We start from the raw sequence: 115,343 nt of genomic DNA, 5'->3' as shown, positions 1-115,343 counted from the left end.
CCTTGCCTGCCCGCTGCTTGTACCTTTTGTGGAAAGCGGGAAGTTTCTCGACAAAACAGCAGACGAGATTGTCAAAACCTCGCTGTATCCGTTAAAAGACACATCAATTGATTCGCTGATTTTAGGCTGCACCCACTATCCCATCTTAAAAGAAGCCATTCAAAGATATATGGGAGAACACGTTAACATTATTTCGTCCGGCGATGAAACAGCCCGGGAAGTCAGCACGATTCTCTCGTATAAAGGGCTGCTGAACCAGTCTGCGAATGCCCCGGATCATCAGTTCTTGACAACAGGAGCGCGTGATCAGTTTGCGAAAATCGCAGACGATTGGTTTGGGCATGAGGTAGGCCATGTGGAATGCATCTCACTGCAAGAACCGATTAGAAGATAGTTTTCCCCGCAACGGTATGTTGCGGGTTTTTTTCTGTTTTGCCGGAATTCTTCGGTCTATTTCCTAAAGAGGCTCGTATACATAATAGTACAAACATCCTTAGGAGGGAAAAGTATGCTGAAAAAAGGACCTGCAGTCATTGGTGCCACTTGTCTCACCTCTGCCTTGCTTTTATCCGGATGCGGTTTGTTTCAATCTGATAAGGCAGCCGAGGAAATTGATCCGCCTCAAGACGTTACATTCGTGAACGATGAAGCGGGTGCCAATTCAAATACAACAGCAGCCAAAAAAACAGAAAGTGAAAAAAGCGATACAGCAAAAGCGGATCAAGCCTCATCTACTGTCATGAGGGAGCTTTATCTCATTGATAAAAACGGGTATGTTGTTGCGCAAACGCTGCCTCTCCCTAAAAGTGAGAGCACGGCTAAGCAGGCGCTTGAATACCTCGTACAGGGCGGGCCTGTGTCTGAAATTCTTCCGAATGGCTTCAGAGCTGTATTGCCGGCTGACACCACCGTTAACGTTGACATCAAAAAAGATGGAACCGCGATAGCTGATTTCTCTAATGAGTTCAAAAATTATAAGAAAGAAGACGAACAGAAAATCGTTCAATCTGTGACGTGGACGCTGACGCAATTTAGTTCGATAGATAAAGTGAAGCTGAGAATAAACGGGCATGAACTGAAGGAGATGCCTGTAGGAGGGACGCCGATCTCAGATGATTTAAGCCGCAAAGACGGCATTAATTTGGAGACAGCCGGTGTAAATGATCTCACTGCTACCCATCCGCTGACAGTCTACTACTTGGCGGAAAACGAAGACAGTGAATACTACGTGCCGGTGACGAAACGAATCGACAATTCGGAAAAAGACGACATCACGGCAGCCATTAATGAATTGGCTAAAGGGCCAAGCAAGGTGAGCGGGCTGTTAACAGACTTCAGTGAAGATGTAAAGCTTGTCAGCAAACCGAAAATCAAAGACGGGCGCGTGACGTTGGATTTCAATCAATCTATATTCGGCAGCGCCGATGAGAAGACGAAAATGATTTCTTCAGAAGTGCTGAACAGCATTGTGCTGACGTTAACGGAGCAGCCGGATGTAAAAAGCGTCTCTGTTAAAGTGAACGGAAAATCAGAGCTTGTAAATGAAAAAGGCGAAAAGCTCACAGAACCGGTCTCCAGACCTTCTCAAGTGAATACGGGTAGTTTTTAAATTGGGATTTTTGATATACTAGAAAGAAAGAGGTTAGCGTTCCGGCTGCCTCTTTCTTTATTCAATTCCGGGACAAAAATGGTTTATGTACATACAATCGGAGGTAAAACATGAGACATGACGGAAGACAACACGATGAGCTGCGTCCAATCACATTCGATTTGGATTTTATCAGCCATCCGGAAGGTTCTGTTCTAATAACAGCGGGAAATACAAAGGTAATCTGCAACGCGTCTGTTGAGGACCGCGTACCGCCGTTTTTGCGGGGCGGAGGGAAAGGCTGGATTACAGCAGAGTACAGCATGCTGCCGCGGGCAACAAACCAAAGAACAATCAGAGAATCTTCTAAGGGGAAAATTTCCGGCAGAACAATGGAGATCCAACGCCTGATCGGCCGCGCGCTTCGAGCTGTTGTAGATCTGGAAAAGCTCGGTGAACGGACGATTTGGATTGACTGTGATGTCATTCAAGCTGATGGAGGAACTAGAACAGCTTCCATTACAGGCGCATTTCTTGCTATGGCGATTGCGATTGGCAAGCTGATCAAAGCAGGAACAATCAAGACAAATCCGATCACTGATTTTCTTGCTGCAATCTCTGTTGGAATTGATAAGGAACAGGGAATTTTGTTAGATTTAAATTATGAAGAAGATTCCTCTGCTGAAGTTGACATGAATGTCATCATGACAGGCAGCGGCCGTTTTGTGGAATTGCAGGGAACCGGGGAAGAGGCAACTTTTTCTAGAGAGGATCTGAACGGTCTTCTGGGTCTTGCGGAAAAAGGAATCCAAGAGCTGATTGACAAGCAAAAAGAAGTGCTGGGTGATTCTCTGCCAGAACTGAAATAAAGACAGAAAGGCTTGATCATCATGAAAGAAGCAATTATTGCAACACATAATCCGGGAAAAGTGAAGGAATTCAAAGAAATTCTTGAGCCAAGAGGCTATGATGTCAAATCTTTAGCTGAAATTGGATTCACAGAGGAAATTGAAGAAACAGGCCATACATTTGAAGAAAATGCCATTCTGAAAGCGGAAGCTGTTGCCAAAGCAGTGAACAAAATGGTGATTGCGGATGACTCCGGACTATCCATCGATAATCTTGGCGGCAGACCCGGGGTTTATTCAGCCCGCTATGCAGGGGAACAGAAAGACGACCAGGCAAATATCGAAAAAGTGCTCAGCGAGCTGAAAGGTATCGAAAAAGAACAGCGCACCGCCCGTTTCCGCTGCGCACTGGCCGTGAGTATTCCCGGAGAGGAAACAAAAACAGTCGAAGGCCATGTTGAAGGGTATATTGCTGAAGAACCGAGAGGAGAATATGGCTTTGGCTATGACCCAATTTTTATCGTGAAAGATAAAGATAAGACGATGGCTGAACTGACAAGTGATGAAAAAAATAAAATCAGCCATAGGGCTGACGCGCTTAAAAAGCTGTCTAAGCTTTTGGAGGCATAAGGAGGAAGCTTGTACATGAACGTGCTGATTATCAGTGACAGCCATGGGCTTGAAGAAGAACTCCAAACCATTGCGAAACGGCATGAGGCAGAAGTTGATCTCATGATTCATTGCGGGGACTCTGAGCTTGAGACGAGGCATCCTGCATTGGAGCCTTATGCGGTTGTAAAAGGCAATTGCGATTTTGCCGGCGATTTTAAGGACGAGCTTCTTCTGACTGCCGGCTCAAGAAAAATACTAGTCACACACGGCCACCTTCACGGTATAAAACAGACCTTGTTAAACGTATACTATCGTGCAGAGGAGCTCGGGGCGGATGTTATCTGCTTCGGGCATTCGCACATCGCGGGAAGCGAAGTGCTGCGCGGAAAACTGATGATTAACCCAGGCAGCATCCGGCTTCCGAGGGTGCGCAGGACAGAAAGCTATGCTATACTGACATTAGAAAATGATGCTGCGACAGTCCGTTTTTACGACCAAGCAGGCAATGAAATTGAGGATCTGCAAAATCGAGTCACACTATGAAAATGTCATGAGGAAGAAAATTTTCTTCCTCATGAAAAAAATTCTAAAAAACCGTTGACTTATTATTGCATCCCATATATAATAAATCTTGTCGCTGATAGTTAAAGCGAAAAACAAAAAAACAAAACGTGTCCCAGTAGCTCAGCTGGATAGAGCAACGGCCTTCTAAGCCGTCGGTCGGGAGTTCGAATCTCTCCTGGGACGTACCAAAAGAAAAACCTCAAATCCATTTAGGATTTGAGGTTTTTTGTTGTCGGTCTATGATTTTCATTTGTTATTTAACGGATCATCATCCAAGCCGTCAACTTTTCCTTCTTTATTCAGACGAGGTTCTTCTTTTTTCACAGTTTCAGAAATATGTTCATTTTCTTCAACAGTGCGTTTGCCGACAACCACTTCATCAGTGACAACCGGTTTTTTAGTCACTTCCAGCTTTTCCTCAACGATTGGAACTCTGATCTCTTCCGAATCGTTGACGGGAGCAGCGTCCGTTTTATTTTCATCCACTGGACGGCGTTCGACATAAATTTCATCATGTCTCACCGGAATGTCCATATCTCTTTTTTCTGTTTTCACTTCTTTTCCTATTTCTACTTCGCCGGTTTGAACGTCTTCCTTATCGACCTTCAGCTGTTCTTCCCGGAGCGGCATCGTTTTTTCTTCTTTCGTTGTATAATCCAATTCATTTGTGCTTGAAAAGCCGCCTGAAAGGGCATTGCCGTTATCAATAGGAGCAATTACATCTGCATCTGTATCGACGGCTACCAGAAGTTTTCCGTCATCCAAATCTTCTTGATACTTGTCTATTTCATCAGTTTTAATATCCAAGTCGGATAATGCTTTGCTGTGTGTAGAAGTATCATCCATTGTGAAATAATCTTTCAGTTTATCGAAAAAAGATTCAGATTCGTCCTGATGTGCATCGATGGCTTGATTGACTTCTGTTCCTGTACGTGACTCCAAATAATCTGTATCTCGCCGGCTTGTCACAACAGAAATGTCATCAGAATCATAGCCTTTTGTGAGTAAGCCTTCAATCGCTGCGATGGTTTCCTGCGGAGTTTCATATACACCAACTATGCTTTTCATATCAATCTCCTCCTTTATGAATTTGCATGATATCGTTCATGTCGTTTGTAATTCCCGCTGTTCTTTGAATTAAACAAAATTGAAAACATTGGCGGGTATCAAAAGGGTGAAATGTTTGTGAATATCAAAAAAGATAGATAAGACAGACTTTCCTCTGTCTTATCTATCTTCATAGTTGCAGCTCCTTTGTCATAAACACACTGTTCGGATCTTCACTGTAGTCTGCAAACGGTTCACAATACTGGAAACCGAAGCTTTCATACAATTTTCTTGCCGGCTCAAATGAAGCCATTGAACCCGTTTCTAAGCTTAACCGCTCATAGCCTCGCTTCTCGGCTTCTTCAATGATGTGCTGGAGAACTTGTTTGGCAACGCCTTTTCTTAAATGTGATGCAGATGTTCGCATTGATTTGATTTCTCCATGCCGGGTGTCCAGTTCTTTTAGCGCTCCGCAGCCAGCTAGTTCATCACCTTCCCATGCGCTCCAAAATGTTATTTCAGGCCCTCTTAGTTTTTCTAAACCTAAGGCATGAATGCTTTCTGGCGGGGACATAAGCGTCATGCTATGTAAATGCTCATTCACCAGTGAAACCACCTGACGTCCAGTTAAATCGTCTATTTTTATATGCAATTTTATTCCTCCTCGAAAACTTACGGATTGTGCAGAATATCGTTCAATTCATCTAAATCATATTCCATCCTGTTTCCAAATATAAAGACAGAAAATGTGACTGTATTTGTGAAGTCGTTTTAAAACAATAAAAGGACCGCAATAGATGTTCGGCCCTTGTGGTATTCTTTAATATCTAAAGCCTCCGTGTACGCCTGGCGCCCCGCTGAATCCGCCGGCATGTATCGCTGGAGCACTTAAGCTGCCGCCATGGCCGCTAAAGCCTGCACCTGAAAATTGCTGTCCGTAAAATCCTGAAGCGTATGGGAATGAGGAGTACATTCCAGAGGGAGTGGTTAACGGGCTGTATGCCTGACTGAACGGCTGTCCGTATCCGTAGCCTCCAAATGGCTGCTGGCTTTGCTGGTAAAAGGGAGGGACAGCAGGATAGTACTGCTGCGGAAAGTTGGGGAAGCTTGGAAAGCCCGCAGGAAATCCTTGCATGTCTGCAAATGATTTATTCATCGTATCACCTTTTCTTTGCAAGATATCATTAATGTATGCCGAGGGAACAAGAGAAGTGCCTATCCGAAATTGAAATGGATTGCAAGATGATCTGTCAGACTCAATCCATATACGAACCATATCGTGTTATAAAATCTTACATGTTTATATAAAATTAAATAATTCTGGTTTATTCTTGATAGATTAATAAAAAAATTATAAAAACTTTTAACATTTGCAATTCCTTTTGTACCAATAATGAAAGCGTATACAATATAGTTTGATTAATCGAAATTGTCTAATAATTTTAAAAAATGCTGTTGACACTGCGTCCAAAGCGGCGTAATATGAGTTCAACAAAAGATAAACGCAAGCTTCACAAGCGAAAATCATCGCAGTATGATTCTAAAAAAATGAAAAACAAACGACCTTCTTGAACAGCTGGAAAGCCGTTCCGAAGGCTGAATATGAAAAGCGCAGATGAGGATAAGTAGCCTTGATAAAGTTTTCCACAGAGAACCGGGTTAGCTGAGAACCGGCGAAGCTTTACAAGGTGAACTCGCCTCAGAGTGCCAGTCTGAAATGACAGTAGGACTTGGCCGGGTGAACTTGATTCACTCGTTACTAAAGCGGATAGAAATATCCATGAGACGGCCGATTAACAGGCCGTAAACAAGGGTGGTACCGCGGAAAGAAAAGCCTTTTCGCCCCTTTTAGCTATCGCAGTTACTGCGCGGCTGATTGTGGGCGGAAGGGCTTTTTTTATTGAATAATCAGCTATCTAGATAATGAAAAGATGATCTTTAAAGGATGAAAATCCAAAAGGAGGAACTAAAATGGGGACTAATGTACAGGTGGATTCAGCATCTGCCGAATGTACACAGACGATGAGCGGAGCATTAATGCTGATTGAATCATTAAAAAAAGAGAAAGTAGAAATGATCTTCGGTTATCCGGGCGGGGCTGTGCTTCCGATTTACGATAAGCTATACAATTCAGGGTTGGTACATATCCTTCCTCGTCACGAACAAGGCGCAATTCATGCAGCGGAGGGATACGCAAGAGTCTCCGGAAAACCGGGTGTCGTCATTGCCACGTCAGGACCGGGAGCGACAAACCTTGTTACAGGCCTTGCTGATGCCATGATTGATTCATTGCCGTTAGTCGTCTTTACAGGGCAGGTAGCAACCTCTGTAATCGGGAGCGATGCATTTCAGGAAGCGGACATTTTAGGGATTACGATGCCAGTGACAAAACACAGCTACCAGGTTCGCCAGCCGGAAGATCTGCCGCGCATCATTAAAGAAGCGTTTCATATTGCAACAACTGGAAGACCCGGACCTGTATTGATTGATATTCCGAAAGATGTGGCAACAATTGAAGGAGAATTCAGCTACGATCATGAGATGAATCTCCCGGGATACCAGCCGACAACAGAGCCGAATTATTTGCAGATCCGCAAGCTTGTGGAAGCCGTGAGCAGTGCGAAAAAACCGGTGATCCTGGCGGGTGCGGGCGTACTGCACGGAAAAGCGTCAGAAGAATTAAAAAATTATGCTGAACAGCAGCAAATCCCTGTGGCACACACCCTTTTGGGGCTCGGAGGCTTCCCGGCTGACCATCCGCTTTTCCTGGGGATGGCGGGAATGCACGGTACTTATACAGCCAATATGGCCCTTCATGAATGTGATCTATTAATCAGTATCGGCGCCCGTTTTGATGACCGTGTCACAGGAAACCTGAAACACTTTGCCAGAAACGCAAAGATTGCTCACATCGATATTGATCCAGCTGAAATCGGAAAAATCATGAAAACACAGATTCCTGTAGTCGGAGACAGCAAAATTGTCCTGCAGGAGCTGATCAAACAAGACGGCAAACAAAGCGATTCAAGCGAATGGAAAAAACAGCTCGCCGAATGGAAAGAAGAGTATCCGCTCTGGTATGTAGATAATGAAGAAGAAGGTTTTAAACCTCAGAAATTGATTGAATATATTCATCAATTTACAAAAGGAGAGGCCATTGTCGCAACGGATGTAGGCCAGCATCAAATGTGGTCAGCGCAATTTTATCCGTTCCAAAAAGCAGATAAATGGGTCACGTCAGGCGGACTTGGAACGATGGGATTCGGTCTTCCGGCGGCGATCGGCGCACAGCTGGCCGAAAAAGATGCTACTGTTGTCGCGGTTGTCGGAGACGGCGGATTCCAAATGACGCTCCAAGAACTCGATGTTATTCGCGAATTAAATCTTCCGGTCAAGGTAGTGATTTTAAATAACGCTTGTCTCGGAATGGTCAGACAGTGGCAGGAAATTTTCTATGAAGAACGTTATTCAGAATCTAAATTCGCTTCTCAGCCTGACTTCGTCAAATTGTCCGAAGCATACGGCATTAAAGGCATCAGAATTTCATCAGAAGCGGAAGCAAAGGAAAAGCTGGAAGAGGCATTGACATCAAGAGAACCTGTTGTCATTGACGTGCGGGTTGCCAGCGAAGAAAAAGTATTCCCGATGGTGGCTCCGGGGAAAGGGCTGCATGAAATGGTGGGGGTGAAACCTTGAAAAGAATTATCACATTGACTGTGGTGAACCGCTCCGGGGTGTTAAACCGGATCACCGGTCTATTCACAAAAAGGCATTACAACATTGAAAGCATTACAGTTGGACACACAGAAACAGCCGGCGTTTCCAGAATCACCTTCGTCGTTCACGTTGAAGGAGAAAATGATGTTGAACAGTTAACGAAACAGCTCAACAAACAGATTGATGTGCTGAAAGTCACGGACATCACAAATCAATCGATTGTCCAGAGGGAGCTGGCCTTAATCAAGGTTGTCTCCGCACCTTCAACGAGAACAGAGATTAATGGAATCATAGAACCGTTTAGAGCCTCTGTCGTTGATGTCAGCAGAGACAGCATCGTTGTTCAGGTGACAGGTGAATCTAACAAAATTGAAGCGCTTATTGAATTATTAAAACCTTATGGCATTAAAGAAATCGCGAGAACAGGTACAACGGCTTTTGCGAGGGGAACCCAGCAAAAGGCGTCATCCAATAAAACAATATCTATTGTATAAAACATAACAAGGGAGAGATTAAAATGGTAAAAGTATATTATAACGGTGATATCAAAGAGAACGTATTGGCTGGAAAAACAGTAGCGGTTATCGGGTACGGTTCGCAAGGCCACGCACATGCCCTGAACCTTAAAGAAAGCGGAGTAGACGTGATCGTCGGTGTTAGACAAGGAAAATCTTTCACTCAAGCCCAAGAAGACGGACATAAAGTATTTTCAGTAAAAGAAGCGGCAGCCCAAGCTGAAATCATCATGGTTCTGCTTCCGGATGAGCAGCAGCAAAAAGTATACGAAGCTGAAATCAAAGATGAATTGACAGCAGGAAAATCATTAGTATTCGCTCATGGATTTAACGTGCATTTCCATCAAATTGTTCCTCCGGCGGATGTAGATGTATTCTTAGTGGCCCCTAAAGGCCCGGGACACTTGGTAAGAAGAACATATGAGCAAGGAGCTGGCGTACCGGCATTGTTCGCAATCTATCAAGATGTGACTGGAGAAGCAAGAGACAAAGCCCTCGCTTATGCTAAAGGAATCGGCGGCGCAAGAGCGGGCGTATTAGAAACGACATTTAAAGAAGAAACAGAAACAGATTTGTTCGGTGAGCAAGCAGTTCTTTGCGGCGGATTAAGCGCGCTTGTCAAAGCCGGATTTGAAACATTAACTGAAGCAGGTTATCAGCCTGAACTTGCATACTTCGAGTGTCTTCATGAGCTGAAATTAATCGTAGACCTTATGTACGAAGAAGGACTTGCAGGAATGAGATATTCAATCTCTGACACAGCACAGTGGGGAGATTTCGTATCAGGTCCTCGCGTTGTGGACGCTAAAGTAAAAGAATCTATGAAAGAAGTATTAAAAGATATCCAAAACGGTACATTCGCAAAAGAGTGGATCGTCGAAAACCAAGTAAACCGTCCTCGTTTCAACGCTATCAATGCAAGCGAGAACGAACATCAAATCGAAGTAGTGGGAAGAAAGCTTCGTGAAATGATGCCGTTTGTGAAACAAGGCAAGAAGAAGGAAGCGGTGGTCTCCGTTGCGCAAAATTAATTTTTTCGATACGACGCTTCGTGATGGTGAACAGTCCCCTGGAGTGAACTTGAATACACAGGAGAAACTTGCCATAGCTAAGCAGCTCGAAAGACTCGGGGCAGATATCATTGAAGCGGGATTTCCCGCTTCGTCCCGAGGTGACTTTTTAGCTGTTCAGGAAATCGCAAGAACCATTAAAAATTGTTCAGTAACTGGTCTGGCCCGTTGTGTAAAAGGTGATATTGATGCTGCTTGGGAAGCGTTAAAAGAAGGTGCTCATCCGAGAATACATGTTTTTATCGCCACATCGGACATTCATTTGAAGCACAAGCTGAAAATGACACGTGAGCAAGTCATTGAAAGAGCGGTTGAAATGGTGAAATACGCAAAAGAACGTTTTCCGATTGTGCAATGGTCAGCTGAAGATGCCTGCCGCACTGAACTGCCGTTTCTAGCAGAAATCGTCGAGAAAGTGATTGACGCAGGCGCCAGTGTTATCAATCTTCCGGACACTGTCGGCTACCTGGCCCCGGCGGAATACGGAAATATCTTTAAATACATGAAAGAAAACGTTCCGAACATTCACAAAGCAAAGCTTTCAGCCCACTGTCATGATGATTTGGGAATGGCAGTCGCAAACTCTCTTGCTGCGATTGAAAATGGCGCTGATCAAATCGAATGCGCTGTGAACGGGATCGGTGAAAGAGCCGGAAACGCGGCATTAGAGGAAATTGCCGTAGCCCTCCATACCAGAAAAGATTTCTACCAAGTCGAAACAGGTATTACGCTGAACGAGATTAAGAGAACAAGTGATTTAGTAAGCAAACTGACAGGCATGGCTGTCCCGCGCAACAAAGCGGTTGTTGGAGATAATGCATTTGCTCATGAATCAGGCATCCATCAGGACGGCTTTTTAAAGGAAAAATCGACTTATGAAATTATTTCACCGGAGCTTGTCGGCGTAACCGCAGATGCGCTTGTCCTAGGTAAACATTCCGGACGTCACGCATTTAAAGAACGGCTGACTGCTTTAGGATTCCAATTTGACAGTGAAGAGATTAATAAATTCTTTACGTTGTTCAAAGAGTTGACTGAGAAGAAAAAAGAAATCACTGATGAGGATCTTGTTTCTCTTATTTTAGAAGAAAAAGTAACAGATCGCAAGATTGGTTATGAATTTCTTTCTCTGCAAGTACATTACGGAACAAGTCAGGTCCCTACGGCTACTCTTTCTTTGAAAAATCAAGAAAACGCACAGCTTATTCAGGAAGCTGCAACTGGAGCTGGAAGCGTGGAAGCAATCTACAATACGCTTGAGCGCTGCATCGATAAGGACGTGGAGCTCTTAGACTACCGCATTCAGTCTAATAGAAAAGGCGAAGATGCATTTGCCCAGGTGTATGTAAGAGTTTTGGTGAACGGAAAAGAATCAGCAGGGCGGGGCATAGCGCAAGACGTATTAGAAGCATCAGCGAAAGCCTATTTGAACGCAGTAAATCGTCAATTGGTTTTCCAGTCGAATATGAGCGGATTGAAAAACCATACAGCTGTCGGATCATAAAAGAAAGGAGAACGGTTAACTTGAAGAAACGTATTGCTCTATTGCCCGGAGACGGGATCGGCCCTGAAGTATTAGAATCAGCGACAGACGTACTGAAAAGTGTTGCCGAACGCTTTAACCATGAATTTGAATTTGAATATGGCCTGATTGGAGGGGCGGCTATTGATGAACATCATAACCCCCTCCCGGAGGAAACCGTTGTTGCTTGTAAAAATGCAGACGCGATATTGCTTGGCGCTGTCGGCGGACCGAAATGGGATCAAAATCCTTCGGAACTGAGACCGGAAAAAGGGCTGCTCAGCATCAGAAAACAGCTTGATTTGTTTGCGAATTTGCGGCCTGTGAAGGTATTTGAAAGCCTTTCTGACGCTTCGCCTTTGAAAAAAGAATATATAGATAATGTTGATTTCGTTATCGTTCGTGAGCTCACAGGCGGCTTGTATTTCGGCCAGCCGAGCAAACGTTATGTAAACACTGAAGGTGAGCAGGAAGCAGTAGATACACTGTTTTATAAGAGAACGGAAATTGAACGAGTGATCAGAGAGGGCTTCAAAATGGCGGCAGCCAGAAAAGGCAAAGTGACCTCTGTAGATAAAGCGAATGTTCTTGAATCAAGCCGGCTGTGGCGTGAAGTGGCTGAGGACGTTGCACAAGAGTTTCCTGATGTGAAGCTTGAGCACATGCTTGTGGATAACGCGGCTATGCAGCTAATTTATGCACCGAATCAATTTGATGTCGTGGTGACTGAAAATATGTTCGGTGATATTTTAAGCGATGAAGCGTCCATGCTTACAGGCTCGCTCGGAATGCTCCCGTCAGCCAGCCTATCAAGCTCTGGCCTTCATCTGTTTGAACCTGTTCATGGCTCCGCGCCTGATATTGCCGGTAAAGGGATGGCAAATCCGTTCGCAGCCATATTGTCAGCGGCAATGCTTTTGAGAACATCTTTCGGGCTTGAAGAGGAAGCGAAAGCTGTAGAAGATGCGGTAAACAAAGTCTTGGCTTCTGGAAAAAGAACAAGAGACTTGGCACGGAGTGAAGAGTTCAGCAGCACTCAGGCCATTACAGAGGAAGTTAAGGCAGCAATCATGAGTGAAAATAAAATTTCTAATGTGTGACAGCTTACGTTAAGCGGTCTTAGCTCTAGGTAGAGGGAGGAAATAAAAGATGATGCCTCGAACAATCATCGAAAAGATTTGGGATCAGCATATTGTAAAACATGGTGAGGGAAAGCCGGATCTTCTCTATATTGATTTGCACCTCATTCATGAGGTGACGTCTCCTCAGGCATTTGAAGGCTTGAGACAAAAGGGAAGAAAGGTCAGAAGACCCCAAAACACATTTGCGACAATGGACCACAACATCCCGACTGTCAATCGTTTTGAGATAAAGGATGAAGTTGCGAAACGCCAGGTAACGGCGCTTGAAAGAAACTGTGAGGAATTTGGCGTGCGCCTTGCCGATCTTCACAGCGTGGATCAAGGGATTGTCCATGTCGTCGGCCCTGAACTGGGCTTAACGCTTCCAGGGAAAACGATTGTGTGCGGTGACAGTCATACATCAACACATGGCGCTTTCGGCGCTCTTGCATTTGGAATCGGGACGAGTGAAGTCGAACATGTCCTTTCCACACAGACACTTTGGCAGCAGCGTCCAAAAACACTTGAAGTGCGCGTAGATGGAACGCTTCAAAAAGGGGTAACGGCAAAGGATGTCATCCTTGCTGTCATCGGCAAATACGGTGTGAAATTCGGCACAGGCTACGTCATTGAATACACTGGGGAAGTATTCAGAAATATGACGATGGATGAACGAATGACCGTTTGTAACATGTCAATTGAAGCAGGAGCAAGAGCAGGTTTGATTGCACCTGACGAGGTGACGTTTGAATATTGCAAAAATCGCAAGTACACGCCAAAAGGCGAAGAATTTGACAAGGCCGTAGAGGAATGGAAGGCGCTGCGCACAGACCCGGGCGCTGTTTACGATAAATCTATCGTCCTTGACGGCAACAAAATTTCCCCTATGGTGACATGGGGCATTAACCCGGGAATGGTTCTTCCTGTCGATTCTGAAGTTCCTGCGCCGGAAAGCTTTTCTGCAGAAGATGATAAAAAAGAAGCGATTCGCGCTTATGAATATATGGGACTGACTCCTCATCAGAAAATTGAAGACATTAAAGTGGAGCACGTATTTATCGGTTCCTGCACAAATTCCCGCATGACTGACCTTCGACAGGCTGCTGACATGATCAAAGGGAAGAAGGTAGCTGACAGCGTAAGGGCCATCGTCGTGCCCGGATCCCAAAGCGTGAAGCTTCAGGCTGAAAAAGAAGGGCTTGACCAGATTTTCTTGGAAGCTGGATTTGAATGGAGAGAGTCAGGCTGCAGCATGTGTTTGAGTATGAATAATGATGTTGTTCCTGAGGGAGAGCGCTGTGCATCAACCTCTAACCGCAACTTCGAGGGCAGACAAGGAAAAGGTGCAAGAACACATCTCGTCAGCCCGGCAATGGCTGCGATGGCTGCCATTCACGGACACTTCGTTGATGTCAGAAAGTTTTATCAGGAAAAAACAGTTGTGTAAGGAGTGCGCGAGATGGAACCTTTGAAATCACATACGGGGAAAGCAGCCGTATTAAATCGGATCAATGTGGATACAGACCAGATTATTCCTAAGCAATTTTTGAAGAGGATTGAAAGAACAGGCTACGGGCGTTTTGCATTCTTTGACTGGAGATATGATGCGAATGGTGAACCGAACCCTGAATTTGAATTAAACCAGCCTGTTTATCAAGGAGCTTCCATTTTAATAGCAGGAGAAAACTTCGGCTGCGGGTCATCGCGTGAACACGCTCCGTGGGCACTTGATGATTATGGGTTTAAAATTATCATTGCGCCGTCATTTGCTGATATTTTCCATCAGAACTGCTTTAAAAACGGCATGCTTCCGATCCGCATGCCATATGACAATTGGAAACAGCTTGTCGGCCAGTATGAAAACAAGTCATTGGAAATGACTGTTGACCTTGAAAAGCAGCTGATTCATGACAGTGAAGGCAATCAAATTTCATTTGAAGTTGATCCGCATTGGAAAGAGATGCTGATTAACGGATATGATGAAATTTCCTTAACGCTGCTGCTGGAGGATGACATTAAGCAATTTGAATCACAAAGAAGCTCTTGGCTTCAAGCCTGAAAAAGCGGCCGGTATTTGTCCGGCGGCTTTTTTTGCCTGATGAAACCTTTCATTTCTTGTGTTTGTTCACAGGTGTTGATACACTTGAACAAAATAAATGCCTGAAAGGAATATAGGTATGACGCATGACAAGAAGAACGCAAAAATTATTCCTTTTCCTCATCTGAAAGACCGCCTTGTGGAAAAAGGGATGTCATCACTAAAGGAAAAAAAGTATCAAGAAGCGCTTGAACTGTTTTCAGAAGCGATGAAATATGATGATACTGAATCCGATCTTCACTTAGGGATGGCCATCTGCTTTTTAGAGCTGGGCGAGCTGGAAGAGGCAAAAAGCGTGTGCGAGAAGATGCTCAAAGAAGGTTATGGCCATTATTTTACGGTTTTGCAGGTGTACATGACCATCTTAATTCAGCTCAAAAAATACGAGGAAGTCAAAAGCACCATTGAAGCCGTTTTGGAAGAAAATCAGCTGCCGGCAGAAAGCGCCGAGCAATTTTATAAGCTGCTGGATTTCAGCCGGAAAATGACCGATCCGGATCGTGAGGACGAGGCTTGGGCCGAAGAATATGAGGATACAATTGACACCGAGAAAGTGCTGGCAAGCCCCGAGGAGCAAATGAATCTCATTCATTCCTTAAAAGACCGTAACGTAGCAAAGTATACAGGATTGCTCAAAACAATCCTCCAAGACCCCTCAGCCCACCCGATTATCAAAACGATGATTGTCATGCTGTTGGCTGAGCATGAGTACAGTAAACCTGTGCACATTAGCAAATTTGGCGAGTCGTTGACAATTGAACCATCTGAGATTGTTCCGCCTGATGCCGCCCCGATTCTGCACCGTGTTCTCAGGGTGCTGGATGAGACACTTGGAAATGAAAATCCAACCTTATATGCGGCAGTAGAAGAATTGTGGAGAAGACATTTATACGTTTTATATCCGTTCCAGCCGAAATTGCTGTCGGCTGACCTTTGGGCGGCTGCCCTGCATAAAGTCGGTTACGAGATGCACGGAATTGAAATTGAAAGCGAAGAACTTCATATGATGTATGAATTTACCGACAGAGAACTCGATGAAGCTTGCACAATGTTAAAAGATATTGAAGAAATTTCTTATTTGTAAATCGCGCCATATAGTTGAAAGCGCTATGTGTTATGTTATAATATAGTGGTTGTATTTGTGTATAACGGGTTATAAGAAATACGGTTGGACAGGCTTTGCAGTTCATTATTAACATCTATACATAATGATTCTGATCTTTGGCAGCTTTGTTTTTGTTGGACGAAGCCGTATGATTGCTTTAGAATGGAAGACCGACACAACCTGAATAGATTTTTGGAGGGAAACACATGTCTGTAAAATGGGAAAAACAAGAAGGTAACGAAGGCGTTTTAACGGTTGAAGTTGATGCTGAAACGTTTAAAACAGCACTTGATGATGCATTTAAAAAAGTAGTAAAACAAGTTTCAATTCCTGGATTCCGTAAAGGTAAAATTCCTCGCGGATTATTCGAACAGCGCTTTGGCGTAGAAGCTCTTTACCAAGATGCTTTGGATATTCTTCTTCCTGTAGAATACCCTAAAGCGGTTGAAGAAGCTGGAATCGAGCCTGTAGACCGTCCTGAAATCGATGTTGAAAAAATCGAAAAAGGCGAAAGCTTAATCTTCACTGCGAAAGTAACAGTAAAACCTGAAGTGAAGCTTGGCGACTACAAAGGCTTAGGCATTGAAAAAGACGACACAACTGTAACTGACGAAGATGTTCAAAACGAACTAAAAGCGCTTCAAGAGCGTCAAGCTGAGCTTGTTGTAAAAGAAGAAGGCGCTGTTGAAGAAGGAAACACAGTTGTTCTTGATTTCGAAGGATTCGTTGACGGCGAAGCATTCGAAGGCGGAAAAGCTGAAAACTACTCTCTAGAAGTAGGTTCTGGTTCATTCATCCCTGGCTTCGAAGATCAATTAGTTGGCCTTGAAGCAGGTGCTGAGAAGGATGTTGAAGTGACATTCCCTGAGGAGTACCACGCTGAAGATCTTGCAGGCAAACCAGCTGTGTTCAAAGTGAAAATTCACGAAATCAAAGCGAAAGAGCTTCCTGAGCTTGACGATGAATTCGCAAAAGATATCGATGAAGAAGTGGAAACACTCGCTGAATTAACTGAAAAAACTAAGAAACGTTTAGAAGAAGCAAAAGAAAACGAAGCTGACGCTAAATTGCGTGAAGAGCTTGTTCTGAAAGCTTCTGAAAATGCTGAAATCGATGTGCCTCAAGCAATGGTCGATACTGAGCTTGACCGCATGCTGAAAGAATTCGAACAGCGTCTGCAAATGCAAGGCATGAACCTTGAGCTTTACACTCAATTCTCAGGCCAAGATGAAGCTGCGTTAAAAGAGCAAATGAAAGAAGATGCTGAAAAACGCGTAAAATCTAACCTGACTCTTGAGGCGATTGCGAAAGCGGAAAACCTTGAAGTATCAGATGAGGAAGTTGATGCTGAGCTTACTAAAATGGCTGAAGCATACAACATGCCTGTTGAAAATATTAAACAAGCCATCGGTTCTACTGACGCGATGAAAGAAGATTTAAAAGTTCGCAAAGCAATTGATTTTCTTGTAGAAAACCGTTAATATGGTGCATAATAATAGTACTAATAAAACAGGGCGCGAATCATTCGTGCCTTGTTTTGTACAATTATGAGTTATCTCTTTTTCTTGGGGCAATATAGTTAATGCAGGGCTGTTTTTTGTCATACATATAGAATGTGCAAGTCAGAAACACATTGTTACCGTCTTTTTGGAAAGTATGGTAAAATGCAATACATACTCGTTCGTTTCAAGAATCATTTTCTTTTGCTCTGCCGGTAAAAGAAAAAGTGAGACAAGATTAAGGGGTGAAAGAATGTTTAAATTTAACGAGGAAAAAGGACAATTAAAATGCTCGTTCTGTGGAAAAACACAAGATCAGGTTCGTAAGCTTGTAGCTGGACCTGGTGTATATATATGTGACGAATGTATCGAACTCTGCACTGAAATTGTAGAGGAAGAACTCGGAACAGAAGAAGAAGTAGAATTTAAAGACGTACCAAAGCCTCAGGAAATTCGCGAAATTTTGAATGAATATGTCATCGGCCAAGATCAAGCGAAGAAATCACTTGCTGTTGCTGTGTATAACCACTATAAGCGCATTAACTCTAACAGCAAAGTTGATGATGTTGAGCTCTCAAAAAGTAATATTTCATTAATCGGCCCTACGGGAAGCGGTAAAACCCTTCTGGCGCAAACATTGGCTCGCATTTTAAATGTGCCGTTTGCGATTGCGGACGCTACATCTTTGACTGAAGCTGGATACGTGGGTGAAGATGTAGAGAATATTCTCTTGAAGCTCATCCAAGCTGCTGATTATGATGTGGAAAAAGCCGAAAAAGGCATTATCTATATTGATGAAATCGATAAAGTGGCTAGAAAATCTGAAAACCCGTCTATCACACGTGATGTGTCAGGTGAGGGTGTACAGCAGGCATTGCTTAAAATTCTTGAGGGTACAGTGGCAAGCGTACCGCCTCAAGGTGGACGTAAGCATCCTCATCAAGAATTCATTCAAATTGACACAACAAATATTTTGTTCATTTGCGGCGGAGCTTTCGATGGTATCGAACAAATAATCAAACGCCGTTTAGGCCAAAAAGTGATTGGATTCGGTGCCGACAATAAAGCTGCTGATCTTGAGAAAGAAGATCTTCTTTCAAAAGTGCTTCCTGAAGATTTGCTCCGTTTCGGGTTAATTCCTGAATTTATCGGACGTCTTCCGGTTATTGCAAGCCTTGAAAAGCTTGACGAAGAAGCATTGGTTGCGATCTTAACAAAACCGAAAAACGCTCTAGTTAAGCAATTCAAGAAAATGCTTGAGCTTGACAACGTTGAGCTTGAGTTTGAAGAAGAAGCGCTTTCTGAAATTGCTAAAAAAGCAATTGAACGCAAGACTGGAGCACGCGGACTCCGTTCCATCATTGAAGGCATCATGCTTGATGTGATGTTTGAGCTGCCTTCTCGTGATGACATTGAAAAATGTGTAATCACCGGGGCAACTGTGACACACGGAGAGCCTCCTCGCCTCTTATTAAAAGACGGCACTGAGGTAAGCCAAGATAAAACATCTGCATAAAGATAAGCACAAACCTCCTGAGTGGTAACACTCAGGAGGTTTTTTTGCATGCAACTCTTCCGGAAAAACGTTTATTCCCGTCTTCTATGGGAGATACTAGCAATCAGAGGAATGAATTGGATACATAAATTGTTTTTCAGGAGGGACCACCATGAGTTGGACAGGGATCGCGTTATTTATTCAGCTGTTTTTTGGGATCATCATCGGTTTGTATTTTTGGAATTTGCTTAAAAATCAAAGGACACAAAAGGTCACGATAGATAAAGAATCAAAGAAGGAAATGGAGCAGCTTCGGAAAATGCGCGCTATCAGCTTGTCCGAGCCATTATCTGAGAAGGTCCGCCCCAAAAGCTTTAAAGATATCGTCGGACAGGAAGACGGCATTAAAGCATTAAAGGCGGCTTTATGCGGGCCAAATCCTCAGCATGTGATTGTCTATGGGCCACCGGGAGTTGGGAAAACGGCTGCTGCGCGGCTTGTGTTGGAAGAAGCAAAAAAACATAAACAATCACCGTTTAAAGAGCAGGCTGTCTTTGTGGAACTCGATGCGACAACAGCCCGTTTTGATGAAAGAGGAATTGCCGATCCGCTCATCGGCTCTGTCCATGACCCGATATACCAAGGGGCCGGAGCGATGGGACAGGCTGGGATTCCGCAGCCGAAGCAGGGAGCTGTCACCCATGCCCATGGCGGTGTGCTGTTTATTGATGAAATAGGGGAGCTGCATCCTATTCAAATGAATAAAATGCTGAAGGTGCTTGAGGACAGAAAAGTCTTTTTAGATAGTGCGTATTACAGTGAGGAAAATACACAAATTCCGAATCATATTCATGATATTTTTCAAAATGGGCTGCCGGCTGATTTTCGCTTGATTGGCGCGACCACGAGAATGCCAAACGAAATTCCGCCAGCTATCCGGTCCCGCTGTTTGGAGGTTTTTTTCCGCGAGCTTGAAAAGGACGAGTTGAAAACGGTTGCCAAAACAGCAGCGGATAAAATTGAAAAAAATATCTCCGAAGAAGGACTGGATCTTTTGACCAGCTACACGCGGAACGGGCGGGAAGCCGTCAATATGATTCAAATCGCAGCGGGGATGGCTGTAACGGAGAATCGAAAGGACATTACGATTGAGGATATTGAATGGGTCATTCACTCCAGTCAGCTTACTCCAAAGCACGAGCAAAAAATCGGTGTTGAACCACAGGTTGGCATTGTAAATGGGCTTGCAGTCTATGGGCCTAACAGCGGATCGCTTCTGGAAATCGAAGTAAGTGTAACCGCGGCTCAAGATAAAGGATCAATTAACATCACAGGAATAGCTGAAGAAGAAAGCATCGGCAGCCAATCAAAATCGATCAGGCGAAAAAGCATGGCGAAGGGTTCGGTTGAAAATGTATTAACCGTGCTCCGGACAATGGGAATGAAGCCTTCTGATTATGATATTCACATCAATTTCCCAGGAGGGATTCCGATTGATGGGCCGTCAGCAGGCATTGCGATGGCGGCGGGGATTTTCTCGGCGATACACAAAATTCCTATTGACAATACCGTTGCGATGACGGGCGAAATCAGCCTGAACGGTCTTGTGAAACCCATCGGAGGCGTCATTCCGAAAATAAAAGCGGCCAAGCAGTCCGGTGCGAAAAAGGTGATTATCCCATATGAAAATCAGCAGGCCATCTTAAAGCAGATTGACGGGATCGAGATTATTGCAGTGAAGACGTTCCAAGAAGTGCTTGATGAAATTTTGGTGAATCCGCCAACGGAACAAAAACCGTTTCATATCGAAATCAATAAAGAATCCGTTTAAACCCTATTTTGATAATAGGGTTTTTTTCATGAAGGACATCTTTTCCTTTTTCATATCAGAAAGAAAGGGTATACTACGAGGAGACTGTTTTATAGAAAATGGAACCATGCCGTTTATTGTACAAGGATGAAAAAGTTGTATTATAATGGTTCATACTAAAGTCACGGAGGTGTCAGTCACATGGCAGAAGAATTAAAACGCAGCATCCCGCTCCTCCCTTTAAGAGGTTTATTAGTGTACCCGACGATGGTTTTGCATTTAGATGTAGGACGTGACAAGTCGGTTCAGGCTCTTGAACAGGCAATGATGCATGATCATATGATATTTTTAGCCACTCAGCAGGATATTTCGATAGACGAACCTGGTGAAGACGAGATTTTCACTGTCGGCACCTATACAAAAATTAAGCAAATGCTGAAGCTTCCGAACGGTACGATTCGTGTGTTGGTGGAGGGCCTCAAGCGCGCCCATATCGTCAAATACAATGAACATGAGGATTACACGTCGGTTGACATTCAACTTATTCATGAAGATGATTCAAAAGATACAGAAGACGAAGCATTGATGCGGACTTTGCTAGACCACTTTGATCAGTACATAAAAATTTCTAAAAAAATCTCGGCCGAAACGTACGCTGCGGTTACTGATATCGAAGAGCCGGGGAGAATGGCAGACATCGTTGCTTCTCATCTGCCCCTTAAACTAAAGGATAAGCAGGATATTTTAGAAACGGCTGATGTCAAAGACAGGCTGAACAAGGTCATTGATTTTATTAATAATGAAAAAGAAGTGCTGGAGATTGAGAAAAAAATCGGCCAGCGCGTCAAACGTTCGATGGAGCGTACGCAGAAGGAATACTACTTGCGTGAACAAATGAAGGCGATCCAAAAAGAGCTTGGCGATAAAGAAGGCAAAACTGGCGAAGTTCAGACGCTGACGGAAAAAATCGAAGAAGCAGGCATGCCTGATCATGTGAAGGAAACAGCGCTTAAAGAATTGAACAGATATGAAAAAATTCCGTCAAGTTCTGCGGAAAGCTCTGTGATCCGCAACTATATCGACTGGCTGGTTGCTCTTCCGTGGACGGATGAAACAGATGATAAGCTTGATTTGAAAGAAGCAGGACGTCTCTTGGACGAAGAGCACCACGGGCTTGAAAAAGTAAAAGAACGTATTTTAGAATATTTGGCTGTCCAGAAGCTGACCAAATCCCTGAAAGGCCCGATTCTCTGTTTGGCAGGACCTCCAGGTGTCGGAAAAACGTCTTTAGCCAAATCAATTGCAAAAAGCTTGGGACGCAAATTCGTCAGAATCTCACTCGGAGGAGTTCGGGACGAATCAGAGATACGCGGACACAGACGGACCTATGTCGGAGCAATGCCTGGACGTATTATTCAAGGGATGAAAAAAGCGGGCAAGCTGAATCCGGTCTTCTTATTAGACGAAATTGACAAAATGTCATCTGATTTTAGAGGAGACCCATCATCCGCTATGCTTGAAGTGCTTGATCCAGAGCAAAACAGCAGCTTCAGTGATCACTATATTGAAGAAACCTTTGATTTATCCAAAGTGCTGTTTATCGCAACGGCGAACAATTTGGCCACAATTCCGGGTCCGCTCAGAGACAGAATGGAAATTATTAATATCGCAGGCTACACAGAAATAGAAAAACTTGAAATCGTAAAGGATCACTTGCTTCCAAAGCAAATCAAAGAACACGGGCTGAAGAAAAGCAACCTGCAGCTGCGTGATCAGGCGATTCTTGATATTATCCGCTACTATACGAGAGAAGCTGGTGTGAGAAGCCTTGAACGCCAGCTTGCCGCGATTTGCCGTAAAGCTGCAAAAGCCATTGTTGCTGAAGAGCGAAAACGGATTACGGTTACTGAGAAGAACCTTCAAGACTTTATCGGAAAACGCATTTTCAGATATGGACAAGCTGAAACAGAGGATCAGGTTGGTGTAGTGACAGGGCTTGCTTATACAACCGTTGGCGGAGATACGCTGTCGATTGAAGTATCGCTTTCTCCGGGGAAAGGGAAATTAATCCTGACAGGAAAGCTCGGAGATGTTATGAGAGAGTCAGCTCAAGCTGCATTCAGCTATGTGCGATCCAAAACAGAAGAACTTGGCATTGAACCTGACTTTCATGAGAAGTATGATATTCATATACATGTACCAGAGGGTGCGGTGCCAAAAGATGGTCCGTCAGCCGGTATTACGATGGCAACAGCGCTTGTTTCTGCTTTAACGGGACGGGCGGTTTCGCGTGAAGTCGGCATGACTGGGGAAATCACGCTTCGCGGGCGCGTGCTGCCGATCGGCGGCTTAAAGGAAAAAGCGCTTGGCGCACATAGAGCGGGATTAACGACCATTATTGCGCCTAAAGATAATGAAAAAGATATAGAGGATATTCCGGAAAGCGTCAGGGAGGGGCTGACATTTATATTGGCGTCCCACTTAGACGAGGTTTTGGAACATGCCTTAGTAGGAGAGAAGAAATGAAAGTCACAAAGTCAGAAATCGTGATCAGTGCAGTAAAACCGGAACAGTACCCTGAAGGGGGGCTTCCAGAAATCGCATTGGCCGGAAGATCGAACGTGGGAAAATCGTCTTTTATCAATTCATTAATCAATCGCAAAAATCTTGCGAGAACGTCATCAAAGCCGGGAAAAACACAAACGCTTAATTTCTACATTATCAATGATGAGTTGCATTTTGTGGATGTGCCGGGCTACGGTTTTGCCAAAGTGTCAAAGTCTGAGCGTGAAGCATGGGGGAGAATGATTGAAACCTATATCACGACACGCGAGGAATTAAAAGCTGTGGTGCAGATCGTTGATTTGCGGCATGCGCCATCTAATGATGATGTACAGATGTATGAATTCTTAAAGTATTACGGCATTCCTGTTATTGTTATCGCTACAAAGGCGGATAAGATCCCGAAAGGCAAATGGGACAAACACGCAAAGGTTGTCCGACAAACATTAAATATTGATCCGGAAGACGAGCTTATTCTCTTTTCCTCAGAAACGAAAAAGGGAAAAGACGAAGCTTGGGGAGCGATCAAAAAAATGATAAACCGGTAGAGGATCCTCTACCGGTTTTATTTATCGTATAGATTTTTTTCGTTTTATCAATAATAACAATAAACTGATTCCAATAAAGACAAACGGCCAATACTCCTTCAGAAGCGCTGTTGGAATATGCGCAGACTCAAGCCATGCCATAATTTGTTTGAAAAAGTACAAAAACAGGGAAAAACAAATCATCGACACAGCCTCATATACATATTCTTTTTTTTGAACGGTTGAAACGAGAAGTGAGAAGCCGATCATAAAGAGGAGCATTTCAAAATCATCCGGCCACCATACCCATTTCGGCTTGGCAAAAAAGTGTAAGCCGATCCCGAAGAGAAGCAAACCAATAAAAAAATGGGGTGTAACGGCTTCTTTTTTTCCTTGATATACAAAGGCTGCGCCTAACAGCATGAGGAGAACAGGCCATTGATCCTGCCCTGAAAACAGTTCGGCTTGACCGCTTTCTAGCCATGCATATACAGAAGCGGCAAGCAGCAGACAAGGGAATAAAATTGATTTTTGTTTCATGCATATCACCTTCTTGTTTTTTAGAGCTGATGTGTAGTAAATTTCTGCTGTTTTTGGTATTGTCAATAGGAATGCTTCTTTTCCCTGAAGCTTTTTCTAATATAGCATAAGAATTTTAAAATCTGTTCACATTTTGTGAAAGAAACTATGTTATAATTATTATAAATAATGAGTTCTATGTTAGAATGATTATAAATTAAGATTGGGTGTTGGGGGTGTAATTAGAGCGATGCATATACTTGTTGTGGGAGTAGATTATAAATCCGCCCCTATTGAGATACGTGAAAAAGTAAGTTTTCAGCCGAATGAGCTGGCAGAAGCAATGATGCAGCTGAAAGAAGAGAAAAGCATTCTTGAAAACATCATTGTCTCAACCTGCAACCGCACTGAAATTTATGCGGTAGTCGACCAGCTCCATACCGGCCGTTATTATATAAAAAAGTTTTTAGCTGATTGGTTTCAATTAAGCAAAGAAGAGCTGTCACCGTTCTTAACGTTTTATGAGAGCGATGCCGCTGTTGAGCATTTATTCCGTGTAGCCTGCGGACTTGATTCTATGGTGATTGGCGAAACGCAGATTCTCGGACAGGTACGCGACAGCTTTAAAACAGCTCAGCAAGAAAAAACGATCGGGACTATTTTTAATGAGCTGTTTAAGCAGGCAGTTACAGTGGGCAAACGGACTCACGCCGAAACAGACATTGGCTCAAATGCGGTGTCAGTAAGCTATGCTGCAGTTGAACTTGCCAAAAAAATCTTCGGAAATCTTTCAAGCAAGCACATATTGATTCTCGGTGCGGGAAAAATGGGCGAGCTTGCTGCGGAAAACCTGCACGGACAGGGAATCGGCAAGGTCACTGTCATTAACCGAACATACTTGAAAGCGAAGGAGCTTGCAGACCGTTTTTCAGGTGAAGCGAGAAGCTTGAATCAGCTTGAAAGCGCGCTTGCGGAGGCTGATATTTTAATCAGTTCAACCGGTGCAAGTGAATTTGTCGTGTCCAAAGAGATGATGGAAAACGCGAATAAGCTTCGCAAGGGACGTCCGCTGTTTATGGTCGACATTGCCGTGCCTAGAGATCTTGATCCGGCGCTGAATGATCTTGAAGGTGTTTTTCTTTATGATATCGACGATCTGGAAGGCATTGTAGAAGCGAACATGAAAGAGCGGAGAGAAACAGCTGAAAAAGTTGAACTGTTAATTGAAGAAACCATTGTGGAATTTAAACAATGGATGAATACACTTGGTGTTGTGCCTGTTATTTCTGCATTGCGCGAAAAGGCGCTTGCCATCCAGTCAGAAACGATGGACAGCATTGAGCGTAAGCTGCCTCACTTAAGCACAAGAGAGAAAAAACTGTTGAACAAACACACCAAAAGTATTATTAACCAAATGCTTCGTGATCCGATTTTAAAGGTGAAAGAGCTTGCGGCAGATGCTGATTCTGAAGAAAAGCTCGCGTTGTTTATGCAGATTTTTGATATTGAAGAAGCTGCGGGCCGTCAAATGATGAAAACCGTTGAAAGCAGCCAGAAGGTCCACTCTTTTAAGAAGGCTGAATCAAAAGCGGGCTTTAGCCCACTTGTAAGTGAGTGAAAGCTGAATGATTGATACTGCAATGGCAAGACTTAATGAGGGGACAATCGTCATTTACGCGTTAAGTGTACTCTTTTATTTTATAGATTTTCTTCAACACAACCGGAAGGCTGGAAAAATGGCCTTCTGGTTGCTTTCTATTGTCTGGACTCTGCAAACCGTGTATTTGGCCTATTTTATGTGGGTGACGGGGCGGTTTCCGGTATTAAATGTGACAGAGGCACTTTATTTTTATGCCTGGGTGCTTGTCACGCTGTCACTTGTACTGACAAAGCTTTTACGTGTTGACTTTATCGTGTTTTTTACAAATGTTATAGGATTTTCTATGATCGCCATTCACACATTTTCACCGACAGAGCAGCAGTCAGCTGCTTTTTCCGGGCAGCTTGTATCCGAGCTTTTGGTGATTCATATTACAATGGCGATTCTTTCATACGGCGCTTTTTCCCTTTCTTTCGTTTTTTCTGTGCTATATATGTTTCAATATCATCTGCTGAAAAAGAAAAAGTGGGGAAAATGGCTGTTGAGAATAGAAGATTTATCTAAGCTTGATTATATGGCGTATGTTTTAAATGTCATTGGGGTTCCGATGCTGCTGCTGAGTTTGATTCTCGGCGTCATTTGGGCGTATGTCTCACTAGAAACGCTGTATTGGTTTGACGCCAAAGTGCTTGGTTCGTTTGTCGTCCTGCTGCTGTACAGCTATTATCTTTATATCAGGCTGATTAAGGAGCTGCAAGGAAAGGTCGCTGCACTGTGGAATACGGCTTGTTTTCTGGTGCTGATGATCAATTATTTCCTGCTTGGAAGCCTGTCGCAATTCCATTGGTTCAGTTAAACGATGTCCCAAGCAGATTCGGGAGGAAAGAAATGATGAGAACGATTAAAGTAGGTTCCAGACGGAGCAAACTCGCTATGACTCAAACAAAATGGGTTATTCAAAAACTGAAGGAAATCAATCCTTCGTTTGCTTTTGAAATTAAAGAGATCGTGACAAAGGGCGACCGGATTGTCGATGTTACACTCTCAAAAGTGGGTGGAAAAGGGCTTTTTGTCAAAGAAATTGAACAGGCGCTTTTAAACGAAGAGATTGATATGGCAGTGCACAGCATGAAGGACATGCCTGCTGTTTTGCCTGAAGGCCTTGTGATCGGCTGTATTCCTGAACGGGAGGACCCGCGTGATGCCCTTATTTCAAAGAATCGCGTAAAGCTTTCAGAAATGAAGGAAGGTGCTGTCGTTGGCACAAGCAGTTTAAGAAGAAGCGCGCAGCTTTTGATTGAGCGCCCTGACCTTACAATTAAATGGATTAGAGGTAATATAGATACAAGACTTCAAAAGCTGGAAACAGAGGATTATGACGCAATTATTTTAGCGGCTGCCGGCCTTTCCAGAATGGGTTGGAAGCAAGATGTCGTAACCGAATTCCTTGAGCCTGAGCGCTGTTTGCCTGCTGTGGGGCAGGGAGCACTGGCGATTGAGTGCCGAGAATCGGATGAAGAGCTGTTGGCGTTGTTTTCTCAGTTTACAGATGAATATACAAAACGGACTGTCTTAGCAGAACGTGCTTTTTTAAACGCGATGGAGGGCGGCTGCCAGGTTCCGATCGCGGGCTACTCCGTGTTAAATGGACAGGATGAAATTGAAATGACAGGTCTTGTCGCTTCACCTGACGGCAAAATCATTTTTAAAGAAACCGTCACCGGAAACGATCCGGAGGAAGTAGGAAAGCGCTGTGCCGCTCTTATGGCTGACAAAGGAGCAAAAGATTTAATTGATCGTGTAAAACGGGAGCTTGATGAGGATGGAAAATGATTTTCCGTTGAAAGGAAAAACAGTGCTTGTCACCCGGAATAAGGCACAAGCAACATCATTTCAGCAAAAAGTGGAGGCGCTTGGCGGTAAAGCGGTTTTAACCTCTTTGATTACGTTTCGCCGCGCTTTGCCGAATGATGTTGCGGAACAGGTAAGGGAGGATCTAACCGCGCCAGGCTGGCTTGTTTTTACAAGTGTGAACGGGGCAGACTTCTTTTTTTCTTATCTGAAGGAAAATCAGCTTATTCTCCCTGCGCATAAAAAAATTGCAGCCGTCGGTGAAAAAACCGCCCGCCGTTTAAAAACGCATAACGTATCGGTTGATGTGATGCCACAGGAGTATATTGCTGAACAATTGGCTGACGCTCTTAAGCAGCATGCTGAACCGGGGGAGCCCATTACCGTGATGAAAGGGAATTTGTCACGTGATGTGATAAAACAAGAGCTTGTCCCGCTCGGTTTTGAAGTAAAGGAATGGGTTCTCTACGAAACGATTCCGGATGAAGAAGGCATTGAGGCACTGAAAGACGCTGCGGGTCAATATTCCTTTGACTATGTAACATTTACGAGTTCATCAACCGTACATACGTTTATGCATGTCTTGGGAGAAGAATTAAAAAAGTGGAAGGCGAATGGGACGGCCTGTATCAGCATTGGGCCTTTAACAAATGATGCCCTTCTGACATACGGCATCACATCGCATATGCCTGATACATTTACAATAGATGGCATGCTTGAGCTAATGTGCAGCATGTCAAGAGAGGAAGAGAGAATATGAGTCAATCATTTAATAGACACCGCCGCCTGCGGACATCAAAAGCAATGAGAGAAATGGTAAAGGAAACACGTTTGCACCCATCAGATTTTATTTATCCGATTTTTGTCGTTGAAGGTCTGGAAGGCAAAAAAGCTGTTCCGTCAATGCCTGATGTTCACCATGTATCATTAGATTTATTGAAGGATGAAGTAGCGGAGCTGGTCAAACTGGGCATTCAATCTGTTATCGTGTTCGGCATCCCGGAAGAAAAAGATGATTGCGGAACACAAGCGTACCATGATCACGGAATTGTCCAAAAAGCCATCACAGAAATTAAAGAACACTTCCCTGAAATGGTTGTTGTCGCTGACACGTGCCTGTGCGAATATACAGACCACGGCCATTGCGGACTTGTCAAAGACGGGGTCATCCTCAATGATGAATCGCTGGAGCTTTTGGCGCAGACAGCTGTCAGCCAAGCGAAAGCAGGTGCGGATATCATTGCGCCATCAAACATGATGGACGGATTTGTTACAGTGATCAGAGAAGCACTTGATAAAGAAGGATTCGTCAATATTCCCATCATGTCTTACGCTGTTAAATATTCAAGTGAGTTTTACGGTCCGTTCCGTGATGCAGCAAACAGCACACCGCAATTCGGAGACCGCAAAACATATCAGATGGACCCTGCCAACCGTATGGAGGCACTCCGCGAAGCACAATCAGATGTCGAAGAAGGCGCAGACTTTTTGATTGTCAAACCTTCGCTTTCTTATATGGATATCATGCGTGACGTAAAAAATGAGTTTACTTTGCCGCTCGTCGCTTATAATGTAAGCGGAGAGTATTCAATGGTGAAGGCTGCAGCGCAGAACGGCTGGATCAAAGAAAAAGAAATTGTGTTGGAAATTTTGACAAGCATGAAGCGCGCGGGTGCCGACCTGATTATTACGTATCATGCGAAAGACGCAGCGAAATGGCTTGCGGAGTAATTTTATTCAGTTGACAGGAGTTGAGGCAGATGAGAAGCTATGAAAAATCAAAAACGGCTTTTAAAGAAGCGCAAAAACTCATGCCAGGCGGTGTGAACAGTCCCGTTCGCGCATTTAAATCGGTAGACATGGACCCGATTTTTATGGAGCGCGGAAAAGGCTCGAAAATCTTTGATATTGACGGGAATGAATATATTGACTACGTCTTGTCATGGGGGCCTTTAATTTTAGGGCATACAAATGACCGCGTCGTAGAAAGCCTCAAAAAAGTGGCTGAATACGGGACAAGCTTCGGTGCTCCGACTGAAGTAGAAAATGAACTGGCTAAGCTCGTCATTGATCGTGTGCCATCTGTAGAAATTGTACGAATGGTAAGCTCCGGAACAGAGGCTACAATGAGTTCCCTCCGTTTGGCAAGGGGCTATACAGGCCGCAACAAGATTTTGAAATTTGAGGGCTGCTACCACGGACACGGCGATTCTCTCTTGATTAAAGCTGGTTCAGGTGTTGCCACTCTCGGTCTGCCTGACAGCCCGGGGGTGCCTGAAGGCATTGCGAAAAACACCATCACCGTTCCGTACAATGATTTAGAAAGTGTAAAGCTTGCTTTCCAGCAATTCGGTGAAGACATTGCGGGAGTCATTGTAGAGCCAGTTGCCGGAAATATGGGTGTTGTTCCGCCGCAAGAAGGCTTCCTGCAGGGTCTGCGTGATATCACTGAGCAGTACGGCTCCCTGCTGATTTTTGATGAAGTGATGACAGGCTTCCGGGTTGATTATAACTGCGCTCAAGGTTACTTCGGCGTAACGCCTGATCTGACTTGTTTAGGAAAAGTAATCGGGGGCGGACTTCCTGTCGGCGCTTATGGCGGAAAGGCAGAAATCATGGAGCAGATCGCTCCAAGCGGTCCGATCTATCAAGCTGGTACATTGTCAGGCAACCCGCTTGCGATGACGGCTGGGTTAGAGACATTGAAACAGCTGACACCTGATTCCTACAAGAATTTCATCAAAAAAGGCGACAGACTGGAAGAAGGAATTTCAAAAGCCGCCGAGGTTCATGGCATTCCGCATACCTTTAACCGTGCAGGTTCGATGATCGGTTTCTTCTTTACAAACGAACCAGTCATTAATTATGAAACAGCGAAATCATCTGATTTGAAGCTGTTCGCAAGCTATTATAAAGGGATGGCAAATGAAGGGGTATTCCTTCCGCCATCACAATTCGAAGGTCTTTTCCTCTCAACGGCCCATACTGATGAAGATATTGAAAACACAATCCAGGCAGCTGAGAAAGTATTTGCTGAGATCAGCCGCAGATAAGAGTGAAAACCGGTATCAAGGACTCCTTGTGCCGGTTTTTTCGTGCTCTCCCACTCATATTTTCTCCAGTTCATACATACACCTTTAGTGACATCTAATTTTAAGGATTAGATGAAAGGAGGATATGAACTTGCCGCAAAATCATCGATTGCAATTTTCTGTAGAAGAATCGATCTGTTTCCAAAAAGGACAGGAAGTTTCTGAACTGCTTTCTATTTCATTAGATCCTGATATTAGGGTTCAGGAAGTAAATGATTATGTATCAATCATAGGATCGCTTGAACTTACAGGTGAGTACAACATAGATCAAAACAAACATACCGAAGAGATTTATACAGATAAGCGGTTTGTTGAACAAGTCAGAAAGAGAGAGGATGGAAGTGCGGAACTGACTCACTGTTTTCCTGTGGATATTACCATTCCGAAAAATAAAGTGAGCCATTTACAGGATGTCTTCGTCTTTATTGACGCATTTGACTATCAATTGACGGATTCGCGCATTTTAACAATTCAAGCTGATTTAGCGATTGAAGGGCTTTTGGATGATACGCAAGACAAAGAGCCGGAGATACCTTTATATGAAGCTCCTGCGGCATTCAGGGAGGAAGAGCTTTCAGAGCCGCCGGCACATAGTGTAGTAGAAGAACCGGGTGCATCATCGGCAGAGGAAGCAGTTCTTCAGCATGAACCGCCAGCCGAACCGCCAGAACTTTTTATCTCGAAAGCGGGGCTCCGTGAAGAACTGGAGACAGAAAAAGCAGAATCTGAGCCGCCTGAATCGGTTGCTTCAGAACCAGAGGCCAGAGAAGATGTGAAAGAGGAAGAAGAGTCAGAAGAGCTTGCTGTGCCGGAAAAGGAGGTTCGTGCTGAATCGGAAACAGAAGAATCTGAGCCAGAACCTGATCCTTCAGAAATAGAGATTCAAGAGATCGTTAAAGCAAAAAAAGAAACGGCAGAGCCGGCAGCTGCAATAGCGGATGTTCGTGAAGAAGCAGACTCTCCAGCGGAGACTGAGCTTCGTGAACACGTTGGAGCAGAAGAATCGCCTGCTTTGGAAGCTGAGCTTCATTCAGAGACTGTGATTGCAGAGGAAAAAGCGGAAACAACAGTGTCTCCTAATCATGAATATGCGCTGCGCCAAGAGGCTCAAAATGAAGAAGCAGCTCAATCGGATCAGGCTGATCCTGCGCTTTGCCAAGAAGAGGCGGAACCGGATGAAGCTTTGGAGAGTGTATCAGAGGCCGCTCTCTCCATAGAAGATAGCAGAGAAACAGCTTCAGCTGTATATATGGAGAATGACAATGCCGATTTACATTTCCATTTCAATCAAAAAACAAGCTCGGAGGAGGCATCTCAAGAAGAATTGCCTGAACCGGCATACCGTACCTTCCTGCCTGAACAAGAAGAGGAGGATTCTTTTTATTCAGCGCCTAAGCTGCTGGAGGAGGAAGAACAAGAGGAAGAGAGCTTCGAAATTGAAGTGAGAAAAACACCATCAGCTGAAGAGCCTAAGGAAGAAACACCTTTTCAATCCTTCCAGCTGCCTGAATCTTCTGAGACTGAAAGGAAGGAAACGGATGCTGTTCCTAGGGTTGCTCCTGCTGCTGAAACGAAGGAACCTCAAACAAAGGAAAGTGATAATTCTCTTTATTTAACAAAACTCTTTACAAAAGAAGCGGATGAGTTTTCGAGAATGAAAATTTGTATTGTGCAGCAGGAAGATACGATCGAGCGTTTATGCGAACGGTATGAAATTACATCCCAGCAGCTGATCAGGATGAATTCTTTAGCCTTGGATGATGAATTAAAAGCAGGACAGATTCTCTATATTCCTCAATATAAAAATAGCCATGCGTAAACCGTAAGTGATCGGAAAATGTGGTGAATGAAATGGAAGATACCCAATCGGTTCTTCAGGAATACGGACTGACTGCTCGATTTATTGAGCCTGTCAGTCCTCTTGTTTGGAAAGTGTATACAGACTACGGCATATTTGCCCTGAAAAAATTGAAAGAAGGTCGCGGCAAGCATTTTACAGATCATATGGTGGCGATTGAGGAAAAAGGCTTTCGTTCATTCGTTCCCGTTTACAGAACAAATAGCGGTGAGTTTTTCTCAGCAGGCATACAATACGGAGATACCTACTATTTAATGCCTTGGCTCCAATTTGACCAAGAGGAAGAACGGGATCAGAAACATGCTTATTTATTTAGAGAAACAGCCCGTCTTCACGAGAGAACCGCGCAGGAACTAAAGGTTAGACGTGATGAGATTGAACGTTATTACGGGCAAACGAAAAAAAAGTGGGAACAAGATAAAATTTTCTATGAGCAGTTTGTGGATAGAGCGGAGAAGGAGTGGTACCTTTCTCCTTTTGAACTCCAGGCCATAACCTATTTTTCAGAAACCATTTCCGCGGTGAATTTTGCGCTGGAACGGTTGGAGGACTGGTATGAGTCTGCAAAGGAAAAGGACGTTTCAAGGGTTGTAATGAACCACGGCAGCCTGTCTATACACCATTTTCTGTATAATGATGCCGGGACCGGATATTTTACAAACTTCGAAAGAGCATCTGTCGGTCCGCCGCAAAACGACCTGCTCGGCTTTTATACAAAAATGTTCAGAGGCTTTCCGAAAGCTTGTCCGGAATGCGTCGAATGGTTTTATGGATATACGAAATCATTCCCTTTGCGTGAAGCGGAAGTCAGCCTTTTTCTCAGCTATATGGCATATCCGGCAGCCATGTACAAGGTGCTGAACGGTTATCAAACTGGGAAAAGACAGCATGAAAAAGAGGAATGTACACAATTATTAAAGGCTTATTGGCAAATGAAAAATATAGAGCCGTTTGTGATGAAAATCCATCAGATTGAACAAGAGAAAAAATTTCAGGCTGAAAACGAGTCCACGTCTTAATGGCGCGGACTTGTTTGTTTATATCCATTCTAAATGAAGGGCGCAAGCTAAAAAGATTAGGATTGCGAGCAGCAAAACATCAAAGGTTGTCGGAAAGAAAATGGTTCTGATTCCTTGAAAAATCGTAATGGGAATAATCACTTGTGCGGATACAAGCCGAATTTGCCTTACCCATGGCGGCAGCGAATAAGAGCTGAAACGTTTCTTCACGGTGCATCCTCCTCTACGCATTTACAAGCATCATATGTAAACTTGGGCAATAGGTGCCTGCCCATCTGTATAGAAAGCGGTGTTTTTGGAAAAGATGATTGACGAATCAAAAACACTTTTACTATAATAAAGAACATAAATAATGTATACAATGAGCTGATAAATACACCTGCTTAGAACGGGAAGAGTACAAAAAAGGCGCATGCAGAGAGAGAAGCCGTTTGCTGAAAGGCTTCTTATGTTGTCTGATTGGAAGGTCGCCCGGGAGCATAATTTCTTGAAAGAAGAGTAGAGAAATTCGGGAAACACCCGTTATCCGTTATAAGTGCATGAACTGATAGAGTTCATGAAAAAAGGTGGTACCGCGAAAGAGCTTTTCGTCCTTTTACAGGGATGAAGAGCTCTTTTTTCGTTCTCAGCCATTTTTAAACATGCTGGAGGGTTATGATGGAAACGAATGAACAAACAATGCCGACGAAATATGATCCGGCAGCGGTTGAAAAAGACCGATATGATTTTTGGCTAAAAGGCAAATTTTTTGAAGCGGGCAGTGACCAGACAAAAGAGCCATACTCTGTTGTCATCCCGCCGCCAAACGTAACAGGAAGACTTCACCTTGGCCACGCATGGGACACAACGCTGCAAGACATTGTAACAAGAATGAAACGCATGCAGGGCTATGATGTGCTGTGGCTTCCTGGCATGGACCACGCCGGCATCGCGACACAGGCTAAAGTAGAGGCGAAACTTCGTGAAGAAGGCAAATCCCGCTACGATTTAGGCCGTGAAAAATTCCTCGAAGAAACGTGGAAGTGGAAGGAAGAATATGCTGACTTTATTCGCAGCCAGTGGGCGAAATTAGGTCTTGGCCTAGATTATTCCCGTGAACGTTTTACGCTGGATGAAGGCTTGAGCAAAGCGGTAAGGGAAGTATTCGTTAAGCTTTATGAAAAAGGCCTGATCTACAGAGGCGAATATATTATTAACTGGGACCCAGCGACAAAAACAGCCCTATCCGACATTGAGGTGATTTACAAGGATGTTCAAGGCGCATTCTATCATATGAGCTATCCGCTTGCTGACGGTTCAGGTTCAATTGAAATTGCGACGACACGTCCTGAAACAATGCTCGGTGATACAGCTGTTGCCGTTCACCCTGAAGACGAGCGCTATAAACACCTTATCGGAAAAACGGTGATTCTGCCGATTGTAAATCGTGAAATTCCGATTGTCGGTGATGACTATGTTGATATGGAATTTGGTTCAGGTGCCGTGAAAATTACACCTGCTCATGATCCGAACGACTTCGAGCTTGGCAACCGCCACAATTTAGAACGCATCCTTGTCATGAATGAAGATGGCACGATGAATGAAAATGCGCTCCAATATCAAGGTATGGATCGTTTTGAATGCCGCAAAAAGCTCGTGAAAGATTTACAGGAGGCGGGAGTTCTCTTCAAGATCGAGGATCATATGCACTCTGTCGGCCATAGTGAACGAAGCGGAGCTGTTGTGGAGCCTTATCTTTCTACACAATGGTTTGTGCGCATGCAGCCGCTTGCTGATGCAGCGATTGAGCTGCAAAAGAAAGAAGAAAAGGTCAACTTTGTGCCTGACCGTTTCGAAAAAACGTATTTACACTGGATGGAAAATATCCGCGACTGGTGTATCTCCCGTCAATTGTGGTGGGGCCATCGTATTCCTGCCTGGTATCATAAAGAAACAGGCGAGCTATATGTCGGGCTTGAAGCGCCGGAAGACAGCGAAAATTGGGAACAGGATACAGACGTACTGGATACATGGTTCAGTTCTGCGCTATGGCCTTTCTCCACAATGGGCTGGCCTGATGTAACGGCTGAAGACTTTAAACGCTACTATCCGACAGATGTTCTCGTGACAGGGTACGATATCATTTTCTTCTGGGTATCACGCATGATTTTCCAAGGCATTGAATTTACAGGCGAGCGCCCGTTCAAAGATGTTTTAATCCACGGCTTAATCCGTGACGAGCAAGGCCGGAAAATGAGTAAATCTCTTGGCAACGGTGTCGACCCGATGGATGTGATTGACAAGTACGGAGCCGATTCTCTGCGTTATTTCCTTGCGACTGGAAGCTCTCCTGGCCAGGATCTGCGCTTCAGCTATGAAAAAGTGGAATCGACCTGGAATTTTGCCAATAAAATTTGGAACGCCTCCCGTTTTGCATTAATGAATATGGATGGCATGACGTACGATGAGCTTGATCTGTCAGGCGAAAAGTCAGTCGCTGACAAGTGGATTTTAACGCGATTAAATGAAACGATCGAGCACGTGACCCAGCTTGCTGACCGATATGAATTTGGTGAAGTAGGACGCCATTTATATAACTTTATTTGGGATGATTTCTGTGATTGGTATATTGAAATGGCGAAGCTTCCGCTTTATGGAGAAGACGAAGCGGCTAAGAAAACTACCCGTTCCATCCTTGCTTACGTACTTGATCAAACGATGCGTCTGCTCCATCCGTTTATGCCATTCTTAACGGAGGAAATTTGGCAGCACCTTCCTCACCAAGGGGAATCGATTACAGTAAGTCAATGGCCTGTAGTAGTGCCGGAGCATACCGATACTGAAGCGGCAGCTGACATGAAGCTTCTTGTTGAGCTGATCCGTTCTGTGCGCAATATCCGCAGTGAAGTCAATACGCCAATGAGCAAGCAGGTTGAACTGTACATTAAAACAAGCACAGACGAAATAGCAGCCCGCCTCGAAGCGAACCGTTCATATGTTGAACGCTTTACGAATCCGAGTGTGCTTAAAATCGGCACCGATATTGAGACTGTTGATAAGGCGATGACGGCCGTTGTCTCAGGAGCAGAGGTTATTCTTCCGCTTGAAGGCTTAATCAATATTGATGAAGAAATTGCCCGTCTGCAAAAAGAATTTGATAAACTGACAAAAGAAGTTGAGCGTGTCCAAAAGAAACTTGGAAATGAAGGATTTATGAAAAAAGCGCCTGCACACGTAATTGATGAAGAACGTGAAAAAGAAAAAGATTATGTGGCGAAGCGTGACGCTGTTCAAAAACGAATGGCTGAGCTGAAGGGTTAATGAAAAGCCGGGGCGGTTTCTAGAGAAACCGCCTTGTCTTATAAAAGAGGGGATTATCATTGTTTACTGCATATCAAGATGCGCGCAGCTGGATTCACGGGAGGCTAAAATTCGGGGTGAAGCCCGGACTTGGCCGAATGAAACAGCTGATGGCGCGGTTAGGACATCCTGAAAAAAAAATCCGAGCGTTCCACGTCGCAGGAACAAACGGTAAAGGATCAACTGTCGCTTTTATCCGTTCTATGCTGCAGGAAGCCGGATATACGGTTGGAACATTTACATCGCCTTATATTATTACGTTTAATGAACGGATCAGCGTAAACGGGATACCGATTTCAGATGAGGAATGGACAGCACTCGTCAATCAAATGAAACCGCACGTTGAAGCCCTTGATCAAACGGAATACGGACAGCCGACAGAATTTGAAATTATGACGGCTTGTGCGTTTTTATATTTTGCAGAGTTTCATAAGGTCGATTTTGTTATTTTTGAAACAGGTCTGGGCGGTAGATTCGATTCTACTAATGTGGTTGAACCGCTCTTAACTGTGATTACAAGCATCGGACACGATCATATGAACATTTTGGGAAACACCATTGAAGAAATTGCAGGAGAAAAGGCCGGTATTATTAAAGAAGGTATTCCAATCGTTACAGCAGTTACCCAGCCGGAAGCTTTACAGGTCATCCGCCATGAAGCCGAACGGCATGCTGCGCCGTTCCAGTCATTGCATGATGCATGTGTTATTTTCAATGAAGAGGCTCTGCCTGCAGGAGAACAGTTTTCATTCAAAACGGAAGAGAAATGCTATGAAGATATTCGGACATCTCTGATTGGCACCCATCAAAGACAAAATGCTGCTTTGTCCATTTTGGCTGCGGAGTGGCTCAATAAGGAGAATATCGCCCATATCAGTGACGAAGCGTTAAGGAGCGGGCTTGTGAAGGCTGCTTGGCCGGGACGGTTAGAGCTTGTTCAGGAGCATCCTCCGGTATATTTAGACGGTGCGCATAACGAAGAAGGTGTTGAAAAGCTGGCAGAAACGATGAAGCAGCGTTTCGCCAATTCACGCATTTCTGTGGTGTTTAGCGCGTTAAAGGACAAACCGTATCAGAACATGATTAAAAGACTGGAAACCATTGCTCATGCGATGCATTTTGCTTCTTTTGATTTCCCGCGTGCTTCTCTTGCAAAAGATCTCTATGATGCAAGTGAAATCAGCAATAAAAGCTGGAGTGAAGATCCAGACGATGTGATCAAATTCATAGAAAGCAAAAAGGGCTCAAATGAAATTGTGCTGATTACCGGATCTCTTTACTTTATTTCTGACATTCGAAAAAGGTTGAAATAAAAGCATCCGGCTCCGGCAGAATCAAAAAAAAGATTCTGCCGTTTTTTTATGTGTAAAATTGAATATTCCCAATTGGAGCTCAGGATGTCCATTTTGCTACAATCCATACCAGAACTCAATGAGTAAAGGTGTGTTGTCTATGTTATCCATTCTTTTTATCTTCGGACTTATCCTTGGTTCTTTTTACTATACGGCCGGGTGCCGTATCCCCTTACATCTATCTATAATTGCGCCCCGTTCATCATGCCCGTTTTGCCGGCGGACATTAACTCCTGCAGAATTAATTCCCATCCTGTCATTCCTATTTCAAAAAGGTAAATGTAAAAGCTGCGGGCATAGGATTTCTTTTATGTATCCCGCAGCAGAGCTTGTGACAGCGTGTTTATTTGCCGCCGCAGGAATACGCTTTGGCACGTCGCTGGAACTGTTTCCCGCTCTGGTGTTTATCTCTCTTCTCATTATTGTTGCAGTGACAGATATTCATTTTATGCTGATTCCAAATCGTATATTGATTTTCTTTCTTCCCTTTTTGGCGGCCGCGAGATTGATTTCTCCGCTTGATTCCTGGTATGCAGGCCTGTTAGGTGCGGCAGCCGGATTTCTATTTCTGGCTGTAATTGCCGCAATCACCCATGGGGGAGTAGGGGGAGGAGATATTAAATTATTTGCGGTGATTGGCTTTGTGCTTGGTGTGAAAATGCTGGCAGCTGCCTTTTTCTTTTCTGTTTTGATAGGTGCATTATATGGAGCGGCAGCCGTTCTGACTGGTAGACTCGCTAAAAGGCAGCCGCTTCCCTTTGCCCCCGCTATAGCCGCAGGGAGCATTTTAGCCTATTTATACGGTGACTCTATCATTTCTTTTTATATCAAAATGGCATTGGGCTGACTGCTGAAAAATTTGACGAACGTTTTTTGGACAAGGCGACAAAAGTCTTGTTCTTTTTTTCTTTGCCTGTGCTAAAGTGTGTAGCATGAAAAGCCGACAAGAACGGTCAAGCAAATGAAGGGAGGAAGCGGAATTGAAAAAAAGAAAGAATAAAAAAAACAGTAAAGCCGCAGAAAAAGCCCTCAAGGTGACGATTAATGGAAAAGAAGAGACGGTTTACGAACAAGAGACGCCTGAGACAGAGGCGGATAAAAGCATGACATTTTCAAATTGGGAGGAAAAAAGACAGGCAGAACAAGAGGTTGCGGCATCCCAGGAACATCCTGATGAAGATGAATTCAATTGGGATTCAGAGGAAGACAAGGTGTTTAAAGAGGACCCAAAAGTTGTTCCTCCTTTTCAAAAGAAAAAAACAAAGTCTTATGCAAAAGGAAAGACCGGGACTGCCAAACCAGTAAAAAGAGTGGCTGCGACGATTGCCTTCGCGGCTGTCATTGGCACTGGATTAGGGCTATTCGCGTTAAACATATCGGGGAATAAAGAAGCGTCAGCACCGGCCTCTTTAGAGGATTCTCTAGGCAGCCAAACGGCAAAAGCAGGGGATACTTCAACTGATAAACAAACTTCAGGCACAGAAAAACAAGCGGCGCAAACTGAAGGTACATATAAAACATACGCTGTACAAGCCGGAAAATTTTCAAATGAAAAGGGTGCCGAAACGTTAACAGAACAATTGACCGAAAAAGGATATTCCGCCGTGTCACTGTCAAAGGATGACGGGTATACGTATGTCATCGCGGGCTTAGCCAGTGATAAGGATGTCTCACAGCAGTTAGGACAGGTTTTAATCGACAGTGATTTTGAAGCCTGGGGAGGCAAGGAGCTTTCCTTATCAATAGAGTCAGATATGACAGATTCTTTTAAGGAAACAGCGGAGCTTGCAGCAAAGGCGATTCTCGGCGAAGACATTACAAAAGCGAGTGTAGAGAAAATAGAAAAGTCTCTTGGTGAAACAAAAGCGTCAGAAACAGGAGAGAAAAAAGCGATTTTGCAGGCTTTAAAGGAATTAGAGGATCCAAGTGCTGAAGCCGGGTGGAAGGCTCAGCAGGAGCTGTTAGCCGTCGTTAAATAAGAGAAAGTGCGTGAGCCTTCGTCCTTTAGTGACAGGCTTTTTTTATTTTGTCATGAAAAAGTTATTTTTCTGAAATTGTGACAAGCCTCGTGATTTGGTAGGATAAACGAGTATCTTTTTTTCTTAAGCAAACCCTGAAAGGATGACGAACATGACAAAACCGCTAATACTTGCATCACAATCTCCGCGCAGGAAAGAACTCCTCGATCTTCTCCAGCTGCCCTACTCCATTATTGTCAGTGAAGTAGAAGAAAAATTAAATCGAAACTTTTCACCAGAAGAAAACGTCCAATGGTTGGCAAAACAAAAAGCTAAGGCTGTAGCTGATCTCCACCCGCATGCAATCGTTATCGGTGCTGATACAATGGTATGCCTTGACGGCGAATGCCTTGGCAAACCGCAGGATCAAGAAGAAGCTGCTTCTATGCTGCGGAGGCTTTCAGGCCGAAGTCACTCAGTAATAACCGCGGTCAGCATTCAAGCTGAAAATCACAGCGAGACTTTTTATGATAAGACAGAAGTTGCGTTTTGGTCCCTCAGTGAAGAAGAGATTTGGACGTATATTGAAACAAAAGAGCCGATGGATAAAGCAGGTGCATACGGCATCCAAGGAAGAGGCGCGCTTTTTGTAAAGAAAATAGACGGAGATTATTATTCAGTCATGGGTCTTCCTATATCAAAAACAATGAGAGCTCTTCGCCATTTTGATATAAGGGCATGACGGTTCTATAAACGGGAAGGGAAAGAAAAGGAGTGCTTGGTCATACAAGATCTGCCATTAAAACTCAAAGATTTCCCAATGAAAGAAAAGCCAAGAGAACGGCTCCTGAAAGTCGGAGCCGAGAACTTAGCGAATCATGAACTTTTGGCTATATTATTGCGGACAGGGACTAAACACGAATCTGTTTTGGACCTGTCAAACCGGCTGCTGCGCTCATTTGACGGGCTGCGTCTGCTCAAGGAAGCATCGGTTGAAGAGCTGTCAAGCATCCCGGGAATCGGTATGGTAAAAGCGATTCAAATACTGGCAGCAGTTGAGCTTGGAAGCCGGATTCATAAATTAGCCAACGAAGAACATTTCGTTATTCGCTCCCCGGAAGACGGCGCTAATCTTGTCATGGAGGATATGCGCTTTTTAACCCAGGAGCATTTTGTCTGTTTATACTTAAATACAAAAAATCAAGTCATCCATAAACGCACCGTATTTATCGGAAGCCTGAATTCATCTATTGTCCACCCGCGAGAGGTGTTTAAAGAAGCGTTTAAACGATCTGCCGCTTCCTTTATTTGTGTTCATAATCATCCTTCTGGAGATCCGACGCCGAGCAGGGAAGATATTGAAGTGACAAGACGGCTGTTTGAATGCGGAAACCTGATTGGCATCGAGCTGCTTGACCATTTGGTGATCGGGGATAAAAAATTTGTGAGTTTAAAGGAAAAAGGATATTTGTAACACTTTTTTTTTCGTCGAATTAAGCTATAATAGAGTTTATGAGTTTTTCCCTTTAGGGTATTTTTGCTTTAAGAAAGGAAGATACATACATATGTTTGGAATTGGTGCTAGAGACCTTGGTATAGATCTTGGAACTGCGAATACGCTTGTTTTTGTAAAAGGAAAAGGAATTGTTGTGAGAGAGCCGTCAGTTGTCGCTTTGCAGACGGATACGAAATCGATTGTCGCTGTCGGAAATGATGCGAAAAATATGATTGGACGGACACCGGGCAACGTGGTGGCTCTTCGCCCGATGAAAGACGGCGTTATCGCTGATTATGAAACAACGGCGACGATGATGAAATATTACATCAATCAAGCCATAAAAAATAAAGGCATGTTTGCCAGAAAACCATATGTAATGGTATGTGTCCCATCAGGCATTACAGCTGTTGAAGAACGCGCTGTTATCGATGCGACAAGACAGGCAGGAGCGCGTGATGCGTATCCGATTGAAGAGCCTTTTGCCGCAGCAATTGGGGCCAATCTGCCAGTTTGGGAACCGACTGGAAGCATGGTTGTTGATATCGGGGGCGGTACGACAGAAGTTGCGATTATTTCCCTCGGAGGCATCGTAACGTCTCAGTCAATCCGTGTAGCCGGTGATGAGATGGATGACGCGATTATCAACTACATCAGAAAAACGTACAATCTGATGATCGGTGACCGTACGGCTGAAGCGATTAAAATGGAAATCGGATCTGCAGAAGCTCCTGAAGAATCCGACAACATGGAAATCCGCGGACGCGATTTGCTGACAGGTCTGCCGAAAACAATTGAAATTACAGGAAAAGAGATTTCTAATGCTCTACGCGACACTGTATCTACAATTGTCGAAGCAGTGAAGAGCACACTCGAAAAAACACCGCCTGAGCTTGCAGCAGATATCATGGACAGAGGTATAGTGTTAACCGGCGGCGGAGCGCTTTTGCGCAATTTGGACAAAGTCATCAGCGAAGAAACAAAAATGCCGGTCCTTATCGCCGAAGATCCGCTTGATTGTGTAGCGATCGGAACAGGGAAAGCACTGGAGCACATCCATCTTTTCAAAGGGAAAACTAGATAATCGGGAGTTCAATAGAAGAGGTGTAACACGATGCCGAATAAGCGGTTAATGCTATTACTTCTGTGTATTATCATATTGGTGGCTATGATTGGATTTTCGCTGAAGGGCGGCCGCAATACCACCTGGCCTGAGAAAGTGATCGGCGATACGACGGGAGTATTTCAAAATATTTTTCATACGCCTGCCGAATTTTTTGCAGGAATATTTGAGAACATCAATGATTTAAAAAACACATACAAAGAAAACGAGCGTCTAAGAGAAAAACTTGACGGACAGACACAATATGAAGCCAAGCTTCAAGAGCTTGAAGAAGAAAACAAATCCTTGCGTGACGAGCTTGGCCATGTCAAATCGATTAAAGATTACAAGCCGATTTTAGCAACGGTCATCGCCAGAAGCCCTGATAATTGGGCCAAACAGGTCACCATTAACAAGGGGACTCAGCAAAACGTAGCGAAAGATATGGCCGTTACAAACGAAAAAGGCGCATTAATCGGCAAGATCAAAAGCTCCGGACTTAACAATTTTACGTCTACTGTTCAGCTTTTAAGCGATACTGACCGCAATAACAGAGTCGCGACAAAAATTTCCGGAAAAAAAGGCAGCAAAGGCTACGGCTTGATCGAAGGATATGACAAAGAGAAAAAACGTCTTAAGATGACAATTATTGAGCGTAAGGATAAACAAGACGTGAAAAAAGGCGATCTTATTGAAACATCAGGGACAGGCGGTGTTTTCCCAGAAGGGCTGACAATCGGTGAAGTGACTGATATCGAGTCAGATTCCTATGGACTGACGAAGGTTGCTTATGTAAAACCTGCGGCTGACCTTACAGATTTAAATAATGTGATCGTTGTAAACCGTGACGTGCCGACTGTCGATACAGAGGAGGAAGGATCGTGAAACGTTTCCTTCTCCCTTTCGTTATGATGCTTGTTTTTTCTGCGGAAAGCATTTTTACAGATTTGGTGCATTTTCCTTTCGTTACAGATGACCAAGTGCTCGCCCCGCGTTTTTTGATGCTTGTATTGATATTCATGTCGGCTTTTATCAACCAAAAACACGCGATGATTTACGGATTTATTTTTGGTTTTCTATATGACATGAACTATACAAGTCTATTAGGCGTTTACATGTTTGGTTTTGCAGGGCTATGCTATTTGGCTTCAAAAGCGTTTAAAGTGTTGCATACAAACGCATTTGTAGTGATATTGATAGCAGTTCTGGCTGTCTGTCTGCTCGAATTTTACGTATTCGGCATTCAGTCTTTGATTCATAAAGACATTATGACGTTTAACGGATTTGTGCTTGACCGATTTATACCGACAATTTTATTAAATATTGCAGCAGCTCTTATTCTTGTTCTGCCATTTAGATTGTTTTTTATGAGTCTAAAGAAAGAATTGAGAGATGAGTAAAAAGGATTTTATCTTTTTTTGACGAAATGAGTATGTTGTTGAGGTGAATATTGTGAAGACCAAAAAGCAGCAATATGTAACAATAAAAGGAACAAAGAATGGACTAACATTGCATCTGGATGATGCGTGTTCTTTTGATGAGCTTCTCGATGGTCTTCAGAATATGCTGTCAATTGAACAATATACCGATGGAAAAGGCCAGAAAATCAGCGTTCATGTTAAGCTGGGAAATCGCTTTTTATATAAGGAGCAAGAGGAACAGCTAACCGAATTGATTGCGTCAAAGAAAGATTTGTTTGTTCATTCTATTGACAGTGAAGTCATTACTAAAAAAGAAGCACAGCAGATAAGAGAGGAAGCCGAAATTATTTCTGTTTCAAAAATTGTCCGTTCAGGCCAAGTGCTGCAGGTAAAAGGCGACTTGCTCCTGATCGGTGACGTGAATCCCGGCGGAACAGTCAAGGCCGGAGGGAACATTTTTGTTCTGGGCTCACTGAAGGGAATCGCGCATGCCGGATTTAATGGAAATAATCAAGCGGTCATCGCCGCCTCTGAAATGCTTCCGACACAATTAAGAATCAATCATGTGTTAAATCGCTCCCCAGACCACATTCAAAAAGGGAACGAAATGGAATGTGCTTATTTAGATACAGACGGAAATATGGTCATTGAACGCCTTCAACATTTGGCTCATTTAAGACCTGATCTAACAAGGCTTGAGGGAGGAATGTGAATTGGGTGAGGCTATCGTAATAACTTCGGGAAAAGGCGGAGTAGGTAAGACAACAACATCTGCGAACCTCGGTACCGCCTTAGCCATTTTAGGGAAGCGCGTATGCTTAGTAGATACTGATATAGGACTGCGCAACCTTGATGTTGTAATGGGTCTTGAAAATAGAATTATTTACGATCTGGTAGACGTTGTAGAGGGCAGATGCAAAATGCATCAGGCGCTCGTAAAAGACAAACGTTTCGATGATCTGCTCTATTTAATGCCCGCTGCTCAAACGAGCGATAAGACAGCTGTTGCTCCTGAACAAATTAAAAACATGGTCCAAGAGCTCAAACAGGAATTTGACTATGTCATCATAGACTGTCCTGCCGGAATCGAGCAAGGGTACAAAAATGCCGTTTCCGGAGCTGATAAAGCGATTGTGGTCACTACGCCTGAAATCTCAGCTGTTCGTGATGCTGACCGTATTATAGGGCTGCTGGAGCAAGAGGAAAATGTTGAATCGCCGCGGCTCGTTGTAAACAGAATCAGAAATCACCTGATGAAAAACGGTGACACGATGGATATCGACGAAATCGTACAGCATCTGTCGATCGATTTGCTCGGAATCGTGGCTGATGATGATGAAGTCATTAAAGCTTCCAACCATGGTGAACCGATTGCGATGGACCCTAAAAACCGCGCTTCCATTGCATATCGCAATATTGCCCGCCGCATCTTAGGTGAATCTGTTCCTTTACAGGTGCTTGAAGAGCAAAACAAAGGAATGATGGCTAAGATTAAGTCATTTTTCGGAGTAAGATCTTAATGTGATAGAATCAAAGAGAAGAATCTGACAAAGCATATGCTGTGTCAGGTTTTTTTGTTTTTGCCTGCTTTGTTCTTGACTAAACCGAATATTTGCCATGGACAAGACATATGATGTACAAACCCAACGAATGCAAAGGATGATGGCAATGAGTCACAGAGCAGATGAAATCAGAAAACGATTAGAGAAAAGAAGAAAGCAGCTTTCCGGCTCAAAACGTTTCTCTACTCAGACAGTTTCTGAAAAGCAGAAACCCCCGTCCTGGGTGATGGTAACGGATCAGGAAAAGCATGGAACACTTCCGGTCTACGAAGATAACATGCCAACATTCAACGGAAAACACCCATTGGTGAAAACAGATTCAATTATCCTGAAATGTCTTCTGTCGGCCTGCCTTGTTCTCGTTTCAGCTATAGCCTATAAAACAAACATTGGACCCGTCAGTCAGATTAAACCCGCCGTAGCCAAAACCTTTGAAACTGAATTTCAATTTGCTTCAGCAAGCCATTGGTTCGAAACCAAATTCGGAAATCCGCTTGCTTTCCTGGCTCCTGAACACAAAAATAAGGAACAGCAGATTGAAGTAGGCAAAGATCTGATCGCGCCTGCATCCGGGAAAGTACAGCAGGATTTTCAGGACAATGGGGAAGGAATTAAAGTCGAAACAAGCAGTGATAAGATTGATAGCGTAAAAGAAGGCTATGTGGTTGAAGTCAGCAAAGACAGCCAAACGGGACTGACGGTTAAGGTGCAGCATGCTGACAACACCTATAGTATCTATGGCGAGCTCAAAGATGTGGATGTTGCTTTATATGATTTTGTGGATAAAGGCAAAAAGCTCGGTTCGATTAAGCTTGATGATCATAATAAAGGGGTCTATTATTTTGCCATGAAAGACGGCGATAAATTTATTGATCCGATTCAGGTGATTTCATTTGAATAAATGGCTCGACCTTATCTTAAAGATCCATGTGCATCCTTTTCTTTGGATTATTGCGGCGCTGGGCTTGCTCACAGGCCATATGAAAGCATTATTATGTCTGCTCCTGATTGTATTGATTCATGAGCTGGGGCATGCTGCTCTGGCTGTGTTTTTTTCTTGGAGAATCAAGCGTGTTTTTTTGCTGCCGTTTGGCGGAACGGTCGAAGTGGAAGAGCACGGGAATCGGCCGTTAAAGGAAGAGTTTGCGGTCATTATTGCCGGACCTCTTCAGCACATCTGGCTTCAGTTTGCCGCCTGGATGCTTGCAGAAGTCTCAGTGATTCATCAGCATACCTTTGAACTCTTCACCTTTTATAATCTTTCTATCTTATTTGTCAATTTACTGCCGATCTGGCCGCTGGATGGAGGAAAACTGTTATTTTTGTTGTTTTCCAAACAGCTGCCTTTTCAAAAGGCTCACCGGCTTAATCTAAAAACGTCGCTCTGCTTCTGCCTGCTGCTCGGGTGCTGGGTTTTATTCGTGATTCCTCTGCAAATCAGCGCATGGGTTTTGTTTGTCTTTCTGGCTGTTTCCTTGTTTGAGGAATATCGGCAAAGGCACTATATCCATGTGAGATTTCTCCTCGAAAGGTATTACGGAAAAAACAGGGAGCTTGAGAAACTTCTGCCGCTGACAGTAAAGGCGGAGGATAAAGTCTATCATGTGATGGCCGAGTTCAAACGTGGCTGTAAGCATCCGATTATTATAGAAAAATCAGGCCAAAAGCTTAGCCAGCTTGACGAGAATGAAGTGCTGCACGCTTACTTTGCCGATAAGCGGACGAATTCTTCCATGGAGGAACTGCTTCTGCCCTACTAAAACTGATTGACAAACGCCTTGTATTTTGGTATATTTTTTAATGTTATGGATGTAGCACCATTGCTACAACCGCTCAGTACAGGTGTTAAGAGCTTTTACAGCCCCCTGGTATCTGGCGAGTCTTAGTCTAATAGGAGGTGCAGAGAATGTACGCAATCATTAAAACAGGCGGTAAACAAATCAAAGTTGAAGAAGGCCAAACTGTTTACATCGAAAAACTTGCTGCTGAAGCAGGTGAAACAGTTACTTTTGAAGACGTTTTGTTTGTTGGCGGAGACAACGTGAAAGTCGGCAACCCTACAGTTGAAGGCGCAACAGTAACGGCTAAAGTTGAAAAACAAGGCCGCGCGAAAAAAATCACTGTTTTCAGATACAAACCAAAGAAAAACGTTCATAAAAAACAAGGTCATCGTCAGCCTTACACTAAAGTGACGATCGAAAAAATCAACGCGTAAGCATGATTCAGGCAACAATCAGAAGGTCTCATGATAAAGGCATATTGTCTTTTGAAATGACGGGCCATGCGAATTTTGCTGAACATGGACAAGATCTTGTTTGTGCCGGAGTGACAGCCGTTGTGTTTGGAGCCGTTAACGCGGTCATTGTGCTCGCGGGCTTCGAGCCGCTTCTTGATATAGGGGAGGACGGGGGTTATTTTTATTTTGAATTCCCTGAATCTCTTGATCCAGAGGCACGCCAAAAAGCTCAGCTGCTGATTGAAGGCATGATTGTTTCGCTGGAGACAATCGAACGGGATTACAAAGACAACTTGCGTGTGACCACAAACATAATATAGGAGGTGAGCTACATGCTTAGATTAGATCTTCAGTTTTTCGCTTCTAAAAAAGGAGTAGGTTCTACAAAGAACGGACGTGACTCTGAGGCTAAACGTTTAGGTGCTAAACGTGCTGACGGTCAATTCGTAACAGGCGGTTCTATCCTTTACCGTCAACGCGGAACAAAAATTTACCCAGGTGAAAACGTGGGCCGCGGCGGAGATGACACTCTATTTGCGAAAATCGACGGAACTGTTAAATTCGAACGTTTCGGCCGTGACCGCAAAAAAGTGAGCGTATATCCTGTAGCTCAATAATGATTCAAAAAACTCCGGTCGATGATGACTGGAGTTTTTTTTGCAATATGCGGAGTAAACACCTAGAATGAAATGCAGAGTATGTGCGAGCAGACCCCGCCAAGAATGAGAATAAACATCTCAAACCCACTGGATATGTTCCCCAAGCAGTAATACATAAAATGTTCTGCCTGGCTGCAAATCAACCAAAGCCAGAAAAAAGGAACATGATATTTCTGGGAAAAACAATTGTTTTTCTAACAAAGCCTTCTCTGTTATAATTCATAATACACACTTATACAGACTCCTAAATAAGAAATTAAATGATTGGGAGTGCGAAAATGAAGGATGTTTCAAAAAATCAAGAAGAAAATATAAGCGACACGGCATTAACAAACGAACTGATTCATCTGCTTGGCCATTCCCGGCATGATTGGATGAATAAGCTGCAGCTGATTAAAGGAAACTTAAGCTTGCAGAAGTATGACCGCGTCTTTGAAATGATTGAAGAAATGGTTATAGACGCAAAGCACGAATCAAAGCTCTCAAACCTGAAAACACCGCATTTGGCGTTTGATTTTCTTACGTTTAATTGGAAAACCCATTATATGACGCTTGAATATGAAGTTCTCGGAGAAATTAAGGATTTGTCGGCTTATGATCAAAAGCTGGCGAAACTGATGAGAAAGCTGTTTCATCTGTTTGATCAAGCAGTCAGCAGAGAGAGTGAAAATCATTTAACGGTTTCGCTTCAAACGGATCATCCTGACAGACAGCTGATTCTGTACCTTGATTTTCACGGCGCCTTTGCCGATCCATCTGCTTTTGATGATATTCGGCAGAATGGATATGAGGACGTTGATATCATGCGTTTTGAAATCACGAGTCACGAATGTCTGATTGAGATTGGGTTGGACTAGCGGAGTTTTTAACGGTTTAGAACGGAGGACATTATGTTTGTAGATCAGGTCAAAGTATATGTAAAAGGCGGCGACGGCGGCAACGGTATGGTTGCGTTTCGCCGTGAAAAATATGTGCCGAAAGGCGGCCCTGCCGGCGGTGACGGAGGAAAGGGAGGAGACGTCGTTTTTGAAGTAGATGAAGGTCTCCGCACCCTGATGGATTTTAGATACAAAAAACACTTTAAAGCGATTCGCGGCGAGCATGGCATGTCCAAAAACCAGCACGGGCGAAATGCTGATGATATGGTCATTAAAGTTCCGCCGGGCACCGTTGTGACAGACGATGATACAAAACAGGTCATCGCTGATTTAACAGAGCACGGACAGCGGGCTGTCATTGCAAGAGGCGGAAGAGGAGGAAGAGGGAATAGCCGCTTTGCTACACCGGCTAATCCCGCGCCTCAGCTTTCAGAAAACGGCGAGCCGGGAAAAGAACGCTACATTGTTCTTGAATTAAAAGTGCTTGCAGATGTCGGACTTGTCGGGTTCCCAAGTGTGGGAAAATCTACTTTGCTGTCTGTTGTCTCATCTGCAAAACCGAAAATTGCGGACTATCACTTTACAACGCTTGTCCCGAATCTCGGCATGGTTGAAACGGATGACGGACGCAGCTTTGTCATGGCTGATTTGCCGGGGCTGATTGAAGGCGCACACCAAGGCGTCGGACTGGGCCACCAGTTTTTGCGCCATATTGAACGGACGAGGGTTATTGTTCATGTCATTGACATGTCAGGCTTAGAAGGCCGTGATCCATATGATGATTATCTTACGATTAACCAGGAGCTGAGCGAGTACAATCTGCGTCTCACTGAGCGTCCGCAAATTATCGTTGCAAATAAAATGGACATGCCGGAGGCTGCGGAAAATCTCGAAGCCTTTAAAGAAAAGCTGACGGATGATTATCCGGTATTCCCGATCAGTGCGGTGACAAGAGAAGGTCTGCGTGAGCTTCTGTTTGAGGTTGCCAATCAGCTTGAGAACACACCGGAATTCCCGCTGTATGACGAGGAAGAGCTTACACAAAACCGTGTCATGTACACGATGGAAAATGAAGAAGTGCCATTTAACATTACACGCGATCCAGACGGTGTATTTGTGCTTTCAGGAGACAGCCTTGAGCGGTTATTCAAGATGACTGATTTCTCACGTGATGAATCGGTTAAACGGTTTGCAAGACAGATGCGCGGAATGGGTGTTGATGAAGCACTCAGAGAACGCGGAGCCAAGGATGGAGATATAATCAGGCTTCTGGAATTTGAATTTGAATTTATTGATTAATGAATGTTGGCTGAAAAGAGAGCCTGGTGCCAGGCTCTCTATTTTAAAGGGGGGATGCAAATGAAAGAGGAGACATTTTATCTTGTCCGTGAAGATGTATTGCCCGATGCAATGAGAAAAACATTAGAAGTCAAAAAGCTGCTTGATCGAAAAAAAGCAGATTCAGTAGCAGATGCCGTTCAAAAGGTCGATTTAAGCAGAAGTGCGTTTTATAAATACAGGGATGCTGTTTTTCCATTCTACACCATGGTAAAAGAACAAATTATCACACTTTTCTTTCATTTGGAGGATAGGTCAGGTGCGTTATCTCAGCTTCTTCAGGCGGTAGCTGATTCTGGAAGCAACGTTCTTTCCATTCACCAGACCATTCCGCTTCAAGGCAGAGCAAATGTGACACTGTCTATCAGTACGTCGGCAATGGAAGAAGACATTCATACATTAATGAATAAGCTCAGGAAGTTTGATTTTGTAGAAAAGGTTGAAATATTAGGTTCAGGTGCATAAGGGAGAGAAAATCGTCATGAAAGTCGGTTATTTAGGTCCAGCAGCTACATTTACACATCTAGCAGTCAGTTCTTGTTTTCAAAACGGCGCCGAACATGTTGCTTACCGCACCATTCCGGAGTGTATAGATGCAGCCGTTGCAGGCGAAGTTGATTTTGCTTTTGTTCCTTTGGAAAATGCATTAGAAGGATCTGTTAATCTAACAATAGACTATTTAATACATGAACAGCCCTTGCCAATCGTGGGTGAAATGACGTTGCCGATTCATCAGCACTTGCTCGTCCATCCCTCTAGAGAGAATGCATGGAAAGAGCTCGACAAAATTTACTCACATTCACACGCGATTGCGCAATGCCATAAATTTCTTCATCGACATTTTCCTTCCGTTCCATATGAATACGCCAATTCTACCGGGGCGGCAGCAAAGTTTGTCAGTGACCATCCCGAGCTGAATATCGGGGTCATTGCCAATGATATGGCAGCTTCTACATACGAATTAAAAATCGTGAAACGGGATATACAGGATTATAGGGACAATCATACAAGATTTGTTATCCTGTCTCCTGATGAAAACATATCTTTTGAAGTGAATTCAAAATTGAGTTCTAGGCCCAAAACGACCTTAATGGTCATGCTGCCGCAGGATGATCAGTCCGGGGCGCTGCATAGAGTGCTGTCTGCATTTTCTTGGAGAAATTTAAACTTGTCAAAAATTGAGTCACGTCCGACTAAAACCGGATTAGGCCATTATTTCTTTATTATTGATATTGAAAAAGCGTTTGATGATGTATTGATTCCAGGGGCCATGCAGGAGCTTGAAGCGCTCGGCTGCAAAGTGAAGCTCCTGGGTGCATACCAGTCTTACCAATTATAAAAAAGCCCTCTAGAGGGCTTTTTTTAGTCTTTAATTAAAATGCCGGCTTCTTCGAGGGCTTGGCAAGCTTGATCGATGCGATGTTCATCAGGTGCTGTCAGTGTATGCAGGTGCACGCCGTCGGTCAGCTGTGATAAGTAGGCAGCATTCGTAGAATTGATTTTTTTAATGAAATGGCTAACTTCCTTCCGGGTGCCTACTTGGATGGCTGCAGTTAAATCTCCATACACGGGATGCTCGATTTTTACGTCTTTTACTGTAACGCCTTCGTCGACGATGAGCTGCAGTTCCTCTTCTGTCCGTTCAGGACCGTGCAGACATGCTATGATTCTTTCTGCCTGCTGGTGCTGCTGAGCGGCTGCATCCATGTATACATATCCTTGGCTTGTGGCGATAATCGGTACATTTTTCGCTTTCAAGAGCGATATATCCTGTACAATAACCTGTCTTGAAACGTTCGCTTTTTTTGCGAGTTCTCCTCCTGTCAGCGGTGATTTAGATTCCTTCAGCCACAGAAGAAGCTGGTCACGCCTGTTGGCGCCCATTAGCTTTAATTCTTCGGTCAATATCAAATTCTCCTTTCTTTTGTTCCCAAAGCACTGTAAACGTATGTAATAACTGTTCCAGCTGTTCAGCTGTTGTATGCCTGCCAAAAGAGATGCGGATAAATTGCAGAGCTTCTTGTTCGGTTTTTCTTAATGCTTTCATTGTTTCAGACGGACCGTGGTAACCTGCAGAACAAGCGCTGCCGGTTGAAATGCAAATATTACTCCGATTACATTCTAACATAACATATTGTCCTTCAAATGAGTGAAAAAAACACCCTATAATATGCGGAAGACATTCTGCTTGCGAAGTGTCTGCCGCAAGGGTTACAGGGAGAGACCGAATACGGATTTGGTCTAGAAAGTATGTTCTTAATGCCTCATTGCGGGATATCTGTTTTTCCATTTCGCTTACGATCAATTCTGCAGCGGCAGTGAAGGCACCGATCCCGGGAACATTTACGGTGCCGGCTCTGAATCCGTATTCGTGAGTAGTCAGAGGATAAACGGGTTTCCAAGGGACATCCGGACGGATATAGACCGCCCCTACTCCTTTTGGACCGTGGATTTTATGGCTGGACATTGAGAGTGCATCTACTCCCAGATTTTTTGTATTGATCGGGATCTTTCCAAACGTTTGAACAGCGTCGCAATGAAGAAGAATGCCCTTATTGTGCAGGTATGAAGACAGGCGGTGAATGGGCTGAATGATCCCGGTTTCAGAATTTGCATGCTGAATAGATACAAGGCCTGTTTCCGGCCGGATATGGGCTAGTAATATTTCCTCGGTAATAAGCCCGTATTCATTCGGTTCAATGACTGTTACATCATATCCCTGCTGTTCCAAAAAAGCAGCGCAATTGTGAATGGACTGATGCTCCATGGCAGTCGTAATAAAATGTCTTTTCGTTTTTGGCAGGCCGTTTAGCAATGATTGAATGGCCAGAAAATTGGATTCAGTGCCGCCGCTTGTAAAATAGATGCCGCTTGCTTCTCCGCCAATGATGTTGGCGATTTTTTCACGGCAGTACTCCAGTATGTGCTTTGCTTTTCCTCCTGCATCATGCAGGCTGCTGGCATTTCCGTACATATCCATACTAAGCTTCTGATATACAGTAAGGGCTTCCTCACAAATAGGCGTTGTCGCTGCATAATCTAAATAAATCATCCGGTCTTCCCCCATCCGTTCTCCATAAAAAACTCTTGAGTTTATTTTATCCTTGTGTAAATATAGGTGTCAAGACAGGTGTAAACAACAGGAGGATGACATATGTCTAAAAAGACGATTGCAGTCATCGGTTCAGGGGCGGCGGCACTTTCCTTAGCTGCAGCTTTCCCGCCCTCATACGAAGTGACTGTTATCACAAAAAAAAGCGTCAAAAACAGCAATTCTGTCTATGCACAAGGCGGGATTGCTGCGGCCTATGCAAAAGATGACTCGATTGAAGCCCATCTGGAGGATACGTTATACGCAGGGTGCGGCCATAATAATCTAGCTATTGTAGCAGACGTATTACATGATGGAAAAATGATGGTTCAAAGCCTATTGGAGCGTGGATTTCCATTCGACCGCAATGAGCGAGGCGGTGTTTGTCTTGGAAGAGAAGGGGCCCACTCATACAACCGCATATTTCATGCAGGCGGAGACGCAACAGGCAGGCTGCTTATCGATTATTTGCTCAAACGGATCAACAGCAAAATCAAGTTAATCGAGAATGAAACGGCAGCAGATTTGCTTATAGAGGACGGACGATGTATCGGCGTCATGACAAAAGACAGCAAAGGGCGGCTCAAGGTAAGGCACGCAGACGAAGTTGTGCTGGCTGCCGGCGGCTGTGGAAACCTGTTTCTTCACCATACGAATGATCTCACTGTCACAGGTGACGGTCTTTCTCTGGCTTACCGGGCCGGGGCGGAATTAACGGATTTGGAGTTTACTCAGTTTCACCCGACACTGCTTGTGAAAAATGGTGTTTCCTACGGGCTTGTTTCAGAAGCTGTCAGAGGGGAAGGCGGATGTTTAGTAGACGAAAACGGCCGCAGGATTATGGCTGAACGGCATCCTTTAGGTGACCTGGCTCCAAGAGATATTGTCTCACGGGTTATTCACGAAGAAATGGCAAAAGGAAATCGCGTTTATATAGACTTCAGTGCGATTTCTGATTTTGAAACGCGTTTCCCTACCATCACCGCTATTTGTGAAAAAGCAGGGATTGATATCCACAGCGGAAAAATTCCTGTTGCTCCGGGAATGCATTTCTTAATGGGAGGTGTTTCAGTTAATCGCTGGGGAGAAACGACAGTGCCGGGGCTTTATGCGATTGGCGAGACAGCATGCTCCGGTTTACATGGAGCAAACCGGCTTGCAAGCAATTCTTTATTGGAAGCGCTGGTATTTGGAAAAAGGGCAGCAGAGCATATTATCCAAAAACCGGTTTATAACAGGCAATATCAATCAGGGCTAGAAACCAGTGTCTTCTACGAGGTGCCGGATATAGAGGGGCATGAACTGCAAAGCAAAATGACAAGCCACATGTCTATTCTGCGGGAACAAAGCAGTTTGATTGAGCTTAGCATCTGGCTTCATACGCTGCCTTTTCAGGAAGTAAATGTGAAGGATATCACAATTCGGCAGATGGAACTTTCTCATCTATGGCAAACTGCAAAGCTGATGACGTTTTCTGCGCTTTTGCGGGAGGAAAGCAGAGGGGCTCACTTCCGCACCGATTTTCCTCATGCTGAGGTGAGCTGGCAAGGAAGACAAATTGTCCATACAAAAAAAGGAACGAAGATCAGAAAAAACGAGGGGATTTGGAACAATGAATCATTTACAGCTGAAAAAATTACTGAATCACTTTTTTCTTGAGGATATTGGGACAGGGGATCTTACATCGCAGTCTATTTTTGGAGAACAGAGCTGTGAAGCGGAGATTGTTGCAAAGTCAGAGGGTATTTTTGCAGGAGCAGCGATCATAAAAGAAGGCTTTTCGTTATTGGACGAAAATGTTCAAATCATTTTACACAAAAAAGATGGGGACATGTTGCATAAAGGTGAAGTGATTGCCGAGTTACACGGTCCCGCAGCTGCGCTCCTTTCAGGAGAGCGGGTCGTATTAAATCTTATTCAGAGGCTGTCAGGAATTGCGACAATGACAAGAGAGGCTGTTCGGTGTCTGGATGATGAACAGATTAAAATTTGTGACACGAGAAAAACAACACCGGGGCTCAGAATGCTGGAGAAATATGCTGTCAGAGCCGGCGGCGGGTATAATCATCGATTCGGTTTGTATGACGGCATCATGATTAAAGATAATCATATCGCAGCATGCGGCTCTATTTTAGAGGCGTGCAAAAAAGCCCGTCAGGCCGCAGGGCACATGGTAAATATCGAGGTGGAAATTGAAACGGAGGAACAGCTGCGGGAAGCAATTGCAGCTGGAGCGGATGTTATTATGTTTGACAACTGTCCGCCTGATACGGTCCGTCATTTTGCAAAGCTCACACCGGCTAATATAAAAACTGAAGCCTCTGGCGGGATTACGTTAGAATCTTTGCCTGCTTTTAAAGGGACGGGTGTGAATTATATTTCATTAGGATTTCTGACTCATTCCGTCAAAAGTTTAGATATCAGCATGGATGTTACGTTATCAAATGAATCTGTGGAGGAATGCTGTTATGTCAATTCTTGATGTGATCAAACAATCGAATGATATGATGCCCGAAAGTTATAAAGAACTATCGAGAAAGGATATGGAAACGCGCGTTGCCGCCATTAAGAAAAAGTTCGGCAGCAGGCTCTTTATACCAGGCCATCATTATCAAAAGGATGAAGTGATACAATTTGCTGACCAAACAGGCGACTCCCTGCAATTGGCCCAAGTAGCGGAAAAAAACAAAGAAGCGGATTATATCGTATTTTGCGGCGTTCACTTTATGGCAGAAACCGCCGATATGCTGACAAGCGAGCAGCAAACGGTCGTCCTGCCAGATATGAGAGCTGGATGTTCTATGGCTGACATGGCTGACATGCAGCAGACCAATAGGGCATGGAAGAAGCTTCAGCATATATTTGGAGATACGATCATACCTTTAACTTATGTGAACTCCACTGCGGAGATCAAGGCATTCGTCGGAAAGCATGGCGGAGCAACTGTAACTTCTTCGAATGCGAAAAAAGTGCTTGAATGGGCGTTTACACAGAAAAAAAGAATTTTATTTTTGCCTGATCAGCATTTAGGGAGAAATACGGCTTATGATCTGGGCATTGCGCTTGAAGATATGGCTGTGTGGGATCCGATGAAAGATGAATTAGTAGCTGAATCCGGGCATACGAATGTGAAAGTGATTTTGTGGAAAGGGCATTGCTCTGTTCACGAGAAATTCACCACTAAAAATATCCATGATATGAGAGAGCGAGACCCCGACATTCAGATCATTGTGCACCCGGAATGTTCACACGAAGTCGTGACACTAAGCGATGATAACGGATCAACGAAATATATTATCGACACAATCAACCAGGCTCCGGCGGGAAGCAAGTGGGCAATCGGGACAGAAATGAATCTTGTTCAGCGGATCATTCACGAGCATCCAGATAAACAAATCGAATCACTCAACCCTGACATGTGCCCTTGCCTGACAATGAACCGAATTGATTTGCCGCATTTGTTGTGGTCGCTGGAACAAATTGAAAAAGGAGAACCTTCAGGCGTCATCAAGGTGCCAAAAGCCATTCAGGAAGATGCACTCCTTGCCCTGAATCGAATGCTTTCGATCACGTAGATCAGAAATATTTTCCCTTCCTTTACTCATAACTTCTTTTGTTCAGGCATATGTTGTGAAGAAACATATTGTAATCACAGCTGAACTGTTCACGTTTTGCATAGGAGGGGAAAACGTTGAAAATCCATATCGTTCAAAAAGGCGATTCGCTCTGGAAAATAGCTGAAAAGTACGGAGTCGATGTTGAGGAAGTGAAAAAACTCAATACACAGCTTAGCAATCCAGACTTAATCATGCCTGGAATGAAAATAAAAGTGCCGTCAGAAGGAGTCCCGGTCAGAAAAGAGCCAAAAGCGGGCAAAAGTCCTGCGGCCGGGAGTGTGAAGCAAGAACATCCATATGCGAAAGAGAAGCCTAAATCCGTTGTCGATGTAGAAGACACAAAGCCGAAAGAAAAGAAGTCCATGCCGTATGTCCCGCCGATGCCTAATTTGCAGGAAAATGTGTACCCTGAAGCTGATGTGAACGATTATTATGATATGAAACAGCTTTTCCAGCCTTGGTCGCCTCCTAAACCGGAGGAGCCAAAAAAACATCATGACGGAAATATGGATCATATGTATCATATGCAAGACCAATTTCCACAACAGGAGGCTATGAGTAATATGGAAAATGCTAATTATCCGAATATGCCTAATATGCCAAAGGCGCCAGAGGTAGGCGGTGTAGAAGAGGAAAACGTTCATCACACAGTTCCGAATATGCCGATGCCGGCTGTTCAGCCTTATTATCATTATCCGGCTCATTTCGTACCGTGTCCGGTGCCTGTTTCGCCAATTCTTCCAGGATCAGGATTATGCTATCCGTACTATCCGGCACAGGCTTTTCCAATGCATCCGATGCATGGATACCAGCCAGGCTTTGTATCGCCTCAGTATGACCCGGGTTATGAAAACCAGCATCATGAAAACACCCATCACGGACATTACGGTTCATACGGTGCGCCGCAATACGCATCTCCGGCTTATGGATCTCCGTATGGACATATGCCGTATGGCCCTTATTACGGCACTCCCCAAGTAATGGGAGCATACCAGCCTGCTGCGGCTCATGGTTACATGCCATACAAAGATCATGACGACTGCGGCTGTGACGGTGATCATCAGCCATATTTCTCTGCGCCTGGCCATTCGGGAATGGGGGCTTATGGAAGCCCTAATATGCCATATGGCACAGCTAACCCAAATCCAAACCCATATTCGGCAGGAGTTTCTATGCCAATGACGAATCAGCCTTCTGTAAACCAAATGTTTGGCCGGCCGGAAGAAGAAAATGAGTGATCGTTCGGAACGATGTAAATCGTTCCTTTTTTTGTTTTCAAGCAGATCACTGCCAAATGGAGAGAACTGACACGCTTAACATGCCCCCCATACGCACATGATAAAAGCGAGCAAACATGCTCAATTCGTCCACGGGGGGTTTTTCCATTGGGTAAAAAAATGACGATCGCTAGCTTGATTCTAATGACAGCCGGCTTAACAGCATGCGGAGCAAACGATAATGCTATGAATGATACGCGCAATAACGGCAATACCCGTCCAATCGGATATTATACAAATGAAAATGACGCCGATAGACAGGGAGACGGAATCGACCACGATGGTCCTGTTTCTGAATTAATGGAGGATCAGAACGACGGTAACCGAAACACCACGAATGTAAATAACCGTGACCGTGTTACTGCTGACGATCGTGTTCCTTTAGCAACTGACGGAACATATAACAACACGAATAACCGAAACATGAATCGGAATGCAGCGAACAACGGGTATGACAACCAAGAAAACAGAAGACTGGCTGCAAAAATTGCCAACCGTGTGAAACAAGTGAAAAACATCAATGACACACAAGTTATGGTATCGGATGACCGAGTAGTTATCGCAGTCAAAAGCCACAGAGAGTTCACAAAGTCTGACAGAGATAATGTCGTAAAAGCAGCGCGCAACTATGCAAATGGCCGTGACGTTCAAGTATCAACAGATAAAGGGCTCTTCAGAAAACTTCATAAAATGAACAACCGCTAGGAAGGAAGGGCTGCCGGAAGTGATATTCGGCAGCCTTTTTCTTTGCATCAGCGAACAATTCCCATTAAAGTGTACATAGAAAATGTAAAAGAAGGTGAAAACATGGCAGGCCATTCCAAGTGGAAAAACATTCAAAAAAGAAAAAATGCACAGGATGCAAAACGCGGGAAAATATTTATGAAGCTGGCAAAAGAAATCTATGTGGCAGCGAAAGAAGGCGGAGCGGATCCAGAAGCTAATTCAGCATTGCGTCTTGTCATCGAAAAAGCAAAAGGCGCCAATATGCCGAATGAAAATATAGATCGGGCCATTAAAAAAGCTGCGGGAGGCCAAGATGGAAGCAGTTATGAAGAAATCACCTATGAAGGCTACGGCCCTTCAGGGATTGCCGTCATGGTTGAATGCGTAACAGATAATAAAAACCGAACGGCGTCAAATGTGCGGACAGCCTTTAATAAAAATGGCGGAAGTCTGGGAGAAAGCGGATGTGTAGCCTTTTTATTTGAACGGAAGGGTTTCATTACGATAGACCGCACTGAACGGCAAATAGAAGAAGATGAGCTCATGCTTGATGTGCTTGAAGCAGGAGGAGAAGAGCTGCGAATTGAAGAAGACCTATATGAGGTTTTCACAGAGCCTGAGCATTTTGAAGAGGTGAAAACAGCCCTCGAATCGAAATATCCAATTTCTTCGGCGGAGGTGACCATGCTTCCCAATACCTATGCAGATGCCGATGATCAGGCTGTTGAGAAGCTGGAAACATTAATAGACGTCCTTGAAGATGACGATGATGTTCAAGAAGTGTATATAAACTATCGTTCATAAAAAACCGGCACGAGGTCATATCGGGCCGGTTTTAGTATGTTCAGGAGACACGTTCACTTTCATGAGTGTATTCTTTCTCCCAGAAATCAGCGTTTTTGATACCCAGCGCTTTTGGATCAAAGACCGGGTCTAAGCCCTGCTTTTTTTGGCGCTCATAATCCTTTAAAGCAAGAAGCGCCGGTTTGGCCAGCAGCACAATGGCAATGACGTTCAGCCATACCATAATGCCAAGCCCTGCATCCCCTAATGCCCAAGCAAGCGAAGCTGTTTTCACAGTACCATAGAATGTGGCGGCTAAAATAATCAGTTTTAAGCCAAGCATCGCCCATTTGCTTTCTCTGCCTCGTGCTAAATAGGCGATATTTGTTTCTGCGATGTAGTAATACGCCATAATTGTTGTAAAAGCGAAGAAGAATAAAGCGATGGCAACAAAGCCTGCACCGAATCCGGGAAGAACACTGTCAATTGCCGCTTGTGTGAAACCAGGTCCTGCTTCTACGCCTTTAAGCTGGTGAACGATAAAGGAACCATCTGCAGCCTGGGTATTGTACATGCCGGTAAACAAGATCATGAAAGCTGTAGCGGAACATACAAACAAGGTGTCAATATAAACAGAAAATGCCTGAACCAGTCCCTGCTTGACCGGATGAGAAACTTCTGCAGCAGCTGCTGGATGCGGGCCTGTTCCCTGGCCGGCTTCGTTTGAGTAAATGCCACGTTTAACGCCCCAGGAAATCGCCATGCCGATCAAGCCGCCAAAAGCGGAATCCAATGCAAAGGCGCTTTTGAATATTAATGAGAGCACAGCAGGTAATTCAGACACATTCATGACAATAATAATCAAAGACAGCAGGATATATCCAATGGCCATAAATGGAACAATCATTTGCGCCGCACTGGCAATTCGTTTGACGCCGCCAAAAATAATAAACCCTAATAATAAAACCAGACCGCACCCTGTGACGAAAGGAGAGATGCCGAATGCATTTTGGATCCCAGCCGCAATGGAGTTGGACTGTACGCCTGGCATTAGAAAGGCCATCGCAATAAGGGCAGCAGCGGCAAATAAGACGGCAAACCACTTAATGCCTAAGCCTTTTTCTATATAATAAGCAGGGCCGCCCCGATATTGACCGTCTTGTTTCACTTTGTAAATTTGAGCAAGTGTTGATTCTACAAAGGCACTCGCCGCCCCGATAAAGGCAATCGCCCACATCCAGAACACCGCACCGGGTCCGCCGAATGCAATTGCTGTCGCCACTCCCGCGATGTTTCCTGTGCCCACACGGCCGGACAGCGCAATCGATAACGCTTGGAAAGATGAAACGCCGGCTTCAGAGCTCTTGCCTTTGAACATCTGAACAATCATTTCTTTTAAATGTCGGACTTGTAAAAAACGGGTCATAATTGAAAAGACGAATCCAATTCCCAATAAAATATAAATGACGGGCGTACTCCATAAGACCGCATTCAAACTAGCAACAAAATCTGCCATCAAGCTTCCCCCTCACTTCAAATTCGAATACATGTATAAAAAGGATTTTGGTCTAATCGAACTATTTCTACAATCGATTTGTCACATTATATGACCTGTAATTATCAATAAGAAGAGGAAGGGAAAAAGAAAAAACGCGGCGTATCGACTACGCTGCGTTTTTCTACAGAGGTAAACTTATGGCAATTGTTATAAAATCCTTCAGCAACAAATAGCCTAGTTCAGTCAAACCGTATATAAAGGATAAAGCAATCACAAAATGATTGAAATGCTTTTCATCATTTGTTCCGTTCATCTTATTCATGTTTCATCACCTCACTGACGCCTGCGGCGGTTCTTCACGGATCCAATGATCATCTTTTCGCCAATCATATGTTTCATCAGTATCAAGATGTAAAGTCTGATTGCCGATTTTCACTGTATTGTGATTGACCCACGTCACTGCTGGGCGGCTGTCCGGGTAATTCCAGTAGATTGTTCTCTTGACAAGTGTTTTTTCATTTACAAGTTCACCTCTGGCTGCATCTAAGCTCAAGGTGTTTTCGGATACATAAGTGTTTAACGTATAGCTGCCGTCCGGCGATTCAACCGATTGGACGAGATTGCCTTTCGGAACGTTTTTTAGTGAAAATAACATCCAATAGATGGCGCCGCCGAAGAAGACCAGCAGGGCAAACATAATAAGCGGGATGTTGCTGCGTGTCTTAATGTGACTCTCTCCCTTTTTTTCTCTCATTTTACTATATATCGGATTCATATGATCTTTACATTTCTTTAAAATTACCTTAATAAAGCAATGATAAGATGAAATAAAGCCAATAAAGGGTGAGGGGAGACAGAAATGGAAAAAACGTATTGTCATTCCGGCGAGAAGGACCCAGAAGCGGTCTACTTAACTGTGAGAGGCTATCGAATTAAGCTGTCGCCTGAACAAATGAAACTGATTTCTGCCGTCAGAAAGTAAAAAATACATGATAAAGGCAGCCGCTTGTGCGGCTGCCTTTTTGATTTAAGAATATTTTCTTTTCCGCTGTGCGAAATGCTTTTGAAACCAATCTTTCTTATATAAAAATGCGATGATCTCCAGCCAAAAACCCGGAATCTTTTTGGGGAATATCGGTTTTTTGTAGAGTGCATGATACGCTGATTTTAAATCATTCCACTGCGTGCACGTTTTTGTCTGTTCAAATCTCGCAACATCAATCACCCGCACTGCTCCGGTTTCTGTCAGAATCAGATTCCGTAAATGGATATCTGACGGGTTCAGGCCGGCAGCCCGGGCGTCAGAAAGTGCTTCTTCAACCTGCTGAATCATGTCATCACTGATTGCAATGCCTTTCTTCAGACAGTTATAAAAGGTTTCACCTTTAATATATTCCATGAGAATAAATGAATCGCCAGTTTCGTAAATGTCAGGATAGAATGCGGACCCGGCTAATTTTTCATAGATCGCTGCTTCTTTGACTGCTGTCGCTTGATATTCCGGAAAAAATACTTTCAGCGCCATTTTTCGACGGCCTTCTGTTAAGGCAAACACATAGGCGCTTCTTCCCTTGCCGATTAGTGTTAATTCCTCGGATTTCTCTTTGACTTTATCAAATCTGCTGTTCTTGCGGTATATGACGGAATGGGCCAGTGCCTCTGCTTTTGTCAGCATTTCATTCACCTTCTTTGCTCTATTTTATGCAGCTGTTTATAGGAAAATCATAAACTGTTCAGGAAAAAGAGCCTAATTCTAGTGTATCTGGTCTTGAAGAAGAAGGCTACTTATAAGCATGAATTGTGATAAAAGAGACATAGAACGTTTAATTTCCATTCTTGAAAAGCGCTTACAAATGGGATAGTATTAATTTTAAATAAAGCGCTTTCGTGAATGATCAAGGGGGAAGAAGCCATGACAAAACAGATTGTGACAGGGATTATCGGTGCAGGCCGCATCGGCAAACTTCATGTTCAAAATATAAGCCGGATTCCTCACATGAAAATAAAAGCAGTCTCTGACATTCAGGCAAGCCGTATAAAAAGCTGGGCCGACAGTCATCAGATTGAATACATAACCTCTGATTATCGTGATTTATTACATGATCCTGATATTGATGCTATTTTTATTTGCTCTCCTACAGCCGTACATGCACAGATGATCAAAGAAGCAGCCGAGGCGAAAAAGCATATATTTTGTGAGAAGCCCGTTAGTTTCTCTCTGGACGAAACGAGTGAAGCGCTTGCGGCTGTCCGGAAACACGGTGTAACACTTCAAGTCGGATTTAACCGCCGCTTTGATCCTCATTTTAAGAAAATCAAAACGATTGTTGAAAATGGTGAAATCGGTACACCTCATTTATTAAAAATCACGTCCCGGGACCCAGAACCCCCGAATATAGATTATGTCCGTACGTCAGGCGGATTGTTTATGGATATGTCGATCCATGATTTTGATATGGCCAGATATATTATGGGAAGCGAAGTGACGGAAGTGTATGCCAAAGGGGCAGCTTTGGTGAATCCTTCTTTTGCGGAGCTGGGTGATATTGATACAGCTGTTATTACACTGACTTTTGAAAACGGTGCCATGGCTGTGATTGATAACAGCCGCCAAGCTGTGTACGGATATGACCAGCGGGTTGAGGTTTTCGGGACGAAAGGCTCTGCAGCGGCTGACAATAGCAGGCCGACAACGGTTGAGGTGTCAACAGCTGATTTTGTGATGAAGGATAAACCGCATTTCTTTTTCCTTGAACGCTATAAGGATTCATATGAGGAGGAGATTCTCCGTTTTGCAGAAGCGATCGGCACAAACCAGGAGACTCCCTGCACCGGCAATGACGGTTTACAGGCCGGAAGGATCGCCAGAGCAGCACAGCAATCGCTTGCTTTTGGCATGCCTGTCAGCATTGAGCACACTGAAAAAATCGCTTTTTAATCTAACAGGATTACAATTCAGCAAGCTTGGGTATATACTCCATTGATACTTTAAGTAGGCGGTGGAGAAAATGAATACAGTACATGCTAAAGGAAATGTTTTGAACAAAATCGGAATTCCTTCTCACATGGTTTGGGGTTATATTGGCGTTGTCATCTTTATGGTTGGAGACGGCCTCGAACAAGGCTGGCTGTCTCCTTTTCTCGTTGATCATGGTCTCAGTATGCAGCAATCCGCATCGTTATTTACCATGTACGGCATTGCTGTCACCATCTCAGCTTGGCTTTCAGGAACGTTTGTCCAAACTTGGGGGCCGAGAAAAACGATGACTGTCGGATTGCTTGCATTTATCCTCGGTTCGGCCGCTTTTATCGGCTGGGCGATTCCTCATATGTATTATCCGGCTCTCTTGGGCAGCTATGCTCTTAGAGGCTTGGGATATCCGCTGTTTGCATACTCTTTTCTCGTATGGGTGTCATACAGCACCTCTCAAAATATTCTCGGCAAAGCCGTCGGCTGGTTTTGGTTTATGTTTACGTGCGGCCTTAACGTGCTGGGCCCGTTCTATTCCAGCTATGCAGTTCCGGCCTTTGGAGAAATCAATACGCTTTGGAGCGCTTTACTGTTTGTGGCGGCAGGCGGAATTCTTGCCTTATTTTTTAACAAAGATAAATTTACTCCGATACAAAAACAAGATCAGCCGAAATGGAAAGAACTGTCGAAGGCATTTACGATTATGTTTGAAAACCCTAAGGTAGGCATCGGCGGAGTGGTCAAGACGATTAATGCGATAGGACAATTTGGATTTGCCATCTTTCTTCCTACTTATTTAGCACGATACGGGTATTCGGTTTCGGAATGGCTGCAAATATGGGGGACGCTGTTTTTTGTGAATATTGTGTTTAATATCATTTTCGGTGCAGTCGGAGATAAACTTGGCTGGCGCAATACGGTCATGTGGTTTGGCGGTGTCGGATGCGGTATTTTTACGCTGGCGCTGTATTACACGCCTCAGCTGATCGGGCATCAGTATTGGGTGCTCATGATTATCGCCTGCTGCTACGGCGCGGCTTTAGCAGGGTACGTTCCATTAAGCGCGCTTTTGCCGACGCTTGCACCTGATAATAAAGGTGCTGCCATGTCAGTGTTGAATTTGGGATCTGGTTTATGTGCGTTTATCGCGCCGGGCATCGTGAGTCTTTTCATTGGGCCGCTCGGTGCAGGCGGCGTGATTTGGATCTTTGCGGCATTGTATTTTTTCAGTGCCTTTCTGACGCGATTCTTGACAATTTCTGAGCAAAGCACAGATGTGTATACGGAGGAACGGTTTGTCAGGGAAAATGTGCAGACAAATTTTGATAAAACGGTTAAGCAGTAGCCTCTTTGGTCAAACTAATCATAAACGTGTGCAAAGAGGTGTAGAGGGTGAAACGATTCAGCACGGCGTATCTTTTGCTGGGCATTCTTTGCTCAGCGGCAGTATTTTTAATAGGAGCTCCTTCCCGCGCACTTGGCGCGGAAGTGGAGCACTATGAGCCGCTGCAGGTGCATGTGCAGCTTGAAAAGGTGTATTTGGACGGCGATGTCAGCATTGAGCATAGGCATGAAAAAGTGTTTTCTATGGATGATTTTTGGGCAGCTTATGCCGGATGGACGCTTGTGGAACAAAAAAAGGGATATGTGCTCTTCCGGAAGCAAATGGACGATATATCTCCGCTCAGCAAGGTCAACGGGTATATCGGTGTATCGGATAATGGAGTGATTTCCACTTTTCATGGGCGGCCTGAGCCAGCTTCCGAACCAATTCAGTCTTTTTTTCAAATTGATTTAGAAAGGCTGGAAAGCCATATGCAAAAAAATCTGCTGAAAGGCATTCCATTTCGGACAAAAGCGGAGTTTGAGGATGTCATCGAACATATGAAGACATACAGCGGGTAACGTCCGCTGATTGAAGACATGTATTCATGTCTTTTTTTTCGTGAAAGAATGAGAGAGAAGCGAACATATGTTAACTTTTCTATAAGACTTTGGCTGTTTTTATGGTACAATGAAGAACAGTCAAAGAGGTGAATTTGCGTGATTGAATTTGTTAAAGGGACGATTGATTATGTATCTCCCCAATATATTGTCATAGAGAACGGCGGCATCGGCTATCAGATTTTCACGCCGAATCCGTTTATATATAAGGAGAGAAGCCAGGAAACGATTTTTACATACCATCATATCAGAGAGGATGCTTTTTCGCTTTACGGTTTTTCAACAAGAGAGGAGAAGGCGCTCTTTACAAAGCTGTTAAACGTGACCGGAATTGGCCCGAAAGGAGCACTTGCCATCTTGGGCTCGGGTGATCCCGGAGCGGTCATCCAAGCAATTGAAAATGAAGATGAAGCTTTTTTGGTCAAGTTTCCTGGAGTAGGAAAGAAAACCGCACGCCAGATTATTTTAGATTTAAAAGGAAAGCTGGCAGATGTTGTGCCTGAAATGATTGAAAATCTGTTTAATCATGAAGAAAGGCTTGAAAAGCAAACAGCGGAAACGGCTCTTGAAGAAGCACTTGAAGCCCTCAGGGTTCTCGGATATGCTGAAAAAGAAATCAAAAAGGTGCTTCCTCACCTTAAAGAAGAAATTGGGCTGACAACAGACCAATATGTGAAAAAAGCATTACAAAAACTATTAAAGTAAGGTGATGTTCATGGATGAACGGCTCGTCTCAAGTGAAGCAGACAACCATGAATCAGTGATAGAGCAAAGCCTGAGGCCGCAAAATCTGGCACAGTATATCGGGCAGCATAAGGTAAAAGAAAATTTGCGCGTGTTTATAGATGCGGCGAAAATGAGACAGGAGACGCTGGATCATGTTCTTCTGTACGGGCCGCCCGGACTCGGAAAAACAACGCTTGCTTCGATTGTTGCTAATGAAATGGGAGTGGAATTGCGGACGACATCAGGGCCTGCGATTGAAAGGCCTGGTGATTTGGCTGCTATATTAACGGCGCTGGAACCGGGAGATGTATTATTTATTGATGAAATACATAGGCTGCACAGATCGATCGAAGAGGTGCTTTATCCTGCAATGGAAGACTTTTGCCTGGACATTGTGATTGGCAAAGGCCCATCTGCCCGCTCGGTTCGGCTCGACCTTCCGCCTTTTACGCTGGTAGGAGCCACGACGAGGGTGGGGCTTTTGACGGCTCCTTTAAGAGACAGATTCGGCGTCATGTCTCGCCTTGAGTACTATACACAAGAAGAACTGGCGGATATTGTCACAAGAACCGCTGATGTATTCGAGGTTGAGATTGATAAACCGTCGGCTCTTGAAATTGCAAGAAGATCGAGAGGGACGCCCCGCGTGGCGAACCGCCTGCTGAGAAGGGTGCGCGATTTCGCCCAAGTGCTGGGTGACAGCAGGATTACGGAAGACATTTCTCAGAATGCGCTGGAGCGGCTTCAGGTTGACCGCCTCGGTTTGGATCATATTGATCATAAGCTGCTGATGGGCATGATCGAAAAATTCAACGGCGGCCCAGTAGGCCTTGATACGATTTCAGCTACCATCGGCGAGGAATCGCATACGATTGAAGACGTATATGAACCATATCTGCTGCAAATTGGATTTATACAAAGAACGCCGCGTGGAAGGATCGTGACACCGGCCGTTTATCATCATTTCCAAATGGAGGCTCCCCGATATGACTGAATTTCCTAAGATCATTATGATTCTTGGTGCTGTTTTGCTTATTATCGGAGCAGTTTTGTATTTTGTCGGCAAGATGCCGGGAGATATTTTTGTAAAAAAAGGAAATGTCACGTTTTTCTTCCCGGTTGTCACTTGTATTATTATAAGTGTGGTATTATCAATTTTGCTTAATCTTTTTGGCAGAATGAAATAACAAAAGACTAGAATAAAGGTGAAATCATCATGAAAGTCGATTTATTTGATTTTGAACTACCAGAACGTTTAATTGCACAAGTACCGTTGGAGCAGCGTGATGCTTCAAGGCTGATGGTGCTCGATAAACATACAGGAGAGCTTACTGACAGCTCGTTTAAACACATTATCAGTTTCTTTAACGAAGGCGATTGTCTAGTCCTGAACAATACCCGGGTACTGCCTGCGCGGTTATTCGGCACAAAAGAGGATACCGGCGCGAAAGTGGAACTTCTTTTGTTGAAACAGGAAACCGGTGATAAATGGGAAACACTTGCCAAACCGGCGAAACGGGTGAAAAAAGGAACTGTTGTCACATTTGGAGACGGAAGATTGAAGGCAATCTGCACGGAAGAGCTTGAGCACGGCGGCAGAAAGATGGAATTTCAATATGACGGTATTTTCTACGAGGTGCTTGAATCCCTTGGAGAGATGCCGCTCCCTCCATATATCAAAGAACAGCTCGATGACAAAGAGCGCTACCAGACAGTATATTCAAAAGAAATCGGTTCTGCTGCTGCGCCTACAGCTGGCCTTCACTTCACGGAAGAAATCTTACAGCAGCTGAAAGACAAAGGCGTGCAAATTGAGTTCATCACACTGCACGTAGGCCTTGGAACGTTTCGCCCTGTGAGTGCCGATGAAGTGGAAGAGCATAATATGCATGCAGAGTTTTATCAAATGTCAGAAGAAACGGCTGCAGCCTTAAACAAAGTAAGAGAAAATGGCGGTCGGATCATTTCTGTCGGCACGACCTCGACACGCACGCTTGAGACGATTGCCGGGGAACATGACGGGCAATTTAAAGCATCAAGCGGCTGGACATCTATTTTTATTTATCCGGGCTATGAATTTAAAGCCATTGACGGAATGATTACAAACTTCCATTTGCCGAAATCGTCATTGATTATGCTGGTCAGCGCGCTTGCTGGAAGAGAAAACATTCTGCGTGCCTATAACCATGCAGTGGAAGAGGAATACCGTTTCTTTAGCTTCGGAGACGCGATGCTGATTATATAATTTGAGAACAGGAGGCCTCATCAAAAGTGGCTGAACAACCAATACGCTATGAATTTATAAAAGAATGCAAACAAACAGGAGCGCGGCTGGGCAAAGTGCATACGCCTCACGGCTCCTTCGAAACGCCGGTTTTTATGCCGGTCGGCACACTGGCGACAGTCAAAACAATGTCGCCTGAAGAGCTGAAAGCAATGGATGCAGGCATCATTTTGAGCAACACTTATCATCTATGGCTTCGTCCGGGCCAAGACATTGTCAAAGAAGCGGGCGGGCTCCATAAATTTATGAACTGGGACCGCGCAATTTTAACAGATTCAGGCGGCTTTCAGGTCTTTTCTTTAAGCAAGTTTCGTAATATAGAGGAAGAGGGTGTCCATTTCCGCAATCATCTAAATGGAGACAAGCTGTTTTTATCTCCGGAAAAAGCGATGGAGATCCAAAACGCACTCGGCTCTGATATTATGATGGCGTTTGATGAATGCCCGCCATACCCGGCGGAGTACGACTACATGAAGAGGTCAGTTGAACGGACAAGCCGCTGGGCGGAACGCTGCCTGAATGCCCACAATCGTCAGGATGAACAAGGGCTGTTTGGTATTGTACAAGGCGGAGAATATGAAGATCTGCGGACACAAAGTGCGAAGGACTTGATTTCGCTTGATTTTCCGGGATATGCTATAGGCGGATTGTCTGTAGGTGAACCGAAGGATGTCATGAACCGTGTACTCGAATTCACAACACCGCTCTTGCCGAAGGATAAACCGAGATATCTGATGGGAGTAGGTTCTCCGGACGCACTGATCGACGGAGCGATCCGCGGGGTCGATATGTTTGACTGTGTGCTGCCTACACGGATTGCAAGAAACGGCACAGTGTTTACTGCTGAAGGACGACTCAATATGAAAAATGCGAAATTTGAAAGAGACTTCCGTCCGATTGATGAAGAGTGTGATTGCTATACATGTAAAAACTACACTCGCGCGTACATTAGGCACTTGATTCGCTGCAATGAAACATTCGGCCTTCGATTAACAACTTACCATAACCTTCATTTTCTGTTACACTTAATGGAGCAGGTAAGACAGGCTATTCGCGAGGATCGTCTGGGTGATTTCAGAGAAGAGTTCTTTGAGCGTTACGGCTATAACAAGCCAAATGCGAAAAGCTTCTAAATAAACATAACAGGCTTACAGAAAGGGGTGAAAATGATGACTGGCACTTTAGGTACATTGGTTCCTATTATTTTAATGTTTGCGGTCCTTTACTTCTTGCTGATTCGTCCTCAGCAAAAGCAGCAAAAGGCTGTACGCCAAATGCAAGAGGAACTGAAAAAAGGCGATTCAGTAGTGACAATCGGGGGATTGCACGGTACTGTTGACTCTATCGACGAAAGCAAAGTCGTAATTAAGACTGGTGATAACACACGTCTTACGTTCGACCGCCGCGCGATCAGAGAAGTTTCTGCTGCTGAATAACAGCAGGAGCTATACATAGCAAACAAAAAAGAGCGGGCAAGTGAGCCCGCTCTTTTTTATGTGGAAGACCTGTTTCCCCTCATGTTCACGCCGAAAATCCCGCCCAGCATGCACACCCCTAAAAATCCCAGATGGAAGATCAGCTGTTCTGCTGTAAATGTCTTTCCGAATCCTAAATACTGAAACAATAAGATAATCAGAGAAAAACTTAAGGCAGTCAATGCTCCAATCATCCAGCCTCTTTCCTTGCCTTTCCCGCCTGAAATGAACCCGCCGATAAATAAAGAGAGAAATGAGATAGCTGTGATCAGCCAGTTAAATGATGATTCTTCCAGCGAGGTTGCGGTCAATAAAAGTGAAACCGCCAAACTTGTCAGGAGCATGGCTGCAAATATGGCGATTAAGCCGTAAAGAATGCCTTTTCCAACTTGTTTCGTCTCCTCCATGATTGTCTCCTTTCTGCCTGTATTAAAAGGCTTCTGTTCTTTTTGCACAAAGCCGTCAGACATGCTGATGGCTCGTCTTTGTAAAAATGTATTCCCTTATCCCTTGAAATAGACATAAAAGCTTTGTGAAATGCAATCGGTTTTTCTTACATAAATTGATCATTTTGTTGCAACCTATAATGAGTTGGAGGTGCATGATGGAAGAGCTTCTCACTATTGCGTTTCGCACAGTCGTATTGTATTTTGTGATATTGATCATTTTTCGTCTCATGGGCAAACGGGAGATCGGAGAGCTTAGTATTTTAGATCTCGTTGTCTTTATCATGATAGCTGAAATTGCCGTTTTAGCCATAGAAAACGTAGACGATCATCTATTTCATACCATTTTGCCAATGCTTGTATTAATGATCATTCAAGTGACTTTGGCATACTTTTCTTTAAAAAACCGAAAAGTCCGCCAGCTTCTTGACGGTAAGCCGACCATAATTATCAAATATGGAAAAATTGACGAAGACGCCATGAAATCACAGCGTTATAATTTTGATGATTTAATGGTTCAGCTCAGAGAAAATAGCATCGACAGAGTAGCTGACGTATCATTTGCTATTTTAGAGCCGTCGGGCAAACTGACTATTGTTAAGAAAGAAAACAGCGGAGAGCATCGACAGCTCGAAATGCCGCTCATTATAGACGGCTTCATTCAAACAGAAAACCTGTCCAGAATCAGTAAAGATAAAAAATGGCTGCTTGAAAGTTTGCAAAAACACGGATACACAAACCCTTCAGATATTTCTTTTTGCTCGTTTACAGACGGAGAATTATTTATTGATGAAAAAGATGGGCACCGCCCGTAACCGTTATCGGACGATTAGACGTCCGATAATGGGAATGCGGCGAAGCTCATCTTTTTTAATTAAACGGAAAACGAGTAGGAGGATTATATAAATGGCGGCGCTCACCGCAATCCATCCGGCTAGATTGACAGCCTCAGATGCTCCAAAGCTTATATAATGTTTGATGGCGGAGCTGATGAATCCGCAAATTACAATAACAGCGAAGCTGAGCGCGTACTCCTTGATTTTGATGCTGATCGGCAGCACTTTGCTTACGGTTGCTGCGTGCAATAGCGTGACGAGCACCATGCCTGTCACAATGGCTAATGCCGCGCCCATAATGCCAAGAGAAGGCCTTGTGGCAAGGACAAAAATAAGGCCTGTTTTGACAAGCGCTCCGATTAAGCTGTTCATCATCGCAGCTCCAGCCAAATTAAGCGCCTGCAGCACAGCTTGAAGCGGGCCTTGGAAATAATAAAGCAGAAAAAATGGGGCCATTACTTTTATAAATACAGCTGCGCCTGAGGAACCGTACATCACTCTCATCAGCTCATCTGCAAATACAAATAAAATAACAACTGAAATGCCTCCGCTGAGCAGACAGAGACGCATCGCCTGTTCCAAGCGGTATTCCACCACCTGCAATTTTTTCTGCTCCATTCCTTCACTGATCGCAGGAACAAGCGCGGTCGACAAAGAATATGTAATAAAGCTGGGCAGAGTCAGCAGCGTCATGGCAAAGCCGGTCAGTTCCCCGTATTGCTTTGTTGCGGCAACTGTTGCCACACCGGCGATGGCAAGGCTTTGAGCGACGACGATTGGCTCGAAAAACCAAGAGAGGTTTCCGATAAAGCGGCTCCCGGTTGTTGGAAGGGACACGCTCATTAATTGGGTAAAGGTTTGTTTTCCGTTTTTAATTGACTGGAAAAAATGTTTTCTGATGTTAATTGTCTTTTTATACTTAAAGCAAACGAATAAATAAAGAAGTGATGCCAGTTCCCCTGCCACTGAGGATAGCATTGCCCCCGCTGCTGCATATTCAATTCCGTAAGGGAGAAAAATCGTCGTGCAGACAGCCACGAGTGAAATGCGGACAACCTGTTCAAGGACTTGTGACATAGCAAGCGGGTTCATATTCTGTTTTCCTTGAAAGTATCCCCTCAGCACACTCGATATAGCAATAATCGGCACAACCGGCGTAATGGCCAAGAGCGGATACAGTGTTCGCTTATCTGTCAGCATCGTTTCAGCCATAACCGGGGCGAAAAACAGAAACAGCGGTGTAAAGATGAGGCTGAGCACTCCCGTAATGGTCAGAGACATGACTAAAATATTTTTCGTTTTTTGATGATCTCCCCGCGCACTGGCTTCAGCGACTAGCTTGCTGATCGCGACCGGCAGACCGAATTGAGTTAATGTAGTGGCCAAGAAGAAGGTAGGCGCTGCCATCATGTAAAGCCCGACTCCTTCTTCACCGATAAAACGGGCGATAACCACCCGGTTGACAAACCCGAGCATTCTTGTAACCATTCCTGCTGCGATAAGGATAAGAGTGCCCTTTAAAAACGTCTGTTTCGCCATTTTTACCCCCTGCCTTCTCAAACTACCTGGAATCATATACAATAAAGATATGCGTATATGTCGTCCAAGCATGACAAGTCTTCTTGAAAAACAATAAAAAAGGAGCGTGGAATTCGTGGAGAAGCATCCAGCCGATCTATATAAAGACCACGTCAGGCCGTTTCTTTACAGCAAACTGGAAGAGTTTAAGATTCTCGGGTATGATGATGTTGAACTCGAAAGTTTGTGGTCATACTTAACAGATAAGAAGTGGAAAAAGAAAACGGAACTGAGCATTTATGAACTGGCGAGTGATATTTTATCAGTGAAAATTGGCGAATTTATGAACTATGCAACCGTTGAGTCATTTAAAACGTCTAATTGGCTGGGCAGTGAAGAGGGCCAGGAAGCATTGGAAGAACTGCTGAGATAGCAGGTTGATTCGCACAGGTTTAAGGGAGGATATACATAATGAAAAAAGGACGCTTGATTGCGTTTTTCCTTTTCGTTCTATTGATCGGCACGGGCTTGGGCTACTTTACGAAGCCTGCCGCTAACAATATTACGTTAGGATTGGATTTGCAAGGCGGATTTGAGGTGCTGTATGATGTACAGCCTGTAAAAAAAGGTGACAAAATCACAAAAGACGTTCTGGTCAGCACAGTAGAGGCACTGAACCGCCGGGCCAATGTTCTCGGTGTCAGCGAACCGAACATCCAAATTGAAGGGAATAATCGGATTCGCGTTCAGCTCGCTGGTGTGACAAACCAAAACAGAGCGCGTGAAATTTTGGCGACTGAAGCGCAGCTTTCTTTCAGAGATGCAAATGATAAGGAACTGTTAAACGGTGCTGATTTAGTCGAAAACGGCGCTAAACAAACTTATGATAGCACAACAAATGAGCCAATTGTCACGATTAAGCTGAAAGACGCTGATAAATTTGGTGAAGTGACCAAGAAGGTCATGAAAATGGCGCCAAACAACCAGCTTGTCATTTGGCTGGATTATGATAAAGGTGATTCCTTTAAGAAAGAAGTTCAAAAAGAGCATCCTAAATTTGTATCCGCTCCAAATGTAAGTCAGGAGCTAAATACAACTGATGTAAAAATTGAAGGTCATTTCACAGCTCAAGAAGCAAAAGATTTAGCCAGCATTTTAAACGCAGGTGCACTTCCTGTGAAACTGACTGAAAAGTATTCGACATCAGTAGGCGCACAATTCGGCCAGCAGGCTCTCCATGATACGGTGTTTGCCGGTATTGTCGGTATTGCAATTATTTTCTTATTTATGCTTTTCTATTACCGTCTGCCGGGATTAATCGCGGTGATTACGCTATCTGTTTATATCTACATTACACTCCAGATCTTTGACTGGATGAATGCCGTACTCACGCTTCCGGGAATTGCCGCTCTCATTTTAGGTGTCGGGATGGCTGTTGACGCCAACATTATTACCTATGAGCGGATTAAAGAAGAGCTCAAGCTAGGAAAGTCAGTCCGCTCTGCCTTCCGTTCAGGAAACAGACGGTCATTTGCGACGATTTTTGACGCGAATATTACAACCATTATTGCAGCGGTTGTGCTCTTTATCTTTGGGACAAGCTCTGTTAAAGGGTTTGCGACAATGCTGATCCTATCGATTTTGACAAGCTTTATCACTGCCGTTTTCTTATCGAGATTTCTCCTCGCTCTCCTTGTGGAAAGCAGATGGCTTGATCGGAAAAAAGGCTGGTTTGGTGTCAATAAGAAACATATCATGGATATTCAGGATACGGATGAAAATACAGAGCCGCATACGCCATTCCAAAAATGGGATTTCACGAGCAAACGCAAATACTTCTTTATTTTCTCCAGTGCGGTCACGGTTGCCGGGATTATTATCCTGCTTGTGTTCAGGCTGAATCTTGGCATTGACTTTGCAAGCGGTGCACGGATTGAAGTACAAAGCGACCATAAGCTGACGACAAAGCAAGTTGAAAAGGACTTTGAATCTCTTGGTATGGACCCTGATACTGTAGTTCTGTCAGGCGAAAAGAGCAATATCGGTGTTGCTCGTTTTGTCGGGGTGCCAGATAAAGAAACCATAGCAAAAGTAAAAACGTATTTTAAAGACAAATACGGGTCTGATCCAAATGTCAGCACAGTTTCACCGACAGTGGGTAAGGAGCTGGCAAGAAATGCGCTGTACGCAGTTGCTATAGCTTCTATTGGCATCATTATTTACGTTTCAATCCGATTCGAATACAAAATGGCGATTGCTGCCATCGCCTCATTGCTATATGACGCATTCTTTATCGTCACGTTCTTCAGTATTACAAGGCTTGAGGTAGATGTTACGTTCATCGCGGCCATCTTGACGATAATCGGGTATTCCATTAACGATACAATCGTTACATTTGACAGGGTCCGTGAGCATATGAAAAAGCGTAAGCCGAAAACATTTGCCGATCTGAACCATATTGTAAACCTGAGCCTGCAGCAAACCTTTACACGTTCAATTAACACTGTATTAACTGTTGTGATTGTTGTTGTGACATTGCTGATCTTTGGAGCATCTTCTATTACTAACTTCTCAATTGCTTTATTGGTCGGGCTGTTAACAGGCGTTTATTCTTCTCTATACATTGCCGCACAAATTTGGCTTGCATGGAAAGGAAGAGAACTGAAAAAAGATTCGGCGCAATAAAAAATATCAGGCTGTCCTCTGCAGGGCAGCCTGTTTTTTGAAGTTGCATTGAACTTAAAATAGACATTTGCTATAATGACATACGCTTACATTTAAACATATATATGGTGTTAAAAGTGTTTATGACTGGTTTTCAGATATGTAGGAGGGTTTATATATGAGGGTTCGCGAATCAGAGCTGCCGGGCATAGGACAAAAAGTTGAAATGATTACTAGAAACCGTGATAAAATTTCAATTATCATTCATCATGACGGACGGAGAGAGCTTTACTATTTTGACGAAAACGACCATGAGGAATGTGTTGCCTCCGTGCAGTTTGATGACGCTGAAGCAAGGCAAATGTCTGCAATTCTTGGCGGAATGGCCTATAAACCGAAAGCATTAGAACAGGTCGAGTCAGCCCTTGATGATTTGATTATAGAGTGGTGTAAAGCAGAGGCGGGAGCGCCTGCCATTCATCAGACGATTGGTGATTTGGATGTGGGTCAGGAATATCATGTGACGGTCATTGCAATTATTAAGAAGAATCAGGATAAAAAATTGAATCTGAGCTCTGAAACAGTCATTGACGAAGGCGATACACTTGTGATTTCCGGTGAGGGAACCGGACTGAAGAGGCTGATCCGGGAAAAATTAACAGCTAAGGGGTCTTAACCCAGTGTTAAGCCATGTTTAAAACCAGTCTTGATGGGGAAAGTTACCTCAATAAGAAGTTTGGGGGAAAAGAGAATGAATAAACAATGGACCATTATTTTCGCACTTATTTTCACTTTAATTGTCGCTATTTTCGCAGTCATTAATGTTCGATCCGTAGAAGTTGATTACCTGTTTGGAAGATCAGAATGGCCGCTCATTCTTGTTATTTTGGGCTCAGTTTTAATGGGAGCGCTGATCGTATTTTCTGTCGGCATTTTTCAGGTAATGAAATTGAAGCGGGAAATAAAAACCTTGCGGAAAGAAAATAGAACAGCAATACATAAACAAGAGGATACTCATCTTGCTGATCAGACTGACACACAGGATGCATCAGCCATGATTGAGAAAAAAGACTAGTTTTCGAATATTATTTGAAACCCCTCAGCCTGCTCTAGTATAATAGGGTGGTTGAGGGGTGAATTTATGTTAGCGTCAAAAATGCGATGGGAAATCCAGCGACCAGATCAGGATAAGGTCAAATCACTCACAGAACAATTGCATATAACACCTCTTGTTGCGTCCCTGCTTGTAAAAAGAGGCTTTGATACGGCAGAAAGCGCTAGGCTGTTTTTACATACAAAGGATGCCGATTTTTATGATCCTTTTGAAATGAAAGGCATGAAAGAAGCGGCAGATCGAATAAAACAGGCGATTTCACAACAAGAAAAGATTATGATATATGGCGATTATGACGCCGATGGGGTTACAAGTACGTCAGTAATGCTTCACACGCTGCAAAAACTGTCGGCTCAAGTTGATTTTTATATACCTGACCGTTTTAAAGAAGGATATGGACCTAATGAACAGGCGTTTCGTTCGATTAAAGAACGGGGCTTCTCTTTGATCATTACGGTTGATACAGGAATTGCCGCTGTGCATGAAGCGAAGGTGGCAAAGGAACTCGGACTGGATGTCATCATTACCGATCATCATGAACCGGGACCGGAGCTTCCGGATGTCCATGCGATCGTCCACCCGAAGCAGCCTGGCTGCACTTACCCGTTTAAAGAGCTTGCCGGGGTTGGAGTCGCGTTTAAGCTTGCCCACGCTTTATTGGGTGAACTTCCTGATGAACTGCTTGACCTGGCGGCTATCGGCACCATTGCCGATCTAGTCCCGCTGCATGACGAAAACAGATTAATTGCAACACTAGGACTTGAAAGGCTTCGACGGACAAATCGGCTCGGCTTAAAAGAGCTGATTAAGCTGTCAGGCGGAGACATCGGAGAAGCGAACGAAGAAACTGTCGGATTTCAGCTCGCACCAAGGCTGAATGCCGTCGGAAGAATCGAACAGGCAGATCCCGCTGTTCATTTGCTTATGTCAGAGGATTCGTTTGAAGCGGAAGAGCTTGCCGCAGAAATTGACCAGCTGAACAAAGAGCGCCAAAAAATGGTCAGCAAAATGACGGATGAAGCGATTGAAATGGTTGAACAGCAAGGGCTCGATCAAACTGCAATTGTCGTGGCCAAAGCCGGATGGAACCCGGGAGTCGTCGGGATTGTGGCTTCAAAGCTTGTGGACCGTTTCTACCGACCGGCCATTGTTCTTGGCATTGATGAAGAAAAGGGAATCGCTAAAGGTTCGGCCCGAAGCATCAGAGGATTTAATTTATTTGAGAGCCTTTCTGAATGCAGAGATATTCTTCCTCATTTCGGCGGCCATCCAATGGCTGCGGGGATGACGCTGAAAGCCGAAGATGTGCCGGATTTGCGAAGCAGGCTGAATGAAATAGCGGACAATACGCTTACGGAAGAGGATTTTATTCCCGTACAGGAAGTCGACCTTGTCTGCGGCGTCGAAGACATTACAGTTGAAAGCATCGCAGAAATGAACATGCTGTCTCCTTTTGGCATGCTGAACCCGAAACCGCACGTTCTCGTAGAAAACGCAGTACTGGAAGATGTCCGCAAGATAGGGGCAAATAAAACTCATGTCAAAATGACGATCAGAAACGAGTCGTCCCAGCTTGATTGCGTCGGTTTTAATAAAGGCGAGCTTGAAGAAGGCATCGTACCGGGTTCAAGAATTTCTATTGTCGGTGAGATGTCAATCAACGAATGGAACAATCGAAAAAAGCCGCAGCTTATGATAAAGGATGCCGCTGTTTCTGAATGGCAGCTGTTTGATTTAAGGGGAAAACGGACGTGGGAAGACACAGTTTCCGTCCTTCCATCTGCTAAACGGGCCATTGTCTCTTTCAAAGAAGACTCAACAACATTACTTCAAACTGAAGACCTTCGCCGAGAAGTGCACGTCATCAGTTCTAAAGATCAAGCAAAGGCGTTTGACCTCGATGGTGCATATATTGTATTACTGGATCCGCCGCCTTCGCTGGACATGCTCGCACGTTTGCTGGAAGGCAAGGCGCCCGAGCGGATATATTTTATTTTTCTCAATCATGAGGACCACTTTTTATCAACTTTTCCCGCAAGAGACCACTTTAAATGGTATTATGCGTTCTTGCTGAAAAGAGGCGCTTTTGACGTGAAAAAACACGGTTCAGAGCTTGCAAAACATAAAGGCTGGTCCGTTGAAACAATCAATTTCATGACAAAGGTGTTTTTTGATCTCGGTTTTGTTAAAATAGAGAATGGTGTGCTGTCTGTTGTGAGCGGAGCAAAGAAACGCGACTTAACAGACTCACAAACATATCAGGCGAAACAGCAGCTGATGGAACTGGATCAAAAGCTGAATTATTCTTCTGCTGAAGAGCTGAAGGAATGGCTGAATAAGCTGATGAAACAAGATTCAGAGGCTTATGAAAGTACGAGGAGGACATAAAACAGATGGATTTAAAACAATACGTAACAATTGTACCGGATTACCCGAAAGAGGGCGTGCAATTTAAAGATATTACGACACTGATGGATAAAGGCGATGTATACCGCTATGCCACAGATCAAATTGTTGAATATGCGAAAGAAAAGCAAATTGATTTGGTCGTTGGCCCTGAAGCGCGCGGCTTTATTATCGGCTGTCCCGTTGCTTACGCGCTTGGCGTAGGTTTTGCGCCGGTCCGCAAAGAAGGCAAGTTGCCTCGTGAAGTAATCAAAGTGGATTATGGCTTGGAATACGGAAAAGACGTATTAACGATCCACAAAGATGCGATTAAGCCTGGTCAGCGTGTGCTTATTACAGATGACCTGCTTGCGACAGGCGGCACAATTGAAGCGACAATCAAACTTGTTGAAGAACTTGGCGGCGTTGTTGCTGGTATCGCTTTCTTAATCGAGCTTTCTTACCTTGACGGCAGAAATAAGCTCGAAGATTACGACATCTTAACATTGATGAAATACTAAGGATAACCGCATAACGAAAAAGCACTCCATGTCAGGGTGCTTTTTTCCTATTGTTTTGCATTTATTTTATATAATATTTGGCTATTTGAACTTCTGCTCTTTACATCTTTCGTTTTTTTCTTGATAATAAACTACAATACAGTTTACATTTTAAAAAAGGTGATTCCATGGCGAACGAACAAGTATTGACTGCCGAGCAAGTTATAGATAAAGCGCGCAGCTATCTATCTGATGAGCATATCGCATTTGTCGAAAAAGCATATCTGTACGCTGAAGATGCTCATCGCGAGCAATACCGCAAATCGGGCGAGCCATATATTATTCATCCGATTCAGGTTGCGGGGATTCTCGTTGATCTTGAAATGGACCCTTCCACAATCGCGGGCGGATTTTTGCACGATGTCGTGGAAGATACAGATGTGACGCTCGATGACCTGAAAGAAGCATTTTCCGAAGAAGTGGCAATGCTTGTAGACGGCGTAACGAAACTCGGCAAAATTAAATATAAATCTCAAGAGGAACAGCAGGCGGAAAATCATCGCAAAATGTTTGTCGCTATGGCTCAAGATATCAGGGTCATATTGATCAAGCTGGCGGATCGTCTTCACAATATGCGGACACTGAAACATCTGCCTCAGGAAAAACAGCGGAGAATCTCCAATGAAACGCTGGAAATTTTTGCTCCTTTGGCGCATCGTCTCGGGATTTCAAAAATTAAGTGGGAATTGGAAGATACGGCGCTCCGTTATTTGAACCCTCAGCAATATTACAGAATTGTCAACCTCATGAAGAAGAAACGTGCAGAACGTGAGCTTTATGTCGATGAGGTTGTCAATGAAGTGAAGAAACGTGTCGAAGAAGTAAATATCAAGGCTGACTTCTCGGGACGTCCGAAACATATTTACAGCATTTATCGAAAAATGGTGCTGCAAAATAAGCAATTCAATGAAATTTACGATTTGCTGGCTGTCCGTATTCTTGTGAATAGCATAAAGGACTGCTACGCGGTGCTTGGCATCATTCACACATGCTGGAAACCGATGCCCGGCAGATTCAAAGATTATATCGCAATGCCGAAGCCGAATATGTATCAATCACTTCATACAACGGTTATTGGGCCTAAAGGTGATCCGCTTGAAGTGCAGATCCGCACCTTTGAAATGCATGAAATAGCGGAATACGGGGTTGCGGCTCACTGGGCTTATAAAGAAGGGAAAGCAGCCAATGAAGGTGCAACCTTTGAGAAAAAGCTTTCTTGGTTCCGTGAAATTTTAGAATTTCAAAATGAATCGACAGATGCAGAAGAATTTATGGAATCGCTCAAAATTGATTTGTTCTCTGACATGGTGTATGTCTTTACGCCAAAAGGAGATGTAATCGAGCTTCCGTCCGGTTCTGTTCCGATTGACTTTTCTTACCGGATTCACTCTGAAATCGGCAATAAAACAATCGGTGCCAAAGTAAACGGAAAAATGGTTACGCTTGACCATAAGCTTCGGACAGGTGATATCGTTGAAATTCTCACTTCTAAGCATTCCTACGGCCCGAGCCAGGATTGGGTGAAGCTTGCCCAAACATCCCAAGCGAAGCATAAAATCCGTCAATTCTTTAAGAAACAGCGGCGTGAAGAAAATGTCGAAAAAGGCCGTGAGTTGGTCGAAAAAGAAATTAAAAACTTGGATTTTGAATTGAAGGATGTTTTAACGCCGGAGAATATTCAAAAGGTTGCTGACAAATTTAATTTCTCAAATGAAGAGGATATGTACGCGGCGGTCGGTTACAACGGCATCACAGCTCTGCAGGTGGCGAACCGCCTAACAGAAAAAGAGAGAAAGCAGCGCGATCAGGAAGAACAGGAAAAGATCGTTCAGGAAGTCACTGGGGAACCTAAGCCATACCCGCAAGGAAGAAAACGGGAAGCTGGCGTTCGTGTCAAGGGCATTGACAACCTCCTTGTCCGTTTATCAAAATGCTGCAATCCTGTGCCAGGTGATGATATTGTCGGCTTTATCACAAAAGGCAGAGGGGTTTCGGTCCATCGCGAAGACTGTCCGAATGTCAAAACGAATGAAGCCCAAGAGCGGCTGATCCCGGTAGAGTGGGAGCATGAGTCACAGGTTCAAAAGCGCAAGGAATACAATGTTGAGATAGAGATTCTTGGGTATGACCGCCGCGGATTGCTGAACGAGGTGCTGCAGGCAGTGAATGAAACGAAAACAAATATTTCATCTGTCTCTGGCAAATCGGATCGCAATAAAGTGGCAACCATCCATATGGCGATTTTTATTCAGAATATCAATCACTTGCACAAAGTCGTCGAGCGTATTAAACAGATTAGAGATATCTACTCTGTGCGCCGCGTCATGAACTAAAGGGGTTAGAAAATGAGATTAGTTGTTCAGCGAGTAACAGAAGCAAGCGTTACAGTGGACGAAGAGGTCGTCGGCCAAATTGGACAAGGCCTTATGGTGCTGGTCGGCATCACTCACGATGATACAGAAGATGATGCAGCTTATTTAGCCGATAAAGTTGTCAATCTCCGTATTTTCGATGACAGTGAAGGGAAAATGAATCTGTCTCTTGTAGATATAGGAGGAGAGATTTTATCCGTCTCACAGTTTACGCTTTATGGAGATACGAAAAAAGGGCGCCGGCCGAACTACATGAACGCGGCCAAACCTGATAAAGCATTAGGTCTTTATGAAAAATGGAATGACCTGCTTCGTGAAAAAGGAATCAAAGTGGAGACCGGAACGTTTGGAGCAATGATGGATGTTCAGCTTACAAACTCCGGACCGGTCACGCTCATTATGGATTCAAAATAAAAAAAGCTGCCAAAAGGCAGCTTTTTTTATTGGAAGTATTTCTCTAATCCGCTTTCGATCCCATCTGTTACTTTTTCTTGGTATGAATTGCTATGTACAATGGCTTCTTCCTGCGGATGGCTTACATATCCCAGCTCGTACAGCATAGCGGGCTGTCTGTTTTCCCGGAGCACATAATAATCTCCGAATAATACGCCGCGGTCTGGAATGGAAGAACGCTTCACCACTTCTGAGTGGACATCTGATGCGAGTTCCTGATCTTTGGCAGGACTGTAGTAATATGCTGTACTGCCTCTTGTAGAGGTATCCGCATAGCTGTCATAATGAATGCTGATAAAGGCGTCAGCGTTACGGTAGTGAGAGGTAGAGACCCGTGACTGCAGGCTGACAAAGGTATCATCCTGGCGTGTCACATATACATCCGCTCCAGCCGATCTAAGTTTGCTGGCGAGCAGTTTTGCCGTTTTGATCGTCAGGTTTTTCTCGAATTTCCCTGAATACCCGATCGTTCCGCTGTCTTTTCCTCCATGTCCCGGGTCAACAATAATCGTTTTATTGTTTAGAGAGCCGTTTCCAGACGGGGAATCAGAGACTGGCGGTTCACCTGCTTCTTCTGCGCTTTTAGACGTTTGGACCACCCAATTGGCTACATAAGCAGTTTGCCCGTTATCAAGCTTTATTTCATACCAGCTTCCCTTTGAACCGGTAATGGTGTATGAATCTCCTTTGGCAGCGCGCTCAACGATCGAAGCTGATGTTGACGCATCACTTCTTAGATTCGTTCCTCCGTACATGATATAGGCTTTTTTAGCGGAGGATGAACTGCCGGCATTTGCTGAATCATCAGCTGGAACAGAACTAGTCAAAAGGTAATGGCTTGCAACCCAGCCTTTTAGCCCGTTCACCTCAATGTGAGCCCAGCCATTTTTCTCGTTGAGAACCGTCAGTTTCGTTCCGCGATCAAGTTTTGTTATAATTGCCGCGTCATGTGAGGCGGAGGCTCTTACATTTAGCGAAGAAACACCGACTGTGCCCGTCGTTGACGCACCGGAATCCTCGGTTTGGTCACTCTCATCAGACGCTGAACTGCTGCCTCCTGATGTGACATATTCAGATGATACCCATCCGGTGGCACTGTGATAGGATATCTTGATCCAGCCCGAATCTTTATCAATGACAGATGCTTGGCTGCCTTGCGGGAATTTGCCGATGACTTCGTAGGAAGTGCCCGGGCCGCTTCTCATCCGCAGATCGGGGTCTGTTGATGTCACAGTGTCACTGCTTCCTGAGGAGCTTGTGCTGGCCTGGTCTTCCTTTGTAATAAGCCAGGAGACTACCCAGCCCTTTTCTCCGGAACCAAGCTGTATCTGCACCCAGTCTCCATCTTCCTTTAAAATCGGATAACGTTCTCCCTTTTTTACTTCCGCTGTAATGCCGTAGCTAAGCCCAGGGCCGCTTCTGACGTTCATTTCATCTGTTGCGATGACCGCTTCTCCTTGAGCAGCTGTAACGGATGAAAAGGTCGGGAATAGCGCTGAGGTGAAAATAATACATACAATAAGGACAAAGTATTTCTTGTTCATTGTGTCCTCCTTTCTGATGATCATTAAAAAAGCATTCTTGTTTAATATCGTAAAGTCCTTTCTGATTTTTAAATAAAAATAAAATGATTTGTTTATACTAAGCGTAAATACAATCAAAAAGGTGTGCAAATCATGAAATATCATCCAAAAATGGGACGTGCATTTCACGACGGTGAAGCGAATCTGCATTACAGCGATCACGCAGATCCCGATACGACTGGTTATCTTACGGAAACAGCATCTGAATTTGGTCTTATGTCCAAAGAAGCAGCGCTGAGGAAAAACAACCGGAATAAAGCTTGACAGAGAACCCCAATCCCATTATTATAATAGAAATTGAGTACATAGCAAATGATGAAAGATTTGAACCAATAATGGAGAAGAGTAGGTCAGATTGCATGATTAGAGAGGAACCCGCCCCAGGCTGAAAGCGGATCCCATTGCGTCTTTCTCGAAACAACACTCCGGAGGTTTCCTGCTGAACGCGTGAATAACGCCATTAGGCAGTGAACGTGAACCTGCGTTAAAGGATCGAGCGGGAATATGAACGTATTCCAACTAGGGTGGCACCACGGGTATAACTCTCGTCCCTACTATCATGTATAGTAGGGGCGGGAGTTTTTTTCATTTTCATCATTAACGATCATTGGATATTTTATAAGGAATACATAAGGAGGTCTACCTATGGGATATAACATTCCGAGAGGAACACAGGATATTCTGCCTGGAGAATCAGATCGCTGGCAGTATGTTGAACAAATTATGAGAGACACTTGCCGCACTTATCAATATAAAGAAATCCGCACACCGATTTTTGAGCATACAGAACTGTTTGCCAGAGGCGTCGGAGAATCAACGGATATCGTACAAAAAGAAATGTATACCTTCGAGGACCGCAAAGGCAGAAGCCTGACGCTTCGTCCGGAGGGAACAGCTGCTGCGGTTCGCGCCTTTAATGAAAACAAGCTGTTCGCAAATCCTGTACAGCCGACAAAGCTTTATTATGTCGGGCCGATGTTCCGTTATGAACGTCCTCAGACGGGCCGTTACCGCCAGTTTTATCAGTTTGGAATTGAAGCGATTGGTTCGAAAGACCCTGCAATCGACGCTGAAGTAATGGCGCTTGCGATGAGTATTTATGAAAAAGCAGGTTTAGAAAACGTTAAGCTTGTCATAAACAGTCTCGGCGATCAAGATAGCCGCAAAAGCTACAGAGAAGCGCTCGTGAAACACTTCGAGCCTCGCATCGAAGAATTTTGTTCAGACTGCCAGTCCCGGCTGCACACGAACCCGCTTAGAATTTTGGACTGCAAAAAAGACCGTGATCATGAGCTGATGAAATCGGCACCTTCGATTTTGACATATTTAAATGAAGAATCAGCCGCTTATTTTGAAAAAGTGAAACAATACTTAAATGATCTTGGCATTTCGTATGAAATCGATCCGAACCTTGTGAGAGGGCTGGATTATTACAACCACACCGCATTTGAAATTATGAGCAATGCGGAGGGCTTTGGCGCGATTACGACACTTGCCGGCGGCGGACGCTACGACGGGCTTGTCGAACAGATCGGCGGACCTGAAGCACCGGGCATCGGATTTGCGATGAGCATCGAACGCTTGCTTGCCGCAATTGATGCTGAAAAAAGAGAGCTGCCTGTTGATAAGGGAATCGACTGCTATATCGTCACACTCGGCGAAAAAGCAAAGGATTATTCTGTTTCATTGGTGTACAAACTGAGAGAAGCAGGCATTTCCAGTGAAATCGATTATGAAAATAAGAAAATGAAAGGCCAGTTTAAAACAGCTGATCGCTTAAAGGCCAGATTTATTGCGATTTTGGGTGAAGATGAGCTTGCCCAAAACAAAATCAATGTAAAGGATGCACAGACGGGCGAACAGATTGAAGTGGCACTTGATGAATTTATACATGTGATGAAGGCAAACCAAAAGGGATAAGGAGTGAAACGCATTGTTTGGAAGAACATATTATTGCGGTGATATAACTGAAAAAGCAATTGGCGAATCTGTAACGCTGAAAGGCTGGGTCCAAAAAAGACGAGACCTCGGCGGATTGATTTTTATTGACTTGCGTGACCGTACGGGCATTGTTCAAGTCGTTTTTAACCCTGATGTGTCAAAAGAAGCGCTTGCTATTGCGGAAGGCATCAGAAATGAATACGTGCTTGATATTCAAGGAAAAGTGGTGGCGCGTGAAGAGGGAACAGTTAATCCGAATTTGAAAACAGGCGCGATCGAAATACATGCTGATGGAGTGAACGTATTAAATGCTGCAAAGACACCTCCATTTGCGATTTCTGATCAAGCTGAAGAAGTGTCAGAGGACGTTCGTTTAAAACACCGTTACTTAGATTTGCGCAGACCGGCTATGTTCCAGACGATGCAGCTGCGCCATAACGTGACGAAAGCTGTTCGCAACTTTTTAGATGAAAATGGGTTTCTTGATATTGAAACGCCGATTTTAACAGGAAGCACGCCTGAAGGCGCACGTGACTACTTGGTGCCGAGCCGTGTGCACGAAGGTGAGTTCTACGCGCTGCCGCAGTCTCCGCAGCTATTTAAACAGCTTCTGATGGTATCAGGCATTGAACGATATTATCAAATTGCCCGCTGTTTCCGCGATGAAGACTTGCGTGCGGACCGTCAGCCTGAGTTTACGCAAATTGATATTGAAATGTCCTTTATGAGCCAGGAAGACATTATGTCATTGGCTGAGGAGATGATGGCAAAGGTTATGCGTGAAACAAAAGGTGAGGAACTTCAGCTTCCTCTTCCTCGAATGACGTATGACGAAGCAATGAACAAGTACGGGTCTGATAAACCGGATACGCGTTTTGACATGCTTTTGACGGATGTGTCTGACATTGTAAAGGATACGGAATTTAAAGTGTTCTCATCAGCTGTAGCAAACGGCGGCGTGGTCAAAGCCATCAATGTAAAAGGCGGTGCCGGCGATTACTCCAGAAAAGACATCGACGCTCTTGGCGCTTTTGCTGCAAACTACGGGGCAAAAGGGCTTGCCTGGGTGAAGGTTGAGGCAGACGGAGTGAAAGGCCCGATCGCTAAATTCTTTGATGAAGAAAAGCAGTCTAAGCTGATTGAAGCACTTGATGCTGCTGAAGGTGATTTGCTGCTGTTCGGAGCGGATCAATTCGAAGTTGTGGCCGCATCACTCGGCGCCCTGCGCTTAAAGCTTGGGAAAGAACGCGGACTGATTGACGAAAAATTGTTCAATTTCTTATGGGTCATCGACTGGCCGCTATTAGAGCATGATCCGGAAGAAGGCCGTTTTTACGCAGCGCACCATCCGTTCACAATGCCTGTCCGAGAAGACCTTGAGCTGATTGAAACAGCGCCTGAAGACATGAAAGCGCAAGCTTATGACCTCGTCTTAAACGGCTATGAGCTTGGCGGCGGTTCAATCCGTATTTTCGAAAAGGATATTCAGGAAAAAATGTTTGCGCTTCTCGGCTTCTCACCAGAAGAAGCGGCTGAACAGTTCGGATTCCTGCTGGAAGCATTTGAATACGGCGCTCCTCCGCACGGCGGAATCGCACTCGGCTTAGACCGTCTCGTTATGCTTCTCGCTGGACGTACGAACCTGAGAGATACGATTGCATTCCCGAAAACGGCAAGTGCAAGCTGCCTGATGACAGAAGCGCCAGGCGAAGTAAGCGACGCCCAGCTTGACGAGCTTCATCTTTCTATCAAGAAAAAAGTTAAGAACTGAATTTGCAGTTCGATTCTTGAAAATCAAAATCGTCTGTGATATGATTTTGACAAGTTAAATAAAGTCCTGATGTGTTAGTTGTACACCTAGTTTTGACCGAACATTTTTTTGATTTGGGAGCCCGCATTTTTAAATGGCGTACATGCCTCTTTTCATTCGGTAAAGAGGACTTACAAGATTTAAAAGAGGGCACCCACCTGCTGAGAGCGGGTTCAAAACAAAGGAAAGCTGCAACGGCACTATTGGGACTTTATTTTTTGTGCGCAGAAAAAACGGCTGCTCATGGATCAGCCATTTTATAGATGAAACCAGAATACGAATGTGGAGTGAGGTTCTTGTTACACCAGTTTTCACGCAATGAATTAGCTATCGGAAAAGAAGGCCTTGAAACGCTGAAAAACAGCACAGTTGCTGTGCTTGGAGTCGGGGGAGTTGGGTCGTTCGCGGCGGAAGCTCTCGCGCGGTCAGGCGTCGGCCGCATTCTGCTTGTCGACAAAGATGATGTCGACATTACAAATGTAAACCGTCAGCTTCACGCGCTGCTTTCAACTGTCGGACAGCCGAAAGTTGATTTAATGAAGGCGCGGATCGCAGACATTAACCCGGAGTGTGAAGTGATCGCGTTAAAAATGTTCTATACGGAGGAAACGTATGAGCAGTTTTTTGACTATGATCTTGACTATGTCATTGATGCGTCAGACACCATTTGTTATAAAATTCATTTAATGAAAGAATGTCTGAAACGGGATATTCCGCTCATCTCCAGCATGGGTGCAGCAAATAAAACGGATCCGACACGCTTCCAAATCGCTGATATCTCAAAAACGCACACTGATCCAATTGCGAAGGTCGTCCGTACGAAATTACGCAAAGAGGGGATCAAAAAAGGCGTTCAAGTGATTTTCTCTGATGAAAGCCCGATTGTCATTCGGGAAGATGTCAGAAAAGAAGTGGGGAATGACGAAGCGAAAATCCGTAAAGCAAAAATGCCGCCTTCCTCTAATGCTTTTGTGCCGTCAGTTGCAGGTTTGATTATGGGCGGACATGTTGTCATGGATCTTTTGAAAGACATTGAAATCAAACGTGTGAAGGATAAATAATGCATAAAAACAGCCTTGATGATCAAGGCTGTTTTTATGCATTATTTTCTTTTCATTAATTTATCGTACACCTGCTTTAAGGCAGATTCGAATTTTCCTGTCTGTTTCGGCTTATAGTATTGCTTATTTTTCAGAGGATCAGGGAGGTATTGTTGTTCGACCCAACCGTTGTCGTAATTGTGCGGGTATTTATAGTCGATTCCTCTTCCTAATTCCTGAGCTCCTTTATAATGCGCGTCTTTTAAATGCTTCGGGACATCCCCAATTTTTCCGGCTCTGATATCTGCCAGGGCCTCATCGATTGCCAGAATGGCAGAGTTTGATTTCGGTGAGAGGCAAAGCTCAATAACTGCGTTGGCCAGCGGGATTCGCGCTTCAGGAAACCCGACTCGCTCAGCGGTCTGAATAGCGTTCAGCACTCTAGGGCCGGCTTGCGGGCTTGCTAAACCGATATCCTCATAGGCGATAACAAGCAATCGTCTTGCGATGCTCTCCAGATCACCGGCTTCAATTAATCTAGCCAAATAGTGAAGAGCAGCGTTGGCATCAGAGCCGCGGATTGATTTTTGAAAAGCGGACAGTACATCATAATGCGCGTCACCATCTTTATCGTGAGAAAAGCTTTTTTTCTGCAAGCATTCTTCCGCGGTTTCTAATGTAATGTGAATTTCACCGTCTGCTGACTCCTTCGTTGACAACACGGCAAGCTCAAGCGCATTTAAAGCGGAGCGGACATCTCCTCCGCATCCGTGGGCAAAATGCTCCATCGCCTGATCATCAATGGATACAGAATAGGTGCCAAGGCCCCGATGCTCATCATGGAGCGCACGTTCCAGTGCCTGTTTAATCAGTTCAGGTGTTAACGGTTCAAGCTCAAAAATCTGGGTCCGGCTTCTGATCGCCGGATTAATGGCATGATACGGGTTAGCCGTCGTTGCTCCGATCAAAATGATCATTCCGTTTTCTAAATAGGGTAATAGAAAATCCTGTTTTCCTTTATCCAGCCTGTGGACTTCATCCAGAATCAAAATCACTTGGCCGGACATCTTGGCTTCCTGAGCTACGATTTCCATATCTTTTTTATTGTTAATGACAGCATTCAGCTTTCGAAAAGCAATACTTGTTGAACCGGCGATTGCTGTTGCGATTGATGTTTTTCCAATTCCGGGCGGCCCGTACAAAATCATGGATGACAAATGTTTTGCCTGGACCATTCTGCCAATAATTTTATCTTCAGCCACCAGATGCTGCTGGCCGATAATATCCTCTATTTTTGTCGGACGCATCCGATATGCCAATGGCTTCATCTATCATCTCTCCTTACTTAATTACAGGGTAACGGAAAACCGTACATTAGAAAAGGGTAAAGGCCCCTTTCCTTCTGCCTCAATGAAAATTCGCTGAAGGTATGTTATAATAACAGTTGGTCTATAAGATAATAAACGGACGAAACATATAGAAATTACCATTATAAATGTGGAAAATCATGAAATAACAGAGGTGTTCATGTTGAAAATATCAACTAAGGGAAGATACGGGCTCACCATTATGATCGAGCTTGCAAAAAAGCACGGTGAAGGCCCGACTTCATTAAAAAGCATCGCACAGACGAATAATTTGTCCGAGCATTATTTGGAGCAGCTGGTATCGCCGCTCAGAAATGCCGGTTTAGTGAAAAGCATCAGAGGCGCATATGGCGGATATGTATTAGGCAGTGAGCCGGATGCCATTACCGCGGGAGATATTATCCGTGTGCTTGAGGGGCCGATCAGCCCTGTTGAAGTGCTGGAAGATGAGGAGCCTGCCAAGCGTGAGCTCTGGATTCGCATCCGGGATGCTGTAAAAGAGGTTTTGGACAGTACAACATTAGAGGATCTTGCCAGCTATACAGACGGAGAGCAAGAAGCTTATATGTTCTATATTTAGATCAGAGGTGTAAACATAATGGAACGGATTTATTTAGATCATGCCGCAACGTCTCCGATGGATGAGCGCGTGCTGGAAAAAATGATACCGCACTTCTCCGGCAGTTTCGGTAATCCCTCCAGTATTCATTCATTTGGCAGAGAATCTCGAAAATGGGTGGATGAAGCAAGAGCGCAGATCGCAGCAGAAATCGGAGCGGCAGAGCAGGAGATCATTTTTACAAGCGGGGGAACGGAAGCTGATAACTTGGCGATCATGGGAACCGCACTTGCAAGAAAAGATCTTGGCAGACATATCATCACAACAAAAATTGAGCATCACGCCGTGCTTCACACATGTGAAAAACTTGAGGAAGACGGATTTGACATAACGTATCTGGACGTTGACCAAAATGGAAGAGTCAGTGCAAAACAGGTGAAAGAAGCACTGCGTGATGATACAATCCTTGTGACAGTGATGTATGGAAATAATGAAGTTGGAACAGTGCAGCCGATCGAAGAAATCGGTGAGCTGTTAAAGGAACACAAAGCTTATTTTCATACCGATGCTGTTCAGGCATTCGGGTTGCTGCCAATTGACGTGAAAAACAGCCATATTGACCTTCTGTCTGTTTCCGGGCACAAGCTCAACGGGCCAAAAGGGACAGGCTTTTTATATGCTAGTAAAGATGTGAAGCTTTCACCCCTTTTATTCGGAGGAGAGCAAGAAAGAAAACGCCGTGCCGGAACGGAAAATGTTCCAGGCATTGTCGGGCTGAAAGAAGCGATCAAGCTGTCAAGTGAAGAACGTGACGAAAAAAACGAGAAGTATCAATCGTTTAAAGCAATCTTTGCCGACACGCTTAGAGATGCAGGTGTGGCATTCGAGGTCAACGGGGACAAAGAGCATAGTCTGCCGCATGTTCTGAATCTTTATTTCCCCGGTGTGTCAGTGGAAGCGCTGCTGGTTAATCTTGATATGGCTGGTGTCGCTGTCTCCAGCGGTTCAGCGTGCACGGCCGGTTCAGTCCTGCCGTCACATGTTCTGACTGCTATGTTCGGCGAAGAGAGTGACCGGCTGACGTCCTCTATTCGAATCAGCTTCGGCCTCGGCAATACGGCTGAGCAAGTGAAAACTGCTGCCAAACATGTGGCCGACGTTGTCAAACGGCTGACATAATAAGGCGGCGTAGTAATTGGAGTGAATGAAATGGAAAAACGGCCGGAGGATACAAGAGTCGTCGTCGGCATGTCCGGCGGAGTAGACTCATCTGTGGCGGCCCTGCTGTTAAAAGAACAGGGCTATGATGTAATCGGAATCTTTATGAAAAACTGGGATGATACGGACGAAAACGGTTTTTGCACGGCGACAGAGGATTATGAAGATGTGATCCGCGTCTGCAACCAAATCGGAATTCCGTATTATGCCGTAAACTTTGAAAAGCAATATTATGAGAAGGTATTTCAATACTTCCTTGATGAATATAAAGCAGGCAGAACACCAAACCCGGATGTATTGTGCAACAAAGAAATTAAATTCAAGGCCTTTTTGGAGCATGCATTGTCACTTGGCGCCGACTATTTAGCGACTGGCCACTATGCAAGAGTAGACAGAAGCGGCGGAAAAGTCAGAATGCTGCGCGGCATTGATGAAAACAAGGATCAAACGTACTTCCTGAATCAGCTGACAGAAGATACGCTGAGCAAAGTCATGTTCCCGATCGGCGAACTTCAAAAAAGCCGTGTGCGTGAAATTGCCAAAGAAGCAGAACTTGCAACAGCGACGAAAAAAGACAGTACAGGCATCTGCTTTATCGGCGAACGCAACTTCAAAACGTTTCTCAGCCAATATCTCCCTGCACAGCCGGGCGATATGATGACGATGGACGGTGAAGTAAAAGGCCGTCACGACGGGTTGATGTATTACACGATCGGACAGCGTCACGGCCTTGGCATCGGCGGAAGCGGCGAGCCGTGGTTTGCGGTAGGCAAAGATCTTGAAAAGAACATCCTCTACGTGGATCAAGGGTTCCATAACCCGCTTTTATATTCTGACAAAATCACAGCAACAAATATCAGCTGGGTACGTTCGGATATCATGAAGGGCGAAGAGATTTCCTGCACGGCTAAATTCCGTTACCGCCAAGAGGATCATAAAGTAACGGTGCGCATGACTGGCGAGGGTGAAGCGGAAGTCATCTTTGATGAACAAGTCCGCGCTGTAACGCCAGGACAAGCCGTTGTCTTCTATGACGGCGAAGAATGCCTTGGCGGCGGGACGATTGATGATGTGTACAAAGATGGAACAAAATTGTGGTACGTATAAAAGATGAAAAACCTCAACACTGAGTTGGGGTTTTTTAATGAAAGGAAGATGATCGGTGGATTATAATCAACTCGGTATAGAGGCGATGCAGGAAGGCGATTACGAGAAAGCGGCAGAGGCATTTACAAAAGCGATTGAAGAAAATAAAGAAGACGCGATTCCGTATATCAATTTTGCCAACCTACTTTCATCCGTAAACGAGCTGGAACGTGCGCTTGCGTTTTATGATAAAGCGCTTGAATTAGACAGTAGCGCAGCCACTGCTTATTATGGAGCAGGAAATGTCTATGTTGTAAAAGAAATGTACAAAGAAGCGAAAGACATGTTTGAAAAAGCGCTACGTGCGGGGATGGAAAACGGTGACCTGTTTTACATGCTCGGAACGGTACTTGTCAAGCTCGAACAGCCTAAGCTTGCACTGCCATATTTACAAAGAGCTGTCGAACTGAATGAAAACGATACGGAAGCGCGCTTTCAATTCGGGATGTGCTTAGCCAACGAGGGCATGCTGGACGAAGCGCTCAGCCAATTCTCAGCTGTGACAGAGCAAGACCCGGGGCATGCAGATGCATTTTATAATGCCGGTGTCGCTTATGCTTATAAAGAAAACCGAGAAAAAGCGCTGGAAATGCTGGACAAGGCAATCGATATCCAGCCAGATCATATGCTTGCGCTTCATGCTAAAAAACTGATTGATCCATCATAACAGGCACAGGAGGAGGGACAGCTCGTGCAGCAGCATCCGGATCAGCTTAAACTGGAGGAAAAGCCCTATTTAAAAGGGACAGTCAACACAGTCATCTATCATAATGACACCAATTTATATACGGTTCTGAAAGTGAAAGTCACAGAGACCTCCGAAGCCATTGAAGATAAAGCCGTATCCGTGACGGGCTACTTCCCTGCGCTTCAAGAAGAAGAGACCTACACGTTTTACGGAAAGATCGTAACCCATCCAAAATTCGGGCTCCAATTTCAGGCGGAGCATTTCAAAAAGGAGATTCCAACGACTAAGGAAGGCATCATTCAATATTTATCGAGTGATTTATTCGAGGGAATCGGCAAAAAAACTGCTGAAGAAATTGTGAAAAAGCTGGGCGACAGCGCGATTAATAAAATATTGGCTGACGCTTCAGTGCTTTATGATGTTCCCAGACTCTCAAAAAAGAAAGCCGACACGCTGGCTGGCGCTTTGCAGCGGCATCAGGGACTGGAGCAAATCATGATTTCCTTGAATCAGTTTGGCTTTGGCCCGCAGCTGTCTATGAAAATCTATCAAGCCTATGAATCCGAGACGCTTGAAAAGATTCAGGAAAATCCTTATCAGCTTGTGAAGGATGTAGAAGGCATCGGGTTTGGGAAAGCGGATGAGCTGGGCAGCAGAATGGGTCTTTCGGGTAACCATCCTGAGCGGGTAAAAGCTGCTATTTTGTACACGCTTGAAACGACTTGTCTGTCAGAGGGGCACACGTACATAGAAACGGAACAGCTGATCATTGACACCCAATCTCTGTTAAACCAGTCAGCAAGGGAAGGGCAGCGCATCACAGAAATGGATGCCGCTAACGCAATTATTGCCCTTGGAGAAAATAAAGACATTGTCATAGAAGATGGCCGCTGTTATTTTCCTTCGCTGTTTTACGCAGAACAAAACGTTGCAAAGCGTGTGAAACATATCGCTAGCCAAACCGAATATGAGAACCAGTTTCCCGAATCAGAGTTTTTGCTCGCGTTGGGAGAACTGGAAGAACGGATGGACGTTCAGTATGCCCCCAGCCAGAAGGAAGCGATTCAAAAAGCCCTTTCCTCGCCGATGCTTCTTTTAACAGGCGGCCCGGGAACAGGGAAAACGACGGTAATCAGAGGGATTGTCGAGCTCTACGGAGAGCTTCACGGTGTGTCACTAGACCCGTCAGCTTATAAAAAGGATGAAGCTTTTCCGATTGTTTTGGCCGCTCCGACAGGGAGAGCAGCAAAACGGATGAGTGAATCAACGGGACTTCCTGCAGTCACGATACACAGGCTGCTTGGCTGGAACGGTGCTGAAGGCTTTACTCATACAGAGGATCAGCCGATCGAAGGGAAGCTGTTAATTATCGATGAAGCCAGTATGCTTGATATATGGCTGGCGAATCATTTGTTCAAGGCGATCCCTGATCATATACAAATCATCATTGTCGGAGACGAAGACCAGCTGCCTTCCGTCGGTCCGGGACAAGTGCTCAGAGACCTGCTGGCATCCCAGGTGATTCCGACTGTGAGACTGACAGACATCTATCGCCAGGCAGAAGGGTCATCAATCGTCGAGCTTGCCCACCAGATGAAAAATGGATTGCTGCCGAACAATTTGACTGCCCCGACAAAGGACCGTTCCTTTATTCGCTGCGGCGGGTCGCAAATCAAAGAAGTAGTTGAGAAGGTTGTCGCCAATGCATTGAAAAAAGGCTATACAGCAAAGGACATTCAGGTCCTCGCTCCGATGTACAGAGGAAAAGCCGGCATTAATGAATTGAATGTGATGCTGCAGGACATTTTAAATCCTCCTAAAGAAAAACGGAGAGAATTGAAGTTCGGGGATGTTGTCTACAGAACCGGAGATAAAATTTTGCAGCTTGTCAATCAGCCGGAAAACAATGTATTCAACGGAGATATTGGCGAAATCACGTCGATATTTTATGCAAAGGAAAATACAGAAAAAGAAGACATGGCCGTCGTTTCTTTTGACGGCAATGAAATGACATTTACGAAAAAAGATTTTAATCAATTTACCCATGCGTATTGCTGTTCTATTCATAAATCGCAGGGAAGTGAATTTCCGATTGTGGTTTTGCCTGTTGTGAAAGGCTATTATAGAATGCTCAGAAGAAACCTTCTTTATACCGCGATTACAAGAGCGAAGAAATTTCTCATTTTATGCGGTGAGGAGGAGGCGCTGGAGTGGGGCGTGAAAAATAATGATGCAACTGTCAGACAGACCTCCTTGAAAAACAGGCTGTCCGTACAGGTTGAGGAAATGGATGCCGAGCTTGAGGCTCTCCAAAAAGAGCTCCCGTTCAGCGTACACGACGCCAACATTGGCATGGAAGGCATTACACCATTCGATTTTATGAAAGAAGAACAGCAATAAAATGCTCCCGTGCAAGCGGGAGTTTTTTTCATTTGCAGTGGAATTGATTTCATCGTATGAGTCTAAGGCGCAAAGCAAAACCTAAGCCTGTTCAACAAAAGGTGGTTGATCACACTTTGAGAACATGCCATGAAGTAGAAGGATTCCCAGTATACTCAGAACGAACTTCTTGTTATCTCGGGGCAATTTCTGATATTTGTTTTTCTATGAAGGGAGATTGTCTCGGGTTTATTCTTGCACAAAAACGCTTTTTGCATCATCATCATGCGCTATTACGGGCGTGTGATATCTCTTCCATTCTTGATGACCGCATATTGGCTTCGGTCAGTTCAGAACAGCTTTTGCCTCTTCCGAAATCATGCTTCACATACGAGCAGATGAAGATGAAGCTTGTGAAATCGCAAGAGGGTGATATATTGGGGATGCTGGAAGATGTATACTTTTGTTTGGACAGGGGCATAATCGTAGCATATGAACTCTCGGACGGTTTCTTTTCTGACCTGGCGGGAAGCAAGCGCCAGATCCAAAGAGCGGATTCGCTTGTCGAGGTGCGGAAAGACGAGATCGTTCTGAACGGATAGAGGTGTGAGGTATGCTTATATGCCCGAATTGCAAAAGTAAGGATATCGGCAAAATCGGCGTGAACCAATATTATTGCTGGGGCTGTTTTATTGAACTGACAGTGGCGAAAGGGAAGATTGCAACTCATCAGGTGGAAGAAGACGGAACGTTAAGCAGCTTGGATGATTTGTTTTCTGAGGATGAACGCAGCATCAATTTTTAATCATGAAAGGAGATGCGCAGGATGAATCGGACGATGACTTCTCTTTTGGCAATGGGAGCCGGAGCTCTCGTGTACCGAATGGCGACTCAATCTGACATGCTGAATAATCGAAGCATGAAGCGGATGAGAAGAAGAATTACGAAAATGTTTTAATGCAAAAAGGATACTCTCCAAAGAGTATCCTTTTCTATGTTTGCCGGACCTCGAGGCGTCTTGCTGCGAGTGAAAGGCTGTAGTTGACTGCGAAATACATAAGGGCCGCAAGTAAAAAGATCGGGAAAAAATAACTGCCGTCTGCGCTTTGGCCGTTAATAATTTGCGCGTTGTGAATCAGTTCAGGCAGGGCGATCACAACAGCGAGCGATGTATCTTTTAATAAAGAAATAAACTGGCTTACGATGGGCGGAACCATGCGGCGAAGCGCTTGCGGCATAACGATAAAGAACAGGGTCTGTGTATAGCTCAGCCCGGAGGAGCGCGCCGCTTCAATTTGTCCTTTGTCAATTGATTTCAGTCCGCTTCGGATAATTTCAGATAGCATAGCGGATTCAAAAATCGTTAGTGCTGTAATTGCAGCAGCTGTAATTTCAAGCTTAATCCCAATTTCCGGAAGGGCAAAAAACGTAAAGAAAATAATTAACAGCAAGGGGAGGTTTCTGATCGTTTCAACGAGAACTGCAATCAATTGAGAAAGAACGGGAACTTTCGCATAACGCAGGGTGCCTGCGATTAAACCGAAGAAAAAGCTCAGAATGATGGAGATGAAAGCAACGTACAAGGTGACGAGAAAGCCATCCCATAAAAACGCTAAATGCTCCTGTGAATAAGCACCGATGAAATCCAATGTAACTCACTCCTTATCAATAGCTTTTTTCCAGCCGTTTTTCCAGATAGTTAACACCGATGCTAAGCGGAATCGTCAGCACTAAGTAAAAAAGCGCCACGAAAATATAAACATCAAATACAACGAGTGTGCTCGACGAGACTAAATCAGCCTGGTACATAAGATCCAATCCGGCCACAACCCCAAGAATCGAAGAGTTTTTGACTAAGTTTAAAAATTGATTGCCTAAAGGCGGAATGACGATTTTGATTGCCTGCGGCAAAATGATATGGAGCATGGCTTGGCTGTAGGTAAAGCCTGACGAGCGTGCCGCTTCCATCTGCCCTTTTGAAACAGACTGGATGCCTGCTCTGATGGCTTCAGCGATAAACGCAGAGGTATAAATGGTGAGAGCAACCGTTCCCGCTTGAAAACCGTCAAGCCTCAGGCCTGCGTTTGGAAGTCCGAAATAGAAAACAAAGGTAATTAAAAGAAGAGGGATGTTGCGGATGAATTCTACATATGCGGTCCCGAACCATTGCAGCGGCTTAAAGACTGTTATTCTCATAACCGCTACAGCAACGCCGAGGACAAAACTGCCGGCCAGCGCGATAACACTTGCGAGCAAGGTATGGTAAAAACCGTCCATATACATGCCGAAGTTATCGAAAAGAATTGACACATTCATCTGCCTATTCACTCCTTATCAAATTGGGATGAGCATCGCCTGCTCATCCCGGGATGGTTGTTATTCAGCTGGGTCTTCTTTGATCCATTTTTTATAAATTTCATCGTATCTGCCATCCGACTTCATCTTTTTAAGTGAAGCGTTGATTTCTTTCGCGAGAGCAGATTGCCCTTTTTTCACGGCGATCCCGTAAGGCTCATCTGTAAAAGGCTTTCCTGTTAATTGATAATTTTTATTTTCATCAGCCATTCCATATAAAATCGCATTATCTGTGGTGAGGGCATCGCCTTGCCCCGATTTAAGGGCTGTAAAGGCTTCTGCGTAGTTTTCAAATTCTAAAACAGATGCTTCAGGCGCCTTTTCACGAATGTTTTGAGAGGAGGTGGAGCCTTTTACTGCAAGAACTTTTGAGCCTTTGCCAAGATTCTCGACACTCTTGATTTTGCTGCCTTTTTTCACGAGAAGCGATTGCCCGGCCTCGAAATAGACATCAGAAAAGTCAACTTCCTTTTTTCGTTCTTCAGTGATCGTCATTGTGGCGACAATGGCGTCGATATCCCCGTTTTGCAGCATAGGAATCCTTGTTTTTGAGGTGACCTCTTTAAATTCAGCTTTTTTCTCATCACCTAAAATGTCTTTAGCGATTTGTTTGGCAATATCAATATCAAAACCCTCAATCTCACCTGAGCTTGGATTTTTAAGACCGAACAGTCGAGTGTCCGTTTTTACGCCGAAGACAATTTTGTCATTGTCTTTAATGGCGGCTAGCGTATCTTTTTTGCTCTCCTTTGAGGCTTCTCCGTTTGATCCCTTGCTGCCGCAAGCGGCAAGCAAGATGACAGCGAATAAAGAAATCAATGCTAAAGAAAAAATCTTTTTCATACAAGCTCCCCCATTTCTGTTTTAATGATTTAAAATACGGCTTAAGAATAAGCGGGCCCGTTCTTCCTTCGGGTTCGCGTAAAATTCAGCCGGCACTGCTTCTTCTAAAATTTTTCCTTCGTCAATGAAGACAATCCGATCGGCAACTTCTTTGGCAAACCCCATTTCGTGTGTCACGACAACCATTGTCATGCCTTCTTTGGCGAGTGTTTTCATGACATCTAGCACCTCACCGATCATTTCAGGATCAAGTGCTGATGTCGGCTCGTCAAACAGCATGACCTCCGGCTTCATCGCCAGTCCTCTTGCGATGGCAACACGCTGCTGCTGCCCGCCGGAAAGCTGGGAAGGATAGGCGTCAGCCTTGTCTGGGATGCCGACTTTTTCAAGATAGTACCGCGCCGTTTCCTTTGCTTGTTCAGGTGATTGTCTAAGCACTTTTACCGGAGCCAGCATGATGTTCTGCAGCACTGTTTTATGCGGATATAAATGAAAGTGCTGAAACACCATCCCGATATTTTGCCGCACTTGATTGATATCAGTTTTTCTGTCGTTAATGGCGGTGCCGTTTACTGTAAGCACTCCCTCATTGATCGACTCAAGTCTGTTGATGCATCTGAGCAATGTGCTTTTACCGGAACCGGATGGGCCGATGATAACAACGACTTCACCTTTTTCGATTTGAAGATTAATTTGTTTTAACACGTGAAAATCTCCGTAATGCTTGTTTACATTTTGAAATGTGATCATCGCAATCCTCCTATCAGAAAATTTGACCAAAAAGTAAATGATCAAACTTTTCTGAAAATTAAAAGTGAAAAAATGTCCATGACTTCTGACTGACTAAAGAAACATAAAGAATAATTCCTTGTAAACCTCAAAAGATATAGGTGAGGTGAAAGCAGATGCTCCAAAAACCGGTGCAGCTTTTGTTGTGGGTGGCTATTTGTTTGCTGGTTCTGTTAACAGTCTATGTCTTTTTTATGCTTGATATGTTATGGTCACCCTTTTGGCTCGTCATAAAAACGATCTTTATTCCCTTGATCATTTCTATTTTTATATCTTATTTATTGCTTCCGGTCACAGAATGGCTGCATGGCAAAGGATTGCCTAGGACTTTGAGCATCTTGGTCATTTATGTTCTTTTTTTTGGCGGGATTGGCTGGGCGTTGTATAAAGGGGTGCCTGTTTTAATCGTGCAGCTGACGGATTTGTCAGAAAATATACCCATGTTTGCCGAAACGTATAACGGGCTTCTTCTTCATGTGCATAACCATACGGATGACTGGCCTGATGGTATGCATCACCGTATAGATAAAATGATCCGCCAGACGGAGGCGTTTTTTGCGGGAACGATCGAGGGTGCGATCAGCGGGATCCGCAATGTGCTTGATTACTTCTTAATTGCTGCAACAATCCCTTTTCTCGTGTTTTATATGGTGAAGGACATTGAGTTAATGAAAAAGACAGTATGGTACTTGACTCCGAAGTCGTGGAGAAAGCGGGGCAGCGCCTTTTTGCGGGATGTGGATGATTCGCTTGGCGATTATATCCGCGGCCAGCTTTTGGTCTGCTTGATTCTTGGCGTGATTGCAGGCATTTCGTTCTGGGTATTTGGGCTTCCATATCCGCTGATACTTGGCCTTATCTCTGGAGTAACGAATGTCATCCCGTATTTTGGCCCTTTCATCGGAGCTGTTCCTGCGTTGTTAATTGCGATGACGATCTCAGTGAAGGCGGTTCTTGTTGTGGTGATTACGGTGTTTATTCTGCAGTTTATGGAAGGAAATATCCTCAGTCCGTTCATTGTCGGCAGAAGCCTTAAAATGCATCCGGTCGTTATCATGCTTGCACTCCTTGCCGGAGGGGAGCTTGCGGGAATCGTCGGGATGATTCTGGCTGTTCCTGCGACGGCTGTTTTAAAAGTAATGATGATCCATTTTTTGCGGATGAGGACGGAGCATTGACATCGGCGTGCCGCTTGTCTATAATTTCTCGTAGAATACATACGAATCTCGAGTGACGGATCTGAGTACGCCGAAGCCCTGTTAAAGAGAGAAGCTCCATAAGCTGAAAGGAGCTTTATCAGAAGATCGGAGGAAGCTAATCCTGAGTGCAGTTAATCACTGCCGCTTATCCTGCGTTACAGGGTTAAAGGTGACGGGCGAATGAATGCCCGTAATCAGGGTGGTACCGCGAGACAGCTCTCGTCCCTGTGTAAACGTTGGTTTGCATAGGGGGAGGGCTTTTTTGCTGTCACTGAAGAGAATTTCGATTTTTATAGAGGAGGAAATACAATGAAACACTTAACTTCTGCGGAAGTGCGTCAAATGTTTTTGGATTTCTTTAAAGAAAAAGGACATGCGGTAGAGCCAAGCGCGTCATTAGTGCCTCATGAGGATCCTTCACTGCTTTGGATCAACAGCGGTGTTGCGACGCTGAAAAAATATTTTGACGGCCGTGTCGTGCCGGAAAATCCAAGAATCGTAAACGCTCAAAAAGCGATCAGAACAAACGATATAGAAAATGTAGGTAAAACTGCGCGCCATCACACTTTCTTTGAAATGCTCGGAAACTTTTCCATCGGCGATTATTTCAAAGAAGAAGCCATTACATGGGCTTGGGAGTTTTTAACGAGCGACAAGTGGATTGGCTTCGACAAAGAGCTTCTCTCTGTTACGGTTCATCCTGAAGATGAAGAGGCATATGAGTTTTGGGCGAAAAAAATCGGTATTCCTGAAGAAAGAATTATCCGTCTGGAAGGGAACTTCTGGGATATCGGTGAAGGGCCGAGCGGACCGAATACGGAAATCTTTTACGACCGCGGTGAAGCATACGGTAATGATCCAGAAGATCCGGAGCTTTACCCAGGCGGGGAAAACGACCGTTACCTGGAAGTATGGAACCTTGTGTTCTCAGAGTTCAACCATAACCCTGACGGCACGTACACACCGCTTCCAAAGAAAAACATTGATACAGGCATGGGTCTTGAAAGAATGGTATCTGTCATCCAGAATGTTCCGACAAACTTTGACACCGATTTGTTTGTTCCGATCATTAAAGCAACAGAATCGATTTCTGGTGAAACATATGGCAAAGACAATGTGAAAGACACTGCGTTTAAAGTGATTGCCGACCATATCAGAACGGTTGCCTTTGCTGTCAGTGACGGTGCGCTGCCGTCAAATGAAGGCCGCGGCTATGTATTAAGACGCTTATTACGCCGTGCCGTGCGTTATGCCAAAACGATCAACATCCATCGTCCGTTCATGTTTGATTTAGTGCCGGTTGTCGCAGAAATCATGGCTGATTTCTATCCTGAAGTGAAAGAGAAAGCGGATTTCATCGCAAAAGTCATTAAAACCGAGGAAGAACGCTTCCATGAGACCCTTAATGAAGGGCTTGCGATCCTGTCAGAAATGATCAAAAAAGAAAAAGACAAGGGCAGCAGCGTTATCTCAGGTGCTGATGTGTTTAAACTGTATGATACGTATGGATTCCCGGTTGAATTGACTGAAGAATACGCAGAAGACGAGAACATGACGGTTGACCATGAGGGCTTTGAGGAGGAAATGAACCAGCAGCGTGAACGGGCAAGAAACGCCCGCCAGGATGTCGGCAGCATGCAGGTGCAGGGCGGCGCACTGCGCGACGTGACAGATGAAAGCACATTTGTCGGCTACTCTCAAACCAAAGCTGATGCCAATATCATTTTGCTTCTTCATGACGGCCAATTAATCGAAGAGGCTCATGAAGGAGAAAGCGTTCAAATCATTCTTGATGAAACACCGTTCTATGCAGAAAGCGGCGGCCAAATTGGCGATAAAGGCTATCTCCGAAGCGAGCAGGCAGTTGTAAGAATTAAAGATGTTCAAAAAGCGCCGAATGGCCAGCATGTGCATGAAGGTGTTGTGGAGAGCGGTACTGTTCAAAAAGGCCTGCATGTTACGGCTGAAGTTGAAGACCATATGAGAAGCGGCGTCATTAAAAACCACACGGCAACGCATTTATTGCATCAGGCTCTAAAAGATGTTCTTGGAACTCATGTCAATCAGGCGGGCTCTCTTGTAACGGAAAACCGTCTTCGTTTTGACTTCTCGCACTTTGGCCAAGTGACAAAAGAAGAGCTCGAACAAATTGAAAGAATCGTAAACGAAAAGATCTGGGCGAGCATCCCGGTCAGCATTGATTTGAAACCGATCGCTGAAGCAAAAGAAATGGGTGCGATGGCACTGTTCGGCGAAAAATATGGCGATATTGTCCGTGTCGTTCAAGTTGGAGATTACAGCTTAGAGCTGTGCGGCGGCTGCCACGTCAGAAATACAGCAGAAATCGGCTTGTTTAAAATCGTTTCTGAATCCGGAATCGGAGCAGGCACAAGACGGATTGAAGCTGTAACGGGACAAGGCGCTTACGTCGAAATGAACAGCCAGATTTCTGTATTGAAGCAGACCGCTGACGAGCTGAAAACAAATATCAAAGAAGTGCCGAAACGGGTCGCGGCTCTGCAGGCTGAACTGAAGGATGCACAAAGAGAAAATGAATCTCTTCTTGCAAAACTAGGCAACGTGGAAGCAGGAGCAATCCTGTCGAAAGTAAAAGAAGTTGACGGCGTAAACGTGCTTGCGGCAAAAGTAAATGCAAAAGACATGAATCATCTCCGCACTATGGTCGATGAACTCAAAGCAAAGCTTGGCTCTGCGGTGATCGTGCTTGGTGCGGTACAAAACGATAAAGTTAATATCTCTGCCGGAGTCACAAAGGACCTCATTGAGAAAGGCCTTCACGCCGGCAAGCTGGTTAAACAAGCTGCGGAAGTTTGCGGCGGAGGCGGCGGAGGCCGTCCGGACATGGCGCAGGCAGGCGGTAAACAGCCGGAAAAATTAGAACAAGCTTTGGCTTCTGTAGAAGATTGGGTGAAATCCGTTTTATAATTCGCCCATGTAGTGTAGAATGATGGTAAGATTAGGACCCCAGGCTGAACTTTGCCTGCGAATTTGGGAAAGAGGTGCAAAACGGTGAGCTCGTTTGATAAAACGATGAAATTTAATTTCTCCGATGATTCTGCTGAGACTAACGTAAATGAGGTGCTGATTACAGTGTATGACGCGCTTCAGGAAAAGGGCTACAATCCAATCAACCAGATTGTCGGATACTTGCTGTCAGGTGATCCCGCTTATATTCCTAGGCATCGTGACGCTCGCAATTTAATTCGCAAACTTGAAAGAGACGAATTAATCGAGGAATTGGTAAAGTCTTATTTAGAACAGCATAAAGAGGCGTAAATAAAGAATGAGAATATTAGGACTCGATTTAGGAACCAAAACACTCGGTGTAGCTCTGAGCGATGAAATGGGCTGGACTGCTCAAGGCATTGAGACCATAAAGATAAATGAAGCAGAAGGCGATTATGGTTTATCCCGTTTATCTGAACTGATAAAGGACTATACTATAGATAAAATCGTGCTCGGCTTTCCTAAGAACATGAACGGAACAGTCGGCCCGAGAGGCGAAGCCAGCCAAACATTTGCGAAAGTGCTTGAAACAACGTACAATGTTCCTGTTGTGCTGTGGGACGAGCGTCTTACCACAATGGCGGCTGAAAAAATGCTGATTGCAGCTGACGTCAGCAGGCAAAAACGAAAAAAAGTCATTGATAAAATGGCGGCTGTTATGATTTTACAAGGATATCTTGACAGCTTAAATTAAAGCCAGAGGTGAAGAAAATGGAACACGGCGAAAAAAATATTACAATTGTTGACGATCAAGGAAATGAACAGCTTTGTGAAGTGCTGTTTACATTTGAAAACGAAGAGTTTGGCAAGTCTTATGTCTTGTACTATCCAATCGAATCAAAAGATGACGAAGAAGTAGAAATTCTTGCTTCCAGCTTCACGCCAAACGAAGACGGTGAAAACGGTGAGCTATTCCCGATTGAAACTGACGAAGAATGGGATATGATCGAAGAAACACTAAACACATTCTTAGCGGACGAAGACGAAGAGTAAAACATCGCGCCAAACCAAAGCCGGAGCTATACTGCTCCGGCTTTTTTCTGCTTTATGCAGGCCTCTTTTTGTAATAAATTGCCGAAATACAATGAATCATGTAGTATAAGAGCTGATGGGAGGAGACCTAATGTATATCAATCAGCAAAAAAAATCGTTTTTTAATAAAAAAAGAATCATACTGTCTTCCATTGTTGTGCTGTTTCTCATCATTGGCGGGGCATTTTTATATGGGAAATCATTGCTTGAACCTGTTGAAAAAGACAGTAAAACGACAGTTAATATTAACATTCCGAGCGGTTCGTCTGTTTCAGCCATCGCATCGATATTAAAGAAAAATGATGTCATAAAAAGCGAGAAGGCGTTTCAGTACTATGTGAAATATAAAGGTGCTTCCGGGTTTCAGGCCGGATTCTACCATTTGAATAAAGGTATGGATTTAGATGCCATTATTCAGAAGCTGACAAGCGGGGCTACAGGTTACGCTTTTCAAATCACAGTGACTGAGGGAGCACAGCTGACCCAAATCGCGGCTGCTATTGCGGATGAAACAAAATACTCTAAAAAACAAGTCATAGCGAAGCTGGACGATGAAACATTTATCAATCAGCTGAAGAAAGAATTCCCGGACACTGTGACAAATGATGTTTTCAATAAAAACATTAAGCACCCGCTTGAAGGGTACCTATTCCCGGCTACATACCCTTTTAACGATCCGGACACATCACTTGAAGACATTATCAAGGCAATGATTAAGCAGACAAATTCTTATGTGGAAACATATAAATCAGAAATGAAGAAAAACAAACTTTCTGTGCATAAGCTGCTGACAATGGCTTCTTTGATAGAAGAAGAAGCGACTGAAAAAGCCGACCGCCATAAAATTGCGAGCGTCTTTTATAACCGCCTGAAAAAGAAAATGCCGCTCCAAACAGATCCGACCGTCCTGTACGCGGCAGGCAAGCATAAAGATCGGGTTCTTTATAAGGATCTGGAAATCGATTCACCATACAATACGTATAAAAACACAGGGCTGACGCCAGGGCCGATTGCCAATGCCGGCATGTCATCATGGGAAGCGGCGCTGCATCCGGATAAAACGGACTATCTGTATTTCTTGGCCAAATCAAATGGTGAGGTCGTATTTACAAAAACGCTAAAAGAGCATAATAAAGCAAAAGAAAAATACATTTCCTCAAAAAATGAGAAATAAAAGGAGAGCAAAAAGCTCTCCGTTTGTTCGCTTTCCGCAAGGTTTTATGATAAAATATATCGGGTTGTTTACCGATGTATCATGATGTATTCAGAGAGTGTCCTGCGCATAAGACTGGGGCACTCCTTTTTAGAACGGGAGGCTGTTTGTAGTGACTGACCGGTATGAACAAATAAATGACTATATAGAAGCATTATTAAAGCCTCGGCCGGATAACGTGAAGAAGCTTGAAGCATATGCAGAAGAACATCATGTCCCGATTATGGAAAAAGCGGGCATGGAGGTGCTGCTTCAAATTTTGTCTGTGAAACAGCCGAAAAAAATACTAGAAATCGGAACGGCCATTGGTTATTCAGCCATTCGAATGGCGCTGGAGCTGCCGTCTGCTGAAATATATACAATTGAACGCAATGAGAAACGGCATGAAGAAGCGGTAAACAATATCAAGGAATTTCAGCTTGATGACCGGATTCATGTTTTTTACGGAGATGCGCTTGAATTAGCCGACGCCGTTCATGTAACCGCGCCTTACGATGTTATTTTTATTGACGCTGCAAAAGGTCAGTATCAAAACTTTTTTCATTTATATGAACCGATGCTTTCACCGGACGGGGTGATTTTAACGGACAACGTGCTGTTTAAGGGTCTGGTGGCAGAGGATTACAGCAAAATAGAACCGAAGAGAAGGCGCAGGCTTGTAGCAAAAATTGATGAATATAATCATTGGCTGATGAATCATCCGGATTATCAAACTGCGATTATTCCTGTCGGGGACGGACTTGCGATTAGTAAAAAGAAGAGGTGAACGTCATGAAAAAACCAGAGCTCTTAGTGACGCCGACGAGCACAGCGGACATTTTGCCGCTCATACAGGCGGGGGCAACTGCGTTTTTAGTTGGGGAACAGAGATACGGCTTGAGATTAGCCGGAGAATTTTCTCGTGAAGATGTAACAAAAGCCGTAGAGATTGCTCACAAAGAAGGAGCAAAAGTATACGTTGCTGTAAATGCAATTTTCCATAACGATAAAGTGGGTGAGCTTGGCGAATATCTGGCTTTCTTAGCAGAAGCCGGTGTCGATGCAGCGGTATTCGGCGATCCTGCCGTGCTGATGGCTGCCCGTGAATCTGCGCCTGATCTGAAGCTTCATTGGAGCACAGAAACGACAGGCACCAACTATTATACATGCAACTACTGGGGACGCAAGGGTGCGGCGCGCTCTGTGCTTGCCAGAGAATTAAACATGGACAGTATTGTTGAGATTAAAGAAAATGCGGAAGTCGAAATTGAAATCCAGGTGCATGGAATGACGTGCATGTTCCAATCGAAGCGTTCTTTGATTGGAAACTATTTTGAATATCAGGGCAAAGTCATGGACATTGAAAGAAAGAAAAAAGAATCAGGCATGTTTTTACACGATAAAGAACGTGATAATAAATATCCGATTTTCGAAGATGAAAACGGCACTCACATCATGAGCCCGAACGATGTGTGCATCATTGATGAGCTCGAGGAATTGATAGATGCCGGAATTGATTCTTTCAAAATCGATGGTGTTTTGAAAACGCCTGAATACCTAATAGAAGTCACCAAAATGTACAGAGAAGCAATTGATTTGTGCGTGGAAAACCGTGACGAATACGAAGCGAAAAAAGAAGACTGGATCGAACGCATTGAAAGCATCCAGCCAGTAAACAGAAAAATTGATACCGGATTCTTCTTCAAGGAAACGGTTTATTAATCAAAAGGAGGTTAAGCTATGACTGCCGTAAATGATAAAATATCCACAATCGTTAATGGAAAGCGTGTGATTACGAAAAAGCCGGAGCTTCTCGCACCTGCTGGTAATCTTGAAAAGCTGAAAATCGCTGTTCATTACGGAGCGGACGCGGTCTTTATCGGGGGACAGGAATACGGGCTTCGCTCGAATGCCGATAACTTTACGATCGAAGAAATTGCAGAAGGCGTTGAATTCGCAAAGAAATATGGCGCGAAGATCTACGTAACAACGAATATTTTCGCTCATAATGAAAACATGGACGGGCTTGAAGACTATTTAAAAGCGCTTGGAGACGCCAACGTTGCCGGTATTATTGTGGCAGATCCGCTTATTATTGAAACATGCCGCAGAGTGGCGCCGAATGTTGAGGTTCACTTGAGCACACAGCAGTCTCTTTCAAACTGGAAGGCTGTCCAGTTCTGGAAGGAAGAAGGTCTCGACCGCGTCGTGCTGGCACGTGAAACTAGCGCTCTTGAAATCAGAGAAATGAAAGAAAAGGTAGATATCGAAATCGAATCCTTCATTCACGGCGCAATGTGTATTGCATATTCCGGCCGCTGCGTGCTGAGCAATCACATGACAGCGCGGGATTCCAATCGCGGAGGCTGCTGCCAGTCATGCCGCTGGGATTATGATCTCTACCAAACAGACGGTGCCAACGCCGTTGCTTTGTATGGTGAAGAAGATGCACCATTTGCGATGAGCCCGAAAGATTTGAAGCTGATTGAATCCATTCCAAAAATGATTGAAATGGGGATCGACAGCTTAAAGATTGAAGGCCGCATGAAATCCATTCACTATGTAGCAACTGTTGTCAGCGTATACCGCAAAGTAATCGATGCTTATTGCGCTGATCCAGAAAACTTTGTGATTCAAAAAGAATGGCTTGAAGAGCTTGATAAGTGCGCCAACAGGGACACTGCGACAGCTTTCTTTGAAGGAACGCCAGGCTATGAAGAGCAAATGTTCGGCGAACACGCCAAGAAAACGACATATGATTTTGTCGGCTTAGTGCTGAATTATGATGAAGATACACAAATGGTCACGCTTCAGCAGCGCAATTTCTTCAAAAAAGGCGACGAAGTGGAATTTTTCGGGCCAGAAATCGAAAACTTTACACATACGATTGAAACCATTTGGGACGAAGACGGAAATGAGCTAGATGCTGCCCGCCATCCCCTGCAAATTGTCAAATTCAAACTAGACAAAAAGATTTATCCGAGCAACATGATGAGAAAGGGGAAGTAACAGCCCATGGGTAAGAATCCAGTAGTCATTGGAATCGCAGGAGGTTCCGGTTCAGGAAAAACGAGTGTCACACGGTCCATTTATGAACAGTTTAAAGGACACTCAATTTTAATGATCCAGCAGGACCTTTATTATAAAGACCAAAGCCATCTTCCGTTTGAAGAAAGGCTGAACACAAACTATGATCATCCGCTTGCGTTTGATAATGACTATTTAATCGAGCATATTCAAGATCTATTGAATTATCGCCCGATTGAAAAGCCGATTTATGACTATAAGCTTCACACACGTTCAGAAGAAACGGTTCACGTAGAGCCAAAGGATGTTATTATCCTTGAAGGCATTCTTGTTCTTGAAGACAAAAGGCTTCGTGATCTGATGGATATCAAGCTTTATGTTGATACGGACGCTGACTTGCGTATCATCAGACGGATTATGAGAGATATTAATGAGCGCGGACGCTCTATTGATTCTGTCATTGAACAATATGTGTCAGTGGTCCGTCCGATGCATAACCAATTCGTCGAGCCGACGAAACGATACGCTGATATTATTATCCCGGAAGGCGGTCAGAATCACGTCGCAATTGATCTGATGGTCACAAAAATTCAAACCATTCTTGAACAAAACGCGATTTTGTAATACCATAGCATAGACATAAATAACTCTGACCATATTATGTATAGGCAGGAAGGGAATGTGCGAATTCCCTTCTTTCCCTGTTTATAAACGCGAAATATTTGCAGAACGACACGATTCAGTTTAAGATAAACAGTACCTATATGGGAGAGAAGAACGAGGACTGCCCTGTGTTCTCATTCTTGTATTTTTTAGTTTATGCTCTCATACATAATCGAAGATGTTGAGGGACAACCAGAAGGAGTGAAGGGACATGGCACAAGAGAAAGTTTTTCCTATGACTGCAGAAGGAAAACAAAAACTTGAACAAGAATTAGAATATTTGAAAACGGTTAAACGAAAAGAAGTAGTAGAGCGAATCAAAATTGCGAGAAGCTTCGGAGACCTTTCCGAGAACTCTGAATACGATTCAGCGAAAGAAGAGCAGGCATTTGTAGAGGGCCGCGTGACGACTCTTGAAAATATGATTCGCAATGCGAAAATCATTGAAGATGACGGCGGCTCTAACGTTGTCGGTTTGGGTAAAACCGTCACTTTCGTCGAACTGCCTGACGGTGATGAAGAATCATATACGATCGTCGGAAGCGCGGAAGCTGACCCGTTTGAAGGGAAAATCTCAAACGATTCACCGATCGCAAAAAGCCTCTTGGGCAAAAAAGTAGATGAAGAAGTCACAGTACAAACACCGGGCGGAGAAATGCTCGTGAAAATTGTGAAAATTTCATAATATCTGTTTAGCAGCGAAACACCTCGTCCACAATGTGGGTGAGGTGTTTTTTTATGAAGATATCGAAACGAATGAAGCTGGCAGTCATCGCTTTTTTGGTTGTATTTTTTCTGCTTCTGCTGAGGCTTGCAGAAATCCAGCTGTTTTTCACAGAATCATTTTCTAAAAAGAAAATTAATTTGATTCAAGAAAGCGTGAAACAGCGGACGGAGGAAGTGCTCATTTCAGATGGAAGAGGCTCTTTTTTAGATCGAAACGGGCGGGCGCTGACAGGACAAAGCGAGCCTGCGGTTGTTTTGTTCCCTTTTCTGCTGACGCAGGATTGGCCGATCAAAAAAGTTGCGGACATCCTCGGCATGTCTGAAGATGATTTGCGCCAGACACTAGGTCAGGCAAAAAAACCGGTCATTTTGCAGCAAAAGAAAATCAAAACACTTTCAAAACAATCTATCACAAAAATCAATTCTTTGAAATATCCCGGCATTTACGGCGTATATATGGAGAATGAAGACAAGCCCAGCCTTGCTTCACATACGATAGGGAGCACGAACCAAGATCCGGCGCTGCTTCGCAAGAAATATCCTGACAAGGAGAGCCTTCCGATTACAACAGAAATCGGAACAACCGGTTTAGAACGGACATTTGACGAGTTTTTGCTTCCGGAACAAGACACAAAGCTTTTATATCATGTGGACGGAAAAGGAAACCCTTTGTTTGGCATGGACGTCAAATATACAGCTGAAGCCAATACATTTTATCCGCTCCAGATCAAAACAACGATCGATCAAAGCATTCAAAAAGCGATGGAGGAGGTATTGGATGAACAGGGGCTGAAAAAGGGAGGAGCTGTGCTGCTGGACATCGAAAATAGCAGTGTTCTGGGAATTGTAAGCAAACCAGATGCAGACGTGTCCCGGCAAAACACACTTCAAAATTATATGCTGACGCCAATCTATCCCGGATCAGTTTTTAAAACAGTCATTGCCGCAGCTGCAATCGAAAATAATATGGTGAAGCCTAGTCAAACCTTTAATTGCAATTTAAACCTGTACGGGGAACCGGGGGACGACAAAGGCACCTTGTCTTTTGATGAAAGTTTTGCCCAAAGCTGTAATTACACATTTACGAGTCTTGCACAACAATTAATGAAAAAAGACAGCTCGGTTATTGAAGATATGTCCGAGAAGCTGGCTCTCACTGATCGGGCAGGCTGGGAGGGAAAACTGTACCACGAAACCGATTTCCGCCAGCTGTATAACGAAAAAAGCGGCGTGATTTGGGGGGATGAAAAAGACAAATCAGTCAAAAAAGCCATTGCGCAAACAGCAATCGGGCAGAAAAATGTAAAGGTAACGCCGCTGGAGGTAGCCAATATGATGGCGACAATCGCCCGCGGCGGAGAAAAACGGCAGGTGAAAATTGCCGAACAAATTGAGTATAAGAACGGCACAACGCTCGTTACGTTTAAAGATCAGAAGCTCAAAGGGGAAACGATAGACAAATATACGTCACAGCAGCTTCAAAAAATACTGCGGCGGGTAGTAGAATCTCCTTCCGGAACGGGCAGAAGGTTTCAAGATCTTCCGTATACTGTAGCAGGGAAGTCGGGCACAGCCCAGACAGGCAAGCTTTCAAAAGAGAAGGAAACGCTCTACGAAAAATGGTTTGCCGGATATTTTCCCGCGGATAAGCCGAAATACGCTCTAGTTGTTTTACACATGGATACACCGGGAGATAAGGCTCTGACAAATTCGGTGTTTTATGATATTGTTAAAAAAGTACACGAAATTGAAATCAATCAGAAATAGAACAACTTCTCAGCACATGTTAAAATATATGCTGAGCCAAGAGGGATAAAGGAGTGCAGAATTATTGAGCAATAATCAATCTCGTTATGAAAATCGTGATAAACGCAGAAAAGCCAATTTAGTGCTTAACATTTTAATCGCAATCGTATCCATACTTATTGTCGTAGTAGCAGCGAATCTCTTCATTAACAGTCCTTCTAGCAAAGATGTCAGCAAGGATTCTGAAACGGCGCAAAAACAGGAATCTCCGGCTTCAGGAAAGACGGAAAAGAAATCGGATGAGGATATAAAAGACAGCAAGAAAGATACATCTGACAGCGAAAAGGATTCTGAGAAGTCTTCTGACTCTGATTCCAAAAAAGATGATTCTTCTTCTAAAAAAGATGACTCTGATTCAGATTCAAGCTCAGATTCAGCCGGTGACGGGCTTAAAGATGCAAAAGTAACAGAAGGCGGCTCATCGAGCGATGTGGAAAAAACGTATGAAAATCCTGACTGGAAAGCAGTCGGAACTGAGCAGACTGGCGAGCATGCCGCTACTTATGATTCAAGCTCACAAGACTGGGCTGAGATGCTGAAAGCCATTTCGTACGCAACTGGTGTCTCAACAGATAACATGACGGTGCTCTGGCTTGGAAATAACGGCAGCCCTCAGGATGCCAAAGGCAAGATTTTGGACAAGGCGACTGGGAATAAATATCAAGTCACGATTACATGGGTCGATGAAAAAGGCTGGAAGCCGACAAAAGTAGAAAAGCTAAAATAAACAAAAGCAGCCGGGTTAAAACCGGCTGCTTTTGTTTTAGGCTTCAGCTGAGAAATGAACCACCGCGCTGTACAATATTCTTCCTTCTGCCACAGCAGTTTGGTGTGAAACAGATTTCACCCGGAGCATGATGGCTTTATTGTTTTCAATTTGTGTATTGATTTTCTTTTCAAGCTCCTGCAATGAAGCCGCTTCAAAAAATTCCACTTTGTCTTTAATCAGATCTAATTGAAAATTCATGTCTTGACCCTCCAGCTTTCACAAGTCATATGAAGTATAAGCTTTTTTGCGGTCAATGCGCAATATGAGATGGCATAAAATACACAAAGTGTTTTAGTACCTGCTTTTCAGAAGATGTGGTATTATAGGAACTGTTCCATCATTAATCCATAGTATACTTATAGGAATTATTAAATATGGAGTGTGACAAATATGGGCCGTGAATTTATCCCTCTCTTTGAAGATTGGGCAGCAACTTATGATCAAACAGTACAAGGTTTAGATATT

Annotated in this window: 118 protein-coding genes, 1 tRNA gene, 1 other RNA gene and 4 other annotated features (2 of these 124 running past the window's edge); of the genes, 99 read left to right on the top strand and 21 right to left on the bottom strand. The window is 44.2% G+C overall.

Going from position 1 to position 115,343, the window contains the following annotated elements:
* The 6 genes from racE to MKY50_RS14415 all read left to right on the top strand — a co-directional run.
* Positions 1-394: the 3' end of a glutamate racemase gene (gene racE, locus MKY50_RS14440; protein ID WP_015251521.1), read on the top strand. It extends 425 nt beyond the left edge of the window; only the last 394 of its 819 coding nucleotides appear in the window; its start codon lies beyond the left edge, outside the window; its stop codon occupies positions 392-394.
* 114 nt (positions 395-508) lie between these two features.
* Positions 509-1,609 carry a spore germination protein GerM gene (gene gerM, locus MKY50_RS14435; RefSeq protein ID WP_003229578.1) on the top strand — a complete coding sequence of 367 codons (1,101 nt, stop codon included), beginning with the start codon at positions 509-511 and terminating at the stop codon, positions 1,607-1,609.
* 110 nt (positions 1,610-1,719) lie between these two features.
* Positions 1,720-2,457, top strand: a complete 738-nt coding sequence (gene rph / locus MKY50_RS14430) for a ribonuclease PH (protein ID WP_003246039.1) — start codon at positions 1,720-1,722, stop codon at positions 2,455-2,457.
* A 12-nt stretch (positions 2,458-2,469) separates the two neighbouring features.
* A complete protein-coding gene (locus MKY50_RS14425; RefSeq protein WP_015251523.1) occupies positions 2,470-3,066 on the top strand; it encodes an XTP/dITP diphosphatase in 597 nt (198 codons plus the stop codon).
* A gap of 15 nt (positions 3,067-3,081) precedes the next feature.
* Positions 3,082-3,591 carry a metallophosphoesterase gene (locus MKY50_RS14420; protein ID WP_003229585.1) on the top strand — a complete coding sequence of 170 codons (510 nt, stop codon included), beginning with the start codon at positions 3,082-3,084 and terminating at the stop codon, positions 3,589-3,591.
* Positions 3,592-3,721: 130 nt separating this feature from the next.
* Positions 3,722-3,795, top strand: a tRNA-Arg gene (locus tag MKY50_RS14415).
* Between the two features lie 63 nt (positions 3,796-3,858).
* Here MKY50_RS14415 and MKY50_RS14410 read toward each other — a convergent pair.
* The 3 genes from MKY50_RS14410 to cotQ all read right to left on the bottom strand — a co-directional run bounded on the left by MKY50_RS14410 (position 3,859) and on the right by cotQ (position 5,815).
* The gene (locus MKY50_RS14410; protein WP_341116868.1) at positions 3,859-4,680 is read right to left on the bottom strand and encodes a YsnF/AvaK domain-containing protein; all 822 of its coding nucleotides are present in this window, start codon (positions 4,678-4,680) and stop codon (positions 3,859-3,861) included.
* 169 nt (positions 4,681-4,849) lie between these two features.
* Positions 4,850-5,311: a GNAT family N-acetyltransferase gene (locus tag MKY50_RS14405; RefSeq protein WP_341116865.1), complete on the bottom strand. Its 462-nt coding sequence runs from the start codon at positions 5,309-5,311 to the stop codon at positions 4,850-4,852.
* A gap of 168 nt (positions 5,312-5,479) precedes the next feature.
* Complete coding sequence (gene cotQ, locus MKY50_RS14400; RefSeq protein ID WP_004398743.1) at positions 5,480-5,815, bottom strand: inner spore coat protein CotQ; 336 nt, start codon at positions 5,813-5,815, stop codon at positions 5,480-5,482.
* 447 nt (positions 5,816-6,262) lie between these two features.
* Positions 6,263-6,509 (top strand) — a binding site (T-box leader).
* Between the two features lie 121 nt (positions 6,510-6,630).
* Here cotQ and ilvB point away from each other — a divergent pair.
* From ilvB to yihA, 13 genes are all read left to right on the top strand, one after another.
* A complete protein-coding gene (ilvB, locus tag MKY50_RS14395; RefSeq protein ID WP_004398643.1) occupies positions 6,631-8,355 on the top strand; it encodes an acetolactate synthase large subunit in 1,725 nt (574 codons plus the stop codon).
* Positions 8,352-8,870 (top strand): acetolactate synthase small subunit, encoded by a 519-nt coding sequence (ilvN, locus tag MKY50_RS14390; protein ID WP_004399096.1) that lies wholly within the window; start codon positions 8,352-8,354, stop codon positions 8,868-8,870. Before ilvB ends, ilvN begins: the two co-directional genes overlap by 4 nt.
* 23 nt (positions 8,871-8,893) lie before the next feature.
* Complete coding sequence (ilvC, locus tag MKY50_RS14385; protein ID WP_003222549.1) at positions 8,894-9,922, top strand: ketol-acid reductoisomerase; 1,029 nt, start codon at positions 8,894-8,896, stop codon at positions 9,920-9,922.
* Positions 9,909-11,465 (top strand): 2-isopropylmalate synthase, encoded by a 1,557-nt coding sequence (locus MKY50_RS14380; RefSeq protein ID WP_212058958.1) that lies wholly within the window; start codon positions 9,909-9,911, stop codon positions 11,463-11,465. The genes ilvC and MKY50_RS14380 overlap by 14 nt, the downstream gene beginning before the upstream one ends.
* Positions 11,466-11,485: 20 nt before the next feature.
* Positions 11,486-12,583 (top strand): 3-isopropylmalate dehydrogenase, encoded by a 1,098-nt coding sequence (gene leuB, locus MKY50_RS14375; RefSeq protein ID WP_341116863.1) that lies wholly within the window; start codon positions 11,486-11,488, stop codon positions 12,581-12,583.
* 49 nt (positions 12,584-12,632) lie between these two features.
* Positions 12,633-14,051 (top strand): 3-isopropylmalate dehydratase large subunit, encoded by a 1,419-nt coding sequence (gene leuC, locus MKY50_RS14370; protein WP_003229604.1) that lies wholly within the window; start codon positions 12,633-12,635, stop codon positions 14,049-14,051.
* A 12-nt stretch (positions 14,052-14,063) separates the two neighbouring features.
* Positions 14,064-14,663: a 3-isopropylmalate dehydratase small subunit gene (leuD, locus tag MKY50_RS14365; RefSeq protein WP_029318194.1), complete on the top strand. Its 600-nt coding sequence runs from the start codon at positions 14,064-14,066 to the stop codon at positions 14,661-14,663.
* Positions 14,664-14,781: 118 nt separating this feature from the next.
* Complete coding sequence (gene ddcA, locus MKY50_RS14360) at positions 14,782-15,786, top strand: DNA damage checkpoint antagonist DdcA (protein WP_015483530.1); 1,005 nt, start codon at positions 14,782-14,784, stop codon at positions 15,784-15,786.
* Between the two features lie 227 nt (positions 15,787-16,013).
* Positions 16,014-17,288 carry a trigger factor gene (gene tig / locus MKY50_RS14355; protein ID WP_014480469.1) on the top strand — a complete coding sequence of 425 codons (1,275 nt, stop codon included), beginning with the start codon at positions 16,014-16,016 and terminating at the stop codon, positions 17,286-17,288.
* A 271-nt stretch (positions 17,289-17,559) separates the two neighbouring features.
* Positions 17,560-18,822, top strand: a complete 1,263-nt coding sequence (gene clpX / locus MKY50_RS14350; protein ID WP_003229613.1) for an ATP-dependent protease ATP-binding subunit ClpX — start codon at positions 17,560-17,562, stop codon at positions 18,820-18,822.
* Positions 18,823-18,973: 151 nt separating this feature from the next.
* Complete coding sequence (gene lonB, locus MKY50_RS14345; protein ID WP_004398923.1) at positions 18,974-20,632, top strand: ATP-dependent protease LonB; 1,659 nt, start codon at positions 18,974-18,976, stop codon at positions 20,630-20,632.
* A gap of 180 nt (positions 20,633-20,812) precedes the next feature.
* Positions 20,813-23,137 (top strand): endopeptidase La, encoded by a 2,325-nt coding sequence (gene lon / locus MKY50_RS14340; protein WP_003229618.1) that lies wholly within the window; start codon positions 20,813-20,815, stop codon positions 23,135-23,137.
* The gene (gene yihA, locus MKY50_RS14335; RefSeq protein WP_003229621.1) at positions 23,134-23,721 is read left to right on the top strand and encodes a ribosome biogenesis GTP-binding protein YihA/YsxC; all 588 of its coding nucleotides are present in this window, start codon (positions 23,134-23,136) and stop codon (positions 23,719-23,721) included. The genes lon and yihA overlap by 4 nt, the downstream gene beginning before the upstream one ends.
* Before the next feature lie 21 nt (positions 23,722-23,742).
* On the opposite strand, the gene MKY50_RS14330 is transcribed toward yihA, so the two are convergent.
* On the bottom strand, positions 23,743-24,240 hold the full coding sequence (locus MKY50_RS14330) for a hypothetical protein (RefSeq protein ID WP_003229624.1): 498 nt from the start codon (positions 24,238-24,240) through the stop codon (positions 23,743-23,745).
* 229 nt (positions 24,241-24,469) lie between these two features.
* On the opposite strand from MKY50_RS14330, the gene hemA reads away from it, so the two are divergent.
* From hemA to cotN, 8 genes are all read left to right on the top strand, one after another.
* The gene (gene hemA / locus MKY50_RS14325; RefSeq protein WP_087614646.1) at positions 24,470-25,837 is read left to right on the top strand and encodes a glutamyl-tRNA reductase; all 1,368 of its coding nucleotides are present in this window, start codon (positions 24,470-24,472) and stop codon (positions 25,835-25,837) included.
* A gap of 7 nt (positions 25,838-25,844) precedes the next feature.
* Positions 25,845-26,675 carry a cytochrome c biogenesis protein gene (locus MKY50_RS14320; protein ID WP_003222575.1) on the top strand — a complete coding sequence of 277 codons (831 nt, stop codon included), beginning with the start codon at positions 25,845-25,847 and terminating at the stop codon, positions 26,673-26,675.
* Positions 26,676-26,707: 32 nt separating this feature from the next.
* Positions 26,708-27,652 (top strand): hydroxymethylbilane synthase, encoded by a 945-nt coding sequence (gene hemC / locus MKY50_RS14315; RefSeq protein ID WP_080263035.1) that lies wholly within the window; start codon positions 26,708-26,710, stop codon positions 27,650-27,652.
* On the top strand, positions 27,642-28,430 hold the full coding sequence (gene hemD / locus MKY50_RS14310; RefSeq protein ID WP_024572901.1) for a uroporphyrinogen-III synthase: 789 nt from the start codon (positions 27,642-27,644) through the stop codon (positions 28,428-28,430). Before hemC ends, hemD begins: the two co-directional genes overlap by 11 nt.
* Complete coding sequence (gene hemB, locus MKY50_RS14305) at positions 28,427-29,401, top strand: porphobilinogen synthase (protein WP_003229631.1); 975 nt, start codon at positions 28,427-28,429, stop codon at positions 29,399-29,401. The genes hemD and hemB overlap by 4 nt, the downstream gene beginning before the upstream one ends.
* A gap of 29 nt (positions 29,402-29,430) precedes the next feature.
* Positions 29,431-30,723 (top strand): glutamate-1-semialdehyde 2,1-aminomutase, encoded by a 1,293-nt coding sequence (hemL, locus tag MKY50_RS14300; RefSeq protein WP_341116862.1) that lies wholly within the window; start codon positions 29,431-29,433, stop codon positions 30,721-30,723.
* A gap of 130 nt (positions 30,724-30,853) precedes the next feature.
* Complete coding sequence (spoVID, locus tag MKY50_RS14295; RefSeq protein WP_341116861.1) at positions 30,854-32,581, top strand: spore coat morphogenetic protein SpoVID; 1,728 nt, start codon at positions 30,854-30,856, stop codon at positions 32,579-32,581.
* 32 nt (positions 32,582-32,613) lie between these two features.
* Entirely contained in the window at positions 32,614-33,639 is a 1,026-nt protein-coding gene (gene cotN / locus MKY50_RS14290; protein WP_021480244.1) for a spore coat protein CotN, read from the top strand.
* Positions 33,640-33,657: 18 nt separating this feature from the next.
* On the opposite strand, the gene MKY50_RS14285 is transcribed toward cotN, so the two are convergent.
* On the bottom strand, positions 33,658-33,849 hold the full coding sequence (locus MKY50_RS14285) for a hypothetical protein (protein WP_003222590.1): 192 nt from the start codon (positions 33,847-33,849) through the stop codon (positions 33,658-33,660).
* A 165-nt stretch (positions 33,850-34,014) separates the two neighbouring features.
* Positions 34,015-34,237, top strand: a binding site (T-box leader).
* A gap of 59 nt (positions 34,238-34,296) precedes the next feature.
* On the opposite strand from MKY50_RS14285, the gene valS reads away from it, so the two are divergent.
* The 16 genes from valS (at position 34,297) to rpmA (ending at position 48,721) form a co-directional block, all read left to right on the top strand.
* On the top strand, positions 34,297-36,939 hold the full coding sequence (gene valS / locus MKY50_RS14280; protein ID WP_341116859.1) for a valine--tRNA ligase: 2,643 nt from the start codon (positions 34,297-34,299) through the stop codon (positions 36,937-36,939).
* Between the two features lie 59 nt (positions 36,940-36,998).
* Entirely contained in the window at positions 36,999-38,291 is a 1,293-nt protein-coding gene (locus MKY50_RS14275) for a bifunctional folylpolyglutamate synthase/dihydrofolate synthase (RefSeq protein ID WP_163189548.1), read from the top strand.
* Positions 38,292-38,430: 139 nt separating this feature from the next.
* Positions 38,431-39,177, top strand: a complete 747-nt coding sequence (locus MKY50_RS14270) for a prepilin peptidase (RefSeq protein WP_247470622.1) — start codon at positions 38,431-38,433, stop codon at positions 39,175-39,177.
* A gap of 133 nt (positions 39,178-39,310) precedes the next feature.
* On the top strand, positions 39,311-40,309 hold the full coding sequence (gene spoIIB / locus MKY50_RS14265) for a stage II sporulation protein SpoIIB (RefSeq protein WP_341116858.1): 999 nt from the start codon (positions 39,311-39,313) through the stop codon (positions 40,307-40,309).
* Between the two features lie 151 nt (positions 40,310-40,460).
* Positions 40,461-41,030, top strand: coding sequence for a Maf family nucleotide pyrophosphatase (locus MKY50_RS14260; protein WP_004398496.1), 570 nt, complete (start codon positions 40,461-40,463; stop codon positions 41,028-41,030).
* 36 nt (positions 41,031-41,066) lie between these two features.
* Positions 41,067-41,762, top strand: coding sequence for a RadC family protein (radC, locus tag MKY50_RS14255; protein ID WP_021480240.1), 696 nt, complete (start codon positions 41,067-41,069; stop codon positions 41,760-41,762).
* A 91-nt stretch (positions 41,763-41,853) separates the two neighbouring features.
* Positions 41,854-42,867 carry a cell shape-determining protein MreB gene (gene mreB / locus MKY50_RS14250; RefSeq protein ID WP_003229650.1) on the top strand — a complete coding sequence of 338 codons (1,014 nt, stop codon included), beginning with the start codon at positions 41,854-41,856 and terminating at the stop codon, positions 42,865-42,867.
* A 30-nt stretch (positions 42,868-42,897) separates the two neighbouring features.
* Positions 42,898-43,770 (top strand): rod shape-determining protein MreC, encoded by an 873-nt coding sequence (gene mreC / locus MKY50_RS14245; protein ID WP_003222609.1) that lies wholly within the window; start codon positions 42,898-42,900, stop codon positions 43,768-43,770.
* The gene (gene mreD, locus MKY50_RS14240; RefSeq protein ID WP_004398811.1) at positions 43,767-44,285 is read left to right on the top strand and encodes a rod shape-determining protein MreD; all 519 of its coding nucleotides are present in this window, start codon (positions 43,767-43,769) and stop codon (positions 44,283-44,285) included. Before mreC ends, mreD begins: the two co-directional genes overlap by 4 nt.
* Positions 44,286-44,337: 52 nt before the next feature.
* Complete coding sequence (minC, locus tag MKY50_RS14235; protein WP_029318187.1) at positions 44,338-45,018, top strand: septum site-determining protein MinC; 681 nt, start codon at positions 44,338-44,340, stop codon at positions 45,016-45,018.
* Position 45,019: 1 nt separating this feature from the next.
* Positions 45,020-45,826, top strand: a complete 807-nt coding sequence (gene minD, locus MKY50_RS14230) for a septum site-determining protein MinD (RefSeq protein ID WP_014664846.1) — start codon at positions 45,020-45,022, stop codon at positions 45,824-45,826.
* 148 nt (positions 45,827-45,974) lie between these two features.
* Complete coding sequence (gene spoIVFA, locus MKY50_RS14225; RefSeq protein WP_004398684.1) at positions 45,975-46,769, top strand: stage IV sporulation protein SpoIVFA; 795 nt, start codon at positions 45,975-45,977, stop codon at positions 46,767-46,769.
* A complete protein-coding gene (spoIVFB, locus tag MKY50_RS14220; RefSeq protein WP_004398649.1) occupies positions 46,762-47,628 on the top strand; it encodes a stage IV sporulation intramembrane metalloprotease SpoIVFB in 867 nt (288 codons plus the stop codon). Before spoIVFA ends, spoIVFB begins: the two co-directional genes overlap by 8 nt.
* 57 nt (positions 47,629-47,685) lie before the next feature.
* Positions 47,686-47,761 (top strand) — a sequence feature (ribosomal protein L21 leader region).
* A gap of 13 nt (positions 47,762-47,774) precedes the next feature.
* On the top strand, positions 47,775-48,083 hold the full coding sequence (gene rplU, locus MKY50_RS14215) for a 50S ribosomal protein L21 (protein WP_003229668.1): 309 nt from the start codon (positions 47,775-47,777) through the stop codon (positions 48,081-48,083).
* A gap of 2 nt (positions 48,084-48,085) precedes the next feature.
* Positions 48,086-48,424: a ribosomal-processing cysteine protease Prp gene (locus MKY50_RS14210; RefSeq protein WP_003229669.1), complete on the top strand. Its 339-nt coding sequence runs from the start codon at positions 48,086-48,088 to the stop codon at positions 48,422-48,424.
* A 12-nt stretch (positions 48,425-48,436) separates the two neighbouring features.
* Positions 48,437-48,721 carry a 50S ribosomal protein L27 gene (gene rpmA, locus MKY50_RS14205; RefSeq protein ID WP_003222623.1) on the top strand — a complete coding sequence of 95 codons (285 nt, stop codon included), beginning with the start codon at positions 48,437-48,439 and terminating at the stop codon, positions 48,719-48,721.
* Positions 48,722-48,841: 120 nt separating this feature from the next.
* On the opposite strand, the gene MKY50_RS14200 is transcribed toward rpmA, so the two are convergent.
* Positions 48,842-48,964, bottom strand: coding sequence for a hypothetical protein (locus tag MKY50_RS14200; RefSeq protein ID WP_003229671.1), 123 nt, complete (start codon positions 48,962-48,964; stop codon positions 48,842-48,844).
* A 77-nt stretch (positions 48,965-49,041) separates the two neighbouring features.
* Between MKY50_RS14200 and spo0B the strand changes: the two genes are divergently transcribed.
* The 4 genes from spo0B to pheA are packed head-to-tail and all read left to right on the top strand — an operon-like array spanning position 49,042 to position 52,318.
* Positions 49,042-49,620, top strand: coding sequence for a sporulation initiation phosphotransferase Sop0B (gene spo0B, locus MKY50_RS14195; protein ID WP_004399131.1), 579 nt, complete (start codon positions 49,042-49,044; stop codon positions 49,618-49,620).
* Positions 49,621-49,653: 33 nt separating this feature from the next.
* Positions 49,654-50,940: a GTPase ObgE gene (gene obgE / locus MKY50_RS14190; RefSeq protein WP_003246161.1), complete on the top strand. Its 1,287-nt coding sequence runs from the start codon at positions 49,654-49,656 to the stop codon at positions 50,938-50,940.
* Positions 50,941-51,000: 60 nt separating this feature from the next.
* The gene (gene thrR / locus MKY50_RS14185) at positions 51,001-51,444 is read left to right on the top strand and encodes a transcriptional regulator ThrR (RefSeq protein ID WP_003222630.1); all 444 of its coding nucleotides are present in this window, start codon (positions 51,001-51,003) and stop codon (positions 51,442-51,444) included.
* A gap of 16 nt (positions 51,445-51,460) precedes the next feature.
* Positions 51,461-52,318 carry a prephenate dehydratase gene (pheA, locus tag MKY50_RS14180; protein WP_014477545.1) on the top strand — a complete coding sequence of 286 codons (858 nt, stop codon included), beginning with the start codon at positions 51,461-51,463 and terminating at the stop codon, positions 52,316-52,318.
* A 23-nt stretch (positions 52,319-52,341) separates the two neighbouring features.
* Here pheA and MKY50_RS14175 read toward each other — a convergent pair whose 3' ends face one another.
* Both MKY50_RS14175 and nifS read right to left on the bottom strand, forming a co-directional pair.
* Positions 52,342-52,884 (bottom strand): transcription repressor NadR, encoded by a 543-nt coding sequence (locus MKY50_RS14175; RefSeq protein ID WP_004398582.1) that lies wholly within the window; start codon positions 52,882-52,884, stop codon positions 52,342-52,344.
* Positions 52,844-54,031, bottom strand: a complete 1,188-nt coding sequence (gene nifS / locus MKY50_RS14170; RefSeq protein WP_029727121.1) for a cysteine desulfurase NifS — start codon at positions 54,029-54,031, stop codon at positions 52,844-52,846. Before nifS ends, MKY50_RS14175 begins: the two co-directional genes overlap by 41 nt.
* 102 nt (positions 54,032-54,133) lie before the next feature.
* On the opposite strand from nifS, the gene nadB reads away from it, so the two are divergent.
* The 6 genes from nadB to MKY50_RS14140 all read left to right on the top strand — a co-directional run bounded on the left by nadB (position 54,134) and on the right by MKY50_RS14140 (position 60,494).
* On the top strand, positions 54,134-55,729 hold the full coding sequence (gene nadB / locus MKY50_RS14165) for an L-aspartate oxidase (RefSeq protein WP_003229687.1): 1,596 nt from the start codon (positions 54,134-54,136) through the stop codon (positions 55,727-55,729).
* Positions 55,683-56,552, top strand: coding sequence for a carboxylating nicotinate-nucleotide diphosphorylase (gene nadC / locus MKY50_RS14160; RefSeq protein WP_033882942.1), 870 nt, complete (start codon positions 55,683-55,685; stop codon positions 56,550-56,552). The genes nadB and nadC overlap by 47 nt, the downstream gene beginning before the upstream one ends.
* On the top strand, positions 56,539-57,645 hold the full coding sequence (gene nadA / locus MKY50_RS14155) for a quinolinate synthase NadA (protein WP_003229691.1): 1,107 nt from the start codon (positions 56,539-56,541) through the stop codon (positions 57,643-57,645). Before nadC ends, nadA begins: the two co-directional genes overlap by 14 nt.
* 116 nt (positions 57,646-57,761) lie before the next feature.
* Positions 57,762-58,925: a spore coat assembly protein SafA gene (gene safA, locus MKY50_RS14150; protein ID WP_015251553.1), complete on the top strand. Its 1,164-nt coding sequence runs from the start codon at positions 57,762-57,764 to the stop codon at positions 58,923-58,925.
* A 147-nt stretch (positions 58,926-59,072) separates the two neighbouring features.
* Positions 59,073-59,669 carry a spore germination protein SgpA gene (gene sgpA, locus MKY50_RS14145; RefSeq protein ID WP_015714450.1) on the top strand — a complete coding sequence of 199 codons (597 nt, stop codon included), beginning with the start codon at positions 59,073-59,075 and terminating at the stop codon, positions 59,667-59,669.
* A 102-nt stretch (positions 59,670-59,771) separates the two neighbouring features.
* The gene (locus tag MKY50_RS14140) at positions 59,772-60,494 is read left to right on the top strand and encodes a YebC/PmpR family DNA-binding transcriptional regulator (RefSeq protein ID WP_305091014.1); all 723 of its coding nucleotides are present in this window, start codon (positions 59,772-59,774) and stop codon (positions 60,492-60,494) included.
* Positions 60,495-60,534: 40 nt separating this feature from the next.
* On the opposite strand, the gene MKY50_RS14135 is transcribed toward MKY50_RS14140, so the two are convergent.
* The 3 genes from MKY50_RS14135 to MKY50_RS14125 all read right to left on the bottom strand — a co-directional run bounded on the left by MKY50_RS14135 (position 60,535) and on the right by MKY50_RS14125 (position 62,668).
* Positions 60,535-61,989, bottom strand: a complete 1,455-nt coding sequence (locus MKY50_RS14135) for an alanine/glycine:cation symporter family protein (protein ID WP_220396671.1) — start codon at positions 61,987-61,989, stop codon at positions 60,535-60,537.
* A gap of 163 nt (positions 61,990-62,152) precedes the next feature.
* Positions 62,153-62,293, bottom strand: coding sequence for a hypothetical protein (locus tag MKY50_RS14130; RefSeq protein WP_004398683.1), 141 nt, complete (start codon positions 62,291-62,293; stop codon positions 62,153-62,155).
* Between the two features lie 6 nt (positions 62,294-62,299).
* Entirely contained in the window at positions 62,300-62,668 is a 369-nt protein-coding gene (locus tag MKY50_RS14125; protein WP_021480229.1) for a DUF5412 family protein, read from the bottom strand.
* A gap of 162 nt (positions 62,669-62,830) precedes the next feature.
* On the opposite strand from MKY50_RS14125, the gene MKY50_RS14115 reads away from it, so the two are divergent.
* The gene (locus MKY50_RS14115) at positions 62,831-62,953 is read left to right on the top strand and encodes a hypothetical protein (RefSeq protein WP_003229707.1); all 123 of its coding nucleotides are present in this window, start codon (positions 62,831-62,833) and stop codon (positions 62,951-62,953) included.
* Between the two features lie 45 nt (positions 62,954-62,998).
* Here MKY50_RS14115 and MKY50_RS14110 read toward each other — a convergent pair whose 3' ends face one another.
* Positions 62,999-63,646 (bottom strand): phosphotransferase, encoded by a 648-nt coding sequence (locus tag MKY50_RS14110; RefSeq protein ID WP_116316475.1) that lies wholly within the window; start codon positions 63,644-63,646, stop codon positions 62,999-63,001.
* Between the two features lie 237 nt (positions 63,647-63,883).
* Between MKY50_RS14110 and iolG the strand changes: the two genes are divergently transcribed.
* The 9 genes from iolG (at position 63,884) to yajC (ending at position 71,332) form a co-directional block, all read left to right on the top strand.
* Complete coding sequence (gene iolG, locus MKY50_RS14105) at positions 63,884-64,909, top strand: inositol 2-dehydrogenase (protein WP_032726305.1); 1,026 nt, start codon at positions 63,884-63,886, stop codon at positions 64,907-64,909.
* 70 nt (positions 64,910-64,979) lie between these two features.
* Entirely contained in the window at positions 64,980-66,287 is a 1,308-nt protein-coding gene (locus tag MKY50_RS14100; protein WP_003246197.1) for an MFS transporter, read from the top strand.
* 47 nt (positions 66,288-66,334) lie between these two features.
* The gene (gene bofC / locus MKY50_RS14095) at positions 66,335-66,847 is read left to right on the top strand and encodes a sporulation cell-cell signaling protein BofC (RefSeq protein ID WP_014480438.1); all 513 of its coding nucleotides are present in this window, start codon (positions 66,335-66,337) and stop codon (positions 66,845-66,847) included.
* 138 nt (positions 66,848-66,985) lie between these two features.
* A complete protein-coding gene (gene ruvA / locus MKY50_RS14090) occupies positions 66,986-67,591 on the top strand; it encodes a Holliday junction branch migration protein RuvA (RefSeq protein WP_003229717.1) in 606 nt (201 codons plus the stop codon).
* Between the two features lie 10 nt (positions 67,592-67,601).
* The gene (gene ruvB / locus MKY50_RS14085; RefSeq protein ID WP_003229718.1) at positions 67,602-68,606 is read left to right on the top strand and encodes a Holliday junction branch migration DNA helicase RuvB; all 1,005 of its coding nucleotides are present in this window, start codon (positions 67,602-67,604) and stop codon (positions 68,604-68,606) included.
* Positions 68,599-68,799 carry a DUF2905 domain-containing protein gene (locus MKY50_RS14080; RefSeq protein ID WP_341116854.1) on the top strand — a complete coding sequence of 67 codons (201 nt, stop codon included), beginning with the start codon at positions 68,599-68,601 and terminating at the stop codon, positions 68,797-68,799. The genes ruvB and MKY50_RS14080 overlap by 8 nt, the downstream gene beginning before the upstream one ends.
* Before the next feature lie 29 nt (positions 68,800-68,828).
* Positions 68,829-69,857: a tRNA preQ1(34) S-adenosylmethionine ribosyltransferase-isomerase QueA gene (queA, locus tag MKY50_RS14075; RefSeq protein WP_003229723.1), complete on the top strand. Its 1,029-nt coding sequence runs from the start codon at positions 68,829-68,831 to the stop codon at positions 69,855-69,857.
* A gap of 26 nt (positions 69,858-69,883) precedes the next feature.
* A complete protein-coding gene (gene tgt, locus MKY50_RS14070) occupies positions 69,884-71,029 on the top strand; it encodes a tRNA guanosine(34) transglycosylase Tgt (RefSeq protein WP_003229725.1) in 1,146 nt (381 codons plus the stop codon).
* A gap of 36 nt (positions 71,030-71,065) precedes the next feature.
* Positions 71,066-71,332, top strand: a complete 267-nt coding sequence (gene yajC, locus MKY50_RS14065; RefSeq protein WP_004398708.1) for a preprotein translocase subunit YajC — start codon at positions 71,066-71,068, stop codon at positions 71,330-71,332.
* A gap of 56 nt (positions 71,333-71,388) precedes the next feature.
* Here the strand turns inward: yajC and MKY50_RS14060 are convergent, their stop codons facing one another.
* Positions 71,389-71,778: a TIGR04086 family membrane protein gene (locus MKY50_RS14060; protein WP_031315243.1), complete on the bottom strand. Its 390-nt coding sequence runs from the start codon at positions 71,776-71,778 to the stop codon at positions 71,389-71,391.
* A gap of 197 nt (positions 71,779-71,975) precedes the next feature.
* Here MKY50_RS14060 and MKY50_RS14055 point away from each other — a divergent pair, with 197 nt between their 5' ends.
* Positions 71,976-72,632 (top strand): DUF421 domain-containing protein, encoded by a 657-nt coding sequence (locus tag MKY50_RS14055; protein WP_341116853.1) that lies wholly within the window; start codon positions 71,976-71,978, stop codon positions 72,630-72,632.
* Between the two features lie 3 nt (positions 72,633-72,635).
* Here the strand turns inward: MKY50_RS14055 and spoVB are convergent, their stop codons facing one another.
* Positions 72,636-74,192, bottom strand: coding sequence for a stage V sporulation protein B (gene spoVB, locus MKY50_RS14050; RefSeq protein WP_341116852.1), 1,557 nt, complete (start codon positions 74,190-74,192; stop codon positions 72,636-72,638).
* Positions 74,193-74,307: 115 nt separating this feature from the next.
* On the opposite strand from spoVB, the gene comN reads away from it, so the two are divergent.
* The 8 genes from comN (at position 74,308) to dtd (ending at position 83,680) form a co-directional block, all read left to right on the top strand.
* Positions 74,308-74,604, top strand: a complete 297-nt coding sequence (gene comN, locus MKY50_RS14045; RefSeq protein ID WP_004398498.1) for a post-transcriptional regulator ComN — start codon at positions 74,308-74,310, stop codon at positions 74,602-74,604.
* Between the two features lie 38 nt (positions 74,605-74,642).
* Entirely contained in the window at positions 74,643-76,856 is a 2,214-nt protein-coding gene (gene secDF, locus MKY50_RS14040; protein ID WP_341116851.1) for a protein translocase subunit SecDF, read from the top strand.
* Between the two features lie 157 nt (positions 76,857-77,013).
* On the top strand, positions 77,014-77,511 hold the full coding sequence (locus tag MKY50_RS14035) for a cation:proton antiporter regulatory subunit (RefSeq protein ID WP_213385719.1): 498 nt from the start codon (positions 77,014-77,016) through the stop codon (positions 77,509-77,511).
* A gap of 75 nt (positions 77,512-77,586) precedes the next feature.
* On the top strand, positions 77,587-77,910 hold the full coding sequence (locus MKY50_RS14030) for a LapA family protein (protein ID WP_003229740.1): 324 nt from the start codon (positions 77,587-77,589) through the stop codon (positions 77,908-77,910).
* A 66-nt stretch (positions 77,911-77,976) separates the two neighbouring features.
* The gene (gene recJ, locus MKY50_RS14025) at positions 77,977-80,337 is read left to right on the top strand and encodes a single-stranded-DNA-specific exonuclease RecJ (RefSeq protein ID WP_116316480.1); all 2,361 of its coding nucleotides are present in this window, start codon (positions 77,977-77,979) and stop codon (positions 80,335-80,337) included.
* Positions 80,338-80,342: 5 nt separating this feature from the next.
* The gene (locus MKY50_RS14020; protein ID WP_003229745.1) at positions 80,343-80,855 is read left to right on the top strand and encodes an adenine phosphoribosyltransferase; all 513 of its coding nucleotides are present in this window, start codon (positions 80,343-80,345) and stop codon (positions 80,853-80,855) included.
* Between the two features lie 167 nt (positions 80,856-81,022).
* Positions 81,023-83,227, top strand: coding sequence for a GTP diphosphokinase (relA, locus tag MKY50_RS14015; protein WP_003229747.1), 2,205 nt, complete (start codon positions 81,023-81,025; stop codon positions 83,225-83,227).
* Positions 83,228-83,239: 12 nt separating this feature from the next.
* Entirely contained in the window at positions 83,240-83,680 is a 441-nt protein-coding gene (dtd, locus tag MKY50_RS14010) for a D-aminoacyl-tRNA deacylase (RefSeq protein WP_004398689.1), read from the top strand.
* 26 nt (positions 83,681-83,706) lie between these two features.
* Here dtd and MKY50_RS14005 read toward each other — a convergent pair whose 3' ends face one another.
* Entirely contained in the window at positions 83,707-85,263 is a 1,557-nt protein-coding gene (locus tag MKY50_RS14005; protein WP_004399040.1) for an SH3 domain-containing protein, read from the bottom strand.
* Positions 85,264-85,395: 132 nt separating this feature from the next.
* Between MKY50_RS14005 and MKY50_RS14000 the strand changes: the two genes are divergently transcribed.
* The 5 genes from MKY50_RS14000 to MKY50_RS13980 all read left to right on the top strand — a co-directional run bounded on the left by MKY50_RS14000 (position 85,396) and on the right by MKY50_RS13980 (position 90,114).
* Positions 85,396-85,566, top strand: coding sequence for a YrzK family protein (locus tag MKY50_RS14000; protein ID WP_004399157.1), 171 nt, complete (start codon positions 85,396-85,398; stop codon positions 85,564-85,566).
* 59 nt (positions 85,567-85,625) lie between these two features.
* Positions 85,626-85,858: a binding site (T-box leader), on the top strand.
* Between the two features lie 89 nt (positions 85,859-85,947).
* Positions 85,948-87,222, top strand: coding sequence for a histidine--tRNA ligase (hisS, locus tag MKY50_RS13995; RefSeq protein ID WP_326237133.1), 1,275 nt, complete (start codon positions 85,948-85,950; stop codon positions 87,220-87,222).
* 13 nt (positions 87,223-87,235) lie between these two features.
* A complete protein-coding gene (gene aspS / locus MKY50_RS13990) occupies positions 87,236-89,014 on the top strand; it encodes an aspartate--tRNA ligase (RefSeq protein WP_341116849.1) in 1,779 nt (592 codons plus the stop codon).
* 60 nt (positions 89,015-89,074) lie between these two features.
* Positions 89,075-89,267, top strand: a non-coding RNA gene (gene ssrS / locus MKY50_RS13985) — 6S RNA.
* Between the two features lie 82 nt (positions 89,268-89,349).
* The gene (locus MKY50_RS13980; protein ID WP_003229763.1) at positions 89,350-90,114 is read left to right on the top strand and encodes a tRNA threonylcarbamoyladenosine dehydratase; all 765 of its coding nucleotides are present in this window, start codon (positions 89,350-89,352) and stop codon (positions 90,112-90,114) included.
* 41 nt (positions 90,115-90,155) lie between these two features.
* On the opposite strand, the gene MKY50_RS13975 is transcribed toward MKY50_RS13980, so the two are convergent.
* A complete protein-coding gene (locus MKY50_RS13975) occupies positions 90,156-91,421 on the bottom strand; it encodes a replication-associated recombination protein A (RefSeq protein ID WP_004398500.1) in 1,266 nt (421 codons plus the stop codon).
* A 202-nt stretch (positions 91,422-91,623) separates the two neighbouring features.
* Between MKY50_RS13975 and cymR the strand changes: the two genes are divergently transcribed.
* The 8 genes from cymR (at position 91,624) to MKY50_RS13935 (ending at position 98,408) form a co-directional block, all read left to right on the top strand.
* Entirely contained in the window at positions 91,624-92,040 is a 417-nt protein-coding gene (gene cymR, locus MKY50_RS13970) for a cysteine metabolism transcriptional regulator CymR (protein ID WP_003225879.1), read from the top strand.
* Positions 92,041-92,058: 18 nt separating this feature from the next.
* Positions 92,059-93,198, top strand: a complete 1,140-nt coding sequence (locus tag MKY50_RS13965; protein WP_032722251.1) for a cysteine desulfurase family protein — start codon at positions 92,059-92,061, stop codon at positions 93,196-93,198.
* A gap of 30 nt (positions 93,199-93,228) precedes the next feature.
* Positions 93,229-94,344, top strand: coding sequence for a tRNA 2-thiouridine(34) synthase MnmA (gene mnmA / locus MKY50_RS13960; protein WP_004398509.1), 1,116 nt, complete (start codon positions 93,229-93,231; stop codon positions 94,342-94,344).
* Positions 94,345-94,429: 85 nt separating this feature from the next.
* Positions 94,430-95,050 (top strand): tetratricopeptide repeat protein, encoded by a 621-nt coding sequence (locus MKY50_RS13955; RefSeq protein ID WP_211197310.1) that lies wholly within the window; start codon positions 94,430-94,432, stop codon positions 95,048-95,050.
* A gap of 24 nt (positions 95,051-95,074) precedes the next feature.
* Positions 95,075-97,471, top strand: coding sequence for an SF1B family DNA helicase RecD2 (gene recD2, locus MKY50_RS13950; RefSeq protein WP_341116847.1), 2,397 nt, complete (start codon positions 95,075-95,077; stop codon positions 97,469-97,471).
* Positions 97,472-97,527: 56 nt separating this feature from the next.
* Positions 97,528-98,052, top strand: coding sequence for a PRC-barrel domain-containing protein (locus tag MKY50_RS13945; RefSeq protein ID WP_080010572.1), 525 nt, complete (start codon positions 97,528-97,530; stop codon positions 98,050-98,052).
* An 11-nt stretch (positions 98,053-98,063) separates the two neighbouring features.
* Positions 98,064-98,255, top strand: coding sequence for a hypothetical protein (locus MKY50_RS13940; RefSeq protein ID WP_003225893.1), 192 nt, complete (start codon positions 98,064-98,066; stop codon positions 98,253-98,255).
* Positions 98,256-98,276: 21 nt separating this feature from the next.
* Complete coding sequence (locus MKY50_RS13935; protein WP_003229780.1) at positions 98,277-98,408, top strand: YrzQ family protein; 132 nt, start codon at positions 98,277-98,279, stop codon at positions 98,406-98,408.
* A 34-nt stretch (positions 98,409-98,442) separates the two neighbouring features.
* On the opposite strand, the gene MKY50_RS13930 is transcribed toward MKY50_RS13935, so the two are convergent.
* From MKY50_RS13930 to MKY50_RS13915, 4 genes are read right to left on the bottom strand one after another with little or no spacing between them, the layout of a single operon-like run.
* A complete protein-coding gene (locus MKY50_RS13930) occupies positions 98,443-99,099 on the bottom strand; it encodes an amino acid ABC transporter permease (protein ID WP_003229784.1) in 657 nt (218 codons plus the stop codon).
* A gap of 16 nt (positions 99,100-99,115) precedes the next feature.
* Positions 99,116-99,766, bottom strand: a complete 651-nt coding sequence (locus MKY50_RS13925; RefSeq protein WP_029727139.1) for an amino acid ABC transporter permease — start codon at positions 99,764-99,766, stop codon at positions 99,116-99,118.
* A gap of 60 nt (positions 99,767-99,826) precedes the next feature.
* Positions 99,827-100,648 (bottom strand): glutamine ABC transporter substrate-binding protein GlnH, encoded by an 822-nt coding sequence (glnH, locus tag MKY50_RS13920; RefSeq protein ID WP_032722249.1) that lies wholly within the window; start codon positions 100,646-100,648, stop codon positions 99,827-99,829.
* Between the two features lie 21 nt (positions 100,649-100,669).
* Positions 100,670-101,398, bottom strand: a complete 729-nt coding sequence (locus MKY50_RS13915; protein ID WP_003246180.1) for an amino acid ABC transporter ATP-binding protein — start codon at positions 101,396-101,398, stop codon at positions 100,670-100,672.
* 155 nt (positions 101,399-101,553) lie between these two features.
* On the opposite strand from MKY50_RS13915, the gene MKY50_RS13910 reads away from it, so the two are divergent.
* The 13 genes from MKY50_RS13910 (at position 101,554) to MKY50_RS13850 (ending at position 114,836) form a co-directional block, all read left to right on the top strand.
* Positions 101,554-102,615 (top strand): AI-2E family transporter, encoded by a 1,062-nt coding sequence (locus MKY50_RS13910; RefSeq protein WP_009967889.1) that lies wholly within the window; start codon positions 101,554-101,556, stop codon positions 102,613-102,615.
* Between the two features lie 330 nt (positions 102,616-102,945).
* A complete protein-coding gene (alaS, locus tag MKY50_RS13905) occupies positions 102,946-105,582 on the top strand; it encodes an alanine--tRNA ligase (protein ID WP_341116846.1) in 2,637 nt (878 codons plus the stop codon).
* A gap of 84 nt (positions 105,583-105,666) precedes the next feature.
* Positions 105,667-105,933 (top strand): IreB family regulatory phosphoprotein, encoded by a 267-nt coding sequence (locus MKY50_RS13900; RefSeq protein WP_003225903.1) that lies wholly within the window; start codon positions 105,667-105,669, stop codon positions 105,931-105,933.
* Between the two features lie 7 nt (positions 105,934-105,940).
* The gene (ruvX, locus tag MKY50_RS13895; RefSeq protein WP_003229795.1) at positions 105,941-106,357 is read left to right on the top strand and encodes a Holliday junction resolvase RuvX; all 417 of its coding nucleotides are present in this window, start codon (positions 105,941-105,943) and stop codon (positions 106,355-106,357) included.
* 17 nt (positions 106,358-106,374) lie between these two features.
* A complete protein-coding gene (locus MKY50_RS13890; protein ID WP_003246199.1) occupies positions 106,375-106,656 on the top strand; it encodes a DUF1292 domain-containing protein in 282 nt (93 codons plus the stop codon).
* Between the two features lie 130 nt (positions 106,657-106,786).
* Positions 106,787-107,869 (top strand): endolytic transglycosylase MltG, encoded by a 1,083-nt coding sequence (mltG, locus tag MKY50_RS13885; RefSeq protein ID WP_014477501.1) that lies wholly within the window; start codon positions 106,787-106,789, stop codon positions 107,867-107,869.
* 151 nt (positions 107,870-108,020) lie between these two features.
* The gene (locus MKY50_RS13880; RefSeq protein WP_015714429.1) at positions 108,021-108,674 is read left to right on the top strand and encodes an O-methyltransferase; all 654 of its coding nucleotides are present in this window, start codon (positions 108,021-108,023) and stop codon (positions 108,672-108,674) included.
* A gap of 5 nt (positions 108,675-108,679) precedes the next feature.
* Positions 108,680-109,609 (top strand): peptidase U32 family protein, encoded by a 930-nt coding sequence (locus MKY50_RS13875; RefSeq protein WP_015714428.1) that lies wholly within the window; start codon positions 108,680-108,682, stop codon positions 109,607-109,609.
* Positions 109,610-109,627: 18 nt separating this feature from the next.
* Entirely contained in the window at positions 109,628-110,896 is a 1,269-nt protein-coding gene (locus MKY50_RS13870) for a peptidase U32 family protein (RefSeq protein ID WP_003229802.1), read from the top strand.
* 6 nt (positions 110,897-110,902) lie between these two features.
* Positions 110,903-111,538, top strand: coding sequence for a uridine kinase (udk, locus tag MKY50_RS13865; protein WP_003225916.1), 636 nt, complete (start codon positions 110,903-110,905; stop codon positions 111,536-111,538).
* A 250-nt stretch (positions 111,539-111,788) separates the two neighbouring features.
* On the top strand, positions 111,789-112,262 hold the full coding sequence (gene greA, locus MKY50_RS13860; RefSeq protein WP_004399078.1) for a transcription elongation factor GreA: 474 nt from the start codon (positions 111,789-111,791) through the stop codon (positions 112,260-112,262).
* A gap of 53 nt (positions 112,263-112,315) precedes the next feature.
* Entirely contained in the window at positions 112,316-114,070 is a 1,755-nt protein-coding gene (locus MKY50_RS13855; protein ID WP_341116844.1) for a peptidoglycan D,D-transpeptidase FtsI family protein, read from the top strand.
* Between the two features lie 64 nt (positions 114,071-114,134).
* The gene (locus MKY50_RS13850) at positions 114,135-114,836 is read left to right on the top strand and encodes a YrrS family protein (protein ID WP_003246156.1); all 702 of its coding nucleotides are present in this window, start codon (positions 114,135-114,137) and stop codon (positions 114,834-114,836) included.
* Positions 114,837-114,872: 36 nt separating this feature from the next.
* Here MKY50_RS13850 and MKY50_RS13845 read toward each other — a convergent pair whose 3' ends face one another.
* Complete coding sequence (locus MKY50_RS13845; RefSeq protein WP_003229806.1) at positions 114,873-115,076, bottom strand: YrzA family protein; 204 nt, start codon at positions 115,074-115,076, stop codon at positions 114,873-114,875.
* A gap of 192 nt (positions 115,077-115,268) precedes the next feature.
* Here MKY50_RS13845 and MKY50_RS13840 point away from each other — a divergent pair, with 192 nt between their 5' ends.
* Positions 115,269-115,343: the start of a class I SAM-dependent DNA methyltransferase gene (locus MKY50_RS13840; RefSeq protein ID WP_003229807.1), read on the top strand. 567 nt of this gene lie beyond the right edge of the window; the window shows 75 of its 642 coding nt (coding positions 1-75); it begins with the start codon at positions 115,269-115,271; its stop codon lies off the right edge, out of view.

The organism is Bacillus sp. FSL R7-0685 (assembly GCF_038002425.1).
GTDB lineage: Bacteria > Bacillota > Bacilli > Bacillales > Bacillaceae > Bacillus > Bacillus subtilis.
Note: the sequence above shows the minus strand (reverse complement) of the source record. Positions and strands in the feature narration are given on the sequence as shown.

Bases quoted from the DNA above. Each gene is read 5' to 3' on its own strand.
- gerM (WP_003229578.1), top strand. From the start codon at position 509: ATGCTGAAAAAAGGACCTGCAGTCATTGGTGCCACTTGTCTCACCTCT.
- rph (WP_003246039.1), top strand. From the start codon at position 1,720: ATGAGACATGACGGAAGACAACACGATGAGCTGCGTCCAATCACATTC.
- MKY50_RS14420 (WP_003229585.1), top strand. From the start codon at position 3,082: ATGAACGTGCTGATTATCAGTGACAGCCATGGGCTTGAAGAAGAACTC.
- MKY50_RS14410 (WP_341116868.1), bottom strand. From the start codon at position 4,680: ATGAAAAGCATAGTTGGTGTATATGAAACTCCGCAGGAAACCATCGCA.
- cotQ (WP_004398743.1), bottom strand. From the start codon at position 5,815: ATGAATAAATCATTTGCAGACATGCAAGGATTTCCTGCGGGCTTTCCA.
- ilvB (WP_004398643.1), top strand. From the start codon at position 6,631: ATGGGGACTAATGTACAGGTGGATTCAGCATCTGCCGAATGTACACAG.
- ilvC (WP_003222549.1), top strand. From the start codon at position 8,894: ATGGTAAAAGTATATTATAACGGTGATATCAAAGAGAACGTATTGGCT.
- leuC (WP_003229604.1), top strand. From the start codon at position 12,633: ATGATGCCTCGAACAATCATCGAAAAGATTTGGGATCAGCATATTGTA.
- leuD (WP_029318194.1), top strand. From the start codon at position 14,064: ATGGAACCTTTGAAATCACATACGGGGAAAGCAGCCGTATTAAATCGG.
- ddcA (WP_015483530.1), top strand. From the start codon at position 14,782: ATGACGCATGACAAGAAGAACGCAAAAATTATTCCTTTTCCTCATCTG.
- tig (WP_014480469.1), top strand. From the start codon at position 16,014: ATGTCTGTAAAATGGGAAAAACAAGAAGGTAACGAAGGCGTTTTAACG.
- clpX (WP_003229613.1), top strand. From the start codon at position 17,560: ATGTTTAAATTTAACGAGGAAAAAGGACAATTAAAATGCTCGTTCTGT.
- lonB (WP_004398923.1), top strand. From the start codon at position 18,974: ATGAGTTGGACAGGGATCGCGTTATTTATTCAGCTGTTTTTTGGGATC.
- lon (WP_003229618.1), top strand. From the start codon at position 20,813: ATGGCAGAAGAATTAAAACGCAGCATCCCGCTCCTCCCTTTAAGAGGT.
- yihA (WP_003229621.1), top strand. From the start codon at position 23,134: ATGAAAGTCACAAAGTCAGAAATCGTGATCAGTGCAGTAAAACCGGAA.
- MKY50_RS14330 (WP_003229624.1), bottom strand. From the start codon at position 24,240: ATGAAACAAAAATCAATTTTATTCCCTTGTCTGCTGCTTGCCGCTTCT.
- hemA (WP_087614646.1), top strand. From the start codon at position 24,470: ATGCATATACTTGTTGTGGGAGTAGATTATAAATCCGCCCCTATTGAG.
- MKY50_RS14320 (WP_003222575.1), top strand. From the start codon at position 25,845: ATGATTGATACTGCAATGGCAAGACTTAATGAGGGGACAATCGTCATT.
- hemC (WP_080263035.1), top strand. From the start codon at position 26,708: ATGATGAGAACGATTAAAGTAGGTTCCAGACGGAGCAAACTCGCTATG.
- hemD (WP_024572901.1), top strand. From the start codon at position 27,642: ATGGAAAATGATTTTCCGTTGAAAGGAAAAACAGTGCTTGTCACCCGG.
- hemB (WP_003229631.1), top strand. From the start codon at position 28,427: ATGAGTCAATCATTTAATAGACACCGCCGCCTGCGGACATCAAAAGCA.
- hemL (WP_341116862.1), top strand. From the start codon at position 29,431: ATGAGAAGCTATGAAAAATCAAAAACGGCTTTTAAAGAAGCGCAAAAA.
- cotN (WP_021480244.1), top strand. From the start codon at position 32,614: ATGGAAGATACCCAATCGGTTCTTCAGGAATACGGACTGACTGCTCGA.
- valS (WP_341116859.1), top strand. From the start codon at position 34,297: ATGGAAACGAATGAACAAACAATGCCGACGAAATATGATCCGGCAGCG.
- MKY50_RS14270 (WP_247470622.1), top strand. From the start codon at position 38,431: ATGTTATCCATTCTTTTTATCTTCGGACTTATCCTTGGTTCTTTTTAC.
- MKY50_RS14260 (WP_004398496.1), top strand. From the start codon at position 40,461: ATGACAAAACCGCTAATACTTGCATCACAATCTCCGCGCAGGAAAGAA.
- mreB (WP_003229650.1), top strand. From the start codon at position 41,854: ATGTTTGGAATTGGTGCTAGAGACCTTGGTATAGATCTTGGAACTGCG.
- mreC (WP_003222609.1), top strand. From the start codon at position 42,898: ATGCCGAATAAGCGGTTAATGCTATTACTTCTGTGTATTATCATATTG.
- spoIVFA (WP_004398684.1), top strand. From the start codon at position 45,975: ATGAGTCACAGAGCAGATGAAATCAGAAAACGATTAGAGAAAAGAAGA.
- rplU (WP_003229668.1), top strand. From the start codon at position 47,775: ATGTACGCAATCATTAAAACAGGCGGTAAACAAATCAAAGTTGAAGAA.
- MKY50_RS14210 (WP_003229669.1), top strand. From the start codon at position 48,086: ATGATTCAGGCAACAATCAGAAGGTCTCATGATAAAGGCATATTGTCT.
- rpmA (WP_003222623.1), top strand. From the start codon at position 48,437: ATGCTTAGATTAGATCTTCAGTTTTTCGCTTCTAAAAAAGGAGTAGGT.
- spo0B (WP_004399131.1), top strand. From the start codon at position 49,042: ATGAAGGATGTTTCAAAAAATCAAGAAGAAAATATAAGCGACACGGCA.
- obgE (WP_003246161.1), top strand. From the start codon at position 49,654: ATGTTTGTAGATCAGGTCAAAGTATATGTAAAAGGCGGCGACGGCGGC.
- thrR (WP_003222630.1), top strand. From the start codon at position 51,001: ATGAAAGAGGAGACATTTTATCTTGTCCGTGAAGATGTATTGCCCGAT.
- pheA (WP_014477545.1), top strand. From the start codon at position 51,461: ATGAAAGTCGGTTATTTAGGTCCAGCAGCTACATTTACACATCTAGCA.
- nifS (WP_029727121.1), bottom strand. From the start codon at position 54,031: ATGATTTATTTAGATTATGCAGCGACAACGCCTATTTGTGAGGAAGCC.
- nadB (WP_003229687.1), top strand. From the start codon at position 54,134: ATGTCTAAAAAGACGATTGCAGTCATCGGTTCAGGGGCGGCGGCACTT.
- nadC (WP_033882942.1), top strand. From the start codon at position 55,683: ATGAATCATTTACAGCTGAAAAAATTACTGAATCACTTTTTTCTTGAG.
- nadA (WP_003229691.1), top strand. From the start codon at position 56,539: ATGTCAATTCTTGATGTGATCAAACAATCGAATGATATGATGCCCGAA.
- MKY50_RS14140 (WP_305091014.1), top strand. From the start codon at position 59,772: ATGGCAGGCCATTCCAAGTGGAAAAACATTCAAAAAAGAAAAAATGCA.
- MKY50_RS14135 (WP_220396671.1), bottom strand. From the start codon at position 61,989: ATGGCAGATTTTGTTGCTAGTTTGAATGCGGTCTTATGGAGTACGCCC.
- MKY50_RS14130 (WP_004398683.1), bottom strand. From the start codon at position 62,293: ATGAATAAGATGAACGGAACAAATGATGAAAAGCATTTCAATCATTTT.
- MKY50_RS14125 (WP_021480229.1), bottom strand. From the start codon at position 62,668: ATGTTTGCCCTGCTGGTCTTCTTCGGCGGCGCCATCTATTGGATGTTA.
- MKY50_RS14115 (WP_003229707.1), top strand. From the start codon at position 62,831: ATGGAAAAAACGTATTGTCATTCCGGCGAGAAGGACCCAGAAGCGGTC.
- MKY50_RS14110 (WP_116316475.1), bottom strand. From the start codon at position 63,646: ATGCTGACAAAAGCAGAGGCACTGGCCCATTCCGTCATATACCGCAAG.
- iolG (WP_032726305.1), top strand. From the start codon at position 63,884: ATGACAAAACAGATTGTGACAGGGATTATCGGTGCAGGCCGCATCGGC.
- MKY50_RS14100 (WP_003246197.1), top strand. From the start codon at position 64,980: ATGAATACAGTACATGCTAAAGGAAATGTTTTGAACAAAATCGGAATT.
- ruvB (WP_003229718.1), top strand. From the start codon at position 67,602: ATGGATGAACGGCTCGTCTCAAGTGAAGCAGACAACCATGAATCAGTG.
- MKY50_RS14080 (WP_341116854.1), top strand. From the start codon at position 68,599: ATGACTGAATTTCCTAAGATCATTATGATTCTTGGTGCTGTTTTGCTT.
- queA (WP_003229723.1), top strand. From the start codon at position 68,829: ATGAAAGTCGATTTATTTGATTTTGAACTACCAGAACGTTTAATTGCA.
- yajC (WP_004398708.1), top strand. From the start codon at position 71,066: ATGACTGGCACTTTAGGTACATTGGTTCCTATTATTTTAATGTTTGCG.
- MKY50_RS14060 (WP_031315243.1), bottom strand. From the start codon at position 71,778: ATGGAGGAGACGAAACAAGTTGGAAAAGGCATTCTTTACGGCTTAATC.
- MKY50_RS14055 (WP_341116853.1), top strand. From the start codon at position 71,976: ATGGAAGAGCTTCTCACTATTGCGTTTCGCACAGTCGTATTGTATTTT.
- spoVB (WP_341116852.1), bottom strand. From the start codon at position 74,192: ATGGCGAAACAGACGTTTTTAAAGGGCACTCTTATCCTTATCGCAGCA.
- secDF (WP_341116851.1), top strand. From the start codon at position 74,643: ATGAAAAAAGGACGCTTGATTGCGTTTTTCCTTTTCGTTCTATTGATC.
- MKY50_RS14035 (WP_213385719.1), top strand. From the start codon at position 77,014: ATGAGGGTTCGCGAATCAGAGCTGCCGGGCATAGGACAAAAAGTTGAA.
- MKY50_RS14030 (WP_003229740.1), top strand. From the start codon at position 77,587: ATGAATAAACAATGGACCATTATTTTCGCACTTATTTTCACTTTAATT.
- recJ (WP_116316480.1), top strand. From the start codon at position 77,977: ATGTTAGCGTCAAAAATGCGATGGGAAATCCAGCGACCAGATCAGGAT.
- MKY50_RS14020 (WP_003229745.1), top strand. From the start codon at position 80,343: ATGGATTTAAAACAATACGTAACAATTGTACCGGATTACCCGAAAGAG.
- relA (WP_003229747.1), top strand. From the start codon at position 81,023: ATGGCGAACGAACAAGTATTGACTGCCGAGCAAGTTATAGATAAAGCG.
- dtd (WP_004398689.1), top strand. From the start codon at position 83,240: ATGAGATTAGTTGTTCAGCGAGTAACAGAAGCAAGCGTTACAGTGGAC.
- MKY50_RS14005 (WP_004399040.1), bottom strand. From the start codon at position 85,263: ATGAACAAGAAATACTTTGTCCTTATTGTATGTATTATTTTCACCTCA.
- MKY50_RS14000 (WP_004399157.1), top strand. From the start codon at position 85,396: ATGAAATATCATCCAAAAATGGGACGTGCATTTCACGACGGTGAAGCG.
- hisS (WP_326237133.1), top strand. From the start codon at position 85,948: ATGGGATATAACATTCCGAGAGGAACACAGGATATTCTGCCTGGAGAA.
- MKY50_RS13975 (WP_004398500.1), bottom strand. From the start codon at position 91,421: ATGAAGCCATTGGCATATCGGATGCGTCCGACAAAAATAGAGGATATT.
- MKY50_RS13965 (WP_032722251.1), top strand. From the start codon at position 92,059: ATGGAACGGATTTATTTAGATCATGCCGCAACGTCTCCGATGGATGAG.
- mnmA (WP_004398509.1), top strand. From the start codon at position 93,229: ATGGAAAAACGGCCGGAGGATACAAGAGTCGTCGTCGGCATGTCCGGC.
- MKY50_RS13955 (WP_211197310.1), top strand. From the start codon at position 94,430: ATGCAGGAAGGCGATTACGAGAAAGCGGCAGAGGCATTTACAAAAGCG.
- MKY50_RS13945 (WP_080010572.1), top strand. From the start codon at position 97,528: ATGAGTCTAAGGCGCAAAGCAAAACCTAAGCCTGTTCAACAAAAGGTG.
- MKY50_RS13940 (WP_003225893.1), top strand. From the start codon at position 98,064: ATGCTTATATGCCCGAATTGCAAAAGTAAGGATATCGGCAAAATCGGC.
- MKY50_RS13935 (WP_003229780.1), top strand. From the start codon at position 98,277: ATGAATCGGACGATGACTTCTCTTTTGGCAATGGGAGCCGGAGCTCTC.
- MKY50_RS13925 (WP_029727139.1), bottom strand. From the start codon at position 99,766: ATGAATGTGTCAATTCTTTTCGATAACTTCGGCATGTATATGGACGGT.
- glnH (WP_032722249.1), bottom strand. From the start codon at position 100,648: ATGAAAAAGATTTTTTCTTTAGCATTGATTTCTTTATTCGCTGTCATC.
- MKY50_RS13915 (WP_003246180.1), bottom strand. From the start codon at position 101,398: ATGATCACATTTCAAAATGTAAACAAGCATTACGGAGATTTTCACGTG.
- MKY50_RS13910 (WP_009967889.1), top strand. From the start codon at position 101,554: ATGCTCCAAAAACCGGTGCAGCTTTTGTTGTGGGTGGCTATTTGTTTG.
- alaS (WP_341116846.1), top strand. From the start codon at position 102,946: ATGAAACACTTAACTTCTGCGGAAGTGCGTCAAATGTTTTTGGATTTC.
- ruvX (WP_003229795.1), top strand. From the start codon at position 105,941: ATGAGAATATTAGGACTCGATTTAGGAACCAAAACACTCGGTGTAGCT.
- MKY50_RS13890 (WP_003246199.1), top strand. From the start codon at position 106,375: ATGGAACACGGCGAAAAAAATATTACAATTGTTGACGATCAAGGAAAT.
- mltG (WP_014477501.1), top strand. From the start codon at position 106,787: ATGTATATCAATCAGCAAAAAAAATCGTTTTTTAATAAAAAAAGAATC.
- MKY50_RS13875 (WP_015714428.1), top strand. From the start codon at position 108,680: ATGAAAAAACCAGAGCTCTTAGTGACGCCGACGAGCACAGCGGACATT.
- MKY50_RS13870 (WP_003229802.1), top strand. From the start codon at position 109,628: ATGACTGCCGTAAATGATAAAATATCCACAATCGTTAATGGAAAGCGT.
- udk (WP_003225916.1), top strand. From the start codon at position 110,903: ATGGGTAAGAATCCAGTAGTCATTGGAATCGCAGGAGGTTCCGGTTCA.
- greA (WP_004399078.1), top strand. From the start codon at position 111,789: ATGGCACAAGAGAAAGTTTTTCCTATGACTGCAGAAGGAAAACAAAAA.
- MKY50_RS13855 (WP_341116844.1), top strand. From the start codon at position 112,316: ATGAAGATATCGAAACGAATGAAGCTGGCAGTCATCGCTTTTTTGGTT.
- MKY50_RS13845 (WP_003229806.1), bottom strand. From the start codon at position 115,076: ATGAATTTTCAATTAGATCTGATTAAAGACAAAGTGGAATTTTTTGAA.